The following is a 110,820-nucleotide window of genomic DNA, read 5'->3' on the forward strand; positions in this document are numbered from 1 at the left end:
AGAGCGACCGCCATGTTGATGTCATCACAACCCAATTCGGGCAGCGAAGCCAAGCTGCATTACGATCCCAACGGCTTTCGCGTGCTGCGCGCCGGGCAGCACGTGTTTTGTGGGGTCAGCGGGCAGCCGATCCCGCTGGAGGAATTGCGCTATTGGAGCGTCGACCACCAGGAAGCCTACGCCAGCGCCGAACTGGCGACCGAGCGGCTGAAGCCTTGAACCTGCGGCGCGCAGGCATGTCGCTGCTCGCCGTTCTGGGGTGCGCCGCCTGCGCAGCCGTGCCCGAGCCGACGTCGCGTCCCGAACCGCAACCCGCGCAGCCGAGCGTGGTGCAACCGGTCCGAATCGGCGTGCAGCCCACATCCCCGGCTCCGCCGCCGACACCGCAGCCGACACCGGCTCGTCCGGAGATATTCACTTTTGCCGGTGAATTGACGCAAGGCGGCTGGATCCGCGGGCGGGTGCCGCCCGGCACCGTCTCCGCCACGCTCGACGATACTGCGCTCACACTCGACGACGAGGGTTTCTTCTTCGCCGCCTTCGACCGTGATGCCGACCGTCAGACGGTGCTCGCCGCCACCCTTGCCAACGGGCGAATCATTAGAAGTCCGGTCGCCATTGCGCCGCGCGACTGGAAGATCGAGCGCGTCGATGTCGCGCGCCGACCCGGCGGCGCTTCCGAGGCCTTCATGCAGCGTCGCAGGCCCGAACTCGAGCGGATCTACCTGTCGCGGCAGCGCGAGACCGGCGCGCAAGGGTGGCGGCAGGATTTCATCTGGCCGGTGCAGGGCCGCATTTCCGGGCGATTCGGTTCGCAGCGCATCTATCGCGGCGAGCCGGGCAGTTACCATTCGGGGCTCGACATCACGACCGGCGAGAGCGGCACCCCCTTCGTCGCCCCCGCCGATGGCGTGGTCGTGCTGGCGGCCGAGGATTTCAGCCTCGAGGGGCAGCTGCTGATCATCGATCACGGTCAGGGGCTCAACAGCGCCTTCCTCCATGCCTCGCGTCTGCTGGTGGAAGAGGGCGAGCAGGTCCGGCAGGGCCAGCATATCGGCGATATCGGATCCTCCGGGCGCGCGACCGGGCCGCATCTCCACTGGGGCCTGACCTGGCGCGGCTCGCGGCTCGATCCGCTGCTGTTCGTCGACGGCGAAGACTGATCTTCGCGCGAAGGTCGCCGTTGCGTCGTACGATTGCGCTGAGCCTGTTTGCGGCCGCGCTGCTGGTGCTGACCTGGGGCCGCGCGGAGCTGCAGCCGGTCGATCCTACGGCGCCCGTGACCGCAGAGCTGGTGGCGCAGGGCGCCGCCGGTGGCGAGCCTTCCGAGTCGCCGCTCAGCCTCGCGGCCGTCTGGCAGCTCGACAGCAGGACCCGCGATTTCGGCGGCTATTCGGCGCTGATCGCGCTGCCGGATGGATCTCTGCTGGCGGGCAGCGACAGCGGCACGCTGCTGCATATCGAGCAACCCGGCACTGCGGCGATGAACGGGAGCTATCCCCAGCTCGCGGCCACCGAAGGTCGCGACAAGCGCGATGCCGATCTGGAGGCGCTGACGCTGGATCGCGCAACCGGGGCGATCTGGGCGGGTTATGAGCGCAGCAATGCGATCGAGCGCTATTCGCCCCGGCTCGAGCGGCTCGGCCGCGTCGAGCCCGCGCGGATGCAGGACTGGCGAGCGAATGGCGGGCCCGAGGCCATGGTGCGTCTGGCCGACGGACGGTTCGTGGTCCTGGCGGAGGTGCGTCGCCGTCCGGCAGCCCAGGGCCATCGGGCGGTGCTCTTCCCCGGCGATCCGACCGCGGGCGATGCTGCCGGCGAGGGTGTGGCGTTCGCCTTCGCCGCACCCGCAGGGATGCGCCCCGTGGATATGACCCAATTGGCCGATGGTACGGTGCTGGTGCTGCTGCGCCGCCTGGAATGGTATCTCCCGCCGGATTTCGCCAGCGCGGTCGCGGTGCTCGATCCCGAAGCGATCGAAGCGGGTGCCCTGTGGCACCCCGAGCGGGTCCTTCGCCTGCCCGAGGGCGTGCCGAGCGAGAATTACGAGGGTCTGGCGTCGGAGCCGGGGGCGGACGGGACCACCCGGCTGTGGCTGATCTCGGACGACAATTTCACCGGGTTACAACGCACTCTGCTGGTCGCGCTCGACTGGCATGCGCCCGAAAGGCCACGCCAAAAGGCGCGCGGAAATGCCGCACGCCCTTCGGCAAACCGGAATTGAAACGAAGTGGCTTAAGCGGCTTCGGCGGGAGCGGAAGCCGATTTCTTCAGCTCGCGCTTCACCTTGAGCGCGCGCGGGCTCAGCTTGATGTCGCTGGTCTTCATCAGCCAATTGTCGAGCCCGCCATTGTGCTCGACCGAGCGCAGGCCCTGCGTCGAGACCCGGAACTTGAAGCTGCGCTCCAGCTTCTCGCTCATCAGCGTGACGTTCTGGAGGTTGGGCAGGAAGACCTTCTTGGTCTTGTTGTTGGCGTGGCTCACATTGTGGCCGACCTGTCGGCCCTTGCCCGTCAGTTCGCAGATGCGCGACATGGTAAATCTCTCATTCGAATGGTGCCGCAGAGCCCAAGCTCGCGGTGACTGCACAGAACCGGCCTGTCCCGGAAAGCGGCGCGCATAGCGCCGGGTCGGCGAATCGTCAAGGCGGGCTTTGGGATTGCCAAGCCAGCCCGGTGCTTCTAGCCGATGATCGACACCAAGGGAGAGTGTAAATGAACAAGTTCTTTTCCGTAGCAATCCTCGCCGGTTCGGCACTGAGCCTGGCAGCCTGCGACGTCGACCAGACCGAAGAAGGCGAAATGCCCGAAGTGAGCGTCGAAGAAGGCAATATGCCCGAATACGACGTCGAACCCGTCGATGTCGATGTCGAGACTGGCACCGAGACCGTCGAAGTGCCGACGCTGGACGTCGAAACCACGACGCCCGACGCCGAGGGCACCCCGGTTACCGGCGACGAGTAAGCCTGTCGTCGGCCGGATACCCGGAAGCCCCGCGGTGTTCGGCCGGCAGCACATGGATTGCGCGCTCGCAATGGCGCGTGCCGCCGGCGAGGCCGGCGAAGTCCCGATCGGTGCGGTCGTCGTCAAAGACGGCCGCATCATCGGTCGGGGCGGCAACAGTCCGCGCCGCGACCACGATCCGACCGCGCATGCGGAGATCGCCGCGATCCGCGAGGCTGCCGCTCACCTTGGCCAGGAACGGCTGACCGATTGCGAATTGTGGGTCACGCTCGAACCCTGCGCGATGTGCGCCGGGGCCATCGCGCATGCCCGGATCGCAAAGCTCTATTACGCGGCCCCCGATTCCAAGGGCGGCGGGGTCGAACACGGCGCGCGGGTGTTCGACCATCCGCAATGCCTCCATCGGCCCGAGGTCTATGCGGGCATAGCGGAACAGGAAGCGGCGGAACTGCTGCGGGGTTTCTTCAGGGAGCGGCGCTAGTCAGAGCCCGCGCCAGATGTTCAATGCAGCATCGTCCGACGGCCCGAAGCGCTGCGCATCGCAAGCGGTGGGCCGGAACCTTCGGTCGTAGCAGAGCCGCACTTCCTCCAGCCAGCCGCGTTCGTTCGACACGATCCCCACCGCCTCCTTGCGCCAGCCGCGATTCGCGGCGACGAAGACCTCGCGCAGATCGCCAGCGGTCAGCGCCTCCTTGCGCGAGAGGCGATCGAGATCGGGCCAACGCAGCGAATCGAACAGTATGTTGCTGACCCGGAAGTAGGTTCGCGGGGTGCGCGCCATGCAGGCGCCGTGCTTGGCCCACTGCCGCGCCACCAGCCGCGCCGAGGGACTGCGGCACAATTGCCCGGCAAGCTGCGCCCCGGTCGGTCGAGCAGAGGTCGGGCACCATTGCGGCCAGCCACGCGCGCTCTGCGGCCACAGGCCATGGAGGACGAAGCCGAACCGCCCCGCGCGCCGCGAGCATTGCCTTGCATGGCTGCGCTGCTCCAGGCGAGGCTTGCAGAATTCGGGCGACCAGCTCAGCGCCATCACATAGCCGGTGACGGGTGCGGTCCGGATCGGCCCATCGGGGCGGATTTCCTGGAGCGGAGCGGTGGCCGGAACCCGGCACTGATAGGCCTGCGCGGCGAGCGGGCCGGCGCAGCTGAGCAACATCAGACCCAAGGCCGCCGCGCGGATCACAGCGCTCGCGTCACAGCGCCCGACTCATAGCGGGGTGAAATCCAGCCCGATATCGGCCGCGGGTGCGCTCTGGGTCAGCCGCCCCACCGAAACGTAGTCCACACCGGTCGCGGCCTTGGCGCGGATGGTGGTCAGATCGATCCCGCCGCTGGCCTCGGTCGGCACCCGGCCGGCAACCAGCGCCACCGCCTCGCGCAGCGTCGCGGGGTCCATATTGTCGAGCAGCAACCGCGTCGCGCCCGCCTGCAGCGCGGGTTCGATCTGGTCGATCCGATCGATCTCGCAGATGATCTCGGCGATCCCGGCGGCGACCGCGCGGCGCACCGCCTCGCCCACCGAGCCCGCCACCGCGACGTGGTTGTCCTTGATCATCGCCGCATCCCACAGCCCCATGCGATGGTTGGCCGCACCGCCCATCCGGGTTGCGTATTTCTCGAGGTGGCGCAGCCCCGGCAACGTCTTGCGCGTGTCGAGCAGCGTGCAGGCGGGATTGTCCATCGCCCGCACAAAGTCGCGGGTCATCGTGGCGATTCCCGAGAGATGCTGGACCGTGTTGAGCGCGGCGCGCTCGGCGGTCAGCATGGCGCGTGCATTGCCCGACACCCGCATCAGCTCGGTCCCCGCAGACACCTGCGCCCCCTCCTCGACCAGCGCATCGATCTCCATCTCGGGATCGAGCGCACGAAAGAACGCCGCGGCCACCGGCAGGCCCGCGACCACGATGGCATCGCGGCTGTCCATCACCCCCGAAAACCGCGCGTCTTCGGGGATCACGCTCTGGCTGGTGACATCGCACCCGCCGCCGGGCAGCCCCTCGCCCAGATCCTCGGCCAGGGTGGAGCGGACGAATGCGGCCAGATCGAAGGCGGCCAGATCGACGCCGGAAAGGGTGAATGCGGTCATGGGGCCGGAGTGGCGCAGATTGACGGCGGGCTCAAGCGCGGCGAGCGCCGGAGCGGCCCCATCGCCGCAAATCGGTCAGGAACGAAGAATGGCCGGCCCCGCGAGGGACCGGCCACCGGCCGCCGCTTGGAGATGGGGGTACAGAGCGGCCGTTCGGTTGCTTCGTTGTTCCTCAGCCGGGCAGCGACACCGCATCGGTGGCGTGGATCACTCCGTTCGAGGCTGCGATATCGGTCGCGACCACCGTCGCGGTGCCCCCGGTGGCATCGGTCAGCACGACCTTGCCGCCTTCGACTCGCGCGACCAGCTCGCCGCCGGCGACGGTCGTCAGGCGCGCCTCGCCGCCGTTCGCCTGAATCAGCGACACGAGATCCGCGGCTTTCACCTTGCCGGGCACCACGTGATACGTCAGCACCGACTGGAGCTGCGTCCTGTTCTCCGGCTTGAGCAGCGTGTCGACGGTGCCCGCGGGCAGCGCGGCGAACGCGGCATCGGTCGGAGCGAACACGGTGAACGGTCCGCTGCCGCTCAGCGTGTCGGCGAGACCCGCAGCGGTCACCGCGGCGACCAGCGTCTCGTGCTGCGGCGAGGCCATCGCGGTTTCGACCACGGTCTTGGTCATCCCGCCATGGTGATCGGCCAGCGCGGGCGAGCCAGCGAGCAGCAGGGCTCCGGCGGCTATCGTCAGAAATTTCATCGTAGCGAACCTTTCGTTGCAAGGCCCGTCCAGACCCACGATCCACATCATGCGTCGCCAGCGCTCGAGGCGCTACATGACCTTTGGGACAGGTTCGGGTGCGCGGCTTCAGAAGCCGGCTTCGACCGCGGTGCGGATGGCATCCGCTGTGGTCTGCACCCCCAGCGCGCGAAACAGCGCGGCGCGATGCATCTTGACCGTCCGTTCGGCGAGATCGAGATCCCAGGCGATCTGCTTGTTGAGCTTGCCGCGCGCCATTTCGATCAGGACCTGGCGCTGCCGCGGCGAGAGCCGGGCCACCGCGTCATGCGCGGCCTGCCGCCGGGGATCGACGGCACGCGGCGCATCGGCGGCGATCTCGACCTGCGAGCCGATGAAATACTCGGCCTCGCCGCTCGCATCGAGCACCGGTGCCACCATCACCGCATTGCGGAAAGGCTCGCCGTTCTTCCGATAGTTCAGGATCTCGACCATGGTCGGCTGCCGGAGACGGATCCCCGTGCGCAGGGCCTCGGTCAGCCAGGGCTCGGTCGCCGGTCCGACGAGAAAGCGGCAATTGCGCCCGGTGATCTCATCGCGCGCGAAGCCGGTCAGCGCGGTGAAGGCGTCGTTGCAGGCGACGATCGGATTGTCGGCCTGCCGCGGGTCGCTGACGACGGCGGCCACCGAACTCGAGGCGATCAGATCGGACGGCTCCATGTCGCCAGACTACGCGACCCAACGGCGCTCGCCAACCGCGCACCGCAGCGCGAGGCCACCCGGCGCGACTCAGTGCACGAAGCGCGCCACCACATCGCGATAGCTGCGGCTCACCTTCACCTCGGCGCCGCTTTCGAGCACCAGGAAGCATTCGCCATTGGTGTGCGGCTTGACCTGACGGACCTGGTCGAGATTGACGATGGTCGAACGGTGGACGCGCTGGAACTTGCGCGGGTCGAGCCGGCGTTCGAGATCCTTCATCGTCTCGCGCAGGATCAGCGAATTGTCGCCCGTATAGATGCACATGTAATCGCCCGCGGCCTCGATATGCTCGATCGTGTGGACCTCGACGCGGAAGATCTGGCCGCGATCCTTGATGTTGATGAGCTTCTCGTAGCGCGAGGCGGCATCGTCGTCGCCCTGCGCGAATTCCTCCGCCGCCCCCGGAGCGACTTCGGAGAGCACGTTCATCAGCTTCTCGGCTTCCTCGGTCGATTTCTTCTCGGCGATGCGGTTGCGCACCCGTTCGATCGTGTCGGCCAGCTTGTTCTCGTCGACCGGCTTCATCAGATAGTTCACCGCATTGGCCTCGAAGGCGCGGATCGCGTGTTCCTGATAGGCGGTGACGAAGACGAACAGCGGGGGATCGATCTCCATCACCCCCTGGACCACCGAGAACCCGTCGAAGCCGGGCATCTGGATATCGAGAAAGACCAGATCGGGGCGCTGCGTCTTGATCGCACGGATCGCCTCGCGGCCGTTCTGGCAGGTGTCGATGATCTCGACGTCCTCGAACTTTTCGAGCCGCAATTGCAGCCCCTGGATGGCGAGTTTCTCGTCGTCGACGAGGATGGTGCGGATAGTCATGTCGTCCTATGCCCTTTCCGGCAATGGCAGTCCGGCAACGGATGGGCCGTCGCCCATTTGTCGCGGTTGCGGTGGGAACGCACCGGTTTCGTCCGCCGCGGACTCGGCCGGTTCGTAGGGGATCTCGATCAGCACGGTGAACCCGCCGCTGTCGGGAGACCGAATCTCGAAACGGTGATCGTCGCCATAGGCCTGCGCCAGCCGGTTGCGGATATTGGCCAGACCGACGCCGGTGGAGGTGCTGCGCCGCAGCGAGCCGATCAGCGCAGGCGGCAGCTCTTCCGCGCCGCCTTGGTTGATGCCGGGCCCCGTATCCGACACCGTCACCCGCAGCCGCGGCCCGACGATCTGCGCGACCAGGCTGATCGTGGCGCCTTCTTCCTGCGGGCTGACTCCGTATTTGATCGCATTCTCGACCAGCGGCTGGAGCAGCATCGAGGGGATGCAGGCCCGCGCGGCGACGGGATCGACCTGGAAGTCGGTCTGCAGCCGCTCCTCGAAACGCATTCGCTCGATATCGAGATAGAGCATCAGCGTCTCGACCTCCTGCGCCATGGTCACCTTGCTGCCCGGCTGGTTGACCAGCGTGTGGCGCAGGAAACTGGAAAGCCGGGTAAGCATCGCATTGGCGGGCTCGGTCTGCTTCAGAAGCACCAGCGTGCTGATCGAATTCAAGGTGTTGAACAGGAAATGCGGGTTGAGCTGGTAGCGCAGCATCTCGAGTTGCGCGCTGGTGGCCTGCATCTCGAGCCGCTCGAGCCGGTCGGCCTGTTCCTCGACCTGGAGGAAATAATTGATCGCGTAATAGAGCGCCGACCACGCGCCCAGCACGGTCAGATCGTAGAAGTAGATTCCCACGAACAACCGCACGAAATCGGTCTCGCCGCCGCTCGGGCGCGCCAGATCGAGCACCCAGCTGTCGATGAAGGCGTGGATACCCACCGCCAGCGCCAGCGCGAGCGCCGTCGAGCTCCAGGTCACCAGCGGACGGCGGCTGATCAGCTGGCGGTAGATCACCGACAGCACCAGGCTAAGCGAGAAGCCGGTCACCGCCTGGATCAGGATGATGACGAGGAAGTCGAGCGGCTGCTCGTTGGCGAAGGCGGAAATCGCGCGCAGCAGGAAGGCGCCGCCCCACCCGCCGATCTGCAGATACCAGAAAGCCCGGTTCTTGTTGGCGAAGAAGGGCGTGGGTTGGATGGGCAGAACCGCCATAGCGCTCGGGCCTTAGCGCATTTGCGGCTGGCTAGGCCAGTCGCTAGACTATAGGCTTCTCGCCAAGTGGGCCGAAGTGGGCCCGAGTGGGAGACAGATGCGATGGATGTGAGCGAACAGACGATGCACGGAATGGCCGAGCGCGCGAAATTCCGCGAGATGAAGCAGGGCACCAGGGAAGACTGGACGATCATCGGCGGCGAATACCGCGCCTTCGCCAAGGGCCTGCCCGATCGTGTACTCGATCATCTCAAGCTGCTCGACGGCGATTTCGGCGGGTTTCCGGTCTGCCGGCTCGAGCATTCGCTGCAGACCGCGACGCGGGCGCATCGCGACGGGCAGGGCGAGCCCTATGTGGTGATGGCGCTGCTCCACGATATCGGCGACACGCTGGGCAGCTACAACCACCCCGAGGTCGCGGCTTCGATCATCAAACCCTTCGTCAGCGAAGAGCTGCACTGGATCTGCCAGAACCACGGCGCTTTCCAAGGCTATTACTATTTCCACCACCTCGGGATGGACCGCAATGCCCGCGATGCCTTCGAGGGGCACGAGCATTACGAAGCCTGCCGCGAATTCTGCGAGAAATACGACCAGGCCGCGTTCGATCCCGATTACCAGAGCGAGCCGCTGGAATTTTTCGAGCCCATGGTGCGCCGGGTGATGGCAAAGCCGCTGGCCAGCCTCTACGCCAAGGCGGTCGAGGAGGAAGCCGCCTAATCCGCTTCGGCTTTGGTTTCCTCCGCAGGCGCGTGGCGGGTGAAATGGCGCGACCAGTCGGCCGTGCCCTCCTGCGCCATCAGGCGCTCGACCGCGGCGATCTCGGTCTCGATGAATTCGGCCCGCTCGTCCCAGCCGTCATGCGTGCGCTTGCGCAACAATCCGCCGCCGTGGCGCGGCCCCCAGCGGTTCATGAAGCGCGCGGCGGCGTGCGGATCGTAGCCGGCATTGGCGAGCAGCCAGGGCATCAGCCGGTCGGCGTCGCGCTCGGTCAGGCGGACGAGCTTGCGCGGGCGGCCCAGCGGCTCGAGCAAGGCGCGATGGCGCAGCAGATTGTGCGCCAGCTCATGCGCGACCCCGGCGGCGAATTCATCCTCGGGATAGGCGAAACCGGGGAAGTCGCGGCCCAATAACACGCGCGCGCCGTCGGCCACGGCGCCGGAGCGTCCGGCGAGCACCTCGAACCGGCTCGCGCAGGCGGGAATGCCGGCGATCGTCGCTACGGTGGGCGGGGCTCCCGACCGGCTCCATTCGAGCGCGACGGTTCCCCCCGCCAGCGCCGAATCGAGCGCATCCTTGACGTCCACCAGCCGCTGCCACTCGGGATCGGAGCGCGGGAAGCCCCGCTCCAGATCCCGGCCCGCGAGCGAATGCAGCGTGTCATTGGCGGCGATACCCGCCGCCGCCGCGGGCGATCCGGGCGCGACCGCCTGCACCCCGATATCGCGCGTCAGACCCAGCTCGCTGCGGACCTCTTCCGGATCGCTATAGGCGGCGGCGTCGTGGAGCAGCATGCCGATCGCTGGTGCGGTGCCATCGCAGAAGGCGGCGTTGCCGGTGACCAGCCGCCAGCCAACGGCGAACAGCCGCGCATCGCGCGCCTGCAGATCGGCGAGGTCGCTCAGCGGGGCGGGCGATTGGCTTTCCGAGGCCTGCGCGGCCAGCGGAGCGGAGCCGGCCAATGCCGCTGCCGCTACCGATGCGGCAAGAGCGATTCGCGCGATCACGCCGGATCGTCGGCGGCGACGGCTTCCGCCAGCGCCTCATAGCCGACCGCCCCCTGGAGCACCTGCGACCCGGTCACCCAGCTCGGCGTCCCGGTGAAGCCCAGCTGCTGCGCCAGCGCCATGTTCTGCGCCAGTTCGCGGGTGACACCCTCGGTCCCGGCGAATTGCCGCGCCTGGGCCAGATCGAGACCCGCTTCCAGCGCTGCCGCCTCGACCGTGGCGGGCGAGGGCGGCCCCAACGCGAACATCGCGGTGTAGAACTGCGAATATTTGCCCTGCTCCGCGGCGGCCAGCGCCATCCGCGCCGCTTCCTCGCTGCCATCGAAGATCGGCCATTCGCGGACCACCACCCGCAATTCGGGATCCTCGGCGATCAGCCGCTGGACGTCGGCTTCGGCGGCGCGGCAATAGGTGCAGGCGTAATCGGTGAACTTGACCAGCGTCCGGCTGCCTTCGGGATTGCCCAGCACCGCGCCGGGGAAGGGAGCCGCGACCTCGTCGGCGACCTCGGCCAGTCGGCCTTCGCTCTCGCGCTGCTGCAGCGCCTGCGCCATTTCGGGGAGCACCTCGGGGTTGGCGACCAGAAAGTCGCGCAGCTGCGGATTGCCCAGGCCGCTGAGCGACCACAGCGCCGCGCCGGCAAAGCCGAACACCAGCGCCAGCAGCGCGGTGAGAAGATGCGTTTTCATTGGTCCTGCCCCAAGCCTTGCGTCGTCCGTCTCTGGCGTGCGTTTCTGGCACCCGTGTCTAGCGTCGTCCGCCGCCACGACCGGTCTGTTGTTCGATCAGCGCGCGCGCCTGCATGCCGATATCCTGCGCCCGCAGCCAGTCGGGCGTCCCCTCGGGCAGCCCCGCCTCGGCGGCCTGAGCGCTGCGCAGCGCCATGGCGTATTCGCGGTTCATCACCTGCTGTTCGGCGCTCGCGAGCCGCGCGCGGGGCATGTCGCCTCGCGCGGCATAGACCACCCCGAGCTGGTACCAGGCGAAGGGGTTGTACCGGTCCTTGGCCACCGCGGCGCGCAGCACCTCTTCGGCCTCGGCGTAATTGTCGCGGTCCTCGGTCGCGATCAGCGCATGGCCGAACAGGGTGGCGATCAGCGGTTCCGCCCGGGTCAGTTCGGTGGCGCGGCGCAGCGATACGAGCGCTTCCTCGGCGCGGCCCGATTCGAGCAGCACCTGGCCGCGCAATTCGAGGAAATAGGGGTCGTCGGGATCCTGCGTGATCAGCGCGTCGGTCTCGGCCAGCGCCTGATCCACCCGTGCGGCCTTGTGATAGGCATAGGCGCGGGCATAGCGCGCGGGCACGCCGGTGTCGCTGGCGGGGAAGCTGTTGAGCGTGCGCTGCGGTTCTTCCAGATAGCCCGAGAGCTTGGCCTTGATCCGCCGGAACCGCCGTTCAAGCCGTGCATCGTCGGGCGCTTCCCAGGCGGGATCGCGCTGATAGGTATCGCGCAGCCTCGCTATCCGGTCGCCCGAGAGCGGATGGGTGCGGGTGAAGGCGGCCTCGTCGCTCTGGCTGTAGCCATAACGGAATTCCTGGTTCTGCAGCTTCTTGAAGAAGGCGATCGAGCCGCGGCCCGAAATCCCGGCATCGGAAAGATATTGCGCGCCCGCGGCATCGGCGGATGATTCCTCGCCGCGGTTGTAGGCGAGGAACTTGCCCATTGCCGCGCGCTGGCCGGCCATCATCACCCCCATCGCGGCATCGCCCGCGCCGGCGAGCGCGGCGCCCAGCCCGGCGATCAGCGAGAGGATCGAGATCCGGTTCGCCGCCGCCATCCCGTCGCCCTGGCGGATGATGTGGCCCCCGGTGATATGACCCAGCTCGTGCGCGACAACGCCCTGGACTTCGTTCGCGGTCTCGGCGGCGTCGATCAGTCCGCTGTGGAGATAGACTGCCTGCCCCCCCGCGACGAAGGCGTTGATGGAAGGGTCGTTGATCAGCACGATATCGACATTGCCGGGTTCGAGACCGGCGGCCTCGACCAGCGGGGCGGAGAGTTCCTGGAGGAAATCCTCGGTTTCGGCATCGCGCAGGATCGATTGCGCAGCGACCGGCTGGACCCCGAGGACCAGCAGCGCGCAAAAGGCAAACAGATGGGCGAGCGGACGCATTCGAGCTCTGCTAGCGGGTTTCGCCCTGAACCGGAACTGAAGCCAGCCGGGTCCGGGCGAGGAACGCGGCGACATCGTCGCGCAGACCTCGCTCGCGGCGCCACGGGCTGGCGAGCCTCACGAGCACATCGGAATGGTCGAAGCCGTCGTAGATCCGGGTTTCGACGCGGGCGCCGACATCTTCCAGGGCGGCGGCGAGCGCGCGGGTGTTGCGCGGTTTGACCGTCGTGTCCGCGCTACCGGTCAGCAGCAGCATCGGCGGGGCATCGGCGCGCACGTGGTTGATCGGCTGGGTGGCCGCGGCATCGGGCGCCTCGCCGAAGGCGGCGCGGGTCGAATCCTTGTCGAAGGGGAGGAAATCGTATGGCCCGGCCATGCCCACCACCCCGCGAATCGCCTCCGGCGGGACACTTTCGGCGGCGAGCCAGCGCGGTTCGAGCGCGACCTGAACGACATTGTAGGCACCCGCCGAATGGCCGGCGAGATAGATCCGCCCGGGGTCGCCGCCATAGCGCGCCGCATTGGCGTGCAGCCAGCCGATCGCCTGTGCGGTGTCCTCGAGCATGGCCGGATAGCGCCCCGCTTCGCCCAACCGGTAACCCGCCAGCGCCACCACGAAGCCCTCGGGCGCAAGCGCGCGCGCGACGAAGCCGTAGTCTTTCGGGTCGCCCCATTCCCAGCTGCCGCCGTGGACGAACAGCAGTACGGGCGCGGCCCCGGCCGTCGGCGGCGCCCGGTAGAGCGAGAGCGTCTGCGTCGGCGCTTCGCCCAGCCGCACGCGCGCCACACGTTCCACACCGCTCCGGCTGCCGGTCACCCGGTCGATCGTGTCGAGCAGCGCCACGCTGTTGACCTGCAGCGCGATCCAGAAGGCGATGCCGACCAGCACCAGCAGAGCCGCAATGCCGCCCAGCATCCATGCGAGCATCCGGCTCATGCCTCCGGCTGCGGCGGGGTGGCAGTGCCGGTTTCGGTGCCCTTGCCTGCGGGTTTCTCGACTGCCTCGACGATCCGCTCCGCCTCGCCGTCATGCGCCAGCCCGATGGCGCGCAGGAACTGCTGCCCGCTGGTGTAGCTGGCACCCAGCCACAGCGGGACGTTCGCCGACTCGATCAGCGATCGCGCGGCGATTTCCTCGGGGCTGAGCGGATCGCCGGCGCGGCGGATGAAGACCGCGCGCACCCGCCCCGGATGGGTCGCGACCACTTCGGCAAAGGCCAGCAGATCGCCTTGCGAATCATCGCCGATCAGCGCGAATTGCAGCGAGTCGTAGGTCTCGACGATACCCGCGATCGCCGCGATCTTGTGCGCGCCGTGGCTGCCGCTGCCGAAGGTCTCGCTGTTCAGTCCCCAGTCGCGCAGCATCAGCGGGCCGAGCGGCAGGCCGCGGCTCTTCTGGAAGGCGACCAGATAGGAGAACAGGTTCCAAGGGCTCGACGAGACGTAGAAGAAGGGGTGATGCGTCGCGGGCAAGCGGTCGCCGGTATGCGCCTCGCCGGTCTGCAGCACCGCGCCGCCGCCCAGCGCGTTGTAGAAGACGTCGGCATCGGGAACCAGCAAGCGCTCGTCGGGCAGTTGCATCACCACCCGGCGCCAATTGCGCGCGAGCTTGCGGAGCCCGCCGGTGATGCCGGTCTCGATGATCGTGTCGTCGATATCCGAGATAACGCCCAACGTCGCTTCCCGGCCCGGCGCCAGCACATGGCCCTCGACGCATTGCTCGCCATCACGATCATGCCAACGGAAGGCGACCACTTCCCACTGGCTGTGACTGGCGAGTTCCCACTCGGGCTCGAGCGGTACGTCGAAATGGACGAACCCCTCGCGATCGGTCGTGCCGAGATGGTGGAAGGTGCGCCCGTCGGGATGCTGGATTTCCAGATCGACCGCCAGATCGGGCACCTCGTGCGAGGCGAATTGCGACAGCATGGTGCGGATCGCGCGCAGGCGGCCGCTCTTGTCGAAGCCGGGCCGCGGGGCGCGCAGGGCGCGGGCCGAGATCATCAGCCGCTCGCGGCTGCGATAGCCGAAATAGGGCTGGATGCGGACGCGTCGGGTCGGAAACAGGGCCATCCGGTCTAGCTAGCCCGGCGATTCGCGACGGGATAGCCCCTGGTTCCGGTATCTGCGGCGAAGCGCCATCCCAGCGAAAGCTGGGATCTTTGTCGGCCTGGTCCCAAATCCAGCGCGTCCCCGAGGCCGATCCCAGCTTTCGCTGGGATGACGAAGTGGTTGTTGCTCTCGATCGCTTTGGCTCGCGGGTCAGGCGAGCAATTTGCGCGCGGCGCGCTCGACCAGCGGGACGTCTTCGGGAATCTCGCCCACCACCAGCACTTCGCCATCTTCGGTCCGCCGGACCATCACCAGTGCGAATTCGGACCCCGAGGGTTCCAGATCGTCGAGGGAGAGCGGTTCGATCGCCCGCAGCTTCTTCGCCAGCGATGCGCGCATCGTGGTGCCGTCATCGACCTTCTCGCCCGCTTCCTCGCGGCGCGCGCGGCGTTCGGCCTGAACCACGCCCTTGAGCCCGCCCTCGGCCTCACCGAGAAAGCGCGCCAGCGATCCGCGGGTCACCTGCAGGCGATGGGCATGGCTCAGCACCGCGGCGTATTCGGTCACCCGCGTCTTGTCGTAATCGGCGCCGAACACCAGCTTGACCACCGGGGTCATCGGCGCGCGTTCCTGAATTTTGAGCCCGCTATCGGCGATCAGTTCCTGGAAGCCCTCCGGATCGGCGACCGCCTCGAGACTGAAATCATAGGCGCGTCCGACCGCACGATAGAGCGCGTCGCGGCTGCGGTCCTCGCTAGAACTGGCGACCAGCGCGAGCTCGCGGGCCTCGGCGAGGCAATCGTAGAGACCCAGCGTCTCTCCGGCGCTCGCGGGCGCCGGAGCGGAATGCTCGGCGGCTTGTGCGTCGGACTCATTCTCGGCATCCTGCGAGGTCTCGATGTCGGTTGCGAGCGGTGCTGCGGGGACGAAACTCACCGCGGCGCGCGGCTCCTCGGGCTCGTAGGCTTGCGGCACCAGCGGCGATTGGCCGTCGCCCGCTGTGCCTTCTTCGTCGTCATCGTCATAGGCCGATGACAGGTCGAGCGTCGGGCGCGGCTTGGTTCCTCGCCCGATCAGCGAGGAAAGGCCCGCGCCGACGCTGTCGTCGGCCAGCGGATCGATCACATCGTCGACGTCTTCGGGTTCGGGTTCCTCCCAATCATCGTCGAGCCCGTAATCGCGCGCGGTTTCGCCGATGGCTCGGCCGCGCCATTCGGCCGCGTGGGAACCGCCATCGTCGTATTCCTCGTCGTCGTCTGCTTCGTCTTCTTCATCCCAATTGTGAGCCGACCAGCCGGCCAGCCCCGCAGCCGCGCGGCTGCCGAAGGCGGGCACGGGCAGTTCCTGGGTTTCGTGATGCGGCGGGATCGCTTGGTGTTCTGCGACATCGTCCAGCGGAACGCTCAGTTCCAGCGGCGCCTCGTCGCGTCCGACCGGCTGTTTCAGCGCCAGGACCCTGTCTGCAATCGATTCGGTCTCGTCCGCCTCCCCCTCCGCTGCCGCATCCGCCTGAAGCGCCTGGCCGATCTCGAGCAGCAATTCGTCCGCGGTCTGCTGGTCGGCGACTTCCTTCCAATTGATCACCCCGAAGATGAAGTCGATCGTCTCGTCATCGCTCGAATAGGGCAGCAGGATCCCGCGATAGAGTGCGGTGGCGCCGCGCTGATTGACGAATTCGGCCTCGAAACCGATCGGCGCCTGATTGGCGAGGATCTGCATATAGTGGTCGGTGATGCGACTCAGCAGCGAGCGCGCGGGAATCTCGGACACCGCATCGATCGCGTGGGCCGCGTCCTGCTCGCCGCATTCCTCCGCCAGCCGCTCGCCGAGATATTCGATACCGGGATTGTCCACTCCCTGGGTGAAATCGAGCAGCACCGAATAGGGGCCGAAATCCTTCAGCGAGGCGGGATCGAGATCCTCGATCGAGGGGAAATTGCGGTCGGCGAGCAAGCTCGCCCAGTGATTGTAGGCGCGCACCTGCATCCGGCGCTCGTCCTGCCCGACCGGCGAGGGCGGGCCTTCGTGGATCGGGTTCTCGTCTTCGCTCTCGAAATCGGGGCCGGACTCGTGGTCGCCGGAATCGTCGGGGCCGGAATAATCGGGGCCGGAGTAATCGGGCTCGTCGCCATACCCTCCGCGAGAGCCGAAAATGCCGCCTAGCCTGTCCATCGTCGATGCTGCCCCTGAAAAGCGCGCTCTGAAAGCGTGGTGGTCTGCATCCTTGCTTGTGACGGGCCGTGGTAAACATATCGCTAACCGAGGGGCGCCAATGCCCCGCAACCGGCAATAGGGACACGCCGCGACCGGCGAACAGGACGCGCCGTGGGCCGCGATCGGATCAGAACATGTAGCGCATCTTGATCGCCAGAGACTTGGGGCTGTCGGAGACCTCGAACATCGCGTCCTCGAAGCGCGGAGGGCCCATCACGACCTTGGCGTCGCGCGAGAAGCCGAAGCCCTCGCGCGGCATCATCCCCAGCGCGCGATCGGCCTTGCCATTGCCGTTCTCGTCGTGAAGCAGCGCGATCGCATAGCGCCCCGGCGCGACGCCGGGAAAGGTGAGGGTGACCTTGCCGGCGTGCGCATCGACGATGGTGCGATAGGAAGGGGTGCCGGACCGGCATTTGGGGAAGCGCGCCGGATCGCCGGTCATGCAGGCGATAACCAGCCCTTCGGCATTGCGCATTTGGGTGACGGTGACGGTGACGTCGGTTCCCGCGAGCGGATGGCCGGCGGCAGTGGCCAAAGGTGCCAGCGGCAGCAGCAGCGCCAGCAAGGTGAGGCGGGTGAATTTCATACGGCGCTGCTCAACCCTTTGTCGGTACCGCAGACCCAATCCCAGAAGCGGAAGTAGAGCCCGTAGTTGCAGCGGTATTCCTCGTGATGCCGCTGATGGTGACTGGCGGTTATCAGCCAACCCCCTAACCGCGAATGAACCAGCCGGCGCGGAAACATCTCCCAGCCCATGTGATTGGTCACCCCCATCACCGTCATCACCGCGAGCACCAGGCCCAGCATCGCGGCATGGATCGGGATGAGGAACACCAGCAGCGGGATCACGAAGGCCCCGGTCAGCGCCTCGTAGGGATGGAAGCTCATCGCCGCCCAGGCGGTCGGCGGGCGGCTGGCATGATGGACCGCGTGCATCGAGCGGAACAGTTTCGGGCGGTGCATCCAGCGGTGCGACCAGTAGAACCAGGTGTCGTGCGCGAACAGATAGAGAAGCACCGAAAGCGGCAGGTACCACAACGGAAAGTCCTGCCAGCCTGAGTAAATCCGCGTCCAGCCGCGCTCCTGCCAGCCCCAGCCGACGATGCCCGCCGGAATCCCGTAGATCGCCGCCGAGGCCAGCGACCAGCCGATCTCACGGCGCATCTGCGGACCGAGCCTGGCATGGTAGCCGGGTCTGCGCCGCGCGGTCAGCCAGGCGAAGAACCCGCTGGTCGCGAGATAGCGCAGCGCCACGATCAGAGTCATCGCGAGAGTGGAGAGAAGGATGGCGGCGAGCATGGCGGCCCCGCCTATGCCGCAATCCGCGCAGGCGGGACAGAGCTTAGTACTCCACGACTATCCGCCTCCTATCCGCCCAGTCGCTGCCTACTCGCTTTGGCCCCAGGGCGCGCAATCGGGGTCGCCCGCCACGGTCAGCCGCCGCAGCGCGGCGCGCGCCAGCCGTTCGACCTCGACCTTGCGCCGCGCCGCGGCGAGCGGGTGGAGCGGGGCGGGGCGCAGGATCTCGGCATCGTAGCCATCGGCGACGATGATCCCGCAGCAATCGGGGCGGTATTCCTCGCTCTCCAGCGGTCCGCGATCGAGCCCGGGCGGGACGCCCCAGAAGAAGCGGTCGCAATGATCGAGATAATCGGGCCATTTGCCATCGCCCAGCAGATCGCCGCGCTGGACCTTGATCTCGACGATGATCACCCGCCCCTTGGGGTCGACCCCCATCAGATCGGCGCGGCGCCCGTTGCGCAGCGGCATTTCGGGCAGACACCAGATGTCGTTGCGCGCGAACAGCCGTGCGATCCCGCGGCACACGGCTCGGGCGGTCGCGACTTCGCCATCGGGAGCGGGTGCGAGGGTGGATGCAAGCGAGTCGGCCATGCCGCAGCGCTGGAACAAAAAGGAAACTTCGTCAAGGCCGCGGGATGTCCGGCCTGCGCAGAGCGAAGCTCAGGCGGTGTGCAGTTCCGGCTCCACGAAGGCGCAGATCGCCTGGCGCGCGACGTGGAATTCGCGCCACAGGGTCAGCGCTGCGGCGGTGGTGTCGCGGCCCTGGTCGGCGGCGGCGATCAGCGCGCGCAAGCCCGTCTGCATCACCAGCGCGAGATCGTCGATCCCGTTGACGACCGCCTCGCGGCGCCAGCTCTCCGCGTGCGCCGCGCGCTCGGGAAGCGAGGCGATCGCGCCTCCGGCGGCCTCGTGCCCGAGCTGCGCGAGCTGCGCCACCGCTTCGGCGGCATCGTGCAAGGCTTCCCAACGCGCCCCGAGATCCTCGACAAGCGGCCCGGGCGCGCGGGTCGGCTCTTGACCGAGCGGCGGCAGCATGGTGGCTTCGGCGAGATCGAATTCATGGCGGAGCGCGTTCATAAGGCTTCCACGACTAGCCGGGCGAACTTGCCAAATCGCTAATGCGGGGCCGTCGTTCTCCAGCCGCTTTTCGGAACCCGTTGACCGATGGTCTCAACAGCGGCTAGGCGTCGAGCCGAAGCACCCGTAGCTCAGCTGGATAGAGTGTCGCCCTCCGAAGGCGAAGGTCACAGGTTCGAATCCTGTCGGGTGCACCATCCCCGTTCATCTGTGGGCACACTGTGCGGAACCGCGCCGGAGGCTGCGCCCGCCAAGCGGGTCTTGCTGCCCGTCGTGTCGATGGGATCGTCACCGACTTCGCCGCGACCAATACCGCCACTCGCCGGGCTTCCTCGCCGGATTCGCCGCCTACATTTACGCGCCGCCTCGCTTTATTTCCACAGTCCTCGAAATAAACTTGACCCGCACGGCGGCGGGCTATATTTCGAATCCTATGGAAATGAAGTCCACCGCAGCAGTCGAGGCCCTCGGGGCGCTTGCGCAGGAACATCGCCTGGCGGTGTTTCGCTTGCTCGTTCAGGCCGGGGAAGAAGGCATGCCGGCGGGCGCCATCGCCAGCGCGCTGGACATCCCGAACTCTTCTCTGTCGTTCCACCTGGCGCATCTCACGCGGGCTGGATTGCTCCAGCAGCGGCGGGACGGTCGCTCGCTCATCTACACTGCCGATTATGGCGCGATGAACGCGCTCGTCGGGTTCCTGATGGAAAACTGCTGCGGTGGCGGGGATTGCGCCGCTCCCGAGGCCAGCGAAATCCCAACAGCGCAACCGGAAGGAAAATCCGCATGAAACGTTTGCATGTCCATGTCGGCGTTGCCGACCTCGACCGGTCGATCGGCTTTTACTCCACCTTGTTCGGCGCGGAACCGACCGTCGCCAAGAGCGACTACGCCAAGTGGATGCTCGATGATCCGCGCGTCAACTTTGCAATCTCCGCGAGCAATGCGCACAAGGGCGTCGAGCATCTCGGCATTCAGGTCGAGGATCGAGACGAACTGGCCGAGGTCTACGACCGGCTCAGATCCGCGGACAGGCCGGTAGCCGAGGAAGGCTGCACCACCTGCTGCTATGCCAAATCGGAGAAGAGCTGGGTCACCGATCCCGACGGCGTCTTGTGGGAGGCATTCCACACGACCGGCGGCGCGACCGTCTACGGAGACGGTGTGGATCTATCGGCGGTCACCGGAACCGGCCCGAGCACCGGCCCGAACACCGGCCCGAGCACCGGCCCGAACATCGCCGCGGGAGCAGCAGGATGACCGGCGACTTCGTCATCTACCACAATCCCGAGTGTGGTACCTCGCGCAATGCACTCGCCATGATCCGCAACGCCGGGATCGAGCCGCATGTGGTCGAGTATCTCGAGACACCGCCTTCGCGCGCCATGCTGGAGAGCCTGATGGCGCGCGCGGGCATATCGCCGCGCGACCTGTTGCGCGAGAAGGGCACGCCGTTCGCCGAGCTGGGCTTGGGCGATCCTGCCCTGTCCGACGAGCAGCTGATCGACGCGATGATGGCTCACCCGATCCTGATCAATCGTCCTCTGGTCGTGTCGCCGCTCGGCGTGAGGCTGTGCCGTCCGTCGGAAGCGGTTCTCGATCTGATCCCGGCCCGACAGCAAGGGGGCTTCGCCAGGAAAGATGGCGAGCAGATCGTGGATGCCGCAGGCCAGCGCGTGCGATGACGCGAGGATAGGACAAGCGAGATGACCCCAACCATCGCGAATCCCGCCCCGGCGGCCTCGCCGCTCGGCACCTTCGAACGCTTCCTGTCCCTTTGGGTGCTGCTCGCCATCCTGGCAGGCCTCGCGCTCGGCCTCGCCGCACCCGACGCCGTCCGCCTCCTGGCCCGTTTCGAATATGCATCGGTCAATTTCGTGGTCGCGGTGCTGATCTGGGCGATGATCTATCCGATGATGGTCGGCGTCGATTTCGCCAGCGTGAAGGACATCCGGCGCAAGCCCAAGGGGCTGGTCATCACGCTCGTGGTCAACTGGCTGGTCAAGCCGTTTACGATGGCCGCCCTGGCGGTGCTGTTCTTCGATTATCTCTATGCCGGGCTGATGTCCCAAAGCGATGCCGACCAGTATATCGCCGGCCTCATCATCCTCGGCGCTGCACCCTGCACCGCCATGGTGTTCGTCTGGTCGCAACTGACCAGAGGCGATCCAGCCTATACGCTGGTGCAGGTGTCGGTGAACGACCTGGTTATGATCGTCGCCTTCGCGCCGATCGTCGCCCTGCTGCTCGGCGTGACCGACATCGTCGTCCCTTGGGAGACGCTGCTTCTCTCGGTCGTGCTCTATGTCGTCGTTCCGCTGGCGGCGGGCGCGCTTACCCGCCGAAGCGTGATCGCCCGCCACGGAGGCGACACGGCCTCTCTCGACGCCTTCACGGCCCGCCTCAAGCCCGGGTCGATCATCGGTCTGCTGGCCACGGTAGTGCTGCTGTTCGCCTTCCAGGCCGGGACCATCGTCGCCGATCCGCTGCTGATCGCGCTGATCGCGGTTCCGATCGTCATCCAGTCCTACGGCATCTTCGCCATCGCCTATGCTGCAGCCAAGGCGTGGAAGGTGCCGCATGACATCGCCGCACCCTGCGCGCTGATCGGCACCTCCAACTTCTTCGAACTGGCGGTTGCGGTCGCCATTGGCCTGTTCGGCCTCACCAGCGGGGCTGCTCTTGCGACCGTGGTCGGCGTGCTGGTCGAAGTCCCGGTGATGCTGTCGCTGGTCGCGATCGCCAACCGCACCCGCGATCGCTTTCCCGCAGTCTGAGACCCGGCTGCGGGCTGTTCCAGCGCCGGATCGGAGATGTCGGCCGCGACGGCTTTTGGCCGTGCTGGGGGATCAGCCGTGCGCGGCCTTCCACGCTCCCATCGAACCCAGATACACGTCGAGCTCGGCGAACCCGCGGCTGGCCAGCCATCCTGCGGCAACGGTCGCCCGCATCCCGCTGGCGCACATCAGGGTGTAGCGCCCGGCCGGGTCGAGGTTGCGATACCGTTCGTTGAGCTCGCCCACGTAGTTGTGCTGCGGCGCACGCGCCGCGCACCGGATTTTCCCGAAGACCGCAAGCCGCCTGTCAGATACAAGGAACCCAGTCCGGGTGGGAGATAGCGAATGTACTCCAGCGTTCTGGTGCCGGTTGACCTCGATGAGCCCAGTTCCTGGGCCGGAGCGGTTCCCGCAGGGCTGGCACTTGCGCGCTGCTTCGGCGCCAGGATCACGCTTGGCACCATCGTGCCCGACAGCCTGGCGACGCGCGAAGCGCAGTGGTCGGGGATCGGCTATCGCCGCCTGTTGGATACCGCCGCAGCGCGGCTGGCTTCGCTGGCCGAGGAATTGCGCGGCGATGCCGAACTGGCGACCCGCGTCGGTTCGGGCCCGATCGCCCGCGGTATCCTCGACCTCGCCCAGAGCGTCGAGGCCGATCTCATCGTGCTGTCTTCGCACCGCCCGGAAATGAAAGACTGGCTCATCGGCGCTCAGGCAGCGCGGGTTGTCCGCCACGCGCGATGTTCCGTCATGGTCGTGCGGGATTAGCACAAGGTGATCTCCCGGACGAACCGCGACCTTGCGAAAGAGCACCGACCGGGCCGCATTCGCGATCGCCTCGAGAGGCCGCGGGGCGAAAGCCCGCTGGGCGATTTCATGCGCGGCGGCGTGGATGGCGTGATTACGACCTTCGCCGTCGTGGCGGGCAGCGCCGGTGGCGGCCTCGCAGCGACGACCGTGATCATCCTGGGGCTGGCCAATCTTGTCGCCGATGGCTTCAGCATGGGAGTCAGCAACTATCTCGGGACCAGAAGCAGGCAGCAGGAGGTGGCGCAGGCTCGGGCCGACGAGAATTGGCAACTCGAAGCGAATCCCGAAGGCGAACGGCAGGAAATCAGGGAGATATTCGCCCGCAAAGGGCTGGAAGGCGAGGCGCTCGACCAGATCGTCGAGGTCATCACCAGCGACAAGCGAGTGTGGGTCGACACGATGATGGCCGAGGAGCTCAAGCTCAGCGAAATCTCCGCAAGACCGCTGCGTGCGGCTCTCTACACCCTGGTGGCGTTCGTGCTTTGCGGCTTCGTGCCGCTGTTGCCGTTCGTTGCCGGCACCGGAGCCTTCGACCGGATGTTCGCCATCAGCACCGGGCTCGCTGCAGCGACCTTCTTCGCTCTGGGCATCGGCAAGGGTGTGGTTCTGGGCGCTTCGCCGCTACGCTCCGGGCTGCAGACGCTGCTGATCGGCAGCGTCGCGGCGGTGCTGGCCTATGCGGTGGGCGTTGGCCTGCGAACCCTGTTCGGAATATCGTCCGCATAGCGGGCGCAATGGCTTTGGCGGAGGCAGCGACCGCACGGCCGGGCGGCGTGGAGGCGCAAAGGCAGACAAGCCCCACCTGCTGTGCTAGCGGCGGCGCATCGCAAGCCCATGTTCTGGCTGCTTGCGGCTGAGAGACGCGCCGTGCTCCCGCCGATGTGGAGGGTATCATGTGCCCCACGCGCTCATTATCGAGGACGAAGCCCTGCTCGCATTCGCGGTCGAGGAGGCGCTGAGCGAGATCGGCTACGCCATTTTCGAGATCGCCGCCAGCATGGCCGAAGCGATCGCGGCGGCCGAAAGGCAGTGCCCCGATCTGATCGTCGCCGACCACCGCATCCTCGACGGGACCGGGACCGAGGCGGTGATGACGATCTGTTCCGACAGAGTGATCCCGGTGGTCTTCGTGACCGGCAGCGGACCCGAGGTCCGCGCGCATCTGCCGGATGCCCTGGTGGTCGCCAAGCCGATGACGCAGCCGCTGCTCGAGGCGGCGGTGCAATCGGCGGTCGAGCGCCCGCTGACGCTCGCGGTCGACGGGCTGCGGAGGACGGCCGAGGGCGACTAGACGCCCGTGTTCAGGCTCGCGCCCGGGCCGCGCCGGTCGCGCGGCGACGCGACAATTCGCGCGCATATTCCTGCAGATCGGGGATCTCGTCCATCTCGTCGACGATCTCGAAACCGAAGATCGTCTCGAGCACGTCCTCCAGCGTCACCAGCCCGCGGAAGGTGCCGTATTCGTCGATCACCATCAGGATGTGGTCGTGCTGCGAGATCATCCGGTGGAACAATTTGTCGACCGGGAGCTCGTCTAGGACGTGGGGCAGCGGGCGCACCAGCGGCTGGAGGCTGCCATCGCCGTCGGGCTGTTCGAGCAGGCCGGTCAGCGCCTCGTGCTTGATCACGAAGCCGGTGATCTTGTCCGAATTCTCGTCGAATACGGGGATGCGGGTGTGCGGCACCTCGCTGATCTTCGCCGCGAAATCGCGCAATGCGGTGCGCTGCGGCAGGCTGAACACCACGGTGCGCGGGGTCATCACATCGGCGGTCCGGACCCCGTGCAGCTGGAGCAGATTGCGCAGGAAGCGGACCTCGCTGCTGTCGATCTGGCCCGAGGCCTGGCCCAGATTGGCGATCGCCAGCAGATCGTCGCGGTGGCGGGGGATCGCGGCGGGCTTGCCCAGCGTGATCAGCCGGGTCAGCTGGCGCGAGGCCCACACCAGCGGCGCCAGCCCCTTGATCAGCAGCGGCAGCAGCCAGGCGGTGAAGGGAGCGATCCTTTCGGCATAGCGCGCGCCGATGGTCTTGGGGATGATCTCGGTGAAGATCAGCACCAGCAGCGTCAGCACCGCGGCGAACACCGCCTCGCTGCCCGCGCCGTAGACCTTGGCGTATTGCGCACCGGCGCCGGCCGCACCCATCGTGTGGGCGATGGTGTTGAGCGTCAGGATCGCGGCCAGCGGGCGCTCGATATCGTCCTTGAGCTTCTTGAGCTTGCCCGCCCAGCCCGCCTCGCGATCCTGCGCCGAACGGATCGTGGATGGCGTGATCGTCAGCAGCGAGGCCTCGAGGATCGAACACAGGAACGACACCACCAGAGCCAGCGCGACGTAGAATATCAGCAGGGTCATGGTGGTGCGGGGGCCTTGCTTGTTGCGTTTGCGTCGGGACGGGTGGGAGCCATCCTTACACCACAAAGCGCCGCTTGCACGGGCGCAATTTTGTGCGGCGCTCTACGCCATTGGCTGCACGAGGAAGCGCCGCGGCTCAAGGGCGCGGCATCACCGGCGCCACCGGGGACCGGGCGATCGCTGGCGAGTCCGCCTAGCCAGGCGGAAAGCGGTCATTGACAGGCAGCGCCGATTGCAAGCAATTCACGGCGGGGAGACGGACGATGGCTTGGCGCAGATGGCTCGGGCTCGAGAAACAGACGCTGGCCGAGAAGCGGGCGGCGCTGAACGGCGTTTCCCTGTTCTTCGGCGCGCTCATCGGCGCCAATCTGGGCACCACCAGCCAATTGCCGCTGGCCGATTACGCGCTGATCGTCGCCGTGATCTGCCTTATCGTCCTCTATCTTCATCTCGCACCGGTCGCGCGACGCCGCTGGACCAACGTCGCCAACCTGCTCGGGCTGGTGGGCGGGTTGTATCTGCTGCTGATCCACGAGATCGGGGCAGCCGCTTTCGAAGGGGGGCGCCCGAGCGCGCAGATATTCGTCACCATCTGCTTCTGGATCGCATCCGTCCTGTTCATCGAACTGCGCCCGCTCGATGGCGAATCGCCCCCGGATCGGACCACGCCGCAGGCCGAAGAGCCCGACCATCGGATAGGCCGCTAGCGCCCGATGGTCCGAGCTCCGGATGCCGCGCGCGGCTCAGCCGGGCGCCGCTGCCTTCGTGTCCCCGACGGCGCGCACGACGGGCGCCGCATCGCTGACCGGTCGAGAAACCGTGACATTGCAGTCGTCCGACCCCTCTGTGCAGTCGAAGCGCAGGAGGTTGGGGTAATCCTCGATGGCGAAGGTTCCGCCGCCAAGATGATGCATTCTGCTACGCTCCCGCCCCAGAAACTGGGTGAAGAACTCCGATCCGATCCACAGCGCGTCATCCTGCTCCTCGATCCGGTATTCGAGCCCGAGATCGTAGAGCAGACCGGTGTAGGTTCCGAGCACGGTCCGCTTCAGGTCCTCGGGGAGCGGCGCGGTGGCGAATTTGTGGCGCTCGTTCCACTTCATGCCGTCGATGATCTCGCGCCGCAGCGTGGCGAAGACCGGCCCGGTGTTTGCATCGTCGCCATTGGCCAGAACGGCGATGCCGTAGCCGCCCTCCATCGATGCCATCAGGTCGCCGTTGACGCCGGTGTTCGAACCGTCGTGGCGGAACCAGTCGGTGTTGCCGAAACCGAAGCCGCGGAAGAATGGCATCCCCATCCCGCCGACATGCTCGAGAGAGAAGACATCGGTCAGCGCCCGCGCCGTGGCCGGGGCGATCGGCCCGTTGCCATCGCCTGCCAGGGCGCGCTGGATGGCGATGGCGAAGCGCGCCAGATCGGCGGGCGTCGACCACATTCCCGAAGCGGATACCTGCGGCGTTATCGGCAATCCGGTGCGGATGACCGTCCCGTCCTCGGCGTGGACGAGCGCCGCATCGGCGGGAAACCCTGCCGCTCCCGGCTGGATCATGGTGGTGTGGTGCATGCCGAGCGGCTGGAACACTCTTCGTGCGGCCAGCTCGGCCAGGGGAATGCCCGTGTGGTCCTCCAGCGCAAGCTGCACGATCACATATCCGCCGCCGCTGTATCGCCAACCGGTGCCGGGCGGGAAGAGAAACTCGATCGGCTTGTCGTAGCGCGGCAGGCGCCCTTCGAGGCTGTCGATCAGCGTCGGCAGCCGGTCGCCCTCGTAATAATCCGCGAAACCGTGCTGCGACGTGCCCGCCGTGTGCGTCAGCAACTGGCGCCAGGTGACCTCGGCCGCACCGGGATGTGCACTCTCGGGCAGCCGCCAGCTTTTGAGATAGTTCGCAATCGGCGCGTCGAGATCGATGACCCCTTCCGCGGCCAGCATCGCGCAGACCAGCGCCGTCACCGGCTTGGATATCGAGGCGGTCGAGAACGCCGTTTGCGCGGAAATCGGGGCGTTCGCCTCAGCCGATCTGACCCCGAAGGTCCGGTGTTCGACGATCCGGTAATCGTCGAACACCGCGACGCTCAGCCCCTTGAGCCTGTGGCGCTCCATTTCCGTCGGCAGGGCCTCCCAGAGCGAGGCCAGCGCTGGCTCGGCGCGGCCCGGCGGCGACGCGGCGGCAACAGGCACTCGATCCGGCGCGGACCCGGCGACCGGGGAAACGCAGGCTGCCGTCGCGAGGGCAAACACGATAACCAGATGGGAAAGTTTGATGTTCCGCTTCCTCGACTGCATAAAGGAAGTGGTGTATTAGTAATATAGATCACCACGGGTCAACCGTATAATCCCCACGGACCGGTAGGCGGATCGTCGGTCGGTTCCAGCCCGCTTCCGGGCGCTCAGGGCCGGGCTGTTCCGGCAGCGAAGTCCGGCCGGGCCTGCGGCTCCGATGCCTCGCGGCCATGTCGCGCCGCGGCTTCGTCGGCCAGCATCACGACGCGGTTCCGCCCCGCATGCTTGGCCGCGTAGAGCGCGCGGTCGGCATCGGTGACGAACATGTCGCGGCTGGTCGTTTTCGGGCTGCCGATGCGAACCCCGATGCTGATTGTGATCGCTTCCGCGGCGCTCGTGTCGTCGGCGACCACCAGCCCGGCGATCTGCGCCCTTACCCGGTTGGCGATGGCCTCGGCCTCGCGGCCCGCCTTGCCCACCAGAGCGGCGATGAATTCCTCGCCGCCATAGCGCCCGATGATGCCGTCGTGCCGCGCGAACTCGCCGCCCAGCAACCGCCCGACCTCGACCAGACACCGGTCCCCGGTCTGGTGGCCATGGGTGTCGTTGAACCGCTTGAAATGGTCGATGTCCAGCAGCAGCACGGCCATCGGGTCGTCGCTCTGACGGGCCGCTTCGAATGCCGCCGCGAACGCCTGCTCGAAGCCGCGCCGGTTGAGGAGTGCGGTGAGCGGATCCAGATTGCTCAACGTCTCGAGCCGGCGATTGAGCGCCAGCAGTTCCTCCTGCGCCTCGCGACTCTTGAGCGTGAGGATAAAATTGCTGTCCTTGAGCCTGTCGTTGCGCAGCTTGATCGCGACCGTGCCAGTGCAGGCCAGCAGACCGAAGAAATAGAGACCGATGGTGGCGGGTCCTATGCCAGCCACGGGGAAGACGGGGATCGCGATTGCCGCGAAGCCGGCGATGCCGAGGAACAACGTGGCGCCTGCGCGGAGCGGCAGGAACACGATGCCCGACGCGATCAACAGGGCGCTCGCCAAAATGTAGCGCTCGGTTTGCGCCCCTTGCGCCACGACGCCGAGATAGCTCGCCACCCCGGCGAAGATCGCAACCGGGAGGGTGGCCGCCAATGTGCGCGTCAGCCCCCTCGCGCGCCCGAGCAGCGCGATCCCCACCAGATAGGCGGGTACGACCAGCCCCAGCCGCAGCGCCAGTCCCAGTTCCAGAACACCCGCCTGCGCATCGAAGAACAGGCAGGCGATGCAGATCGCCAGTCCCACCATGTGCATGAAGCGCAACTCGCGGTTGATTCTGTCCGAGGAGAACTCTTCCCATCGCGCCTTGAGTTCGGGCGACCACGCGCCAAAGCGCAGGGTCTCGTCGAACCCTTCTTCTATGCGCATCTCGCTCTGGCCCCGCCCGTGCATTTCATCATTGTAGAACGAACGGGATAAATTGTCCCTGATGCTGCCGCAGGAGGCGGGGGCGGGAACAGGCCGAAGCGCCAAAAGACCTGGGCGAAACGCCCCCTCCCTGCCGAGGACTGGGCGTGCCACACCGATTTGGTTCGGAACTCGGGTGCCATCGCCCGCACCGGTCGGGCCCCGCCTCGCCGCGGGCGGGCGCTCAGTGGCAGGCGAAGATCGGCAGCGGCGGATCGGCGAAGATCTCGCGGCTGACCCCGCCCCAGATCGTTTCCGCCAGTCGCGACCGGCCATAGGCGCCCATCACCAGATAGGCCGCCTCGCGGTCGGCGGCGGCGTTCAGCACCGCCTGCGCGACCGATTTCGCCCGCAGCGGCAGATCGATCAGTTCGCAGGAAATGCCGTGGCGCGAGAGATATTCGGCGCCCTGCACCGGAGGCAGGTCGTAGCGGCCGGTTTCCTCCTCGCCCGCGACGCTGACCAGGGTGACCGAAGCGGCGCGCGCCAGCAGCGGCACCGCGCCGCGCAGCGCGCGCGAGGCCTCGGGCGAACCGTCCCAGGCGACCACCGCGGGACCCTCGCAATCCAGCCGTGCGACCCCCTTGGGGACGACCAGAACCGGAGCCTGCGCACCCAGCACCACTTCGCCGACCAGCTTGGAAGGACCCGTAGCGCCGAGCGGATCGCAGCTGCCCAGCACCACGCAATCGGCCAGTCCGCTGCGGCGCAACATGTCGCGCATGGCGAAACCGTCGCTCTGCACCCAGTCCCAGGCGACGTCCTCGGTGGCCAGCCGCGCCGTGATCCGCGTCCGGAGCGCTTCGGCCTGGCTGCGGGTCGCGTCCATGATCTGCGCCGCCATGAGGCCGTAGAAATCCACCGCCCCGGCCATTTCCCACTGGATCGACTTGCTGCAGGTGAGATGGCCGTCGAAGGCGCGCACCAGATCGAGCGCGACCTGGAGACGGGATTCCAGGCAGTCGTCGTCCTCGATGTGAAGCAGTACCGAACGCATGGCCGTTTCCCTCCGTGGCAGTGCGAGTCCCCGGTCCAACGCCGGAGCGCGAGTCGCAATATGCGCCGCGGTATCCGGCCTGTCCAGCGCCGCCCGGTGGCCGCCGGATGGGCGAAAGCCGCTTTCCTGCACCCGACAAACCCCCGGACGACGATCCCTGCTGCACCCACCCATTCGCAAGCCCCGTCCCGCGCGCGCAGCGTGCGCCGTTGCCGGCTTTCGAACCCCGATTCCCTACGGAGATGGCAAGCGACGAACCCGCGTGTGTTTCATGAACCAACTCTCCGCCCCAACTCTCCGCTCCAACTCTCCGCCCCAAGCCTCCGCCCCAAGCCTCCTCTCTGGCGCAAACTCTCGCAGCTTGTGCCGCACTGGTTGCAGTTGTAACGGGGCCGCTTCCCAAGGAGACCTCCCCATGCGCGTCGGCTGCCCCACCGAAATCAAGAACCACGAATACCGCGTCGGCCTGACGCCCGAGAGCGCCCGCGAGCTGGTGCTGCAGGACAATGAGGTCTGGATCCAGAGCGGCGCCGGGCTGGGGATCGGCGCGACCGATCTCGAATACGAGGCCGCCGGCGCGCGGATCACCGACGGACCCGATCCGATCTTCGCCGAATGCGAGATGGTGGTGAAGGTCAAGGAACCGCAGGCCGAGGAGCGCGCCAAGCTGCGCGAAGGGCAATTGCTCTACACCTATCTCCACCTCGCGCCCGATGCGCCGCAGACCGCCGATCTGGTCAAGTCGGGGGTCACCGCGATCGCCTACGAAACCGTCACCGGACGCAATGGCTCGCTTCCGCTGCTCAAGCCGATGAGTCAGGTGGCGGGGCGGATGAGCGTCCAGGCGGGCGCTTCGGCGCTCGAGAAGGCGCATGGCGGGCGCGGCGTGCTGCTCGGCGGCGTCCCGGGCGTGATGCCGGGCAAGGTGATCGTGATCGGCGGCGGCGTCGTCGGCTTCAACGCCGCGCAGATGGCGGTCGGTCTGGGCGCCGATGTCACCATCTTCGACCGCGATCCCGAGGTGCTCGAGAAGGTCGGCACCCATTTCGAAGCGCGCGCCTCGACCCGCTTTTCGAACAAGGCCAATCTCGACGAGGCGGTCTGCGAAGCCGATCTGGTCATCGGCGCGGTGCTGATCCCCGGCGCCTCGGCGCCCAAGCTGGTCAGCCGCGACATGCTCAAGTGCATGAAGCCCGGCTCGGTGCTGGTCGATGTCGCGATCGATCAGGGCGGGTGTTTCGAGACCAGCCGCGCGACCACCCATGCGGATCCGACCTATGTGGTCGACGACGTGGTTCATTACTGCGTCGCCAACATGCCCGGCGCGGTGGCGCGGACCAGCACCTATGCACTCAACAACGTGACGCTGCCGCACGCGCTGCGGATCGCGCGGCTCGGCTGGAAGGAAGCGATGCGCCGCGATCCCTATCTCGCGGAAGGGCTCAACGTCCACGCCGGTTCGGTGACCTACGAAGCCGTCGCCACGGAACTGGGCTACGACTACCGCGCGGTCGCGGACGTGCTGGCGGAGTAGTCGTCAGGCGCTGCGGAACGGCGCGAGCAGTTCCGGCCTGACCCGCAACGGGCGGCCGCTGGCGCGGTCGAGCATCGCCCAGGTGGTCGCCGCCGAGACCACCAGCCGCCCCGCCGCGTCGTGGAAATCGACCCGGCGCAGCGATTTGGCGCCGCGCGGCTCGCCCTCGATCCAGGTGGTGGCGGTGGCGCTTTCGCCTTGCGCGATGTTGCCGCGATAATCGATCTCGTGCCGCACCACGAGCCAGACCACCGCCGCACGGTCTTCGGGCCGGGCGACCGCATCCCAATGCGCAGTCGCCATGTCCTGGATCCACTGCACCCACACCGCATTGTTGACGTGCCCCATCACGTCGATGTGCTGGGGCTCTGCGGTGAAGGTCTTCTCGAAGCGGTCCGCCAACGAAACTACTGCGCCTCGCCCATCTGCCACAGGATGAAGGCGACTTCCTCTGCGGTTTCGTAGATCGACTGGAACCGGCCCGACTTGCCGCCATGCCCGGCGCCCATATTGGTCTTGAGCAGCAGCGCGTTGTCGTCGGTCTTGGTCGCGCGCAGCTTGGCGACCCATTTGGCCGGCTCCCAATAGGTCACCCGCGGATCGTTGAGTCCTGCGGTCACCAGCAGCGGCGGATAGTCCTGCGCCACCACCTGATCATAGGGGCTGTAGGAGAGGATATAGGCGAAGGCCTGCTTGCTCTCGATCGGATTGCCCCATTCGGGCCATTCGCCCGGGGTCAGCGGCAGATCGGCGTCGAGCATGGTGTTGAGCACATCGACGAAGGGCACATGCGCCACCACCGCACCCCAGAGATCGGGATCGGTGTTGATCACCGCGCCCATCAGCTCGCCCCCGGCGGAACCGCCCGAGATGCTGATCTTGCCCTTTTCGGTGTAGCCCGCTTCGACCAGCCCCTTCGCAACATCGACGAAATCGTTGAAGGTGTTGGTCCGCTCGTTGAGCTTGCCCGCGAGATACCATTTGCGGCCCAGATCGTCGCCGCCGCGGATATGCGCGATGGCATAGGCATAGCCGCGATCGACCAAGCTCAGCCGCGTGGTCGAGAAGCCCGGCGGCACCGCATAGCCATAGGCGCCATAGGCATAGAGATGGAGCGGCCCGCTCTTGGGACGATCCTTGCGCATCACCACGCTGACCGGCACGCGGGTGCCGTCGCGCGCGGTGATCTCGAGCCGCCGCGTGGTGTAGAGCGAGGGATCGTAGCCGCTGGGGATTTCCTGCTGCTTGAGCAGTTCCAGCTCGCCGCTGGCGACGTGATAGTCGTAGACCGAGTTGGGCGTGACCATGCTCTCGTAGGACAGGCGCAATCTATCCTGGTCGTATTCGGGATTGTCGGACAGGCCGGTGTTGAAGCTGGCTTCGGCGAAGGCGACCGGCTTGACCAGCGCGGGATCGGCGTAATCGCGGATCTGGATCTGGTCGAGGCCGCTGAGCCGCCCTTCGGTGACGTAAAAGTCCTTGAACAGCGAAAAATCGGTGAGGTAGAATTCGTCCGAGCCCCCAATCAGCGTGCTCCATTCGCCGGGCGCCGCGAGATCGGCGGTGGCGAGGCGGAAATTGACGTGCTCGTCATTGGTGAGGACGAAGACTTTCCCGTCGCGAATATCGACATCGTATTCGACGCCCTTGCGGCGCGGGGCGACCAGGATCTGCTCGCCGGTCGGGTCGTCGGCGCGCACCAGCCGCACTTCGCTGGTCTCGTTGTCGCCGGTGGCGATGATCAGCCAGTCTTCCTGCGCGGAAATGCCCGCCCCGACCCGGAAACCGTCGTCCTGCGTCTCGCGATAGAGCTCGACATCCTCGCTTACCGGCGTTCCCAGAACATGCAGCGTCGCATCGTGCACGCGCCAATTGTCGTTGGCGACGCCATAGACCAGCCCGCGATCCTCCATGACCCAGACGAGGCCGGACAGCGTGCCGGGGATTGTGTCGGGCAGCAGCTCGCCGGTCTCCAGATCCTTGATCCGGACGTCGAACCGCTCGGAGCCGTTGTCGTCGGCCGAATAGGCGAGATAGCGCCCGTTGTTGCTCACCGAGAAGGCGCCGAGGCGGAAATATTCCTTGCCCTCGGCGAGCGCGTTCTCGTCGAGGATCAGCTGCGGATCGCCGCCCGCCACCGACTTGCGGTAATATTTGCGATATTCCGCGCCTTCCTCGAATTCGGACCAGTAGAGATAGTCGCCCTGCCGCTGCGGAACGGTGGAATCGTCCTCCTTGATCCGCGCCTTCATCTCTTCGAACAGCGTATCGACCAGCTTCTGCTGCGGCTTCATCTGCGCTTCGAACCAGGCGTTCTCGGCGTTGAGATAGGCGAGCACATCCGCGTCATCGACCGTGGGATAGGACTTGTCGTGCAGCCAGTTGTAGGGATCGGCAATGGTGATTCCGTGGCGCGAGTAGGAATGATCGCGCTGCTCGGCGATCGGAGGAGATGTCGGCGGGGGAGAAGTCGGCGGAGAAACGGATTCGGGCACGGAGTTCCCTTTGAGAATTTGGGCGGGGGTCTGGGCGGTGAGAGGGGCGGCGAGCGCCAGTCCGGCGGCACACAACAGGCTGCCAATACGCACGAAAACCATCGCTGATCCCTCCCCTGCGGCGCAAGCGGTGGAAAGCCGGGCTGCGCATCGCTATGTCGGGCGGGATGATTATGCGGCTGCGCCGCGCGCCGCAAGCGCCGAGTCGAGCAATCGCCGACCGGCCCCGATGAAAGGTCCAAGCCGATGCTGATGAACACCCATGAAGCCCGCCTCGACGCCCTGCGCAAGGAATTGCAGCGGCGCGACCTCCAGGGCTTCGTCGTCCCGATCTCCGACGAGCACATGAGCGAATATGTCGGCTCCTATGCCCAGCGGCTGCACTGGCTGACCGGCTTTGCCGGCAGCGCCGGCAGCGCGGCGGTGCTGGCGGGGCAATATTCGGGCAAGGGCGCGGCGATGTTCACCGACGGGCGCTACACCGTCCAGGTGCGCGAACAGGTGGATGCGAACCTCTACGATTACGAGGATGTGCCCGCCACCGGCCCGGCGAAATGGATCGCGAAACACGCTCCGAAAGGCGCGCGGATCGGTTACGACGCCTGGCTTCACGGCGTAGAATGGGCCGAAGCGGCAGCGAAGGAACTGGGCCGCAAGGGAATCGAGCTGGTCCCGCTCGACGGCAATCCGATCGACGCGGTGTGGGAGGATCGCCCGGCCCCCTCTCTGGCGCAGGCCGTGCCGCACGACGATCGCCTCGCCGGTCGCTCGAGCGCGGACAAGCGCAACGCCATCGCCGACTGGCTGAAGGAGGAAGGCTATGATGCGACTGTCGTCACCGCGCTCGATTCGGTCGCCTGGCTGATGAACATGCGTGGCGCTGATATCGCCAACACCCCGGTCGCGCTGTCCTATGCGCTGGTCCGCGCCGATGGGACGGCGGATCTGTTCATCGCGCGCGACAAGGTCTCGCCCGAACTCGCGCAGCATCTCGGCAATGCGGTGACCGTGCGCGATCGCGCCGATTTCGTGCCGGCGCTGGAAGGGCTGGCGGGCAAGAGCGTGGCGGTCGATCCCGACCGCGCGGTGGCCGGCATTTTTCACGCGCTGGAGAAGGCTGGGGCCACGGTCAACAGGGCCGAAGATCCCGCAGTCCTGCCCAAGGCGATCAAGACCCCCGCCGAACAGCAGGGCCATCGCAACGCGCAGGCGCGCGACGGCGCGGCGGTGGTGCGCTTCCTGCGCTGGATCTCGGAGAATGCGCCCTCGGGCGAAGTGGACGAGCTCACCGCCGCGGCTAAATTGCGCGAGTTCCGCGGGCTCAGCCCGGACCTGAAAGACACCAGCTTCGATACCATCAGCGCCGCGGGCGGTCATGCCGCGCTGCCGCATTACAAGGTGGACGAGCAATCCAACATCCCGATCCCGCCCTCGAGCATCTTCCTGTGCGATTCGGGTGGGCAATATCTCGACGGCACCACCGACATCACCCGCACCGTCTGGGTCGGCCCCGGCGAGCCGACCGCCGAGATGATCGATCGCAACACCCGAGTGCTCAAGGGCCATATCCAGCTGGCGCAGGCGCGGTTCCCGCTCGGCACCAATGGCGGCCAGCTCGATACGTTGGCGCGGATGCATCTGTGGCAGGCGGGGGTCGATTACGGCCACGGCACCGGCCACGGCGTCGGCAGCTACCTCTCGGTCCACGAAGGTCCGCAACGGATCTCCAAATCGGGCGGCGCCTTTGCCGGGACCGATACCCCGCTGGCCGCGGGCATGCTGCTCTCGAACGAGCCGGGCTATTACAAGCCGGGCGAATTCGGGATCCGGATCGAGAATTTGGTGCTCACGGTAGAAGTCGATATCGACAATGCCGAAGGCGCGTGGCTCGGCTTCGAGACGCTGACTTTCGTGCCGCTGGATCGCCGGCTGGTCGACAAGGGCCTGCTCACCCAGAGCGAGGTCGAGTGGTGGAACGCCTATCATGCGCAGGTGCGCGCCATTCTGGCACCGCAGCTGGAGGGCGGCGATCTCGAGTGGCTGGAAGCGGAATGCGCCGCCTTGTAACCGGACTCATGTTCGCGTAATGTTCCCCGGGTCGCGAGTCGTCTGGGAGTAAAGCGCATGCTGGGATATGTTACGGTCGGAACCAACGACCTCGAACGCGCCGCGAAGTTCTACGATGCCCTGGCCAAGGAGATGGGGGTCGGACGGATGATGGAGTTCGACAGCTTCATCGCCTGGGGCGAGATGGACGGCGCAGCCGGGATCGCCGCGACCAAGCCCTTCGATGGCAAGGCTGCAAGCGTGGGCAATGGCATGATGGTGGCGCTGCAGGCGAAAGACACGGCGCAGGTCCACCGCCTACACGAGATCGCGCTTGCCCATGGCGGGACCGACGAGGGTGAACCTGGCCCGCGCGGCGAAGCGGATCCACAGGGCAATGTCTTCTATGCCGCCTATTTCCGCGATCCGGACGGCAACAAGCTGAATGCCTTCGTGATGGAACGGGCGAGCTAGGATGGCGGGCCCTCGCCGGCTCGAGGAGAGCTTCGTCCATCTCGGATTGGGGGCCACCGCTGTTCCCCAGCCCGCCTTTGCCGGCGGGATGGAATGGTACGAAGGCTACGGCGCGCGCCACGGCGAGGACGGGCGCGAAGGGCGGCTGGTCTCGCAATACAGTTTCACCGAGGATTGGCCGAGCTGGGAGATGCATCCGCACGGCAGCGAGCTGGTGATCTGCACTGCGGGCGCGATGGTGTTGACACAGGAATGGCCCGATGGTCGGCGCGAGACTGTGGCGCTGGAGGCTGGCGATTACGCCATCAATCCTCCGGGCGTCTGGCACATCGCGGATGTGTTCGAGCCCGCGACCGCGATCTTCATCACTGCCGGCGAAGGCACCGAGCACCGGCCACGTTAAATTTTGCGCTGGGACTTTCGCGCGGATGAACGGCGCGCTGAGCGCGATACAAATTGCGACACTTTCGCCCGGGGCGGGCATAATCCTGCGACACGGGTGCCGTAGAAGCGGGAGCATGAGTTGCGGCGGTCCGGTGCCCCCCTCCCGGCGCTGCCGCAGCTCTCCCGATCGAACCGAACCGGAGTACGCCCCCATGAAGACCCCCAGGAAAACCATCGCCCTCACCCTTTCCGCCGCCGCGCTCGCGCTGGCGGGTGGCAGTGCCGCGCTTGCCGACAATCACGGTCGGACCAAAGCCGACGCCAATGGCGATGGACGAGTGACGCTTGCCGAAATGCAAAGCCACGCCACCGCCATGTTCGCGCGGATGGACGCCAATTCGGACGGCGTGATCGACGCGGCCGACCGCACCGCGCGTCAGGCGGCGCGCTTTGCCGCGATGGATGCCGACAACGACGGCGAGGTCACCCAGGCCGAGATGCAGGCCGCTGGCGAGGCGCGCCGCGCACAGCGCCAGGCGCGCCAGCAGGAACGCATGGCCGAACGCCGCACAAAGATGGCCGAGCGCGGCGCAGCACGTTTCGCCCGCCTCGATACCGACGGTTCCGGCGGCTTGTCGCAAGCCGAAATGGCTCCGGCCCGAGAGGCGCGCGGCGATCGCGGAGAGCGCGGCGACCGTGCCGAACGCCGGGGCAAACGCGGCGATCGCATGGGTCGTGGCGGACGCGGTGGCCAGGCGATGGGTGGCATGATGCTGCGCATGGCCGACACCGACCAGGACGGTGCGATCACCCGCGCGGAGTTCGACAGTGCGATCGCAACGCGCTTCGCCCGCGTCGATGCCGACGGCAATGGCGCGATCACCGCGGAAGAACGCCAGGCCGCCCACGCCCAGATGCGAACCCAGATGCGCGAGCGGATGCAGCAGCGGCGTGCGGGTCAGGCGCAGCAGTAAGGCTTGTCCAACCGGATGCGCCGACGCTAGGCGCAGGACCGACCCGATGACCGATCCTGCGCCCACCTCAATACTCCTCGTCGACGACGAGGCGACCTTGCGCGAACCCCTGGCCGAGTATCTCACCGGCCAGGGGTTCGTCGTGAGCGAGGTCGCCAGTGCCGCCGCGGCGCGCAGCCGACTGGCGAGCGAAACCCCCGACATCGTCCTGCTCGACATCATGATGCCCGGCGAGGACGGTTTGTCGCTGTGCCGCCATCTCGTCGAGAACCGTCGGCTGCCGGTCATCCTGCTGACCGCGCGCGGCGAAGCGACCGATCGGATCGTCGGGCTCGAGATCGGCGCCGACGATTACGTCACCAAGCCCTTCGAACCGCGCGAGCTGGTGGCGCGGATCCGTTCGGTCCTGCGCCGCGCGGGACGAAGCGAAGCGCCCGGATCTTCCGAGCAAGGATACAGCTTCGACGGCTGGACTCTCGATCCGCTCAAGCAGAGGCTCGCCGATCCCGAGGGCGTGACCGTGCCGCTCTCGACCGCCGAATTCCGCATGCTGCGCGCCTTTTGCGACCATCCGCGCCAAGTGCTCGACCGCGACATGCTGCTCGACCTCGTTCAGGGGCGCGAGGCGCATCTGTTCGACCGCGCGGTGGACAATCAGGTCAGCCGCTTGCGGCGCAAGATCGAGACCGACAGCCGCAATCCGGATTACATCCAGACCGTCCGCGGCGGCGGCTACCGCTTCGCCGCCGATGTAACCCGCGGCGCGATCGAGGTTGGCTAAGCCGATGCGACTGATCCCGCGCAGCCTTGTCGGCCAGACACTGCTTGCGGTCGCGGTGGCGCTGATCGTGGCGCAGGCGATTTCGGCAGCGCTGCTCTATCGAGCCGCCGAACAGCGCCGCGATACCGCGCTACTCAATACGGCCGCCTTCCATCTCGTCGCCGGGCCGGCGAGCCCGCGCAGCGCGGAAGACCGACGGGCACGGCGTCAGATCCGCCAGATGGTACAGGCGGCGCGCAGTCCGCATCGCGACGATGGCCTGCGACGCCTGCCGCGCCGCTTGCGTTACATCATTCAGGACGCTTCCCCGCTGCTCCCCACCGAGCGGCGCGACGCCGAAAGCGAAACGGGGATCGATGCGATCCTCTCGGCACAGGGTGTCGATATCGCCGAACTCGTGGTCACCACGCGGAGCGCCGAAGCCGACCCCCTGCTTGCCACGGCTGCGCAGCGCCAGCCGCGCCTGCGCAACGCGCTGGCCGGGCGTCAGCCGGAGCTGCTCGTCGTCGGCCTGCGCCGCGAGGGCGACGCGCAATGGGAAGTCGCACGGGTGCTGGACCCGCCGCGCGAGGGCCGTTTCCTCGGCACGCTGCTGTTGCAGACCGCCATCCTCGTCGCGGTGCTGATGGTGCTGCTGTGGTTCGTTCTGCGCCGGATCGCGCGTCCGCTCGACGCGCTGGCGGACAGCACCCGGCGCTTCTCGGGAACGGGCGCGCCCGAACCGCCGCTGGCGCTCAGTGGGCCGGAGGACATCCGCCGCCTGATCGCCGCGCACAACGCCATGCAGGCGCGGATCGGCTCGATGCTCGACGAGAAGGATGTGATGCTCGGCGCCATCGGCCACGATCTCAAGACCCCGCTCGCCGCGCTGCGCGTCCGCATCGAGGGCGTCGAGGACCCCGGTGCGCGCGCCACCATGGCCGCGACCATCGAGGACATCACCCGCACGCTGGACGAGATCCTCCAGCTGGCGCGCATCGGCCGCAGCGATGTCGCCGCCGAACGCACCGAGCTCGGCGCGCTGGCTGCGTCGGTGGTGGAAGAGTTCGAGGACATGGGCGAACCGGTGACGATCGAGCAGCACGGTCGCATCCCCGCACCGGTGCGGATCACCTGGATCAAGCGCGGCTTGCGCAATCTGATAACCAATGCCCTGCGCTACGGCGGTTCGGCCGCGATCACCGTGTTGCGCGAGGGCGACCATGCGGTGCTGCGCGTCGAGGACGAGGGCCCCGGCATTCCCGAGGACCGCCTCGCCGAAATGCTCGAGCCCTTCACCCGCGGCGAAGCCAGCCGCAACCGCGACACCGGCGGCGCGGGACTGGGCCTGGCGCTGGCGCGCGCGGTGGCCGAACAGCATGGCGGCACGCTGGTGCTCGCCAACCGACCCGAGGGCGGATTGCGCGCCGAGTTCCGCCTGCCGACCGGCTGACCCCTGGCGCGGCGGGCAGCGGACGAGCTTGCGCCCGGACGGCGCCGGTCAAGCATCTCGACAGGACAGCAGCAGTGTCTAAAGGAGGCGGACGATGAGTGAGCGCACGCCTATGGTCCTGCTCGACGATGCGCGCAGCGAGGGCGCAGCGGCAGCGCTGGCCTATGCCGCTCCGCTCGCGACCTTCGTCGCCCGCCGCCCTCAGGATGTTGCCGATGTGCTCGCCGCCGCCGATGCCGCGCGGCGCGAAAAGGGCAAGCCGCTGGCGGGTTATATCGCCTATGAGGCCGGGCTGGCGCTGGAGCCGCGGCTGGCGCCGCTGGCCGAGGCGCGCAGCGGGGCAATGGGCCCGCTGGTCTGGCTGGGGCTGTTCGACGAGCCGGAGCGCATTGCCGCCGCCGACATGCCCGCCTGGCTGGCAGAGCGATCCGACCCGCAATCCGCTGGCCGCCCCAGCCTCGGTCCGCTCGATCCGCAAATCTCGCAAGGCGCCTATGATGCGGCTTTCGCGCGATTGCAGGGAGCGATCCATGCGGGCGATATCTATCAGGCGAACCTCACCCTGCCACTCGTCGGCGGTTTCACGGGCGATCCGCTGGCGCTTTACGCCGCGCTGCGCCCGGCGGCGCAAGCCGGTTACGGCGGGCTGGTGTTCGACGGGCATCACTGGCTGCTCAGCCTTTCGCCCGAGCTGTTCGTTTCGCTCAAGGACGGCGAAGCCAGGGCCAAGCCGATGAAGGGCACGCGCCCGCGCGGGGCGACCGAGGCCGAAGACCGCGCGCTGGCTGGCGAACTGACGGCGTCGGACAAGGACCGGGCCGAAAACCTGATGATCGTCGATCTGCTGCGCAACGATCTCAGCCGGGTGGCGCAAGCCGGCAGCGTATCCGTCGACGAGCCCTTCGCGGTCGAGAGCTATCCCACGGTGCACCAGATGGTCACCACTGTCCGCGCGCGCCTCGCCGACGGGATCGGACCGCAGGATCTGCTGCGTGCGCTGTTCCCCTGCGGCTCGATCACCGGCGCGCCCAAAATTCGCGCGATGGAACTGATCGACGCGATCGAGCGCGATGCGCGCGGCCCCTATTGCGGCGCCATCGGGCGGATCGATGCGGATGGCGATGCCGCGTTCAACGTCGCCATCCGCACGCTGCGGCTGACCGAGATCGAGAACCAGCGCGGCAAGGCGGTGCTCGGCGTCGGCGGCGCGATCGTGGCCGATAGCGATGCGAGCGTCGAATGGCGCGAGGCGCAATTGAAGGGCGGGTTCGCTCGGGCCAGCGGGCCCGAACGCGCGGCGCCGGGTTTCGACCTGATCGAGACGATGCGGTTCGAGCCCGAGAGCGGCATCGCGCTGCTCGAACTGCACCTCAAGCGCGCCAAGGACAGCGCGCGGCAATTGGGCTTCGCCTTCGACCGGCACGAAGCGCGCAATCACATCCAGGCGTTGTGCTTCGATCTCGCTACGCCGCATGCCATCCGCCTGCGGATCGCGCGCGGCGGGGCGATCGCGCTCGAGGCGCGCCAGCCACCCGCGCCCGAGGAAGCGCCGATCGACTGCATCCTGCTGCCGCTGCCGGTCGATCCGGGCGACTGGCGGCTGCGCCACAAGACCAGCGACCGCGGCTTCTACGAGGCCGCGCGCAAAGCGGCGGCGATGGCGGGTGCGGGCGAAGCGCTGTTCCTGCGCGACGAAGGGCTGGTGACCGAGGGGGCGATCGGCAATATCTTCGTCGAGCGGGACGGCAAGCTGCTCACTCCGCCCGCCGCGCTCGGCCTGCTGCCCGGCGTGCTGCGCCAGTCTCTGCTCGACGCAGGGCGCGCACGCGAAGCCGAACTCACCCTCGACGATCTCGAACACGGCTTTCTGCTCGGCAATGCGCTGCGCGGGCTGCAACCGGCAAGGCTCCTGACATGACTCCCACCATCCTGTTCGAAGACGGCGAAGCGCTGGTCATCGACAAATCCGGCGGCTTGCCGGTCGAGCGGCCGCGCAAGGGCGGGCTGGCGCTGGAGGACCATCTCGAGGCGCTCAAGCTCGGCTTTCAGCGCGCGCCCGTCCCGGTCCACCGGCTCGATACCGACACCAGCGGGTGTCTGCTGCTGGCGCGCAACCCGAAGTCGCTCAAGGTCTTCTCGCGGGCGTTCGAGGAGCGGCTGGTCGAGAAGCGCTATCTCGGCGTGCTCGCGGGCGTGCCGGAACAGCGCGAGGGAACGATCGAGCTCGCGCTTAGCAAGATCAGCAGCGAGGAAAAAGGCTGGCGGATGATCCCCGCCAAAAAGGGCAAGCAGGCGATCACCCATTGGCGGCTGCTCGACAGCCGCGATGGTTATGCGCTGGTCGAGTTTCGCCCCGAGACCGGGCGGACCCACCAGATTCGCGTTCACGCCGCCTCGGGGCTTGGAATCCCGCTGCTCGGCGATCCGGTCTATGGCAGCAAGGCGGGCCGGGCGCGAACAATGCTCCATGCCGCCGCACTGACAGTCCCGCGACCTGGTAAGGACGCCGTTGCCGCTACCGCGCCGCTGCCGGCGGACTTCGCCGCACTCGGCTTTACCGATGGGTAGGGTGGCCGATCGCGCGTTGGAAATTGCGGAGGAGAAGTTCATCGCTTCCTCCGGCCCCGGCGGGCAGAACGTCAACAAGGTCGCGACCGCGGTGCAATTGCGCGTCGACGTGTTTCAGATCGGCATGCCGCCCGAGGCCTTCGAGCGGCTGAAGATGCTGGCGGGAAGCCGGCTGACGCAGGATGGCGCAATCGTGCTGACCGCCAACGAGCACCGCACCCAGGAGCGCAATCGCGAGGCGGCGCGGGTGCGGCTGGTCGCATTGCTCGACGAAGCGCTCACTCCGCCCAAGAAACGCCGCAAGTCGCGGCTCAACCGGATCGGCAAGACCCAGCGGCTCAAGACCAAGAAGGAACGCGGCGCGGTCAAGGCCAAGCGCGGTGCGGTGCGCCCGGGATCGGACTGGTGACGGCTTGACTTTGGCGGGCGATTCGCGCAATGGCCCCAGCTTGACGGGCGGCGCGATGCGTCGCCTCCTGTTTTTCAAACCCATGTTATTCGGGGCCCGGCCCCTCTCGACACAGATTAGGACCGCGTCATGGCGAAGCCCGCAACCGTCAAGATCAAGCTCGTCTCGACCGCCGATACGGGCTTCTTCTACGTCACCCGCAAGAACCCGCGGAACACGACCGAAAAGATGACCTTCCGCAAATACGATCCGGTCGTGCGCAAGCATGTCGAGTTCAAGGAAGCCAAGATCAAGTAAGCCGACGACGTGCTGAACGCTGGGAACGCTCCGGGTTCAGTGACGGTTCAATGCTCCGGTCCCAGTAACCGGAGCATGAAAACCATGTCCTCGCTTTTCGCCTTCCCGATTCGCGCCGTTTCGGCGCTTGCGCTGGCCGCGGCTCTGCCGCTGGCGGCGGTCGTCGCTCCCGTGCCTGCCGAGGCCGCCGCGGGCGATCTCGACAAGGCGGTCGCCGCCTTGCGCGGCATCTCCACGCTCAAGGCCGATTTCACCCAGACCGATCGCCAGGGCCGCACGATCGGCGGCGAGCTGACGCTCAAGCGCCCGGGCAAGATTCGCTTCGAATACGACAAGAGCGCTCAGATGCTGGTCGTCTCCAACGGCAGTTCGCTCTATCTGGTCGATTACGAGGTCGATCAGGTCCAGCGCTGGCCGATCAGCAATTCGCCGCTCGGCGCGCTGCTCGATCCCAACCGCGACGTGAAGAAGTTCGGAAAGCTGGTTCCCACCAGCCATCCCGATGTGGTGAGCGTCGAGGTCCGCGATCCCAAGCGTCCCGAATTCGGAGTGATCACGCTGATCTTCAACCGCGATGCGGCTTCGCCCGGCGGGTTGAAGCTGACCCATTGGGTCGCGCTCGATTCGCAGAACCATCGCACCACCGTGCGCCTGCGCAATCACCGCTACGGCGTGTCTGTCGCCGACAGCGCGTTTCGCTTTTCCGACCCGCGCAAGTCGTCCCGTCGCCCGGGCTGAACGGCTGGTCGGCGAACTGCGCGCTGGCTGCGACCAACCGCGTCTCACCGTTCATTTTCGGTCAATCCGCCAGCGGCTAATTCTAGTTGCAGAGAGCGGTTGAAGACGGGTTTCCCCCCTGTTGCCCGAACTTCGCCAGACCGCTCTCGACTAGCGTGACGAACGCACAAAGGAACCCTCGCGCCAATGCCCCCGGCGCGAGGGTTTTCCTTTGTGTGCAGCTTGGCCCTCAGTCCGCCCAACCATAAGCGGCGCGGATGATGTCGTAGATCAGGTTCTGCTCGATGACCCCCCGCACGCGCTGTGCGCCGGGGCCCTGCCCGAAGAGCGCAACATCCTCGCCGCCATGGGTTTCCGAACCCAGTGGCACCAGCGACTGCTGGCGGGCCTTCACGCCGGTTTCCGGCATTGCCCGTTGCCCAGAGACCGCGCCCGGCCCATTGGCATAGCTCAACGTGGTATAGGGTTTGCCGTCGCTCGCCAGCGTTGGGCCATCGCCGGTATCGCCATCTTCGCCCCCGCCTTCGGGGGGGACCACCAGACCCAGGATGTCGTTGCCGCGCCGGGGATAGCCGCTGATGGTGAACACGTGGCTGTGATCGGCGGTGACCAGGATCAGCGTTTCGGCCGGATCGGTGTTGTCGATCGCGTATTGGATGGCGCGCGCGAATTCGACCGCTTCTTCCAGCGCATATCCGGCCTGGCCCGCGTGGTGGCCGTGATCGATCCGTCCGCCTTCGACCATCAGATAATAGCCCTGCGGGTCGGGCTTCAGCCGCGCGATGGCCGCTGCGGTCATGTCGGTCAGCGTGGGTTCCGTGCTGTCGGCGGTTTCCGCCCGGTCGACCATGTAGGTCATGTGGCTGGGCGAAAACAGCCCCAGAACCGGCTTGTCAGCGGGTGCGGCGGCGAGTTCGGCGGCGGTTCGCACGTAGCTGCCGCCGGTGCGCGCAACCCACTGGCGCGGCAGATCGCCGGCTGCATCGAGGCGCTGGCCCTTGCCGTCCTTGCCGTAGAATGCCGCGCGCCCGCCGCCCAGTGCAACGTCGAAATCGGCCTCGGCCAATTGCAGCGCGATATCGCGGCACATCTGTCCGCGCTGGCCTTCGGGAATGCCGATGTCGGCTTCCCAGTTGCGATCGACGCTGCGCGCATAGACCGAGGCCGGGGTGGCATGGGTGATCCGCGCGGTGCTGACGATGCCCAGCGCCAGGCCGCGCCGGGTGACTTCCTCACCGAGCAGCGGCAGTTCATGCCCAACGCCGCTGGCGCAATCGCCGCTGATCGATTCCGGCCCCATGCCCAGCATGCCGATCTTGGTCTTGACCCCGGAATGCATCGCGGTCGCAGTGCCGGCGCTGTCCGGCGTCTGGGCGTTGGTGTTGTAGGTTTTGACCAGCGCGACGTTCTGGAAATTCTCGAACGGCAGCACATGCTCTTCGCCCTGCTTGCCCAGCTTCTGCCCGGCGTAGATCCGCGCGGCAGTGATGGTGGAGATTCCCATTCCGTCGCCGATGAACAGGATCACGTTCTTGGCCTGTTGCGGTTCGGCGGGGACGGCGGCGGTCGCGAGCTCGGGCGCGGTGCCGGAGACACCGTAGCCCCCCTCGCTCGCCATCGTGCTGCAGCCACCGAGCGCCAGCGCGATCGCGGCGGTGATGCCGAGATTCCGGCCGAGATTCCAGGTGAGGGGCATCGCGATTCTCCTGTGGTGTTCGCCGCGCCCTTACGTGAAGCAGCGGTGCGACGAAACCGTGAAACTTGCCGCGCCCGGTGGCTCCGCCTAAGCGACAGCCATGGTCTCGATCGTCACATGGAACATCAATTCGGTCCGCCTGCGGATGCCGATCGTCGAACGCTTCCTCAAGGAGCATGCGCCCGATGTCCTGTGCCTGCAGGAGATCAAGTGCCAGGAGCACCAGTTCCCCTACGACGCGTTCCGCGCGCTGGGTTACGAGCATTTCGCGGTTCACGGGCAGAAGGGCTATCACGGGGTCGCGACCGTGGGCAAAATTCCGTTCCGCGATTTCTCGCGGCACGACTGGCAGGACAATGGCGAGGCGCGCCATATCGGGGTGGAACTGACCGATCCGGACCATCGTGGCATGGTGGTCGAGAACGTCTATGTCCCCGCCGGCGGCGATATCCCAGACCGCGAGCAGAACACCAAATTCGGCCAGAAGCTCGATTTCCTCGAACGCATGACCCGCTGGGCCGATGCGATCGACCGGCCCACGCTGATCGTCGGCGATTTCAACATCGCCCCGCTCGAAAGCGATGTCTGGAACCACAAGCAATTGCTCAAGGTCGTCAGCCATACCCCGCTCGAGGTCGACACGCTGCAGCGCTTCATGGATGCGCATGGCTGGGCCGATATCGGCCGCCAGCATATCGCCGCGCCCCAGCGCTATTACAGCTGGTGGAGCTATCGCGCGAAGGACTGGCGCGCGAACGATCGCGGACGCCGGCTCGACCATATGTGGGCGAGTCCAGAGCTCGCGAAACAGGCGATCGCGCATCGGGTGCACGAGGACGCGCGTGGGTGGGACAAGCCCAGCGACCACGTCCCGCTGGTGACGGAGTTCGCTCTCTGAACAGCCCCGCCTACGCGACCCCTTCGCCCGCGCGCCGCGCCGCGCAGGCGGTCGATGGTCTGCGCCATGGCTGGCCGTTGCGGATCGGGCAGGCGCCGCTGCTGCTGCCGGTGGAAACCGGTTATGGCGAGGACCTGCGCGGCGCGCGGATGCTGATCTCCGCGAGCCGCGCCGCCACGCTCAAGCTTGCCAATCAGCGCGATGCCGCGGTTCCGGGCGAGCCGGTTCTGCTGCGTGGCGCCGAGCCGTTCGATCTCTCGACCGCGCTGGCGGTGGGCGATCCCGCGCTCGATCTCGCCACGCCGATGAAGGGCCCGTTCAAAGCGCTGGCGCTCGACTGGGAAGACGCGGCGCGCGCCGCGCTCGAGCTGGCGCGGATCGCCGGCATCCTGCCCGCCTTCCTGGTCGATCCCGAAGGAGCGGGCGAACCCGTCGGCCTCGCGATCGAGGATCTGGCGGCGTTCAGCGACCCCTCGCGGCTGCGGATCGTCACCCGCGCGCGCCTGCCGGTGGCGGCAAGCGAGGATGCGCAGATCATCGCCTTTCGCAACTCCGCCGATTTGCGCGAACATGTGGCGCTGGTGATCGGCAGCCGCGACGCCGACCGTGCCCCGCTGGTGCGACTGCATTCCGAATGCCTGACCGGCGATGTCCTCGCCAGCCGCAAATGCGATTGCGGGCCGCAGCTCGACGGCGCGTTGGCGGCGATGGCCGAGGAAGCGACCAAGGGCGGCTGGGGGGTGCTGCTCTACATGCGTCAGGAAGGGCGCGGGATCGGGCTGATCAACAAGCTGCGCGCCTACCGCCTGCAGGATCAGGGGTTCGACACCGTCGATGCCAACACGCGGCTGGGCCTGCCCGACGAGGCGCGCGACTTCCCGACAGCGGTCAGAATGCTGGAACTCATGGGGATCGCCAGCGTGCGGTTGATGACCAACAATCCGGCCAAGGTGGCCGCGCTCGAGGCGCATCGCATCACGGTGACCGAACGCGTGCCGCATGCGCTGCCCGACAATCCGCACAACGCCCACTATCTCGCGACCAAGCGCGACCGCGCCGGACATTTGCTGCCCTGAGGGAAAGCGTCGCGGCGCAGGTTGCGCCGCATGGGCTAACGGCGTTCGAATTCCCGCAGACCGCTTCCCAGCGTGTTGTCCTGAAGCCGCAGCCGGTCGCCGGTCCAGTCGGCGACGAAAGCGGTGTTGCGGCGCAGGCCAGGTACCAGCCGCGCGTCGTTGCCGGCGATCGTCAGACCGTCGGACGAGAACTGCCCGCCTTCGGCGCCCACCGCGATGAAGGCGGAATAGTTCTCCTTGTCGCGCCCCTGGACGAACCAGTTGCCCGCGATATTCCCGCCCCCGCCATTGGGCAGGTCGATCATGTAATTGGTTCCGCGGCCGCCGGCATCGTCGAAGCTGGAATCCTCGACCACGGTGCGCGCGGCGCGCGATTTGACGTAATGGCCGCCGGTGCCCTGCTCGAAGCGGCTGCGGGTCACAGCGGTTTCGGCGATCTCGCCGGTGTAGATCGAATGTGCGCAGCCGCCATCGCCCTCGCAGGTGCCCAGCCGGCTGAAGGTGGATTTGTCGATCCGCAGCCGAATGTCGTCGCCGGCGTGGGTGAGGATGCCCTGCTCGCTGTCGCGGAACCAGCTCTGCGTTACCGCCAGTTCGCCGCTCTGCAGCCGGATGCCCGCACCGTTGCGGTCGGGAACGGAGATATCGGCGAAGACCAGCCCGATCACGGTCGCCGCTTCGCCGTCGAGCACCAGCGCCGCCTTGCCCTCGCAGGCCTCGCCCGCCAGCGTGGCGGTGCCGAATTCGCGCGCGCGATAGGTGATATTGCCCGCGTCCTGAACCGCACACTGATTGTAGGTGCCCGGCGCGAAGAGGATCGTGCCGCTGCCGCCGCCGATCGCATCCACCGCATCCTGCAGCCGGTCGAAACCGCGTCCGTTCTCGGCCAGCGTGAAGGGCGCCGCGCGGGGCTGCGCCAGCAGGGCCGCAGCCGGGATGGCCACCACCGCGAGCGCCCCCAGCACACCCACCGCCCAGAGCGAGGGACGCGAGCAGGAAGAGGCGCTGCGATGGGTCATGGCCGAAGCTTATCCGTCAATGGTTAACACCCGAACAACGCTTCTTCCCGGGTTTAGTTCTCGCCCAATACGCGCAGGAACCGGTCTCCATAGGCCTCCAGCTTCTTGGCGCCGACCCCGGGAATGCGCGACAGTTCCGCCAGACTGGCGGGGCGCGCCTGCGCCATCGCGCGCAAGGTGGCATCGTGGAACACCACATAGGGCGGGACCTGCGCCTCGTCGGCGAGCTCCTTGCGCAAGGCCCGCAGCGCCTCGAACAGCGGATCGCCGACCGGGTTGGGGGTGCTGTCCCCACGTCGCCCTCGGGAGCGCTTGGGGGGGACTACGATCGCCACCGGCTGCTCGCCCTTGAGGATCGCCGTGGCATCGCCGCCCAGCGCCAGCCCGCCGTGTTCGGTCGATACCAGCGCGCCGCGCGCCTGAAGCGCCCGCGACAGCGGTTGCAGCAGCGGCGCCTCGTCCGACCCGACGATCCCGAACACCGAGAGCGAATCGTGACCGCGCTGGCGCACCCGCTCGTCCGCCGCGCCGGTCAGCACCTTTTGCAAATGGCCGAAACCGAAGCTCTGCCCGGTGCGGTAGGCGGCGCTGAGTAGTTTGCGCGCCAGCTCGGTGACATCGGTGACGCCAGGGGGCGAGAGGCAATTGTCGCAATTGCCGCATTGCGCGGGCGGGTCCTCGCCGAAATGGCGCAGCAGCAGCGCGCGGCGGCATCCCGGGGTCTCGACCAGCGCCGCGAGCGAATCGAGCCGCGCGCGCTCGGCGCCGCGGCGGTCCTGCGGCACTTCCTCGAGCCGGGCGCGGGCGGTGGCGAAATCGCTCGCGCCCCACAGCATCGTCGCCAGCGCGGGATCGCCGTCGCGCCCGGCGCGGCCCGTTTCCTGGTAATAGCCCTCGATCGATTTAGGGATGCCGACATGCGCGACGAAGCGGACGTCGGGCTTGTCGATCCCCATCCCGAAGGCGACCGTGGCGACGATCACCATATCCTCGCTGGCGACGAAGGCGGCCTGGTTGGCGGCGCGGCGCTCGGGCTCGAGCCCGGCGTGATAGGGCCGCACCGGTCGCCCGGTCGCCGCCGCCAGCTTGTCCGCGAGTTCCTCGGTCTTGCGCCGCGTGGGGACGTAGACGATCCCCGGTCCCGAGTGCTCGGCCATGACCTGCGTCAATTGCCGCACGGGGTTGTCGCGGTGGCCGATCGTGTAGCGGATATTGGGCCGATCGAAGCCCGCCAGCACCAGCCCGTCTGCCGGAATGCCGAGCTGGGCGAGGACATCGTCGCGCGTCTGGCGGTCGGCGGTGGCGGTGAGCGCGAGCCGCGGCACCTGCGGGAAGGCATCCATCAGCGGGCGCAACTGGCGATAGTCGGGGCGGAAGTCGTGCCCCCATTCGCTGACGCAATGCGCCTCATCGATCGCGAACAGCGCCAGTGGCGCAGCGTGCAGCATGTCGCGGAACTGCGGTTGGCTGGCGCGCTCGGGCGCGACATAGAGCAGGTCGAGCGCTCCGGCGCGGAAGGCGTCGATGGTCTCGCGCCAGTCGGCATCGGCGCTGGTCAGCGTGGCGGCGCGGATCCCGTTGGCGCGCGCCGAGCGTAACTGGTCGTGCATCAGCGCGATCAGCGGGCTGATGACCAGACAGGTGCCCTCCAGCATCACCGCGGGCAGCTGATAGGTCAGCGATTTGCCCGCCCCCGTCGGCATCACCGCCAGCGTGCTCTGCCCCGCCAGCACCCGCTCGACCACATCGCCCTGCCGTCCGCGAAACTGGTCGAAGCCGAAGGTCTCGCGCAATTGGCCGCATACGGCGTCCAGGGAAGAAGCGGTGGTTTGCATCGGCAGGCCTGTGCCAGAGGCAGGGGCAGGAGGGGAAGGCCCAGCAGGAAAGGGGGTGGGGAAGATTTTCCCCTTGGCCCTGCCCCCCGGGACCGCTTAACATCGCTGTTCAGCTCACGCGGCATTCCGCCGCGTCCGATCGACTGGAGACCTGCCATGAAGACCCGCTTTGCCCTCGTGGGCGCCGCTACGCTCGCCACGCTGACGCTCGCCGCCTGCGGCGATACCGAGGATGCGTCGATGGAATCGCAGGCCGATACGGTCGAAATCCCGGCCAATGAAGCGCTCGAGGGCGTGTACGACGAGCCGGTCATGGATCCCCAGGCCGATTACGTCGAGAGCGAGCCAGTAACGACCACCGCGCCCGCGGTCGCCGCCGAAGAGCAGGAGATCGAGGAAGCCAGCGAGAACGCCGCTGCCAATGCCGCCGCTGCCGCCGATGCGATGATCGAAGAATAGGTCCGATGCGCGCGTCTTTCCTGCTCCCCGCGCTGGTCCTGGTGCCCGCGCTGACCGCCTGCGGCCCTTCGGACAATGATCCCGGGCCGGGCGGGGTCACGGTAGGCGAGGCGCGCGCGCTCGACGAAGCCGCCGCGATGATCGACGAGCGCCAGACCCCGGCGGAGGCGCTCGCCGAGCAGCCTTCCGCCGGATCCGGACCAGCATCCGCACCCGAACCCACACCCCAGGGGAAAGACGAATGACCATGAATCCCGGAATGGATCCGGAAACCTTCGAACAGTTCCACGACCAGCTCGAGCGCTACGTCCGCGAGCGTCTCATCCCCGCCGAGCGCGAGATGATCGAGAACGATCGTATTCCCGACGACATCCTGACCGAGATGAAGGACATGGGGCTGTTCGGGCTTTCGATCCCCGAGGATCATGGCGGTGCGGGGCTCAACACCACGCAATATGCGCGCACCGTCAAGGCGATGAGCTATGCCGCTCCCGCCTATCGCTCGATCTTCTCGATCAACATCGGAATGTTCAACTCGGCGCTCAAGAACGGCGGGACCAAGGCCCAGCAGGAAGAATGGTGGCCGCGGATCGCCGGTGGGCAGATCGCCTGTTTCGGGCTCACAGAGCCGGGCTCGGGAAGCGATAGCGCGGCGATGCAGACCACCGCCCGGCCCGACCCGGATGGCAATGGCTGGATCCTCAACGGCTCCAAGCGCTACATCACCAACGCTCCGCACGCCGATGTCGCGCTGATCATGGCGCGCACCGAGAAGGAGGCGCTGCCCAAGAACGCGCATGTCAGCGCCTTCATCGTGCCGATGGACACGCCCGGAATGTCGGTCGGCAGCCCCGACAAGAAGATGGGCCAGGCGGGCAGCCACATCGCCGACGTGATGTTGGACGACGTTCATGTCCCCGGCGACGCGCTGCTCGGCGGCGAAACCGGACAGGGCTTCCGTTTCGCCATGATGAGCCTCGACAACGGCCGCATTTCGGTCGGCGCGGCCTCGACCGGCTATGCCCGCCGCGCGCTGGACTCGGCGCTCAAATACGCCACCGAGCGCAAGGCCTTCGGCGAACCGATCGCCAATTTCCAGCTCATCCAGCAGATGCTCGCCGAGAGCGAAACCGAGATCTACGCCGCCGAATGCATGATGGCCGATGTCACCGCGCGCGCCGACCGCGGCGAGAACGTCATCCGCAAGGCAGCCGCCTTCAAGGTCTTCGCCAGCGAGATGTGCGGCCGCGTGGTCGACCGGGTGGTGCAGATCTACGGCGGCGCGGGCTATCTTGCCGAATACGACGCCGAACGCTTCTTCCGCGATGCCCGGATCTATCGCATCTACGAAGGCACCACGCAGATCCTCCAGCTGCAGATCGCCAAGCGCATGCTGCGCGATTTCGCCGCCGGGATCGAGCGCTAGGCGTGTACAAGCTCCTCGAGGGACTTTCCATCGTCGAAGCCTCGAGCTTCGTCGCCTCGCCCACCGCCGGGCTCTATTGCGCGCAGATGGGGGCCGAGGTGATCCGCGTCGATCACAAGGCGGGCGGGCTCGATTACGACCGTTACATGCTGACGAAGGAAGGCCGTTCGCTCAGCTGGGAGAACCTCAACCGGGCGAAGAAATCGGTCGCGCTCGACCTGCGCAGCGAGGAAGGCCGCGAGCTGCTGGTGGCGCTGGCGGGCACCACCGGCAATGTCATCACCAACCTGCCCGAAAAGAGCTTCCTCAGCCATGCGGCGATCAGCGAAGGACGCCCCGCAGGCGCGCCCGAACTGGTCAGCGTGCGGATCATGGGCTGGCACGACGGCCGCCAGGCGATGGATTTCACCGTGAATGCGGCGAGCGGCTATCCGCTGATGTGCGGGCCCGATGACTGGGACCAGGCCAGCGCGCCGCCGGTCAACCAGGTGCTGCCCGCCTGGGATTTCATCACCGGAGCCTATTGCGCCTTCGCGCTGCTCGCCGCGCTGCGCCACCGCGACGCGACCGGGCAGGGCAGCGAATTGCGGGTGCCGCTGGGCGATGTCGCGATCGGCACACTGGCCAATTCGGGCGCGATGGCGGAGATGCTCTACCGCGGCGGCGACCGCGAACGCCTCGGCAATGCGATCTGGGGCGCCTTCGGACGCGATTTCCGCAGCCGCGACGGGGTGCGCTTCATGGTCGCGGCGCTGACCGCGAAGCAATGGGCGGGGCTGGTCCGCGCGTTCGATATCGAGGCCGCTAGCGCCGAACTCGAACAGCGGCTCGGGGTCCGCTTCGCCGATGGCGACCGCCCGCGGTTCGAGCACCGTCAGGCGCTGTTCGAGCTGTTCCAGTCGGTCGCCGACGGGCTCGACTACGCCGATCTGGAACGCAGGATGGCCGCCGAGGGGACCACTTTCGAACGCTATCGCACCGCCCATGAAGCGGCCAACGACCCGGTGCTGGTGGCGGACAATCCGCTGTTCGCGCAGACCGCCGACAACCCCAGCGGCTTCGCCTATCCCGCGCCGCGCAGCTTCGCCAACCTCCCCGGTCAGAGCGCGGGCGAACCCGCTCCGGCGCCCTATCTGGGCGAACACACCGAACAGGTGCTGGCAGAGCGGCTGGGCCTTTCTTCGGGCGCAATCGGCGATCTGGTCGATCGCGACATCGCCCGCCTGTCCGACAAATAGAAGGTAATCCCATGAGAAAAGTCGCCATCTGCAAGCCGCTGCGCACCCCGGTGGGCAAGTTCCTGGGCACGCTGGCGCCGCTCGAAGCGGGCGCGCTGGGCGCGATCATCATCAAGGCGCTGGTCGAGCGCAGCGGTGTCGATCCCGCGCGCGTCGACGATGTGGTGTTCAGCCAGGGCTATGGCAGCGGCGAGGCGCCCGCGATCGGGCGCTGGAGCTGGCTCGCGGCGGGGATGCCGATCGAGGTGCCCGGCTTCCAGCTCGACCGCCGCTGCGGCTCGGGGCTGCAGGCGGTCGCGACCGCGGCGATGATGGTCCAGACCGGCGTGGCCGATTGCGTGCTCGCGGGCGGGGTCGAGAGCATGTCGAATGTCGAACACTACACCACAAGGGCGCGACATGGTGCTCGAATGGGCGATATGGAGCTGTGGGACCGGCTGACCCGCGGGCGGCTGATGAGCCAGCCGATAGAGCGCTTCGGGGTGATCACGGGAATGATCGAAACCGCCGAAAATCTCGCGAAAGACTACGATATCTCGCGCGAGTCGGCGGATGAATTCGCGGTCCGCTCGCATCGCAACGCCGCCGCCGCCTGGGAAGCGGGCCGCTTCGACGAACAGCTGGTGCCGGTCGAGATCCCGCAGCGCCGCGGCGATCCGCTGGTGTTCGACAAGGATGAAGGCTTTCGCGCCGATGCGGATATGGCGACGCTTGGCGCGCTGCGTGCCATCGACGGCAAGCGCGATCCCGCGGCCATCGTCACTGCGGGGAACGCCAGCCAGCAGAACGACGCCGCCGCCGCCTGCCTCGTCGTCGCCGAGGACAAGGTGGAGGAATTGGGGCTCGAACCGATCCTGTGGTTCCACAGCTGGAGCGCGGCGGGCTGCGACCCGAGCCGGATGGGGATCGGCCCGGTCCCCGCGGTCGAGCGGCTGTTCGCACGCACCGGGATGGGCTGGGACGACATCGGGCTGGTGGAATTGAACGAAGCTTTCGCGCCGCAGGTGCTCGCGGTGCTCAAGGGCTGGGGCTGGAGCGCGGACGATTCGCGCCGCGACATCCTCAACGTCAACGGCTCGGGCATCTCGCTCGGCCACCCGATCGGCGCGACCGGGCTGCGCATCCTCGCCGACATGGCGCATGAAATGCAGCGCCGCGAAGTGCGCTACGGGCTGGAAACAATGTGCATCGGCGGCGGCCAGGGCATGGCGGCGGTGTTCGAACGCGCCACTTGATTTGGCGGCGTGATTTGTAAGCGGGCCCCGCAGTCGCTAGATAGGTCGTATGGCCACTACCGCGACCCAAGAACAGGATTTCAGCCGCCTCCCGGAGATGCCGGCGGAGGTCTTCACCGCGCCGCTGCAGCGCCCTGGGCATCTGGGCGAAGACTGGCTCGAGCCCAAGCAGACCGAATACGATTCCGATGACGACGCGATCTGGGACGATCTCTTCGCCCGCCAGATGGAGGTCCTCCCCGGCCGCGCCGCGAGCGCCTTCCTCGCCGGGCTCGACAAGCTCGACCTGGGGAGGGGCGGGGTGCCCGATTTCGCCGCGATGAGCGAGGATCTGGGCAAGCTCACCGGCTGGAGCGTGGTGCCCGTGCCGATGCTGATCCCCGATCACGTCTTCTTCTGGCACCTCGCCAACCGCCGCTTTCCGGCCGGCAATTTCATCCGCACGCGCGAGACCTTCGACTATATCCAGGAGCCCGACGTCTTCCACGACGTCTTCGGCCATGTGCCGATGCTCACCGATCCCACCTTCGCCGACTACATGCAGGAATACGGCAAGGCCGGGTGGAAGGCGATGCGCTACAACCGGCTGAAGGCGCTCGGCGCGCTCTACTGGTACACGGTCGAGTTCGGACTGATCGAGGAAGCCGACGGCATCAAGGCCTATGGCGCCGGGATCCTCTCCGGACCGACCGAGGTGGTCTATGCGACGCAGGCCGAGAGCCCCAACCGCATCATCCTCAATGTCGACCGGGTGATGCGCACCGATTACGTGATCAGCGATCTGCAGCCGACCTATTTCGTGATCGAGAGCTTCGAGGATCTTTACCGCCAGACGGTGGAACGCGACTTCGACCGTCTCTATCGCAATCTTCCGCCTGCCTTCACCTACGCCAATTCGGCGGTGATCGACGTCGACAATGTGGTGAACCGGGGCACTCAGGAATATCTCCTGCGCGGCGGGCGCGGGAGCGGCGCCAAGCCGGTCTGACGCTCCGTCCGCAAACGTCCCGAGGCGTCACTCGACCACGCAAGAACCACGCAAAACGGCCCCGGATCGCTCCGGGGCCGTTCTGAATTTCACCAGAGACCGGCGAAGCTTACATGGCAGGATCTTCGATCTGCTCGGCAGCTTCTTCGCCGGCTTCTTCGAGAGCCTCGGCATTGGCTTCCATCTGCTCTTCGGCAGCTTCGGGCAGCAGCTCGGCTTCGTGCTCCATCGCGTCGGCTTCGGCCGCGGTGGCGTCGCGAACCGCGTCGGCACGATCTTCGGCGGCATCTTCGGTCGGGCTGTCGCAGGCCACGAGGCCAAGGCTGAGCGCAGCAACCGAAGCGACCATCGACGTCTTGAAAATGCTCTTCATAATGATTCCCCTTAATTTCGAGCGGTTCGTAAGTCCGATCCGGCTCATCCCCCTACCTGCGGCAGATGGCATCGCGTTGCAAGCCTGATCGCCATGTTTTTGCCATAATTGCGACGAGGCGTTCGGGGCTGGTCGGGTTGCGACCGCCCTTGCTCACGCCATCAGCCAGTAGATGAACGCGCTGCCGATCACGATCCGATACCAGGCAAACGGCGAAAAGCCGTGCCTGCTGACGAAGGCGACAAAGGCGCGGATGATCACCAGCGCCGTCAGAAAAGCGGCGGTGAAGCCCAGCGCGATCTCGCCCCAGCCGATTGCCGCTTCGCCCGCGCGCAAGACGGGATCGTCGAGGATCTTGACCGTCGCCGCGCCGAGCATGGTCGGCACTGCGAGGAAGAAGGAGAATTCGGCGGCGGTCTTGCGCCCCACACCCATCGCCAGCGCGCCCAGGATCGAGGACGCCGAACGGCTGGTCCCAGGTATCATCGCCAGACATTGGGCAAGACCGATCGTCAGCGCGGTCTTGGCCGAGAGCGCTGCCACGCCCTTGTCCTCGCGCTCGGGGATGACCCGCTCCAGCACCAGGATCAGGAAACCACCGACCACCAGCGCGACCGCGACCACCAGCGGCGCGCCCAGCATCACGTCGATCGCATCCTTGGCGAGCAGTCCGATGACGGCGGCGGGGAGGAATCCCAGCAGGATGTTGCGGGTGAAGCGCCAGGACTCCGCATCGCGGCGCAGCAGTCCGGTACCCATCTTCCAGAACAGCTTGCGATAGCTGACCACCACCGCGAGGATCGCGCCGAGCTGGATCACGATGTTGAACTGCTGCCACTGGTCGGGATCGTAGCCGAACCAGGCCTGGGCGAGGATCAGGTGCCCGGTCGAGCTGACCGGGAGGAATTCGGTCAACCCTTCGAGGATGCCGAGCAGGATGGCGGTGATTGTGTTGTCCATGGCTGTGGCGCCATGAAGAAAGGGGGTGCCAAGTCAAGCGACCGGCACCCCCTTTTTTGCCGTGCGGATCGCTTGGGGCGCGATCCGGCCGTCGCTCGCGGCCCTTACCAGATCGTGATGCGCTCTTCTGGCGGCAGGTAGAGCTCGTCTTCAGGCGTCACGCCGAAGGCCTCGTACCAGGCGTCCATATTGCGCACCACGCCGTTGACGCGGTACTCTTCCGGACTGTGGCTGTCGGTGCGCAGCCGCTGGCGCGCGGTCTCCTCGCGTTGCGCCGAACGCCAGACCTGCGACCAAGCCAGGAAGAAGCGCTGGTCGCCGGTCAGCCCGTCGATCACCGGCACATCCTTGCCTTGGGTCGCGATCTTATAGGCGCGATAGGCGAGGCTGAGGCCGCCCAGATCGCCGATGTTCTCGCCCAGCGTCAGCCGTCCGTTGACGCAGGTCTCGCCCTGATCGAGCGGGCAGAAGGCGTCGTACTGCTCGACCAACGCATTGCCGCGCTCGTCGAAAGCGGCCCGATCGGCATCGGTCCACCAATTGCGCAGCATGCCCGTGCTGTCGTATTTCGACCCCTGATCGTCGAAACCGTGGCCGATCTCGTGGCCGATCACCCCGCCGATGGCGCCATAATTGACCGCCGGATCGGCGCTAAGCGCGAAGAACGGAAGCTGCAGGATCGCTGCGGGGAAGACGATTTCGTTCTTGGTCGCATTGTAATAGGCGTTGACCGTCTGCGGCAGCATGAACCACTCGGTCCGGTCGATCGGACCGCCCAGCTTGGCGAGATTGTCCTGCCACTGCCATTTGGCTGCGGCCATCCGGTTCGCGAGCGGATCGCCGGGTACGATTTCGAGCCCTTCATAGGTCTCGAGATTGTCGCGATAGCCGATCTTGGGATCGAAGCTGTCGAGCTTGGCCAAAGCCTGCACCTTGGTATCTTCGCCCATCCACTCGATCTCGTCGATCGACTGCGCGACCGCGACCCGCAGGTTGGCGACCAGTTCGTCCATCGCCGCCTTGTTCTCGGGCGGGAAATAGCGCGCGACATAGCTCTTGCCGAGCAGTTCGCCCATCAGCCCCTCGGTCTCGCCGATGGCGCGTTTCCAGCGGGCGCGCTGCTCGGGGGTGCCCTGCAGGGTCTGGCCGTAGAAGGCGAAGTCCGCCTCGTCGAAGCGGCTCGGCAGGATCGCGGCGTTGTTCTCGAGGAACTCCTTGACCGTCCACGCCTGCAGCACTTCCACCGGCGTATCGACCAGCAGCCGCATCATCGCCGGCGTGCCGCCGCCGATCTTGGCGAGGACGTCCTCGGTCAGGCCGAGCTCTTCGGCCTCTTCGGGAGTCGGAGGAAGATCGCCGACGACGAAGCGGTCGGTCGCGTCGAAGCCGCTGGTCTCGAGCATTGCAGCCACGGGAAAGCCGCCAGCCATTGCGGCCAGTTCGGCAGGCGTGACGGCGTTGTAGGTCAGGTCCCGATTGCGACGCACCGCCCGGTCCCACGCCACGGTCCGCGCGATGCGGTCTTCCAGATCATAGACAGCCTGCGCCATCGAGGTGGGATCCGCATACCCGGCTTCGCCCAGCAGGAAGGCGACATACTCGCGGTATTTCTGCTGGATCTCGACGCCCTTCTCGGTTTCGTCGAGATAGTAGTCGCGATCGGGCAGGCCCAGCCCACCGGCGCCGAGATGGACCGAATAGCGATCGGGCTGTTTGGCATCGACGCTGACATAGCCGCCCAGCGGGGTGGCGTAGCCCGGCGAGCTCCACAGGGTCACCAGGCTGGCAAGCGTTTCCGCGCCTTTGATGGTGTCGAGATAGCTCTGCGCCTGCGCGAGCCCGGCGGCCTCGATCGCGGCGGTGTCCATGTAGGACCGATAGGCGTCGACGATGCGGCGCTCGTCCGCGGACAGCGTGGCGGGATCCTTGGCAACCAGTTCGTCGACCAGCGCCTTTACATCCGAGGTCGATTTCTCGCGCAGCAGGTTGAACGCGCCGAAGCGACCGAATTCGGGCGGCAGCGGGTTGGCATCGAGCCAGGTCTGGTTGGCATAGGCGAAGAAGTCGTCGCCCGGATCGATATCGCTTGAAAGATATTCCGGATCGAAGCCCCAGGTGCCGAAGCTCATGGTCGGGGTCGCCGGCTCGGTCGCTGCTGCGTCGTTCCCGGCATCGCTGCCGGCACCGTCCTGCGTCTGGGCTACGGCGGGGGCGGCGATGGCGAGCGCGAAGGCGCTGGCGCCGCCGGCGAGGAGGGTGCGGATCATCTGTGATAGTCTCCCGAGATTGGAACCGTCCACGGAGCGAGCGCCGCGGAGTTCGGGGCGATCATAGCCTATCTCGGGAGGGAGCGACAATTCGCTGGTCGGATGCCCTCGGTCGTCTGTCGATTGTCCTTTAAGATCAGGCGCTTTCAAGCCCGAACTGGAGTGTCGCGAGCCGGGCGTAGAGCCCGCCGCCGGCCGAGAGCTGGGCATGGGTCCCCTGTTCGACGATCCGGCCGGCATCCATCACCACGATCCGGTCGGCGGCGCGGATGGTGGCGAGGCGGTGAGCGATGACCAGCGTGGTGCGATCGCGCATCAGGTGATCGAGCGCATCCTGTACCAGTCGCTCGCTCTCGGCGTCGAGCGCGCTGGTGGCCTCGTCGAGCAACAGGATCGGCGCATTGCGCAGCACCGCGCGCGCGATCGCGAGCCGCTGCTGCTGCCCGCCCGAAAGCCTGGTGCCGTTCTCGCCGAGATAGGTGTCGAGGCCCTCGGGCAGATCCTCGAGGAATTGCGCCGCATTGGCGGCGCGCGCGGCTTCCCAGAGCTGCTCCTCACTGGCGTCCCAGGCGCCGTAGCGGATGTTGTCGCGGGCGCTGGCGCTGAACAGCACGCCGTCCTGCGGCACCATCGCGATCCGTTCGCGTACCGCATGCGGATCGGCGCTGGTGAGCGGCACGCCATCGATCCGGATGGTGCCCGCCTGTGGATCGTAGAACCGCTCTGCCAGCTGGAAGATCGTCGATTTGCCCGCTCCCGAGGGGCCGACGATGGCGACTGTCTCGCCCGGCTCCACCTCGAGCGTGAAATCGGCGAGCGCTGCGACCTCGGGCCGGGTCGGGTAGCGGAAGGAGACGTTGCGGAACGACAGGCTGCCGCGCGGCGGGACCGGGAGTGCCTGTGGGCGCGCGGGTGCGGCTACGGTGGGGCGCTCGTCCGCCAGCTCGGCGATCCGGCTGGCCGCCCCGGCCCCACGCAGCAGATCGCCATAGACCTCGGTGAGAGAGCCGAATGCGCCCGCGACCAAGCCTGCGGTCAGCACGAAGGCGGCGATGGTGCCCCCGGTGATCGTGCCCTCGGCGACCGCGGCCGCGCCGCGCCAGATCAGGATCGTGATCCCGCCGAAAACGAACATGATGATGATCGAGGTCATAGCCGCGCGGATCAGGATCCGCCGCCGCGCGACGGTGAAGGTCTGCTCGACCGCGCCGCCGAAACGCGCGCTCTCGCGGTCCTGCTGGTTGAACCCCTGGACGATCTTCATCGCCGAGAGCACTTCGGTGACCATCGCGCCGATATCCGCCACCCGGTCCTGGCTGGTGCGGCTGACGGTGCGCAGCCGGCGTCCGAAATAGGTGAGCGGCAGAATGATGGCGGGGATGATGAGGATCAGTCCCAGGGTAAGCTGCGGCACCAGATAGAACATGTAGATCGTCCCGCCGATCGCCATCAGCAGGTTGCGCAAGGCCACCGAAACCGTGGTACCCACGACCTGTTCGATCAGCGTGGTGTCGCTGGTCAGCCGGCTGGAGATTTCCTTGGGGGAATTCTCCTCGTAGAAATCGGGCGCCAGCCGCATCAGATTGCGATGCGTGTTCAGGCGGATATCGGCGACCACCCGTTCGCCCAGCCAGCTGACGAAATAGAACCGCGTCGCCGTGCCCGCCGCCAGCACCAGCACGATCAGCAGCAGGTAGCGAAACCAGCGACCGATCGCGTCGGGGTCGGCGCCAGCGGCGAAACCCTGATCGATGATCAGCTTGAAGCCTGCGGGTATCGCCAGCGTCGCGGCGGCGGTGACCAGCAGCGCCAGCGACGCCAGCGCCAGATAGCCGGGATAGGCCAGCGCGGTGCGCCAGACCATGAACAGCGGCTTGATCGAGCGCGCCCTGGGCGGCTCGCCTTCGCGCTCCGGGCGCGGAAAATCTTCGCGCGAAACCTCGTCGTTGATCTGTCCACCGTCCATGCGCTTCACCTAGGGTGCCGGGCGGGCGAAATCCATACGCTGCCCTTGTTTGTTCGACCGATTGCGACGCGTCGACCGGGTGCCTCGTTGACCGGGAGCGGGATCGGCTATCGGCGATTGTGCATTGCACAATAGATGGCGAAGCGCCACTCTAACCCTCTATCCGGACGCCCGAGCGAGGCGCTTGCAGGGAAAACCAATGCTTTATCACGCTTATGAATTGCAGCGCAGCTGGCTATCGAGCGCCAGCGCCTGGGCCGCTATCGGCGCCGAGATGATGACCAACCCTGCCAATCCGGCGAATTACTCTGGGCCTTTCGGCTATCTCGGGTTGGGGCCGATGGCGGCCTCCGCGCTCGAAGTGTTCTCCCACGCCTCCGCGCCGCGCGGCAAGCCCGCCTGGGGGATCGAAACCGTCGCGGTCGATGGCCGCGACGATCCCGTGGTCGAGGCGACGGTGCTCAACAAGCCGTTCGGCGATCTCAAGCGCTTCCGCCGCGAGAGCCTGCCCGAAGATGCGCCGCGGCTGCTGATCGTGGCGCCGATGAGCGGGCATTACGCCACCTTGCTGCGCGGCACGGTCGAGCGGATGATCGAAAGCTATGAGGTCTATGTCACCGACTGGGCGGACGCGAAGACGGTCCCCTTGAGCGACGGACATTTCGATCTCGACGACTATATCGACTATGTGATCGAGTTTCTCCAGCATATCGGCGAAAACGCGCATGTGATGGCGGTCTGCCAGCCCTCGGTCCCGGTGTTCGCCGCGACCGCGATCATGAATCGCGACGAGCATCCGTGCACCCCCGCCACTCTGACCATGATGGGCGGACCGATCGACACCCGCTGTTCGCCGACCTCGGTCAACGACATGGCGATGGATCGCCCGATCGAATGGTTCCGCCAGACGGTGATCGCCACCGTGCCGATGCAGCATCGCGGCGCCGGGCGACGGGTCTATCCCGGCTTCCTCCAGCTCGCGAGCTTCATGAGCATGAATCTCGGCAGCCACCTGATGAGCCATTACGAGATGTTCAAGCACCTCAACGCCGGCGACGATGCCAGCGCGCAGGCGACCAAGGATTTCTACGAGGAATACCGCTCGGTCTGCGACATGACCGCGGAATTCTACCTCCAGACGGTGGAGGAGGTGTTCCAGACCCACGCCATCCCCAACAACACCTTCACCCATCGCGACCGGCTGGTCGACCTGGGCAAGATCACGAAGACGGCGCTCTTAGCGATCGAGGGCGAGCGAGACGATATCTCGGGGCTGGGCCAGACCCGCGCCGCGCTCGAACTGACTCCCAATCTCGATGCCTCGAAGAAGCGCTATTTCATGGCCGAGGGCGCGGGCCATTACGGCATCTTCAACGGCAGCCGCTGGAGGGACACAATCGCTCCCGTGGTCGAGGAATTCATCGCCGCGCACGGGTGATGAGCCTGGAGGAGCCTAGGGTCAGCTTGCGACCGAATTGAGGGCAAAACACCAGAGAGCTTGCTATGGGGTCAAGCTTCTGCAGAGCGTTCAATTTCCTTCACAATTTCGGATGAGATTTCCATTATGCGTTGTCTGCCCGCTGCCTTGTTTTCGGGCCCAAAGACACCGCGGGCCATCAAGCGGGCCAAATACCAATCTGCGCCGGGGTGCCCTGCATCGGATGCAGCTTGTAGCATTGGCCGGACCATCCGATTGGTCTTGGCATCCTCACATTGCTCAAGACGATACCAAGATTGCCAGAAAAGTGCCGGAGCCCATGCGCTATCAACCCCGCGTTGGAGTATCTCTACGCAGCTCTCGTAATCTCCTCGACCAGCCATTTGATGTGCGCATCTAATCATCGCAATTTCGGAGCCCCGCGCGGAAGCTTCGGCGTACCACCGCTCAGCCTCCGCTAAGTCCAGCGCAATCCCGCGACCTATCTCGTAGCAATGTGCAGCTTGGTTCATGGAGTAAATCGAACCATCACGCGCAAGGCTCAGCCAGATCTGGAATTGTCCATCCTCATGGACGTCCGTGGCCTCTAATACGTCATACACCTGGCTAGAGTGAGGATCGCTTGCCAAAATTTCGGCTGAGTTAGAGTGCGCGCGCTCCCATGCGTAGGTTTGTTGCCAATTGAACTTGATAGGCATCCTACCGCGCAGCACGACCTTCGCGATTAGTCGACCAAGGGTCACGTCAAAGATTCTCCCGCCTCGTGTCGATCTCATCGTCGAAGCTTACAATCGTATCCTCATTTTGTCGTCACACGAAAAAGGCGGCACGGGTCTCCCCGGCCGCCCCTTTCACACTCGCCCTGACCAAGATCAGAAAATCTCGAACAGGCCCGCTGCGCCCATGCCGCCGCCGACGCACATGGTGACGACACCGTATTTCGCGCCGCGGCGCTTGCCCTCGATCAGCGTGTGGCCGACGCAGCGCGCGCCGGTCATGCCGTAGGGATGGCCGATCGAGATTGAGCCGCCGCTGACGTTGAGCTTGTCGTTGTCGATCCCGAGCTTGTCGCGGCAGTAGATCACCTGCACCGCGAAGGCTTCGTTCAATTCCCAGATGCCGATATCGTCGACCTTGAGGTCGAAGCGCTTGAGCAGCTTGGGGATGGCGAAGATCGGACCGATCCCCATCTCGTCGGGCTCGGTGCCCGCGACCGCCATGCCGATATAGCGCCCGAGCGGCTGGAGGCCCCTCTGCTCGGCAAGCTTGGCTTCCATGATGACGCTGGCCGAGGAGCCGTCCGACAGCTGCGAGGCGTTGCCCGCGGTGATGCTGGTGCCCGGCCCCATGACCGGCTGGAGCGAGGACAGGCCTTCGAGCGTGGTCTGCGGACGGTTGCCCTCGTCCTTGGCGATGGTGATGTCCTGGTCGGAAACCTCGCCGGTCTCCTTGTCCTTGACCTTGTGGGTCGTGGAAACGGAGACGATCTCGGCGTCGAAGCGGCCGGCGTCCTGCGCGGCGGCGGTGCGCTGCTGCGACTGGAGCGCATATTCGTCCTGCGCCTCGCGGCTGATGCCGTAACGCTGGGCGACGGTCTCGGCGGTCTGCAGCATGGGCATGTAGATCGCGCCGTGCATGGCGATCAGTTCGGGATCGGGCATGACCCGCATTTCCTTGGTCTGCACCAGGCTGATCGATTCCTGCCCGCCGGCGGCGACCACATCCATGCGGTCGTGCGTGACCTGCTTCGACGCGGTGGCGATGGCCATCAGCCCCGAGGAGCACTGGCGGTCGATGGTCATGCCGCTGGTGCCGATCGGGCAGCCGGCGCGCAGCGCGACCTGGCGCGCGAGATTGCCCGCCTGGGTGCCCTGCTGGAGCGCGGCGCCCCAGACCACGTCGTCGATCTGGTCGGGCTCGACGCCCGATCGCTCGATGGCGGCTTTGAGCGAGTAGGAGCCCAGCGTCGGCCCGGTGGTGTCGTTGAAGCCGCCCTTGTAGGCGCGGCCGATGGCGGTGCGGGCGGTGGATACGATGACTGCGTCGCGCATTTTTGAAACCTTTCGTCATCCCAGCCTACGCTGGGATCTTTCTCAATGAAGTCCGACCAAGCGGACGGAGATCCCAGCTTGCGCTGGGATGACATTAAACCTCAGACGAAGAACTGCATGATCCACTCGGTGATCAGCGCGGGCTTGTCCTCGCCTTCGATCTCGATGGTGATCTCGCTGGTCTGCTGCCACTGTCCGGGGCGCTTTTCGGTGAGATCGACCAGCTTCCAGTGACCGCGGATGCGCTTGCCCGACTTGACCGGGCTGATGAAGCGCGTCTTGTTGCCACCGTAATTGACGCCCATTTTCACGCCGTCGACCTTGGGCAGGTCGGAATTGGCGGACAGATAGGGGATCATCGACAGGGTCAGGAAGCCGTGCGCGATGGTGCCGCCGAACGGCGTCATCTTGGCCTTTTCCTCGTCGATATGGATGAACTGGTGATCGCCGGTCGCCTCGGCGAACTGGTTGATGCGCTCCTGGCTCATCTCCACCCATTCGCTGGTGCCCAGATGTTCGCCGGCCTTGGTCGCCATGTCCTGCGGGGTCATTTGCCTCTCCTGTGAAATTGCATGCCTTGCGCGCGGACGATGGCCGCGCTCTGGCAAGCGTCATGGCGGATGGCAAAGCCGCGCGCAACCGCGCGAATGCTGCCCTTACGGCAAGGCGGGGTCGCGTTGCGGCGGGTCACGCCGACGGCGGCTGCGCTTGGCTGCACGCTCCCCGGCAGCGTCAGTGCCCGAACTCGATTCGCGCTGTGCGCAATAGGTCCACAGCGCGATCTGCAGGCCCAGGAACAGGAAGATCACCGGCTGATAGGCGATCCCCTGGAAGGCCGCGCCGACCAGATAGACGATCTGCGCCGCCTGCAGCGCGCTGGCGAGATCGGCGACCCAGGCGGCGCGCGGTCCGTCGCGCTTGCGATAGCGGCGGCGCAGCTTCTCCATCTGGAGCAGCCCGGTGATCTGCAGCGCCATCCAGATCAGGAACCCGGGATAGCCCTGCTCGCCCAGCAGTTCGAAATAGGCCGAGTGGAAGGCGCGGCCCTTGTCGGTGACCTCGACCAGTTCGACCGAGACCGAGCTGCCCTCGTCGGTGCGGACCGGCATGCTGTAGGTGAAGCTGTTGGCGCGATAGGCATCGAAGCCGCCGCCCAGCGGATGCTCGGCGACATAGTCCAGCGTCCAGCTCCACACCGCCACCCGGGTCGAGGCCGAGGCATCGCCCTCGTGGCTGCCGATGGTGGCCATGCGCTCGTAATAGCTTTGCGGCAGGAACGGCAGCGCGCCTATCGCCAGCACCCCGGCGGCGAGCAGATAGAGGATACGGTTCTTGACGTCGCGCAGCATCAGCACGCCCAGCACCGCGATGCACACCAGTCCGGTGCGCGCCTCGGTCCCCACCGGGATCAGCAGGCAGGAAAAGATCACCCCGTAGCCGAACAGCTTCACCCGCCAGTCGGGAGGAAAGACGGTGCCGTGCTTCATCAACCACAGCACCAGCGGGATCGAGCCGATCGCGACGGTGGCGAGAGTAGAGCTTTCGTAGATCCCCGAATTGTCGTTGACGAAGAAATAGAGGCTTTCGTAGCCGCCCCCGCCGAGCACGGTCTTCATGCCGGTGGCGATGACGATCGCCCCCAGCGTCAGCACGACCGTTACCAGCAGCGCCTCCATCCGCGTCCGTGTGGTGAGCGTGAAGGGCAGGAAGATCGCGAACACCAGCGCCTTCCACACCCAGCTCCATTTGTGCGCGGCCTCGACGGGGAAGGCGGACTGGGTGGTGGTGAAACCGCAATAGACCAGCAGCAGGAGCATCAGCAGCTGGCGATAGTGGATCCGCGTCTCCTTCTTGGAATCGGTCAGCAGCCAGCCGGCGAAGGCGGCGCAGAAGGCGATCAGCGAGATCGGCAGCGCGGGCGTCAGCGTCCAGCCGATCTTCTGTGGTGCCAGAATGTCTATATAGATATAGGCGAGCACCCACAGGAAGGGGCGTGCGATGCCCAGCGCCAGAAACGCCAGCACGAAGGCGAAGAGCGCGAGATCAAGCATTGCGGCGCCGCTTTCGGGCCGCGCGTCGCGCGGCGGCGCCGTCTTCGGGCGGGTTTTCGGCACCCGTTTCGGCAGCCGGAAGAGCCGTCTCATCCTCCGCTGCCGGTTCGACATCGACATCCTCGCGCCGGATCAGCCGCAACAGCGCAAGCAGCAGCAGGCCGTGGGTCAGGGCAAGGGCGAAATAGTCGATCAAAAGCGGCGTCTCTTCGAATGTGCGGCGCGCGGGTGGTCCAGGTCTAGGCGATCGCGGTTGACGGGGCGTTAAGCCTGTTGTGCAACGGTATAGCCCGATGACCCGAGTCCTGCATATCCTCGACCATTCGCTGCCGCTGCACTCCGGCTACACCTTCCGCACGCGCGCGATCATGAAAAGCCAGATCGCAGCCGGGATGGAGGTGCGCGGGCTTACCGGCCCCCGTCAGGGCGGCGATGCGGGCGATGGCGGCGCGTTGCAGGAGGGACTCGACGAGGAAGAGAGCGAAGGGCTGACCTTCTTCCGCGCGCCGGCGGAACCCTCGGGCCCGCCGGGCTTGCGCGAATGGCGCGAAATCGAGAGGTTGCGCCACGCGGTCGAACGCGCGGCGCGGCGCTGGCGGCCCGATGTTCTTCACGCCCATTCGCCTGCGCTCACCGGCATGGCCGGTTTGCGCGCCGCGCGCCGGCTCGGCCTGCCCTTCGTCTACGAAATACGCGCCTTCTGGGAAGATGCCGCGGTCGGCAACGGCACCGGGCGCGCCGGATCGCTCAAATACCGGCTGACCCGCGCGCTGGAAAACCGGGTGGTCGCGGGCGCGGATGCCGTGTTCACCATTTGCGATGGCTTGCGCGAGGATCTGATCGGACGCGGCCACGAGGCGGGCAAGATCGGTCTGTCGCCCAATGGCGTCGATCTGGCGCTGTTCGGCGATCCGCCCCCGCGCGACGAGACGCTGGCGCGCGAGCTGGAGCTCTCCGACGGCCCTGTGGTGGGCTTCGTCGGCAGCTTTTACGACTACGAGGGGCTCGACGATCTCATCGATGCGCTGCCGCTGCTGCGGAAGCGCCATCCCCGGGCGCAACTGCTGCTGGTAGGGGGCGGCCCAATGGACGGCGCGCTGCGGGCGCGCACCCGCGCCAGCCCCGCCGCCGATGGCTTAACCTTCACCGGCAGGGTCCCGCATTCCGAGGTCGAGCGCTACTATTCGCTGATCGACGTGCTCGCCTATCCGCGAAAGCGCAGCCGGCTGACCGATCTGGTCACTCCGCTGAAGCCGCTCGAGGCGATGGCGCAGCGGCGGATCGTCGCCGCCTCCGATGTCGGGGGCCATCGCGAGCTCATCGAGGACGGGCGCACCGGGGTGCTCTTTCCCCCCGACGATCCGCAGGGCTGCGCCGATGCCTTGGCCGATCTGATCGACCGCCGCAGCGAGTGGGAGGCGCTACGCGAGCGCGGACGGGCGCATGTTGCCGCGCATCACGACTGGGCGCATAATATCGATCGTTATCAAGCCGTTTACCAGAGCCTGCTATGCCGCCAGGCGGACAGGAACAGCGCGCGCGCCGCCTGAGTGCGGTCCGGAGCAGAAAGAGAACGACGCCACCCCATGAGCGCCAGCCGCAACACCAAGCCGCTCACGGCGCATCCGGCCTTCCCGGCGATCGTGGCGCTGTGGTTCGCCGCTTTGTTGGGGCTGGGCACTTTCGTGGTGCCGCCCGCGAATTTCGAAGGCCTCGTGGTGGGAATCGGGCTGGCCGAATTGTTTCCCGCCGCCGCTCCGCCGCTGGGCGGCACCGCGCGGCTGGCGATCAGCGCCGTCGCCGCGCTTCTGGGCGCACTGCTGGGGCTGGCTATCGCCGCGCACCTCCGCCGGGTGCAGGCACGTTCACAGAGCCGTAGCGAGGAGACCGGACCGGCCGGCGATTCGCCCTGGCTCCCCGATGACGATGACGATGACGATGACCAGGATCTGGCGGCGCAAGATATCGTCGCAACCGGCCCCGGTGATTCGGTGCGCCGCGACGATCTGGCGAAACCCCCGCCGCCCGCCACCGGCCCGACCCGGCTTGCCGGCCGCCGCAGCACCGCCGAAGCCGACGATCGGCGGTTCGAGAGACCGACCGACCGAGCAGAAGGGCATGGCAGCGAGACCGGGCGCATCTTCCAGGTGAGCGAAGTCCGCCTGGGCGATTCTGCTGGCACGCAATCCGCCACCAACGCCGCTTCCCATGAACCCGAGGCCGCTTCCGGCGAGAATGAGGACGACGATCTGCAGCGTTTCGCCGCCGATCGGCTCGTCGCCGGCCTGCCTCGTGTCCAGCGCCGCAATTTCGACGACGACCCGCTCGAGGACTGGTCCAGCCCCGAAGCCGGCGGCGATGAGCCCGACGCCGAACCCGGCTTTGCGGTCGTGCCCCCTACGGCAGCAGGCGAGCCGCAGGATAGCGATTGCGAAGAGCCCGATTTCGAAGAGACCGAAGCGGTGGAATACGTCGAGTACGAGGAGGTGCCCGCCGAGACCATGCCGAGTCTCGATGAGAACGCTCCGTCTGCAGAGCCCGTCGAAGCTCAGGGATCGACCCCCGCTACCGATGAGGAATTCCCCGAGGCCGAGGTCGAAGCGGAAGTCGAACCCGAGCCCGAGCCCGAGCCCGAGCCCGAGCCCGAGGTCGAACCCGAACCCGAACCCGAGCCCGAGCCCGAGCCCGAGCCCGAGCCCGAGGTCGAACCCGAACCCGAGCCCGAGCCTGAGCCGCTCGAATTCTCTGCAGCGCCGCTCGCCGAACTGGTGGCGCGGTTCGATGCGGCACTCGCCGCGCAGCGTTCGCGGCTGGCAGGTTCGGCGCAAATGCAGCCGGACTCGGCGCGCTCCGACGATCCGGTGATCGCCTTCCTGCGCCGCGAAGTGGATCGCGATCGCGGTGCGCCCGGCGAGCCCCGTGAGGACGAGTCGGGCGAACGGGCCGACGATCCGCGTGCCGGGCTGCGCAACGCGCTGGACAAGCTCGACCGGGTCAGTCGTAAGCCCTGACCGGCCCACGCTCGACAGCGAGGTTCGGCAAGGCTGTTACGCAAAACTTGCCGCAGACGAAATTTTCCTTCGTCCCTCGCGGTTGCAAAACGGCTTTCGCATGGTCATTACGGGCACTCACGACAATCCGGCAGCGCTGCGACCGGCGCGCCAACAGTCAGGTCCCATCGGAAGCCCTCGCCTCCGTCGGGCCCGACGGTGTGAAGGAAGCGAATGACCGTACCCGCCCACCCGCCTCTCGGCGGGCTCTACGATCCGCGCAACGAACACGACGCCTGCGGTGTCGGCATGGTCGCGCATATCCGCGGCGACAAAAGCCATTCGATCGTGAGCCGGGCGCTGGAGATTCTCGGCAATCTCGATCATCGCGGTGCGGTCGGCGCCGACCCGTTGCTCGGCGACGGCGCGGGCATCCTGCTCCAGGTCCCCGATCCGCTGTTCCGCAATTGGGCGCGCAGCGAAGGCATCGACCTCCCCCCGCCCGGCGAATACGGCGTGGCGCAATGCTTCCTGCCGCGCGAAGGCGAGGCGGCCACCTTCGTGGTCGATCAGCTTGAGAAATTCGTCGTCAAGGAAGGCCAGCGCGTGCTCGGCTGGCGCGATGTTCCCGTCACGCTCGACGGCTTGGGCCGTGCGGTGGTCGATGCCATGCCCGTCATGCGGCAATGCATCGTCGGGCGCGGTCCGGATTGCGCCGATCAGGACGCGTTCGAGCGCAAGCTGGTGGTGATCCGCAAGCAGACGCTCAATCCGCTCGCCAGACTGGCTGAAAAGCACGGAATTCCCGGGCTTACGCAGGCCTATATCCCCAGCTTTTCCAGCCGCACCATCGTCTATAAGGGTCTGCTGCTCGCGCATCAGGTCGGCGGGTTCTACGACGATCTGCGCGATCCCGACTGCGTTTCGGCGCTCGGGCTGGTGCATCAGCGCTTCAGCACCAACACCTTTCCCAGCTGGCGACTCGCGCACCCTTACCGCTTCACCGCGCACAATGGCGAGATCAACACGGTGCGCGGCAACGTCAACTGGATGAACGCGCGCCGCCGGACGATGGAAAGCGAGCTGCTGGGCGTCGATCTCGACAAGATGTGGCCACTGATCCCGCATGGCCAGTCGGACACCGCCTGTCTCGACAACGCGCTCGAGCTGCTGCTGGTGGGCGGCTACAGCCTCGCCCATGCGATGATGATGCTGATGCCCGAGGCCTGGGCCGGCAATGCGCTGATGGATCCGGCCAGGCGCGCCTTCTACGAATATCACGCCGCGCTGATGGAGCCGTGGGACGGGCCCGCCGCGGTGTGCTTCACCGACGGGCGCCAGATCGGCGCCACGCTCGATCGCAACGGGCTGCGCCCGGCGCGCTATTGCGTCACCAAGGACGATCACGTCGTGCTCGCCAGCGAGAGCGGGGTGCTGCCGATCGACGAGGCGGACATCGTGCGCAAATGGCGGTTGCAGCCGGGCAAGATGCTGCTGATCGATCTCGAGGAAGGCCGGATCATCGAGGATGCCGAGCTCAAGGCGCAGCTCGCCGCGGAGCATCCTTACGAGAAATGGCTCGAACAGGCGCAGTTCAAGCTCGAGGATATCGAGCATATCGCGCCCGAGCTGTCGGAGATCCCGGTCGCGACCACCACCCTGCTCGATCGCCAGCAGGCCTTCGGCTACACGCAGGAAGATCTGACGCGCTTTCTCGAGCCGATGGCGCTCGACGGCCAGGACCCGATCGGCTCGATGGGCACCGATACGCCGATCGCGGTGCTGAGCGACCGCCCGCGGCTGCTCTACGACTATTTCAAGCAGAACTTCGCGCAGGTCACCAATCCGCCGATCGATCCGATCCGCGAGGAACTGGTGATGAGCCTGCTGTCGATGATCGGTCCGCGCCCCAATCTGCTCGGGCGCGACGCCGGGCTGCACAAGCGGCTCGAGGTCAGCCAGCCGATTCTCACCAATGAGGATCTGGCCAAGATCCGCTCGGTCGAGGCGGCGCTCGACGGCGCGTTTCGCACCGCGACGATCGACTGCAGCTGGGATGCCGCCACCGGCGCCGAGGGGCTGGCGATGGCGATCAAGGAGATGTGCTGGGCCGCGACCGAGGCGGTGCTGCAGGATCACAACATCCTGATCCTGTCCGACCGGCTGCAGGGTCCCGACCGCATCCCCATGCCCGCTCTGCTCGCCACCGCTGCGGTGCATCACCAGCTCACCCGGCAGGGGCTGCGAATGCAGACCGGGCTGGTGGTCGAAACCGGCGAAGCGCGCGAGGTCCATCATTTCTGCGTGCTGGCGGGTTACGGCGCCGAGGCGATCAACCCCTATCTCGCCTTCGAGACGCTCGAGCATCTGCGCGCCGAGCGGCACCCCGAGCTCGCCCCCGAAAAGGTGCGCGACAATTACGTCAAGGCGGTGGGCAAGGGCATCCTCAAGGTCATGTCCAAGATGGGTATCTCGACCTACCAGTCCTATTGCGGCGCGCAGATCTTCGATGCGGTCGGGCTGTCGAGCGCATTCGTCGATGCCTTTTTCACCGGCACCTCGACCACGATCGAGGGCGTCGGGCTCGAACAGGTCGCCGAGGAAGCGGTGCGCCGCCACGCGATGGCCTATGGCGATGCGCCGATCTATCGCAGCATGCTCGATCCGGGCGGCATCTACCAGTTCCGCCTGCGCGGCGAGGACCATGCCTGGACGCCCGAGACGATCGCCAATCTCCAGCACGCGGTGCGCGGCGACCGGCCCGACAATTACGCCGCCTTCGCCAAGGCGATCAACGAGCAGTCCGAGCGGCTGTTGACGATCCGCGGGCTGATGGAGCTGCGCAAGGCCGGCAAGCCGATCCCGCTCGACGAGGTCGAACCCGCCGCCGAGATCGTCAAGCGCTTCAGCACGGGGGCAATGAGCTACGGCTCGATCAGCCGCGAGGCGCACACCACGCTGGCGATCGCGATGAACCGCATCGGCGCGCGCTCGAACACCGGCGAAGGCGGCGAGGAGCCCGACCGCTTCGCCCCCATGGCCAATGGCGATTCGATGCGCAGTCGGATCAAGCAGGTCGCCAGCGGGCGCTTCGGGGTGACCACCGAATATCTGGTCAATTCGGACGATATCCAGATCAAGATGGCGCAGGGTGCTAAGCCCGGCGAGGGCGGACAATTGCCCGGCCACAAGGTCGACAAGACCATCGGCAAGGTGCGCCATTCGACCCCCGGCGTGGGGCTGATCTCGCCGCCGCCGCATCACGACATCTATTCGATCGAGGATCTGGCGCAGCTGATCCACGACCTCAAGAACGTCCAGCCCGAGGCGCGGATCTCGGTCAAGCTGGTGAGCGAGGTCGGGGTCGGCACGGTCGCGGCGGGGGTCTCCAAGTGCAAGGCCGACCACGTCACCATATCGGGCTACGAGGGCGGCACCGGCGCGAGCCCGCTGACCAGCCTGACCCACGCCGGCAGCCCCTGGGAAATCGGCCTCGCCGAAACCCAGCAGACGCTGCTGCTCAACGATTTGCGCAGCCGCATTGCGGTCCAGGTCGACGGGGGCCTGCGCACCGGGCGCGATGTCGCGATCGGAGCACTGCTCGGCGCGGACGAATTCGGCTTCGCCACCGCCCCGCTGATCGCGGCGGGCTGCATCATGATGCGCAAATGCCACCTCAACACCTGCCCGGTGGGCGTCGCGACGCAGGACCCGGTGCTGCGCAAGCGCTTCACCGGTACGCCCGAGCATGTCATCAACTACTTCTTCTTCGTCGCCGAGGAACTGCGCGGCATCATGGCCGAGATGGGCTTCCGCCGCGTCGAGGACATGGTGGGCCGGGTCGACCTGATCGACACCCACCGCGTCGCCCGCCACTGGAAAGCCAAGGGTGTCGACCTGTCGCGGCTGCTCGCCTCGGTCGAACGCGTCCCCGATGCGCCGCTGCGCCAGACCGGAACGCAGGACCACGGTCTGGGCGCGGCGATGGACCGCGAGCTGATCGCGGCCTGCCAGCCGGCGATCGCGGGCGGCAGACCGGTGGTGCTCGAACGCGAGGTGCGCAACGTCAACCGCAGCGTCGGCGCGATGCTTTCGGGCCGGATCGCGGAGGCGCACGGCCATCGCGGACTCGCGCCCGACGCCATCCGCATCGCGCTCACCGGGGTCGCGGGCCAGAGCTTCGGCGCCTGGCTGGCGCATGGCGTCACGCTCGAACTGACCGGCGATGCCAACGACTATGTCGGCAAGGGGCTTTCGGGCGGACGCATCGTGGTCAAGCCCCCGAGCCAGGTTACCCGCGACGCGAGCGACAACATCATCGTCGGCAACACCGTGCTCTATGGCGCGATCGCGGGCGAGGCCTTCTTTGCCGGGGTCGCGGGCGAGCGCTTCGCGGTGCGCAATTCGGGCGCGGTCGCGGTGGTCGAGGGCACCGGCGATCACGCCTGCGAATATATGACCGGTGGCATGGTCTGCGTGCTCGGCCCCACCGGGCGCAATTTCGCCGCCGGGATGAGCGGCGGCGTGGCCTATGTCTACGACCCCGATGATGTGTTCGCGTCGCTGTGCAACCTCGCGCAAGTCGATATTCGTTCTATCGAACCGGGCGAGGGCGAGGGCGCGGAGAACGGCTGGGGCGAACCCCAGCAGCGCGCCCGCTCGGTCGAGGACTCAGGCATGGGCGACCCGCTCTATCACGATGCCGCGCGGCTGCGCGTGCTGGTCGAGCGGCACCAGCTCCACACCGGCTCGACGCGCGCCGAGGCGCTGCTGGCGGATTGGGATACCGCGCTGCGGCAGTTCAAGAAGGTGATGCCGCGCGACTACGAAACCGCACTGAAGGCGCTCGAGGCGGAGCGCGAGGAAGCGGCGATGGAGGCGGCGGAGTGATGGTCTTCCGCGCCCCTCATTTCCTTCCATCCGTCATCCCAGCGGCCCCCATCGTCATCCCAGCGAAAGCTGGGATCTCTCACGGGCTTGCGCTCCACCTGCCACAGCTCCCAGCTTGCGCTGGGATGACGCATCACCACACGACAGGACCCCGCTGATGGGCAAGCAAACCGGCTTCCTCGAATACGCGCGGCGCGACCGCGACTATCTCGACCCCGCCGAGCGGGTGAAGAATTACGACGAGTTCGCCGTGCCCATGGGCGATGCGGAACTGCGCCACCAGGCGGCCCGCTGCATGGATTGCGGGATCCCGTTTTGCCACACCGGCTGCCCGGTCAACAACATCATCCCCGAATGGAACCATTTGGTCTACGAGGACGACTGGCGCGAAGCGTTGGCCAATCTCCATTCGACCAACAATTTTCCCGAATTCACCGGCCGCGTCTGTCCCGCGCCCTGCGAGGCGGCCTGCACGCTCAACATCATCGACCAACCGGTGACGATCAAGTCGATCGAATGCGCCATCGTCGATCGCGGCTGGGCCGAAGGCTGGATTCAGCCGCAAGTGCCCGAGCGCCAGACCGGCAAATCGGTGGCGGTGATCGGCAGCGGGCCGGCCGGGCTCGCCTGCGCCCAGCAACTCGCGCGCGCGGGCCATGCGGTGACCGTGTTCGAGAAGAGCGACCGGATCGGCGGACTGCTGCGTTACGGCATCCCCGATTTCAAGCTGGGCAAGCAGCACATCAACCGCCGCGCGGTGCAGATGGAAGCCGAGGGCGTCCATTTCCGCACCGGAGCCGAGGTCGGGGTCGAGATCAGCTTCAAGGCGCTGCAGGACAATTTCGACGCCGTCGTGCTGGCGGGGGGCGCGGAAGAACCGCGGCATTTGCAGATTCCCGGTGCCGAACTGCCCGGCGTGCGGCTGGCGATGGAATTCCTCACCCAGCAGAACAAGCGCAATGCCGGAGACGACGAATTGCGCGCCGCGCCCCGCGGGACCCTGTCGGCCAAGGACAAGCATGTCGTGGTGATCGGCGGCGGCGATACCGGGTCGGATTGCGTGGGCACCTCCAACCGCCAGGGAGCCAAGAGCGTCACCCAGCTCGAGATCATGCCGCAGCCGCCCGAACGCGAGGACAAGGCGCTTACCTGGCCCGACTGGCCGCTCAAGCTGCGCACCTCCTCGAGCCATCAGGAAGGCGCGAACCGCGACTGGGGCGTGCTGACCAAGCGCGTGATCGCCGAGAACGGCAGCGTCGCGGGACTGGAATGCGTCCGGATCGCATGGGACGGCGGCAAGTTTACCGAAGTGCCCGATAGCAGCTTCACCCTGCCCGCCGACCTGATCCTGCTGGCGATGGGCTTTACCGGGCCCAAGAAGCGCGGGTTGCTCGACAGGGCGGGGGTGGCGCTGGACGATCGCGGCGCGGTCGCCGCCGATACCAGCGATTATGCCACCAACGAGCCGGGGGTCTATTCCTGCGGCGACATGCGTCGCGGCCAGAGCCTGGTGGTCTGGGCAATCCGCGAGGGCCGCCAATGCGCCCGCGCGGTCGACGAGGCGCTGATGGGAGCGAGCGAACTGCCGCGCTGAGGGCTGTACCTCCGAATCGGTGCCACCCGCTTGCCAATTGGCGGCGCTCGTTTAGATTCGATCGTTCGGGACGAGGGCGATAATGGCCCGGCCCGACACGGGGAGGGACGCAATGCGACGCTGGGGGTTCGCGCTGGCCGTTCTGGGCCTGGCGCTAGGGGGAGGAATCGAAGCAAGCGCTGCCGCGCAAGGCCGGGCGCCTGCCGACCCGCAAGCGAATCCCGAACCGGCCCCTTCGCCGCAGCTCGAGCAACCCGCCAGCAGCGCGCAGAGCGTACCCGACCCCGCCTCCATCAAGCTCGTCGCGGCGCAGTTCGTCGATCTGCCGCTATCGGGCGGTTCGACCAGCGATGCGCAATACGGGCTCAAGCTCGATGCCTATGTCGATTTGAAAGGGAGCCTGTTCGGGCTCGACGACAGCTTCGCGCTGCACATCCATCCCGAACTCCGAGCGGGCGAATCGAGCAATGGCGAGATCGGGCTGCTGCCGACCAACAGCGCGCTGTTCTATCCCGCCAGCGAGGACGAGCAGTTCGACCTCTCGGCCAATCTCACCAAGACCTGGCGCAGCGGCGCTTCGCTCACCGTCGGCAAGGTCAATGTCTTCGACCTCTCGGCGCAATTGCCGATCACCGGGGGCGGCGGGATCGAGGGATTCCAGAACCTCGCCTTCGCGCTCCCGCCCAGCGCCATCGTTCCCGGCTCGCTGGTCGGCGCGCTACTTACCGTGCCGACGAAAAAGGCCCTGTTCCGGCTGTGGGTGTTCGACCCCAATCTCGCCTCGCGCCGCAGCGGGATTCCGACGCTGTTCGAGGACGGGGTCGGCGCGCTGGCCTCGGTCACCGTGCCCGCTACCATCGCAGGCAGGCAGGGCTATTACGCGCTCAAGCTCGCCGCCAGCACCCGCCGCGGGATCAGCAGCCGCGCCCTGCCCCCGGTGCTGATCCCGGCACCCGGCTCGGGCTTCGGCGAGAGCCGCGGCGAATTCGCCGCCATCCTCGCCGCCAGCCAATATCTCGTCGGCGGTCCGCGCGATCCGGCGGGGGGCATAGGCGTGTTCGGGCAGGTCTATCTCTCGGCGGGCGATCCGACCTTTCTCGATGTCAGCGCCCAAGCGGGGATCGCGGGCAATCCGCCGGGCCGCCCGCAGGACCGCTTCGGGCTGGGCTGGTTCCGCTATTCGCTCACCGACGGGCTGGTCGACGCGCTGGCCGCGCGCGTCCCGTTGGAGGACGAGGAGGGCGTCGAAGCCTTCTATACGATCGGTCTGAACGAGACCTTCCGCCTCACCGCCAATCTCCAGCTGATCGACAGCGCCATCGCCCCCCGCGATGAGGCCTTGCTGGGCGGGCTGCGGCTGGTGACGGCGTTCTAGGCCGGACCTCCCGTGATCGGCAGGCGCCAGTCGATCGCCCCGCGCCCCGCCTGATCGAGAAAGGCATTGGCCTTGCTGAAAGGCCGCGAGCCGAAGAAGCCGCGGTGCGCCGAAAGCGGGCTGGGGTGCGGGCTGCGCAGCACCAGATGGCGGCCATCGCTCCCCTCGGCCAGTTCGGGGAGCCGCGTCGCCTTCTTCTGCGCATGCGCGCCCCACAGCACGAACACGCTCGGGCGCTCAGCCTGCGCTACCGCGGCGACCACTGCATCCGTGACCGCGTCCCAGCCGCGCCCGGCATGGCTGCCCGCCTGCCCTGCCTCGACCGTCAGCGTGGTGTTGAGCAGCAGCACGCCGCGCTGCGCCCAGGGCGTCAGATCGCCATGCGGCGGGATTTCCAGTCCGAGGTCGGCGCGCAGTTCCTTGTAGATGTTCGCGAGGCTGGGCGGCACGCGCACGCCGTCGGGCACCGAGAAGCTCAGCCCCATCGCCTGACCCGGTCCGTGATAGGGATCCTGCCCGAGAATCACGACCCTGACCGCCTCGCGCTCGGTCAGCTCGAGCGCGCGCAAGCGGCTACCGCGCGGGGGGTAGATCGGTTTGCCAGCCGCCTCCTCGGCGCGCAGCCAGCCGCCCAGCCTCCGCGACTCGTCGCCCGCCAGCACCGGTTCGAGCACATCGCGCCAGCTTTGGGGCACCCCGCTTCCGGACAGATCGCTATCGTTCATCGCCGCCATGCTAGGCCGGCCCGGTCAGGCTCGCCAGCAGCCCTTTCCACCAATCCCCAATGCGCCTAAGGCCCGACCCCATATGACTGTATATTTCCACGAAGAAGACCTCCCGGCCGATGTGCTCGGCGCGGGTGCGATCGCCATCGACACCGAAACCATGGGGCTCGTCACGCCGCGCGACCGGCTGTGCCTCGTCCAGATCAGCGATGGCGGCAAGGACGAGCATCTGGTCCGCTTCGGCCCCGACAGCAGCTACGACGCGCCCAATCTCAAGGCCATTCTCGCCGATCCCGACCGGGTGAAGCTCTATCATTTCGCGCGCTTCGATCTCGCGGCGATCGAATATTATCTCGGCGTGATGGCCGCGCCGGTGTTCTGCACCAAGATCGCCAGCAAGCTGGTGCGCACCTACACCGACCGCCACGGATTGAAGAATCTGGTCGACGAATTGCTCAACGAGAACCTCTCCAAGCACCAGCAGAGCTCCGACTGGGGCGGCCCGGTGCTGAGCGAGGCGCAACGCGACTATGCGGCGTCCGACGTGCGCTATCTCCACCGCCTGCGCGAGGAGCTGGAAAAGCGGCTCGAGCGCGAAGGGCGCAGCGAAATGGCGCAGGCCTGTTTCGACTTCCTGCCCACCCGTGCGCGGCTCGATATCGCCGGCTGGCCCGAGCACGACATCTTCAGCCACGCCTGAGGTCGCAGCGCATGGTCTCCACTCCCCGACCCGAGAAGCGCAGAGAGACCAGGCGAGCAGCGGCCCTGCGCAGCAGGCGCCAGCATTTCGCCGCGCCCGGCGGCTCGCACGACCGGCTGGTCGGCTTTCTCGCACGCGCGCTGCCGCTCGGCGTCGGAGTGGTCGCGGCGCTGATGGTGATCACTCCGCTCAGCCCGCGCGGCGAAGTCAGCTTTCTGCTCGACCGCAACAAGGTGGCGGTCATCGACGAGCGGCTGCGCGTCGACAACGCCATGTATCGCGGCCAGGACGACCGCAGCCGCCCCTTTTCGGTGACAGCCGGCGAGGCGGTGCAGAAATCCAGCCTCGAGGGCATCGTCCGGATGGCGGATATGGAAGCGCGACTGCTGCTCCCCGAAGGCCCGGCGGTGATCGATGCCAGCGGGGGCGCCTATGACATCGACGCCGAGACCATGATCGTGCCCGGAACGATGCGGATGATCGCGGCGGATGGCTATCGCATGCTGCTGCGCGACGTCCTGATCGATCTCGACACCAGGCGCGTGGTCGGCCGGGACGGCGTCTCGGGAGCCATTCCTGCGGGGACCTTCTCCGCCAATCGTCTCGAAGTCGATCTCGCGGCGCGGACCGTCGCGCTGGTCGGCGATGCCCGGCTGCGGATGGTGCCGGGCCAGTTGAGGATGCCATGATGACCGATCTCGTTCCGACCGCCCGCCGCTGGCTGATCGGCGGCTTCGCCGCGACGCTCGCGCTGATGGCAGGCATCCAGCTCAACGCCCAGGCCATCGCCGGGCACAATTCCAACGCGCCGGTGAATTACGCCGCCGACCGGATCGAACTGCAGGATCGCCAGAACCGCGTGGTGCTGTCGGGCGACGTGGTGATCGAGCAGGCCGGACTGCGGCTCACTGCGGCGCGTACGCTGGTCAATTACAGCGACAGCGGAACGCTGCGCATCCAGCGGATCATGGCGACCGGCGGGGTCAATGTGCGGCGCGGCAACGAGATCGCCTCGGGCAACACCGCGGTCTATGATTTCAACCGCCGGATCATCACGCTGGCGGGCGACGTCCGGCTCCGGCGCGGTAACGACACGCTCAACGGCGGGCGGCTGGTGATCGATCTGGTCAGCGGCGTGGCGAGCGTCGATGGGAGCGCCAGCGGGTCGTCCGGAGTGGCGGGCGAAACCACCACCGGCGACGGCGGACGGGTCAGCGGGACCTTCGCGGTCCCTGAAAACTGATTGCGCGAACTGATCCGGTTTAACGCCGCGCGGGCCGGCGCGCCATTCCGGTCAGCGCCTGCGCAAGCAGGAGATGCGCCGCCTGGCTGTTGGCGAGCAATTCGCGGTGCAGCTCGACCAGCCGCGAAGTCAGCCGGTCGAGCCGCGGCCCGCGCCAATAGGCGTATTGGTTGCGGATCTCGCGCTCCTCGCGAAAGAAGATGCCCAGCTGCGCCTTCTCGCCCTTGCCCAGGTCGTCGAACGAGCCGCGCGGTCCCAGCCGCGCCGCGATCCGCGCCAGCTGCGCCGCGCGTCGTTCGAAAGCGAGCAGAAGCCCCACCGGGTTGAGCGCCATCTCGCGCATCCGCACCATCTCGCCCGCGAGCTTGGGCTGGTCGCCCGAGAGCACCGCATTGACCAGCGACATGAAGCCGTCCTCGTCGCTCACCGCGCCGATCGCGTCGAGCGCGGCGGAATCGACCTGTTTCGGAGATTGCGGACTGGCATCGAGATAGAGCGCCAGCTTGTCGATCTCGGATTGCGCCAGCCGCACGTCGAGATTGGCGGCGCGCGCGATTCGTTCGGCCAGCCCGCCGCTGAACTGCACGCCCGCGCCATCCCCCATCGCGCGCACCGCATGGGTGACCGAGGCCAGATCGGGCGGGTAGAACATCGTCACCAGCGCATCTTTCCGCTTTTCCAGCAGCTTGGCGGTGCGCGACTTGTCGGTGGCCGCTGTCGCCACCACCAGCACCGGGCAAGCCTGGCCCGCGCCCATGTCGCTGGTCTCGAGCAGCGTGCGCAGCGCGTCATGCGCCTCGTCGCCATTGGCGCGCACGAGGATATGGCGGCTGTCGCCGAACAGCGAGGAGGAGCGCGCCTCGTCGCCCAGTTTCGCCGGGTCCGAACGCAGCTCGCCGCCCGATAGTTCGACCCGCTCGCCCGGATCCGGGAGCATGCTCACCAGATCGCGCGCCGCCGCCGAAGCGCCCGCCTCGTCGGGGCCGCAGAAGAAGAAGATCGAGACGCTGCCGAGCGCACCGCGCGCCTTGGTTGCAAAATCGCGCTGCGTCGCTTTCATTGTGCCGCCTTCACGGGGCTGCCCGGTACTCGTCGCGCAGAGTGGCCGCGATCCGCGTCACCATCCGGCTGGCGACCTCGCGCGCGAGATTCTCGAGCGCCGTCTGCTCGGCAGCGATGGTGGCGTATTCGCTGGAGACCACGTCGATGCCGGCGTCGGAGCCGGCGGTGGCGTCGAGCAGGATCGAACCGGTGGCGGTATCGATCAGCTGGTAGCGCGCGCGCAGCGTCCGTCGTTCGCGGCCGATGGTGTCGTCGCCCAGCACGCCCAATCCTTCGAGCTGGTCGTCCAGCCGCACATCGAGCCGGTAGCGCGGCGCGGCCTCGCCCGCGGCGCCCAGCCGGTCCACCAGCGCATTGCGGACCAGCCAGCCCGCGCGCCCGCCGATCGCGGGGACTTCGATCGCGGCGAGACCCTGCGCCACCGCCCCGTCGCCGCCGCCGGCATACATCGGCTGCAACCCGCAGCCGGGCAGCGCCAGCACGAGAGCCAGGGCGGGGAGAAGAGTGGCGATCGGCCGCATCAGGTAACGATATTGACCAAACGGTCGGGCACGACAATCACTTTGCGGATCGCCGCCCCGTCGATCGAGCGCTGGACCTTCTCGCTCGCCAGCGCCATCGCTTCGAGATCCTCCTTCGCGGCTCCCTTGGGCGCGCTCAGCGTATCGCGCAATTTGCCCATGTGCTGGACCGCGATGGTGACCTCGTCCTCGACCAGCAGCGCCGGATCGACCTCGGGCCAGGCCACATCGGCGACCAGCCCGTCCTGCCCGAGCCTGTGCCAGGCTTCCTCCGCCAGATGCGGCATCATCGGCGCGACCAGCCGCACCAGCGCGAGGATCGCGCGCGAGCGGCTGGGCGAAGGCGCCGCCTTCTCGACCGCGCCGGTCAGTTCGTAGATCCGCGCCACCGCCTTGTTGAATCCGAGCGCCTCGATATCGGTCGCGACCGCGGCGATGGTCTGGTGGGTCTTGCGCTCGAGCGGCTTGTCCCGATCGCCGGATGCTCCGGCATCGTACTGCCCGAACAGACGCCACAGCCGGTGGACGAAGCGCGCGCAGCCCTCCATCCCGGCGTCCGACCAAGGCAGATCGCGCTCGGGCGGGCTGTCGGACAGCATGAACCAGCGCACCGCATCCGCGCCGTGTCGCTCGACGATGGTGTCGGGGTCGACGACGTTCTTCTTCGACTTCGACATCTTGACGACGCGGCCGATCTCGACCGGCGCGCCATCGGCCTTGAGCACCGCGCGATCCGCGCTGCGCTCGACTTCCTCGGGGCTGAAGAAGCTCTGCCGACCCTCCGCGCCGTCGCGGCGGGCGTAGGTCTCGTGCGTCACCATGCCTTGCGTGAACAACGAGGCGAAGGGCTCGGCGACATCGAGCCTACCCATCCGCCTCAGCGCGCGAGTCCAGAAGCGGGCGTAGAGCAGGTGCAGGATCGCGTGCTCGACCCCGCCGATATATTGCTCGACCGGCAGCCATTTCGCGACTTCGGCAGGATCGAAGGGGCGGTCGGCGGGCTGGCTGGCGAAGCGCAGGAAATACCACGAGCTGTCGACGAAGGTGTCGAGCGTGTCGGTCTCGCGCGCCGCCTCGCCGCCGCATTGGGGGCAATCGACCCGCTTCCACGCCTCGTGGCGCTGGAGCGGGTTGCCCGGGGTCTGGAAATCGACATCCTCGGGCAGCGTGATCGGCAGGCTTTCCTTGGGGGCCGGCACCACGCCGCAGGCGTGGCAATGGATGAAGGGGATCGGCGTCCCCCAATAGCGCTGGCGGCTGACCCCCCAGTCGCGCAACCGCCAGACGGTCTTGCCCTCGCCCCAGCCTTCGCTCTGCGCGCGGGCGATCACTGCCTGCTTGCCCGCGGCGATGTCCATTCCGTCGAGGAAGCGCGAGTTCACCAGCACGCCCTCGGCGGTGAAGGCCTCGGCCATCGGCGCCTCGGCATCCGCAGTGCTCGGGGCCACCACGCGCGGGATCGGCAGACCGTATTTGGTCGCGAATTCGAAATCGCGCTGGTCGTGGCCGGGCACCGCCATGATGGCACCGGTGCCATAATCCATCAGCACGAAATTGGCGATATAGACCGGCAGCGCCTCGCCGGTGAAGGGATGGCGCGCGGTGATGCCGGTGTCGAAGCCCAGCTTTTCGGCGGTCTCCAGCTCGGCCGCCGTGGTCCCGCCGCGCTTGCAAAGCGCGATGAATTCCTGCGCCGCCGAATTGTCCTGCGCCGCGCCCTGCGCCACCGGATGATCCGCCGCCACCGCGACGAAGCTCGCGCCGAAGATGGTGTCGGGCCGGGTGGTGTAGACCTCCAGCTTCTCGCCGCTCGACAGGTCGAAGGCGAATTGCAGCCCCTGCGATTTGCCGATCCAGTTCTCCTGCATCAGCCGGACCTTGTCGGGCCAGCGATCGAGCTCGCCCAGACCCTCGAGCAACTCCTCGGCGAAATCGGTGATCTTGAGAAACCATTGCGAGAGCTTGCGCTTCTCGATCTCGGCGCCCGAGCGCCAGCCCTTGCCGTCGATCACCTGCTCGTTGGCGAGTACGGTCTGGTCGACCGGATCCCAATTGACCTCGCTCTCCTTGCGATAGACGAGGCCCGCTTCGTAGAGATCGAGAAACAGCGCCTGCTCGTGGCCGTAATAGTCCGGCTCGCAGGTCGCCAGCTCCCGGCTCCAGTCGAGCGCGAAGCCGAGCCGCTTCAACTGCGCCTTCATGTGTTCGATATTGGCGCGGGTCCACTGGCCGGGATGGACGCCCTTTTCCATCGCCGCGTTCTCGGCCGGCATGCCGAAAGCGTCCCAGCCCATCGGATGCAGCACCTCGTGCCCGCGCATCCGCTTGTAGCGCGCCAGCACGTCGCCCATCGTGTAATTGCGGACATGGCCGATATGGATGCGCCCCGAGGGATAGGGGAACATCTCGAGGACGTAGCTCTTGGGCTTGTCAGAAGCGCTGTCGGCGCGGAAGGTCTGGGCGTCGTCCCATGCGCGCTGCCAGCGTCCGTCGGCCTGCGACGGATCGAATGTGCTCTCGGCCATGGGCGTCCCTGTCGTTCTGTCTAGCGTCGTGCTGCGGCTGTCTGCGCCGGCTTGCTTATCGGTGTCGTCGTCTCGCGTCCGCCAAAGCAGACCGGCGATCAGCCGCGGATCGCCTCGCGGCGCAGTTCGCGCGCCTTGGTGAGGATGATGTCTTCCAGCTTCTGCACCGTGGCGGCCTGCACGGGTGCCTCGACCCAGGTACCGCCCTGCGCCACCTGGCGACTGGCGGCGACCCTGAGCGCATCGGCGCGCAGATCGGTGTCGAGCACGGAGACGGTGAGCTTGACGCGCTCGCCGGGATTGGCCGGATTGGCGTACCAGTCGGTGACGATGACCCCGCCGGCGCTGTCCGCCTGGAGCAGCGGTGCGAAGCTGACCGCGTCGAGCGCGGCGCGCCAGAGATAGGAATTGACGCCGATGGTGTTGACCTGCGCCGCGGCGAGATCGGCGGTCGGACGCTCGTTCCCGGCGCAGGCCGCCAGCGTGGTCACCCCGGCAATGGCGCTGACGAAAGCGGCGGCGATGCGGAATGCGGAGCGGCGGGGTGCGGGATGAAGGGTCATGCTGGTCCTTGGTCTGTCCTAGGGCGTTCTATAGCCGCCCCGGCGCGACGGGCAAGGGATGGCGGACCGTGGCGCTGCGAACGGATAAGGGCCCAGCCGCTGAATAGCCGCTGAACTTTTGCTTTCCCTGCAGTCCCCTGCAATTCTGGTTGGGCGCCGTCCGGTGTGGGGCACGAGCAACAGTCGCCGGATTTGTTCCGCGCGACCTGTGGAAAAGCTGGTCGTGCCTTTGTCATCTTCCTATCAAGAAAGACGAAGACAGAGACTCGGGGCCAGGGTTCGCGGCCTCAATGAATCGCAGATGGGCTGGCTTCAGGAACCGTTAACGGCCTGACTGGTCTATATCAAAGGTCCGAACGCGAGCGCGGTGTGTGCCGCGGCCGGATCACAGGGGCGCTTAGAGATGAAACGCAGCACGGGTAATGGCGGAAAGGCGCGGCTCACGGCCGCTCTGCTCGCCGCTGCCGGTCTGGCGCTCACGCTTCCCGCCACCGGCGCTGCGGTCGTGGGCGCTCCCGTCGCTTCCAGCGAATCGGTTGCCGATCTGGAGTTCATGCCCTTCACGCCCGCCGGGATGGATGCCGCGGCGATCAGCGAACTGGCCTCCTCGGTCGGTCTCGATGCGCTGCGTTTCACCCCCGCCGCGCGCCCCGGGCGCAAGGATCGTACGCTGACCGTCGCGGTGCGCGTCGATCAGGCGACCGCGCGGGCGATTTCGGTGCGCAAGACCATCGACGCAGCGACCGAAGCGGGCCGCGGCGCACCGCTGCTGGCGCTGGCGCCGACGCGCTACGATCTGGGGATCGCGCGCGGCTATCAAGGTTTCACCCAGCCCGCTCCCAAGCCGCTCGCCGGTGCGACAGCCGGCCTTTCGGGCGTGCGCGATATCGCCATGCCCGATCTGGCGGAATTCCGCCCCTCGCAGCCTGCGGACAAGCCCAGCCGCTTCCAGCCGAGAATCGCCACCCGGATCGACGATTCGCCTGGCCGGACCGCGCGCCCGCTCGAGGCGCTCGGCGAACAGAGCGTCGATGTCGGCGGCTCCTACCGTGTGACGCGCAATCTCGATGTCACCGCCGGCGTGCGCCTGTCGCAGGATCGCGACCGCCTCGCCCCACTGACCGATGGGCTCGAGGACAATCAGGCGGTCTATGTCGGAACCCAGTTCCGCTTCTGATCCGCTTTGTGCTTCGTTGTTCTGCCCGGCCCCGCTTTGGCGGGGTTTTTCTTGTCCCCGTCCTGCATTGGCCTAGAGCTTTGCGCTAGGGAATGGAGAGAGGGACGACGATCATGGCAAGAGTGGCAGTGGTGACCGGGGGTACCCGGGGGATCGGACGCGCGGTGTGCGAGCAGCTCCGGTCGGACGGGTTCACGGTGGTGGCCAATTACGCGGGCAATGCCGATGCCGCGCGCGCATTCAGCGACGACACCGGGATACCGGCCTATCGCTTCGATGTCGGCGACCACCAGGCAGCGACCGAGGCCTGCGCGCGGATCGGCGAAGAGGTCGGCCCGATCGACGTGGTGGTGAACAATGCCGGGATCACCCGAGACGGGACGCTGCTCAAGATGAGCTACGAGGACTGGAACGACGTGATGCGCGTCAATCTGGGCGGCTGCTTCACCATGGCCAAGGCCTGCTTCCCGGGGATGAAGGAGCGCGGCTGGGGGCGGATCGTCAACATCGGCTCGATCAACGGTCAGGCGGGGCAATACGGCCAGGTCAACTACGCTGCCGCCAAGAGCGGGATCCATGGCTTCACCAAGGCGCTGGCGCAGGAAGGGGCGCGCTTCAACGTCACCGTCAACGCGATCGCGCCGGGCTATATCGACACCGACATGGTCGCCGCGGTGCCCGAGCCGGTGCTGGAAAAGATCGTCGCCAAGATCCCGGTCGGCCGGCTCGGCCATGCGAACGAGATCGCCCGCGGGGTGAGCTTTCTGTGCAGCGAGGACGCGGGCTTCGTCACCGGCTCGACGATGAGCATCAACGGTGGGCAGCATATGTATTGAGGCAGGTGCGGATGGCGCGCTGGTCGGAAGGGTCGAAATGATAAGAGCGCTGGTCACCCTGCTCGTGCTGCTCGCCGCTCCCGCGAAGGCCGATATCGTGCGCGACCGGATTTACCATCCGGTCTCCCTCGCGGATACCGAAGTCGAATTCGCTGGCGATCCACCGCTGCCGCTGCAGGCCGTCACTGCCGACGGGCTCGCGCTCGCAGGCTATTACTGGGCACCCGAGGCAGGCAACGACCGGCTGGTGGTGGTCTTCCACGGGCGCGACTACAACCAGCTGGTCATGGCGCGCCGCGCCGAAGCGCTGCGCGAGGGCGGGCACGGGGTGCTGATCGCCTCCTACCGCGGATATGGCGACAATCCGGGCGAGCCGTCCGAAGTGGGGCTCTTCGGCGATGGCGAGGCCTGGCTCGCCAAGGCCCGCGCGCTCAATCCCGAAGGACGCATCTATCTCTTCGGCTTCTCGCTGGGCGCCGCGGTCGCGCTCGAACTCGCCGCGCGCCACGAGGTTACCGGCGTCGCGACGCTGGGCGCCTTCACCCGGCTCGCCGATCAGGTCCCCGCGCTGCTGCGCCCGCTGCTGCCCGATCGCTACGACAATCTCGCCGCCATCGCCCGGGTCGCCGAACCGGTGGTTCTGCTGCACGGCGCGAAGGACGAGGTCGTCGATCCCGAAGCAGCGGTCAGGCTGGAGCAGGCGGGCGGTGCGAATGTTACCCGGGTGAACCTCAAGGGCGGCGAGCATTTCGTCCCGCTGGAGTCCATCGCCGCGCGGCTATGGAGCCTATGGGCGAGGCTGGAGGCCGCAGCGGTCGAACCGTGACGAACCGTGAATGGCGTCCGGCTGCAGACGCATAGCCTCGTCCCGTCATTGCGGGTCGCGGCAGGCTTAGCGAAAGCGGGACGCCCTGGGAGAGCCCCACAGGAGTTTACGCCGGGCTCGACAGCTTCATCAGCACCAGCCCGCCGACGATCATCAGCGCCGCCACGATCCGCAGCGGGTTGGCCGATTCGCCCAGCACCAGGATGCCCAGAGTAAACGCGCCGACCGCGCCGATCCCGGTCCAGATCGTGTAGGCGGTGCCGAGCGGCAGGGTGCGCATCGACCACGCGAGCAGCGCGAAGCTGGCGATCATCGCGGCGATCGTCAGCACCGAGGGCCATAACCGGGTGAACCCCGCCGACTGTTTCATCGCGAACGCCCAGACGATCTCGAACAGACCGGCGACGAACAAGGCAATCCAGGCCATTCGACCTCCTTCAGAAAGCAGCCGCGCCGTCCCGGACCTGTGCCCGTCATGGGGGAGGACGTGGCCTCGCAGGGGCCAGCTAGGTCCGACACGCGGCATTGGCAACGCTGCAGCGATTGCCGAGCCCGCACCCGCGCGGCTATGGCCCGTCCATGACCAGCACCCGTATCGAGACCGACGCCTTCGGCGAAATCGCCGTCCCCGCCGACAGGCTGTGGGGCGCGCAGACGCAGCGCAGTCTGGAGAATTTCCGCATCGGGGCTGAGCGCATTCCGCTGCCGATGGTCCATGCGCTGGGAACGATCAAGGCCGCCGCGGCGCGGGTCAATGCATCGCAGGGTCTGCTCGAGGGCCGGCTGGCCGATGCCATCGTCGCCGCCGCCGAGGAGGTCGCGCGCGGTGCGCTCGACGAGCATTTCCCGCTGGTGGTGTGGCAGACCGGCTCGGGCACGCAGAGCAATATGAACGCCAACGAGGTGATCGCGAACCGCGCCAATCTGGCGCTGGGCGGCGAGCTCGGCACCAAGAGCCCGGTCCATCCCAACGATCACGTCAACATGAGCCAGTCGTCGAACGATACCATACCCAGCGCGATCCAGATCGCCGCAGCCTGCGAGGTGACCGGCGCGCTGCTGCCGGCGCTGGTGGATTTGCGCGACACGCTGGAAGAGAAGGCCGGCGCCTGGTCGGGCATCGTCAAGATCGGCCGCACGCATACGCAGGACGCCACCCCGCTGACTTTGGGCGACGAATTCTCGGGCTATGCGCGGCAGGTCGCGCTGGGGATCGAGCGGATCGAGGCGGCGCTTCCCGGGCTCCATGAACTGGCGCAGGGCGGCACGGCGGTCGGCACCGGGCTCAACGCGCCCAGCGGCTTCGGCGAGGCGATTGCCGCCGAGATCGCGCAGGCGACCGGCCTACCCTTCGTCACCGCGCCCAACAAGTTCGAGGCGCTCGCCGCGCAGGATGCGCTGCTGTTCGCGCATGGCGCGCTCAACACGCTCGCGGCGGGGCTCTACAAGATCGCCAGCGACATCCGCCTGCTGGGCTCGGGGCCGCGTTCGGGGCTGGGCGAGCTGGCGCTGCCCGAGAACGAGCCGGGCTCCTCGATCATGCCGGGCAAGGTCAACCCGACCCAGTGCGAGGCGCTGACGCAATTGTGCGCGCAGGTGTTCGGCAATCACACCACGCTGACCTTCGCGGGCAGCCAGGGCCAGTTCGAGCTCAACACCTACCGGCCGGTGATGGGCTATGCCTTCCTGCAATCGGTGCGGTTGCTGGGCGATGGCGCGCGCAGTTTCACCGCCAACCTGCTCGAGGGGCTCGAGCCGCGCGAGGACAATATCGCCCGCGGGGTCGCCAACTCGCTGATGCTGGTCACCGCGCTGGCGCCCACTATCGGCTACGACAATGCCTCCGCCATCGCCAAGACCGCGCACAAGGAAGGCACGACTTTGCGCGAGGCGGCGGTCGCCAGCGGGCATGTCTCGGGCGAGAATTACGACCGGATCGTCCGACCCGAAGCTATGCTCGGCCCGGATCGGGATTGATGGCCCTGTGCTGATGGCCGCGCCCTACCACCCGCCGGTCAAGCATTCGCTCAGCATTCAGGGACATCGCACTTCGATCAGCCTCGAGCCGCTGTTCTGGGACCTGCTCCATGCCGCCGCCGCGGAAGAAGGCCTGCCGCTGAGCACGCTGGTGGCGCGGATCGACGCCGAGCGGATCGCCAGCGCGACCCCGCCGGGTCTGGCGAGCGCGATCCGGATCTGGCTGGTCGCGCGCCTGCAGGCGACGCACGAAAAAGGCGCCGGGATCGCTCCCGACGCCCTCTCGTCGTCACCATAAAGGATCAGTAATTCGCGGGCGGATCGCTCGCGGGGAAGGATTCGTCGATTTCCTCGTCGGTCTTCGACCAGTTCTTCTCGCCGGTGGGGGTGGCGCGCGGGCCGGAATCGCGGACCCGGCCGTCGGGCTGACCCTTGGCGAAAGCGACGCCGTTCTCGTCGACGCGGTTCTTCTCGTAATATTTGTAGCCGGCGTAACCGACGGCTCCGAGTGCTGCGAGCTTGAGTAACATGGGTTTCGTCCTTTGCTGTTCTTGCCCCGATCAACGCGGGAACAGTGCAAAAGGTCCGGCCCTAGAGCGCTATTCGTCGCCGACGCGTTCGATTTGCGCGCCGACCAGCGACAGCTTCTCCTCCAGCCGCTCGTAACCGCGGTCGAGATGGTAGATCCGCCGCACCTGCGTCTCGCCCTCGGCGGCGAGGCCTGCGATGACCAGGCTCATCGAGGCGCGCAGATCGGTCGCCATCACCTCGGCACCGGTCAGCCGCTCGACCCCGCGAACGATCGCGGTCCGTCCCGACACCTCGATATCCGCGCCCATCCGCCTGAGTTCGGGCACATGCATGTAGCGGTTCTCGAAGATCGTTTCGGTCAGCACGCTGGTGCCTTCGGCGCGGCACAACAGGCTCATGAATTGCGCCTGCATGTCGGTGGCGAGCCCGGGGAACGGTGCGGTCGAGAGATTGGTGGGCTTGAGCGGCCCGTCGGCGCAGATCCGCAAGCCGCCCTTCTCCTCGGTCACCGCGACGCCGATATTGCGCAGCGCGTGATTGGTGGCGAGCATGTCGTCCGCCTTGGCGCCCTCGAGCAGCACATTGCCCCCGGTGATCGCCGCCGCGCAGGCATAGGAACCCGCCTCGATCCGGTCGGGCATCACCTTGTAGGTCGCGCCGTTCAATCGCTTGACGCCGTGCACGGTCAGGTCGGAGGAGCCGATCCCCTCGATCTCCGCGCCCATCGCCACCAGCAGATTGCACAGATCGACGATCTCGGGCTCGCGCGCGGCATTGCCGATCCGGCTGGTGCCGTTGCACAGCACCGCGGTCATCAGCGCGTTCTCGGTCGCCCCGACCGAGACCAGCGGAAAGTCGAAATCGCCGCCGGGCAGCCCGCCGTCGGGGGCGTTGGCCTTCACATAGCCCTGCGCCACCTCGATCTGCGCCCCCAGCGCCTCGAGCGCGTCGAGGTGGAGGTTGATCGGACGGTTGCCGATCGCGCAGCCGCCGGGCAGCGACACCGTCGCCTCGCCCGCGCGCGCCAGCAGCGGCCCCAGCACCAGCACCGAGGCGCGCATCTTGCGCACCAGATCGTAGGGCGCGACGGTGGAGGTGATCCGCGTCGCCTCCAGCGTGACCACGCGGCCGAAATCCTCGGGCCGCTTGCCGGCGATCGAATGCGACACGCCGAACTGCGTCATCAGGTGCTGGAAGCCGTCGATATCGGCGAGCCGCGGCAGGTTGCGCAAGGTCACCGGCTCGTCGGTCAGCAGCGCGCAGGGAAGCAGGGTCAGGGCGGAATTCTTGGCGCCGGAGATCGGCAGCGTGCCTTCGAGGCGGTTGCCGCCGGTGATGATGAGTTTGTCCATCGCGCCGCATTAGCGGCTTTGCGCGGTCACGCAAACAGCGCGCAGATACGGCGCCGATCCCGTGCGGCGCAGCTTGATCCATGTTGCTTGACGCCCGCGCGCGGCGCACCGTAACGCTCCCCGCCATGAGCCAGCATCAACCGATCCGAAAAGCCGTCTTCCCCGTCGCCGGTCTGGGCACCCGCTTCCTCCCCGCCACCAAGGCGGTCCCCAAGGAACTGCTCCCGATCGTCGATCGCCCGCTGATCCAATATGCGGTGGACGAGGCGCGCGAGGCGGGGATCGAGCAGATGATCTTCGTCACCGGGCGCGGCAAGACCGCGATCGTCGATCATTTCGATATCGCCTTCGAGCTCGAGGCGACCATGCGCGAGCGCGACAAGGACATGTCCGTCCTCGATGCCTCCAGCGCCACGCCGGGCGACATCATCGCGGTGCGCCAGCAGGTCCCGCTTGGGCTGGGCCATGCGATCTGGTGCGCGCGCGCTGTGGTCGGCGACGAACCCTTCGCGGTCTTCCTCCCCGACGAGCTGATGGTGGCGCAGGCGGGCGGCGGCACCGGTTGCATGAAGCAGATGGTCGAGGCCTATGGCGAAGTGGGCGGCAATCTGATCTCGGTGCTCGAGGTGCCGCGCGAGCAGGTCTCGAGCTACGGCGTGATCGATCCGGGCGAAGCGCGCGACAATCTCACCGAGGTGCGCGGGCTGGTCGAGAAACCGCCGGTGGCCGAGGCGCCATCGAACAAGATCGTCTCGGGCCGCTACATCCTCCAGCCCGAGGTGATGCGGGTGCTCGAAACCCAAGGCAAGGGCGCGGGCGGCGAGATCCAGCTGACCGACGCGATGGCGCGGATGATCGGCCAGCAGCCCTTCCACGCGGTCACCTTCGCGGGCCGCCGCTTCGACTGCGGCAACAAGCTGGGTTTCGTCGAAGCGACGCTGGCGCTGGCGCTGGAACGCGAGGACATGGGCGCGGATGTGCGCGCGATCGCGGAGCGGTTGCTGGGATAGCGGCAAGGCAAGCACCGCCCCCGATTCAGTCCGGGGCGACGGGAAGGTGAGTTCGGTCGATATTTCGTTGCCCCGGACGTGATAAAATCGTCGGACCGGACTTGATCCGGGCCCGGTGCGTCGCTCCGGCGAACTGCGCATTTTCCTACACGTTTGCGATTTGCTAGCTTCGCATCGGCTCTTTCACATCGCGAAAACGGCATGCCAGCGGCGGTAGTCGCCCTCGACCGGCGAAGGGGGATGTGTTTCATCAACCAAACCCTCTTTTGTTCACCCGGCGGACGGCGGGCCTGAACGAATCGGGATGCGAATCAGTGCGCGACGAAGCGCAGCGGGAGCGTCTTGAGACCGCCGACGAAGGTCGATTTGGCGCGCGCCGGTTCGCCCGCCAGTTCGACGCTCTCGATCCGGTCGAGCAGCGCCTCGAACAGGATCCGCATCTCGAGCCGCGCCAGATGCAGGCCCAGGCACTGGTGCGCGCCCGCGCCGAAAGCGAGGTGGCGGTTGGGGTGGCGCGAGGCATCGAAGCGGCGCGGGTTTTCGAATTGCGCCGGGTCGTGATTGGCGGCGACGTAGTTGATCATCAGCCAGTCCCCCTTTGCGATTTTCTGCCCGCCGACCTCGGTATCCTCTGCCGCGCTGCGCATGAAATGCTGGACCGGGCTGGTCCAGCGGATCGCTTCCTCGACGATGCCGGGCAGCAGCGAGCGGTCGGCCCTGACCCGCGCGAACTGCTCCGGATCGCGCGCCAGCGCCAGCATCGCGCCGGCGGTGCTCGCGCTGGTGGTATCGTGCCCTGCGGCGGCGAGGATGATGTAATAGCCCATCATGTCGCGGTCGTTGAGCGGTTCGCCGTCGACCGTGGCGTTGGCGATGGTGCTCGCGACATCGCCGGTCGGATGGGCGCGCTTCTCGGCGGTGAGGCGGGCGAAATAGGCCTCGAAATCCTTGACCGCACCCGCGACCAGCTGGGTGATCTGGTCGGGCGTCATCGCCGCCATGCCCGAGCCGCTGAGTTCTTCGTCCTGCCCGCCGAACATCTGCTGGGTGAGCATCAGCATCCGCGCCTCGTCTTCCTCGGGCACGCCCAGGATCTGCATCACCACATGCAGCGGGTAGGGTGCCGAGACGAGCTTGACGAAGTCCACGACCTTGGTTTCCCCGGCCCCTTCATCCCCACCCGCATCGACCAGCCGCTGAACCGTCGCCTGCGCCAGGGTGCGGATCTCGTCCTCCACCCCGCGCAGGTTCTTGGGCATGAACCATTCCTGCGTGAGCTTGCGGTATTTCATGTGGATCGGCGCATCGAAGGTGACGAGGCTGGCGACCAGATGCGGGCTGCCGCCGGTCAGCGATTTGGCGAATTCGATCCCCTCTGTCAGCGAGAACACCACCGTCTGCGGATTGTTGAGGAAGGTCGCATTGTCTTTCGAGATCCGCATCACGTCGTAGTAACGCGTGACCAGCCAGAACGGCGGGTGGATGCCATCGGGCGATTCGACGCGGGCGACCGGCGCCTCTTCGCGCAAGCGATCGAACAGGTCGAGCAGCCCGTCCCATTGCGCATAGCTTGCCGGATCGATCACCGCGCGGCCCTGTTCGGGCGGCAGCACCGGAGCGGCTGTGCCCGGCGCGGTCACGCCGCGACCTCGGCTTTGGCGGCGTATTCGTCGCGCAGCTCGCGCTTGTACAACTTGCCATTCGCCTCGCGCGGCAGCGCGGGGCGGAAGTCGAACAGCTTGGGCAGCTTGATGCGCGCCAGCCTGGGCGCGAGATAGGCGCGCAGTTCCTCTTCCAGCGCCGCCCCCGCTTCCGCCATGTCGACCGGCTGGACCACCGCCACGACCTGCTCACCGAAATCGGGATCGGGCGCGCCGATCACCGCGGCATCCATCACCTTGTCATGGCTGATCAGCAGGTTCTCGATCTCCTGCGGGTAGATGTTGACCCCGCCCGAGATGATCATGTGGCTCTGCCGATCGGTGAGATAGAGGAAACCCTCCTCGTCGACATGGCCGATATCGCCCAGCGTCATCCACCCCTTGGGATGCATCGCCTCGGCGGTCTTGTCGGGATCGTTGTGATAGGTCGGCAGGATCGCGTTCTCGAAATAGATCAGCCCGTCCTGCCCGGCAGGCAATTCCTCGCCATCGGGCCCGCAGACATGCAGCGTGCCGTGGATCGCTCTGCCAACGGTGCCGGGATGGGCGAGCCAGTCCTCCGCCTTGACCAGCGTCATGCCGATCCCCTCGGACCCGGCGTAATACTCGTTCACGATCGGGCCCCACCATTCGATCATCGCCTGCTTGACGGGCACCGGGCAGGGCGCCGCCGCGTGGAGCGCGCGCCGGTGGCTGGAAAGGTCGTATTTCTCGCGCTGCGCCGGATCGAGCTTGAGCATCCGGACGAAATGGGTGGGCACCCACTGGCTGTCGGTGACGCGGTATTTCTCGATCGTTGCCAGCGCGAGCTCGGGATCGAACCGCTCCATCACCACGATGGTCCCGCCCAGTCGATGCGCGGTGCTGCACCAGCCCAGCGGCGCGGCGTGATAGAGCGGCGCGGGCGAGAGATAGACCATCGACCCGTCGGCGGGCATCCCTGCGCCCATCACCGCCAGCCCCACCAGCGGCGAGACTTCCTGGATATCGTCGGTTTCCGGCGGGCGCGGGCGCACACCCTTGGGCCGGCCGGTGGTGCCGCTGGAATAGAGCATGTATTGGCCGGGCAGGGGATCGGCCAGCGGCTCGCCAGACTGCGCCGCGATCGCCGTTTCGAGATCCTCATCGCCGTCGCCGCCCAGGATCAGGAATTCGCACTGGGGGCAATGTTCGCGCAATTCCTCGATCACATCGGCGAATTTGGTCGAGGTGACCATCAGCCGGGCATCGCTGTCCTGCAGGATATAGGCAATCTCGGGCGCGGTCAGGCGGGTCGAGACCGGGACCATCATCGCGCCCGAACGCTGCGATCCCCAGACCAGCTGGAGGAACAGCGCGTTGTTCTCCATCAGCATGCCGAAATGGTCGCCCCGACCCAGGCCGCGCTTCCGCAACAGATTCGCGAAGCGGTTGGCGGTCGCGTCCATCTCGCCATAGGTGACGGTCTCGCCGCTGCCAGCCATGATGATGGCAGGATGGTCGGGGCGCGTCTGCGCGTGAACGATCGGATGCATGTATCTCTCCCACGGGGCCTCTTGGCGGGCCAGTTGGTTGCGCTTCGAAACCTAACGCATGCATTCTTGCGCACAAGCAAAAAGGCGGCAGGTTGCCCCGCCGCCTTCTCAGCTCCCGTCCAGGGAGTAACTCTGCGGCCTGGCCGCTTGCTCGGTCGCCTACTCGCCGCCGGCCAGCGCGAAGGTGCGCGCGGCTGCGGTCTCGAGCATGTAGGGCGAGGGATCGACCGCGACCCCGTTGACGCGCACTTCGTAATGGAGGTGCGGGCCGGTCGAACGGCCGGTCGAGCCGACGTAACCGATCAGATCGCCCTTCTTGACCGAGGCGCCTGCCGAAACGACGATTTCGGAAAGATGGGCGAAGCGGGTCTGCAGATCGGCGCCATGCTCGATCGCGATGTAATTGCCGTAGCTGGAGAACCAGTTGGCGCGGCTCACCTTGCCATCGGCGGTGGCATAGACCGGTGTGCCGGTCGGCGCGGCCAGATCGACACCCTTATGTCCGGCGCGGCGGCCGAGCACCGGGTGGATGCGAGTGCCGAAATCGCTCGACAGGCGGGCGTTCTCGAGCGGCATGCGCGACGGAACCGCGACCGTCGTGGTCAGGACGCCGGCCTGCGCCCGGTCGATCTTGTCCCAGCTGGCGAAGAGCTGCCGGAACTGTTCGTCATGCGCTTCGCCCGTACCCAGTGCGGCGCCCATTGAGCCCTTGGTGGGAAGGTCGGTCTTGGCGACCATCTCGACAGTGTCGGAAGTTTCGGCCTGCGCCGGTGCGGCGGCCAGGATTGCGGCGGCGCCAAAAGTACCCAGCAGAGCGCGACCCGCGGAGATGATGAAATCGTTCATAAATCAGACCCGTCCAATTCTTGTGGCACCTTTATCGATGCCTGCAATCCCGACCGTCGACCCATTCCCCTGAGCCTGACGATCTTTTCACTCTGCGACCGGAACCCCCCGTCGCTTTGTGCATTCGTGGGGTACGGGCGGAAAGGTTTACGAAGCAAGAGCGGCGTAGAAGTCTAGCGACAGACCGGCTGCATGACGCGCCGAGTCGTTGAATGGAGGCTTCAACCGACCCGAAAAGTGCGTTCTGACGAAGCTTTGCCACGTTTCTTGCGGCGGTTTGTTCCGCTCTCCGCAAATTTTCAGAAAGTGCTTGGTCCCCACCGCAACGTGGCGGATTTCGTCGTCAAGGATTCGCTCGAGAATTCGCGCGCCGTGCGAATCGCCATGCGCCTTCACCCGCTCGAGCGTAGCGGGGGTTACATCGAGACCGCGCGCTTCCAGCACCATCGGCACGATTGCCAGCCGGGCGGCAGGATCGTGCGCCGTGTCCTGCGCCGCCTGCCACAGCCCCTCATGCGCGGGGAGGGCACCGTAATGCGAGCCGAGCCGGGCCAGCTTGCGGTCGAGCAGGGCGAAATGCATCGCCTCGTCCGCCGCGATGCCAAGGAAATCGGAGACGAATTCCTCGCCGCGTGCTCCGCCGAAACGACCCGCCATGTCGAGCGCCAGATCGATCGCGACGAATTCGATGTGCGCCAGCGCGTGCCACAGCGCGAGCCGCCCCCGCTCGGAGCCGCCCTTGCCGCGCCGGGGCATTTGCGCCGGCGGCAGCAATTGCAGATTATCCGGCCATTCGGGTCGCTCGGGCATCACCGCTGCGTCGGGCCGGTCGAGATCGAAGTCCAGCCTCCCCAGCCGCCAGTCGCGCGCAACCTTGCGCGCCGCGAACGCCTTGCCCGCCGGGCCGCCCGTTAGCAGCGCGCCGCGGATCGCAGCTCCGATAGTAGGGCGGGCCCCGCTCACGTCGCGGCTGCGGCCGCGAGCACTTCGTCGGCGTGCTCCTTCACCGTGACCTTGTTCCACACCCGCTCGATCTTCCCGTCCTCGCCCAGCAGGTATGTCGTTCGGACCATGCCCATGAAGGTCTTTCCGTACATCGATTTCTCGGTCCAGATTCCCAGCGCATCGGACAGTCCGTCTTCGGCGGAATCGGTCGCGAGATCGATGGTGAGCTCGTGCTTGGCGACGAAATTGCGATGTTTCTGCGGCGAGTCCTTGCTGATGCCGAGCACCGCCACGCCGAGCTTGTCGAATCCCGGCCGGAGCGCCGAGAAATCCTTGGCTTCGGTGGTGCAGCCCGGCGTGTTGTCCTTGGGATAGAAGAAGAACACCGCCTTGCGGCCCTGGAAATCGGAGGCGCGCACCGACCCTCCCTCGGGGGTTTCCATGGCGATGTCGGGCATTGCGTCGCCTTGCGCGGGAAAGTCGCTCATCGATCCGTCTCCAGTTTCTCGCCGAAGGTCTCGGCCCATTGTGCCCGCACCCCATGGCGGGCTTCGTCCAGCGCCCGCAAGAGCGCAGCATAGTCATTCTGTCGCGCCAACCGGGCGATCACCGCGCGCGCCGCCGCGCCGGGCGCGCCGAGGTCGGGCGCCAGCAGCCGCGAGCCGACCAGCACGCGGGTGAGCAGGCGATGATGGTCGCGCAGCTCGCTCGAGACGAGGCCCCGCTCGGCCAATTGGGCGATGGCCGCCGAAAGATCCGGGGTCAGCGCAGTACGGTCGCGCAATTGCAGGAAGTGGACGAGGAATTCGAGATCCACCAACCCGCCGCGCAGAAGCTTCACGTCGAGTTCGCCGCGCGCCGGCTTGTGCACCGCCATGTCGCGGCGCATCTTTACGACATCTGCCCGCAATGCGGCGGTATCGCGCTGTCTGTCGAGGATCTCGGCTGCGATAGCCTCCACCCGCTGCCGCGCCTCGAGCGATCCGACCAGCACCCGCGCGCGGTTGAGAGCCATGTGCTCCCAGGTCCAGGCATTTTCGCGCTGATAGTGCGCGAAGGAAGCCAGTCCGACCGCGAGCGGACCCTGAACGCCTTGGGGCCGCAGCCTCGTATCGACTTCGTAGAGCGCACCCTGCGCGGTGGGAACGCTCAAGGCCACGCTCACCCGCTGGGCCAGCCGATTGAAATAGAGCGTCCGGCCAAGCGGCCGGGCCCCGTCCGATTCGGATTCCTCGCCGTCGGTAAAGAGATAGATCATGTCGAGGTCGGAGGCGTGAGTGAGCGCGCCGCCGCCCAGCCTTCCCAGGCCCAGCACCAGCAATTCGCCATCCTCGAACCGCCCATGGCGTTCGGCGAACTCTTCCTGTGCCGCTGCGCAGGCCACCCGAACGGCGGCTTCCGCGACCCGCGACAGCGCCTCGGCGACATCGAGCGGGTCCTGCGCCGCCTCGATCAATTGCACGCCCAGCGTAAAGCGCTGCTCGCTGGTAATGATGCGGATGCGGTCGAGCGCCTGTTCGTAATCGTCGCCGCGTTCGGTACGCTGCATCATTTGCGCCAATTCTTCGGTCGAGCCGGGCAGGTCGAAGGCGCTGCGATCGATCAGCGTATCGAGCAGTTCGGGTCGCCGCGCCAGTTCGTCCGACAATGGCGCGGCCAACGTCAGGCAGTCGACGAGCAGTTGCAGCAGCCCGGGACGCGCTTCGAGCAGGCGGAACAGATTGATCGCGCTGGGCAGCTTTTCGAGCAGGGTTTCAAATCGCGCCAGCGAGTGGTCCGGATCGGGCCCCTTGCCCAGCGCCTCGAACAATTGCGGGCGGATTGCATCGAAGGCCGCCTTGGCCGGCTCGCTGCGCAGCGCGCGGAAGCGACCGTCGCCCCAGCCGGCGATCCGCTGCGCCGCCGTCTTGGGGTCTGCAAATCCAAAGCTGTCGAGTTGGTCCGGCGTCGCCAGCGGGACCGGTCCATCGGGCGTGTCCTCCGCGATCAATTCGCCGAAATGTCGGGCCACCGGGCCGCAGGTTGCGTGCAGCAGTGTCAGCAGCCTCTCGGCGTCTTCCATGCCATGCAGGCGGGCGACGCCATCCAGCGCCTCGCCTTCGGGCAGCGTGTGCGTCTGGCGATCGTTGACCATCTGCAGCCGGTGCTCGATCGTGCGGAGGGTGTCGTAAGCCTCGCCGAGCGTGTGCGCGGTCTCCTGCGCAATATGCCCCGCCGCCGCCAGCGCATCCAGCGCCCCGCGCGTCCCGCGCACCCGCAGGGAACGGTCGCGCCCGCCATGGATCAGCTGGTGGGTCTGGGCGAAGAACTCGATCTCGCGGATGCCGCCGCGGCCCTGCTTGAGATCGAAGCCCGGTCCGGGTTCGCGCGGGCCCGAGTAGCGGGTCCGGATTCGTGCGCTGAGGCCCCTGATCTCGTCGATCGCGCCGAAGTCCAGACTGCGCCGCCAGACGAAGGAACGGATCGAATCGAGGAAAGCCTCGCCGCGCGCGATATCGCCTGAGGCGGCACGTGCTCGGATGAAGGCGGCGCGCTCCCAGGTGAGCGCGGAGCTTTCGTAATGGCCGGTCGCCGCCTCAAGCGAGATCGCCAGCGGGCTGACCTCTGAAGCGGGGCGCAATCTCAGATCGACGCGGAAGACGTATCCTTCGGCGGTGACGTCGGAGAGCAGCCGGACCACATCGCGGGCATAGCGCTGCGCGGCTTCGGGCGCCTCGTCGCGCTCCCTCCGGGGCAGCGCCTCGGCATCGTAGAGCAGGATCGGGTCGATGTCGGAGCTGTAATTGAGCTCGCCCGAGCCGTGTTTGCCCAGCGCCAGCCCGATGAAGCCGGCGGGTTCCGCATCGGGGACCCGGCGCAGAATGGCTGCCTCGATCGCGCGGTGGAGCGCCCGATCGGCGAAGGCGGACAATTCGCGCATGACCTTGTCGAGCCCGAAACCGCCGGCGAGATCGCCGATCGCCAGCACCAGCGCCAGCGCCAGCCGCTCGCGGCGCAGCGCCAGCCCGGAATCCTCGATCCCGCTTCCCGCCTGCTTCGCCTTGAGCAGGGCCGCTTCGCCCTCTCCCTGGCTCAGCAGTGCCTCGAACTCGGGCAGTCGCTCGAGCGCGTGGCCAAGAAAGGGCGAGTGCGCTCTGGCGCGCCGCAGAGCTGGTTTCCAGTCGCCGTCCATTGCCCGCTCCTGCCCCGCTACGGCTTGCCCTGCAAGGGACGAGGTGCAAGAGACGCGGCCATGCAAATTTCATTTCGGGACAAGACGATGACCCTCACCCCGCGTTTCCACCACACCGCTCTCGCGCTGGTCGCGAGCCTCGCGCTCTCCGGCTGCGCCATGACCGGCGGCGACACCGCGCTTGTCGATGGCACCGCCGCGCTCGACATTCCCGATGTTGCCCGGGGCGACATTTCGCGGGAGACGATGGTCGATGTGACCCGCACGCTGTCGTCCGACGAATTCGAAGGGCGGATGCCGGGAACCGTGGGCGAGGAAAAGACCGTGGCGCTGCTCAGCGAGCGCTTCGCCCAGGCCGGGCTGCAGCCGGGCAACAACGGCTCCTGGGTGCAAAAGGTGCCGCTGGTCGAGATCACCGGCAAGGATTTCGCCCCCCTGACGGTGACCGGCAAGGGCGAAACCATGGCGTTCGAGTTCGGCGACGAATGGGTCGGCGTGACCTATCGCGAGGATGCGCGAACCGCACTGACCGACAGCGAGCTGGTGTTCGTCGGCTACGGCGTGAACGCGCCCGAGCGCGACTGGAACGATTACGAGGGCATCGACATGCGCGGCAAGACCGCGGTGATCCTCGTCAACGACCCCGATTATGCCAGCGAGGACCTGACCGGCCCCTTCAACGGCAAGGCGATGACCTTCTACGGACGCTGGACCTATAAATACGAGGAAGCCGCACGACAGGGTGCCGCGGGTGCGATCATCATTCACGACACCGCACCCGCCTCCTACGGCTGGAACGTGGTCGAGAGCAGCTGGTCGGGTCCGCAGGCCTATGCCCAGCGTGGGCCGAACGCGCCGCCGCTGACGAAGGTCAACGGCTGGGTGCAGAAGGACGTCGCAGCGCAGATCCTCGACGCCGCGGGATATGACCTGTCCGAACTCTCGGCCAGAGCCCGGAGTCGGGGCTTCGAGGCGGTGCCGCTGGGGCTCAAGGCCTCGACCAGCTTCGCCAACGATATCCGCAGCTTCCAGTCCCAGAACGTGATCGGCGTGCTGCCGGGTAGCGAGCGGCCCGACGAATACGTCATCCACACCGCGCATTGGGATCACCTCGGCCGCTGCAAGCCGGCGCCCGATGGCGACGACATCTGCAACGGCGCGATCGACAACGCCACCGGCACCGCGGCGCTGGTCGCACTGGCCGAAGCGCATGCCAAGGCAGGCGCGCCGCCGCGCAGCCTGGTGTTCCTCGCGGTGACCGCCGAGGAATCGGGTCTGCTGGGCGCGCATTATTATGCCGAGAACCCGGTGTTCCCGCTGGCGCAGACGGTGGGCGGGATCAATATGGACGCCTTCCAGGTGGCCGGTCCGGCGCGCGACGTAACCGTGGTCGGCCCCGGCAAGTCGCAGCTCGACGCCTATCTCGAGGCGGCGCTGGTTTCCGATGGACGGATCGCGACCCCCAACCCCAAGCCCGAAGCGGGCTATTACTACCGCTCGGACCATTTCGCCTTCGCCAAGCGCGGGGTGCCGATGCTCTATATCGATGGCGGCGAAGATCTGATCGACGGCGGTCGCGCCGCCGGTGCGGCGGTCGCTGCGGACTACACCGAGAACCGCTATCACGGCCCCAAGGACGAGTTCGACGAGAGCTGGGACTGGTCGGGCGTGATGGGCGATCTGCAGCTCTACTACCGCATCGGACGCGCGCTCGCAGCCAGCGAGAGCTGGCCCAACTGGAACCCCGGCGACGAGTTCCGCGGCATTCGCGACGCCGATTGCGCGGCAAGCGCCGTCGGCTGCTGAGCCGGGGCGAGCGGGTTCGGACTATGGCCGTGACGATGCCGCCCGAATGGGCGCCGCAGGACTGGCTGTGGATCGGCTTCCCGCATGCGGCGGACGAATGGCCGGACGTGCTGGCGCGCGCACAGGAACAGATCGCCGCTTTCGCCAATGCGGTGGCGGAAAGCGGGCAGGAAGTCCGGCTGCTGGTCCGCGACGCCGCCAACGAGGCGCGGGCGCGGAGCCTGGTGAGCGGATCGGTGGTGCTCGAGCGGCGCGAATATGGCGATGTCTGGCTGCGCGACACCGGACCGCTGGTGGTTGTCGGCGAGGAAGGTCGCGCCGCTCGCCGCTTCGGCTTCAACGGCTGGGGCGGCAAATACCTCATGCCCGGCGACCAGACGATCGGCGCGGAGCTGGCCCGCGATGCCGGACTGGCGCTTGAAAGTGCGGACTGGGTGCTCGAGGGCGGCGCGATCGACGGCGATGGCACCGGGCTGGCCATCACTACCGAGCAGTGCCTGCTCAATTCGAACCGCAACCCGCAGCTGTCGCGTGACGAGATCGCCGCGCGGCTCGACCGCGATCTGGGCTTCTCCCGCGTGGTGTGGTTGGGCGACGGGCTGATCAACGACCACACCGACGGCCATGTCGACAATCTGGCGCGCTTCGTCGCTCCCGGGCTAGTGGCGCTGCCGCAAGCCACCGGACCGGGCGATCCAAATGCCGAAGTATACGCCGACGCCGCGCGGCGCATCGAAGAGGCAGGGCTGGAGCTCGTCCGCATCCCGTCGCCAGGCCTGATCACCTCGGGAGACCGGGTCGAACCCGCGAGCTACGCGAATTTCGCTGTGACCAGCCATCTGGTGGTGGTCCCGACCTTCGGCTCGATCCACGACGCAGCGGGTGTGGCGGCGATCGGCGACCTGTTCCCCGACCGCGCCACGATCGGCCTTCCCGGCGATGCCGTGCTGGCGGGTGGCGGCGGTTTCCACTGCGCCAGCCAGCAGATGCCCTCGGCCACCAGCCCGCAATCCAGCGCCGTTTAACGCTTCGTTAGCGAAACGGGCGGACAAGGATGCCATGGCTCGAACCATCGCTATCTCTCGCCCGCAGTGGGTCCCGTCGGGGCTGGCGGACGTCCTGCGCGCGGCAATCGTGACCGGTTGCGCCCTCGCGCTGATCGCGGCCGGCCCGTTCGTGCCATTCTGAACCTCTAGATCAGGCGCAGCACGGCAGCCAGCGCGGCGCCGCCCAGAACAATTCCGACGATCGCGCGCCAGACCGTATCGGCGATCCGGCCGGAGAAGCGATTGCCCAGCGCATTGCCGACCAGCACGGCAGGGAACAGGAGCGCCGCCAGCAGCGGTAGCCGCAGCTCGAGCGCGCCGATCGCCGCACCCGACATCAGGCCGGAAGCGGCCGCGATGGTGAATATCAGCATCATCGATGCCTTGGCGGTTTCCCGGTCGAGGGCGCGACCGACGTAATAGGGGACCACCGGCGGGCCGGGCATGCCGGCATAGCCCGTCATCAGTCCGCTCAATACCCCCACACCGCCGGTAGTAAGCCGCCCGGGGGAGGCGGTACCGCCGCGCGGCAGGATGATGGCGACGAAGGCCGAGCAGGCGATTCCCGCGATCACGACCCGCGCGATTCCCGGACTGGTTGCAGCCAAAGCGATTAGCCCCAGCGGCGTCGTCACCACGACCAGGCCGGAAATCCACCAAGCCGATCGCTCGCTGCCCCGCACCAGCCTGCGGATCTCGAGCAGACCGATAGCGAGCGACAGGCAGTTGGCGAGAATGACCGCGTCCAGCGGCGACAACGCGAGCGCCAGGATCGGGACCAGCAGGATGGCCATTCCGAACCCGGTCAGTCCGCGCACGAAGGCGGAGCCAAACGCAGCAAGCAGCGCCGTCGCTATCTCCAGCGCATCATAGGCCTCGAGCGGCGACATGTCCCGGCTTGGCGATCAGGGGCGCAGATCGGGCGGGGTCGCGGCGTCCTTGAGCATCGCGATCGCCTCGTCGAGCGTCGTCACCGTCTGATCCTTTTCGCCCAGCGTGCGGATCGCCACGGTGCCTTCCTCGGCCTCGCGCTTGCCCACCACCAGCAGATGCGGGACCTTGGCGAGGCTGTGTTCGCGCACCTTGTAGTTGATCTTCTCGTTGCGCAGATCGCAGGTCACCCGGATCCCCGCCGCTTCCAGCTTCGCCGTGGCTTCGGTCGCATAATCGTCGGCGTCCGAGACGATCGTCGCGACCACCGCCTGCGTCGGCGCCAGCCAGACCGGCAAGCGCCCGGCGAAATGCTCGATCAGCACGCCGATGAAACGCTCGAAGGTCCCGAAAATGGCGCGGTGTAGCATCACCGGGCGGTGCTTCTCGCCATCCACGCCGATATAGGTCGCATCGAGCCGTTCGGGCAGCACGCGGTCGGACTGGATCGTGCCGACCTGCCAGGTCCGGCCGATCGCATCGGTGAGATGCCATTCCAGCTTTGGCGCGTAGAACGCGCCCTCGCCGGGCAGTTCCTCCCAGCCGTATTCCTCGGTCGCCATGCCCGCTTCGCGCACGGCGTTGCGCAGCTCGTCCTCGGCCTTGTCCCACATCTCCTCGCTGCCGAAGCGCTTCTCGGGGCGCAGCGCGAGCTTGATCTGGTAGCTGAAGCCGAAATGACCGTAGACGCTGTCGACCAGCCGGCAGAAGGCGCGGACCTCGTCGACCACCTGCTCCTCGGTACAGAAGATATGGCCGTCGTCCTGCGTGAACTGGCGCACGCGCAGGATACCGTGGAGCGCGCCGTGCGGTTCGTTGCGGTGGCAGCAGCCCATCTCGCCCAGCCGGATCGGCAGGTCGCGATAGCTGGTGATGCCCTGCTTGAAGACCAGCACATGCGCCGGGCAGTTCATCGGCTTGAGCGCCATCATGTCGCTGTCGCCGGCGATCAGCGGGGCGCCGGATTGCTCCGCCGCTTCGGGATCGGGCACCATATCGGGCACAGCGAACATGTTCTCGGCATATTTGCCCCAATGACCCGACCGCTCCCACTGGCGGACGTCCATCAACTGCGGGGTCTTGATCTCCTGATAGCCCGCGCCGTCCATCCGCCGGCGCATGTAGCTCTCGAGCTCGCGCCAGATGCGATAGCCCTGCGGGTGCCAGAACACCGAGCCATGCGCTTCTTCCTGGAGGTGGAACAGATCCATCTCGCGGCCCAGCTTGCGGTGGTCGCGCTTGGCCGCTTCCTCGAGCCGGGTGAGGTGCGCGGCGAGCTGTTTCTTGTTGAGCCAGCCGGTGCCGTAGATGCGCGTCAGCTGCGCGTTGCGCTGATCGCCGCGCCAATAGGCCCCGGCGACGCGCATCAGCTTGAAAGCCTGCGGGTCGAGCTTGCCGGTCGAGGCGAGATGGGGGCCGCGGCACATATCGAGCCAGGAATCCTCGGCATCGGGATCGCCCGACCAATAGACGGTCAGTTCCTCGTCCTCGGGCAGTTCCCTGGCCCATTCGGCCTTGAAGCTCTCGCCTTCGGATTCCCATTTCTCGATCAATTGCTCGCGGGTCCAGACCTCGCGCACGAGCGGCTTGTCGGCGGCGATGATCGCGCGCATCTTTTCCTCGATGGCGGGCAGATCGTCCATCGAAAAGGGATCGCGCGTGTCGGGCGCCTTCACATCGTAGTAGAAGCCGTCGTCGGTCGCCGGGCCGAAGGTGATCTGCGTGCCGGGCCACAGCGCCTGCACCGCTTCGGCGAGAATATGCGCGTAGTCGTGGCGCACCAGTTCGAGCGCGTCTTCTTCGTCCTTCACCGTAACCAGCGCCAGCTCGGAATCGCATTCGAAGGGGCGGCCGATATCGCGCAATTCGCCGTTGACCCGCGCGGCGAGCGCCGCCTTGGCGAGCCCCGGACCGATCGCCGCGGCGACATCGAGCGGCGTGCTGCCGCGCTCCATCGCGCGCACCGAACCATCGGGCAGGCTGATCTGAACTAGTTCCGTCATTGTCTGATCCGTATCCTTTGCGCCGCTCATGGCACAACCGTGCCTGCGCTTGAAGTGCGGCGTTGCTGGGGAAGGATGATCGGGAGGAACGCCGCACCGCCCGATACCGGGCGGCGGGGCTGCGCGTCAGACCGCCAGCACCCGCCCCCGGAGATCCGGGGTGGTGGTAGTGGTCGAAAGGCGCAACTGCGACATGGCCGCCGAGCTAGGCGCGCGCGGCCCGCTGTTCAAGCGGCTTGCCGTGTGGCCATGCGGCGCCCTCAGGCCAGCTCCAGCCTGCGGTCGCCCAGCGCGGTCGAAACCCGCTGCGTCGCGACTACGCCCGCACCACGCTCGCGGATGCTCGAAAGGAAGCGGTATTCGCTGGTTGCGCGGGTGGGGGTGAGCTCCACCGCCATATAGCCGCGGCGCGAGGCGTCCATCCACACCAGCTCGGGGTTGAACTCGATACTCGCGCGTTCGAGATCGGCGGGCGCAAGCTGGGGCAGATAGGATTCGAACCCGGGCGAGGTGACCGACTGCACCCCGAATTCGACCCCGACCCGCTGTCCGGCATGGTCGAGATCGAAAGACCAGGCGTTGTGCGTGTCGCCGGCCAGCGAAATCAGATTGGCATCCGCCGCCAGCGCCGCCTCGAACAGTCGCGCGCGCGCCGCCGGGTAGCCGTCCCAGGCATCCATGTTGAGCGGCAGTTCGGCGCGGCTTGCCAGCGCGCCCGCGACGATGCGGCTGCGGACGTATTCGGGGACGTCGGCGGGAAGCGAATCGACGAGGCGCGGCGAGGTGGCGAGCTTGCCCATCAGCACCTGCTGGACCAGCACCTGCCAGCGCTTCCCGCTGCCGGTGGAGCGCTTGAGGCCTTCCGCAAGCCAGGCCTGCTGCTGCGCCCCCAGCATTTCGCGCGACGGGTCGACGTAATCGCCCTGGCGAAACGCGGTCAGCGCGCGCAGCACCGCTTCGGGGCCTTCCTGCCCGGTCAGCAGGCCGGCGAAATTGAATTGCTCGGCGCGCGCCGTCAGCCGCGTCTCGAGCCGGAACAGCGTGGCCAGATCGCCGATGTCGTAACTCGCCCAGGGCTCGTCCGAAACCGGCATCCACTCGCGATAGGCGCGCATGGCGGCGGCCTTGCGCACGCTCCATTCGCCCTCGGTCTCGGACTGGTGGTTCTGCGCGCCGCCCTGCCAGCTGTCGTTGGCGCTCTCGTGATCGTCCCACCCGGCGATCATCGGATAGACCTGATGCAGACGGCGCAGATCGCGATCGCTGCGATAGCTGGCGAAGCGCAGCCGGTAATCGGCCAGCGCCACGGTTTCGCTCAGCGGCGCCACCGCGCGTCCGGCAACCGCTTGTTCGACCGAAGGGTAGTTGTCGGGCCCGTATTCGTAGAAGTAGTCCCCGAGATGCAGCGCGCAGTCGAATTCGTTGGCCGCGGCGGCATGGGCATAGGCGTTGAACCAGCCGAAACCCATGTTCGAACAGCTGAACACCGCCATGCGGAAGCGCTCGGTGGGGCCCTCGGGCAGCGTCTTGGTGCGCCCGACATCGGAGGTAGCGCCATTGGGCGCGACGAAGCGATAATAATACCAGCGGCCGGGCTCGAGACCCTCGGCGAAGGTCTTGCAGCAGCTATCGTTGGCGGGACTGGCCACCGCCTCGCCCGAGGCGACGACGCGCGAGAAATCGTTGGTCGGGCTGACCTCCCATTCCAGCTTCGTCTCCGCCGGGGCAACGAAGCGGGTCCACAGCAGCACCCGGTCGCGCGCCGGTTCGCCGCTGGCGACGCCGTGCGTGAACCCCGACCCGCCGAATTGCGCCGACAGCGGCGCGGCGATCAGCCCGGCGCCGAGGACTCCGGTCTTGAGCAGGCTACGGCGATCGAGCGGAGCAAGTGCGGCAGCGGCGGGGGGTTCGGTCTTGAACACGGCAATTCTCCTCCAGAGTCACGGCGCAGTGACCCCGCGCTGTGACTGCATCGTGACAGATGCGCGCTGGCCGGAACAGCGCGCAATCCGTCTGGAAAGGGTGCTGGACATTATATACTTGACAAAGCAGCACAGAAACGTAGGGTGAGGGCATGACAAACATCTACGCCCCTCGCTTTCAGAACGAAGACGCAGCCCGCGAGCACCTTGAGGCGCTCCACTGGCCCCATGGCCCTGTCTGCCCCCATTGCGAGAGCGGCGACACCAAGCGGCTTCCCCCCCAGCGTGGCCGTAAGACCAAGGCGCATCCCGAAGGCGCGCTCCGCAAGGGCGTCGTCCAGTGCAATCTCTGCCGCAAGCAGTTCACCGTGACGGTCGGGACCGTCTTCGAGTCCTCTAAGGTTCCGTTGCACAAATGGCTGCGCGCCAATCATCTGATCGTGTCCAGCAAGAAGGGCATTAGCGCCCACCAGCTGCACCGCACCCTAGGGGTCACGTATAAGACTGCGTGGTTCATGGCCCACCGCATTCGCGAAGCCATGACCCCGACCGACAACGGCCCCATGGGCGGCGACGGTGGCGACGTAGAGGTTGATGAAACCTACTACGGCAAGAACAAGTCCGCTCCCAAGAGCCGCATGGCGATTCGCAACATGAACCGCATCGTCTCACTGGTGGAGCGCAACACAGGTCGCGCCACCAGCATCGTGTTCAACGGCGCATTCGGCCAGAACGATGTGAAGGCGTTCCTCTTCGAGCGCCTTGATCGCAATGCCCGCCTGCTCACCGACGAGGCCCATGTCTACAAGCCGGTTGGCCAGCACTATCGCGCCCATGGCAGCGTCAATCACTTCAAGGGCGAATACGTCAGCCGCGCCGATCCGACGAACCACACCAACACCATCGAAGGCTTCTTCGGCATCTTCAAGCGCGGTATGCGCGGGATCTACCAGCATTGCGGCCAGCAGCACCTTGCGCGCTATCTTGCCGAATTCGACTTCCGCTACACCAACCGTTCGGGCCTCGGCATCAACGACACGGAGCGCGCCGACATTGCCCTGAAAGGCATCGCGGGCAAGCGCCTTACCTATCGGCGGATTGGTGGACTCGCCGCCGCCTGATAGGCCGAAGCTGCCTCGCCACATCGGGGAACGTCGCAAACGCTGGACTCGCTAACCACCAGTTATCCCCGCCGAATCGCCCGGCGTGGACTCTGCTGTTCCGCTCCTGTTCCCTAGAATAGAACTGGGCCGAGTCGTCCGGACCCGGCCCAGTTTGAAATCGCTGTATGGGAGCGACCTCGAATGCAACTACGGTCTGCGCTTTCGCGCCGCCACGGTCAATCCTTCTGCGATGAACTGCGAAGGAAAACGACATGTCCCTTACCATCGAATGGCCCGGTCAATTTGGGCGAACCCATGCCTTTGAGCTTTATCCCATCGGGACCACGTTCAACGAAGTCGGCGGGGTCTATATCTTCTGCAAACCCTATCCCGGTCGCCAGTGGCAGGCCCTCTATGTAGGCGAAACCGGTAATCTGAACGAGCGCCTGAATACCGCTCTCCAGCGCCACCAAGCATGGCCTTCCTGCCAATCTGGCGGGGCCACTCACATCTGCGCCAAAGTCATTGGCAGCGGCGTCTCTGGCAGGATGGAGCGCTTGGCTCTCGAAACCGAGTTGAGGCATTCGCTCAATCCCCCCTGCAACCGTCAGGCGGCTTAATCTGCAACGGGGTCGGCCTTCAGGTCGGCCCCGTTCTTCCTTTCCCGCCGCCGCTTCCCCAACGGGGTAGTCGGCTCGTTCTTCTTCGGGGGGGTCTTCAGCATTCGCTTTAGAACCTCGTCCTCTTTGCATTGATCGGTGTTTTCCATGTCTGAGCCTTTATTCGCCCGGCGCCCTGAAATCGGCCTTCTAATGGCCCGATATATCTCGGGCTTTGCCCTAACAGAATTACTCATCAGCGCGGCGTTCTCTAGCCTCATAGGCGACAAGGGACCGGTTACGCACATCATCCTTCATCGACTGCGCAATATCTCTGAGCGAATTAACATGCTTGGCGATCTGGCCCAATTCAACGGGCATCGTGCCATCGTCACCCAAATTGAACCGATCAGAATCGCCAACAAACGAAGAATCCAGCTAGCTCATGGGCTTTGGTTCGAGGGCGATGACGGCTCACTGGTGATCTCAACAAACGTAACTGATAGCTCACGGAAACGCACCGAAACCGACATAGACGAAAGCATTCTTACTCAATGGCTGCATGATCTAGGTAGCTTGAACACGTCCCTAAGAATGATCGGCTTTCCAGTTCCTGGCGAGGAACATGGCCTCATATATTCGTGACAGCCAT

The 110,820-nt window shown here is 66.9% G+C and carries 107 protein-coding genes and 1 tRNA gene; 55 read left to right on the plus strand and 53 right to left on the minus strand.

The window, feature by feature from the left end:
- Positions 1 to 12: 12 nt before the first annotated feature.
- From Q9K01_RS00580 to Q9K01_RS00590, 3 genes are read left to right on the plus strand one after another with little or no spacing between them, the layout of a single operon-like run.
- Positions 13 to 219: a DUF2093 domain-containing protein gene (locus tag Q9K01_RS00580; RefSeq protein WP_305928273.1), complete on the plus strand. Its 207-nt coding sequence runs from the start codon at positions 13 to 15 to the stop codon at positions 217 to 219.
- A 17-nt stretch (positions 220 to 236) separates the two neighbouring features.
- Positions 237 to 1,163, plus strand: coding sequence for a M23 family metallopeptidase (locus tag Q9K01_RS00585; RefSeq protein WP_305928274.1), 927 nt, complete (start codon positions 237 to 239; stop codon positions 1,161 to 1,163).
- 20 nt (positions 1,164 to 1,183) lie between these two features.
- Complete coding sequence (locus Q9K01_RS00590) at positions 1,184 to 2,224, plus strand: esterase-like activity of phytase family protein (protein ID WP_305928275.1); 1,041 nt, start codon at positions 1,184 to 1,186, stop codon at positions 2,222 to 2,224.
- An 11-nt stretch (positions 2,225 to 2,235) separates the two neighbouring features.
- Here Q9K01_RS00590 and rpmB read toward each other — a convergent pair whose 3' ends face one another.
- Positions 2,236 to 2,535, minus strand: coding sequence for a 50S ribosomal protein L28 (gene rpmB, locus Q9K01_RS00595; protein WP_305928276.1), 300 nt, complete (start codon positions 2,533 to 2,535; stop codon positions 2,236 to 2,238).
- A 179-nt stretch (positions 2,536 to 2,714) separates the two neighbouring features.
- On the opposite strand from rpmB, the gene Q9K01_RS00600 reads away from it, so the two are divergent.
- Both Q9K01_RS00600 and Q9K01_RS00605 read left to right on the plus strand, forming a co-directional pair.
- Positions 2,715 to 2,963, plus strand: a complete 249-nt coding sequence (locus tag Q9K01_RS00600) for a hypothetical protein (protein WP_305928277.1) — start codon at positions 2,715 to 2,717, stop codon at positions 2,961 to 2,963.
- Positions 2,964 to 3,015: 52 nt separating this feature from the next.
- A complete protein-coding gene (locus tag Q9K01_RS00605) occupies positions 3,016 to 3,444 on the plus strand; it encodes a nucleoside deaminase (protein ID WP_305929143.1) in 429 nt (142 codons plus the stop codon).
- Here Q9K01_RS00605 and Q9K01_RS00610 read toward each other — a convergent pair whose 3' ends face one another.
- The 6 genes from Q9K01_RS00610 to Q9K01_RS00635 form a co-directional block, all read right to left on the minus strand.
- Complete coding sequence (locus tag Q9K01_RS00610) at positions 3,445 to 4,146, minus strand: ribonuclease T2 family protein (protein ID WP_340324242.1); 702 nt, start codon at positions 4,144 to 4,146, stop codon at positions 3,445 to 3,447.
- A gap of 24 nt (positions 4,147 to 4,170) precedes the next feature.
- Entirely contained in the window at positions 4,171 to 5,049 is an 879-nt protein-coding gene (nadC, locus tag Q9K01_RS00615) for a carboxylating nicotinate-nucleotide diphosphorylase (RefSeq protein WP_305928278.1), read from the minus strand.
- Positions 5,050 to 5,221: 172 nt separating this feature from the next.
- Positions 5,222 to 5,746, minus strand: coding sequence for a fasciclin domain-containing protein (locus Q9K01_RS00620; protein WP_305928279.1), 525 nt, complete (start codon positions 5,744 to 5,746; stop codon positions 5,222 to 5,224).
- A 108-nt stretch (positions 5,747 to 5,854) separates the two neighbouring features.
- Complete coding sequence (locus Q9K01_RS00625) at positions 5,855 to 6,445, minus strand: PAS domain-containing protein (protein ID WP_305928280.1); 591 nt, start codon at positions 6,443 to 6,445, stop codon at positions 5,855 to 5,857.
- A 69-nt stretch (positions 6,446 to 6,514) separates the two neighbouring features.
- On the minus strand, positions 6,515 to 7,312 hold the full coding sequence (locus Q9K01_RS00630) for a LytR/AlgR family response regulator transcription factor (protein WP_305928281.1): 798 nt from the start codon (positions 7,310 to 7,312) through the stop codon (positions 6,515 to 6,517).
- Positions 7,313 to 7,318: 6 nt separating this feature from the next.
- Positions 7,319 to 8,527: a sensor histidine kinase gene (locus tag Q9K01_RS00635; RefSeq protein ID WP_305928282.1), complete on the minus strand. Its 1,209-nt coding sequence runs from the start codon at positions 8,525 to 8,527 to the stop codon at positions 7,319 to 7,321.
- Between the two features lie 132 nt (positions 8,528 to 8,659).
- Here Q9K01_RS00635 and Q9K01_RS00640 point away from each other — a divergent pair, with 132 nt between their 5' ends.
- Positions 8,660 to 9,247, plus strand: coding sequence for an HD domain-containing protein (locus Q9K01_RS00640; RefSeq protein ID WP_422785288.1), 588 nt, complete (start codon positions 8,660 to 8,662; stop codon positions 9,245 to 9,247).
- On the opposite strand, the gene Q9K01_RS00645 is transcribed toward Q9K01_RS00640, so the two are convergent.
- The 10 genes from Q9K01_RS00645 to Q9K01_RS00690 all read right to left on the minus strand — a co-directional run bounded on the left by Q9K01_RS00645 (position 9,244) and on the right by Q9K01_RS00690 (position 19,014).
- Positions 9,244 to 10,254, minus strand: a complete 1,011-nt coding sequence (locus Q9K01_RS00645) for a M48 family metalloprotease (RefSeq protein WP_305928284.1) — start codon at positions 10,252 to 10,254, stop codon at positions 9,244 to 9,246. The two genes, Q9K01_RS00640 and Q9K01_RS00645, sit on opposite strands and share 4 nt — an antisense overlap.
- Positions 10,251 to 10,943: a DsbA family protein gene (locus Q9K01_RS00650; protein WP_305928285.1), complete on the minus strand. Its 693-nt coding sequence runs from the start codon at positions 10,941 to 10,943 to the stop codon at positions 10,251 to 10,253. Before Q9K01_RS00650 ends, Q9K01_RS00645 begins: the two co-directional genes overlap by 4 nt.
- 58 nt (positions 10,944 to 11,001) lie before the next feature.
- Entirely contained in the window at positions 11,002 to 12,369 is a 1,368-nt protein-coding gene (locus tag Q9K01_RS00655; protein WP_305928286.1) for a M48 family metalloprotease, read from the minus strand.
- A gap of 10 nt (positions 12,370 to 12,379) precedes the next feature.
- Positions 12,380 to 13,306, minus strand: coding sequence for an alpha/beta hydrolase (locus tag Q9K01_RS00660; RefSeq protein ID WP_305928287.1), 927 nt, complete (start codon positions 13,304 to 13,306; stop codon positions 12,380 to 12,382).
- The gene (locus Q9K01_RS00665; protein WP_305928288.1) at positions 13,303 to 14,442 is read right to left on the minus strand and encodes a phosphatase domain-containing protein; all 1,140 of its coding nucleotides are present in this window, start codon (positions 14,440 to 14,442) and stop codon (positions 13,303 to 13,305) included. Before Q9K01_RS00665 ends, Q9K01_RS00660 begins: the two co-directional genes overlap by 4 nt.
- A gap of 189 nt (positions 14,443 to 14,631) precedes the next feature.
- Entirely contained in the window at positions 14,632 to 16,593 is a 1,962-nt protein-coding gene (locus Q9K01_RS15435) for a hypothetical protein (RefSeq protein WP_422785266.1), read from the minus strand.
- Positions 16,594 to 16,762: 169 nt separating this feature from the next.
- Positions 16,763 to 17,221, minus strand: coding sequence for a DUF2141 domain-containing protein (locus Q9K01_RS00675; RefSeq protein ID WP_305928289.1), 459 nt, complete (start codon positions 17,219 to 17,221; stop codon positions 16,763 to 16,765).
- Positions 17,218 to 17,934, minus strand: a complete 717-nt coding sequence (locus Q9K01_RS00680) for a sterol desaturase family protein (RefSeq protein ID WP_305928290.1) — start codon at positions 17,932 to 17,934, stop codon at positions 17,218 to 17,220. The genes Q9K01_RS00675 and Q9K01_RS00680 overlap by 4 nt, the downstream gene beginning before the upstream one ends.
- Positions 17,935 to 18,021: 87 nt before the next feature.
- Positions 18,022 to 18,528: an MmcB family DNA repair protein gene (locus Q9K01_RS00685; RefSeq protein ID WP_305928291.1), complete on the minus strand. Its 507-nt coding sequence runs from the start codon at positions 18,526 to 18,528 to the stop codon at positions 18,022 to 18,024.
- A 69-nt stretch (positions 18,529 to 18,597) separates the two neighbouring features.
- The gene (locus Q9K01_RS00690; RefSeq protein ID WP_305928292.1) at positions 18,598 to 19,014 is read right to left on the minus strand and encodes a hypothetical protein; all 417 of its coding nucleotides are present in this window, start codon (positions 19,012 to 19,014) and stop codon (positions 18,598 to 18,600) included.
- Positions 19,015 to 19,134: 120 nt separating this feature from the next.
- On the opposite strand from Q9K01_RS00690, the gene Q9K01_RS00695 reads away from it, so the two are divergent.
- From Q9K01_RS00695 to arsB, 5 genes are all read left to right on the plus strand, one after another.
- Positions 19,135 to 19,211, plus strand: a tRNA-Arg gene (locus tag Q9K01_RS00695).
- Between the two features lie 200 nt (positions 19,212 to 19,411).
- The gene (locus Q9K01_RS00700) at positions 19,412 to 19,801 is read left to right on the plus strand and encodes an ArsR/SmtB family transcription factor (protein WP_305928293.1); all 390 of its coding nucleotides are present in this window, start codon (positions 19,412 to 19,414) and stop codon (positions 19,799 to 19,801) included.
- Positions 19,798 to 20,271 carry an ArsI/CadI family heavy metal resistance metalloenzyme gene (locus tag Q9K01_RS00705; protein ID WP_305928294.1) on the plus strand — a complete coding sequence of 158 codons (474 nt, stop codon included), beginning with the start codon at positions 19,798 to 19,800 and terminating at the stop codon, positions 20,269 to 20,271. The genes Q9K01_RS00700 and Q9K01_RS00705 overlap by 4 nt, the downstream gene beginning before the upstream one ends.
- Entirely contained in the window at positions 20,268 to 20,696 is a 429-nt protein-coding gene (gene arsC, locus Q9K01_RS00710) for an arsenate reductase (glutaredoxin) (RefSeq protein ID WP_305928295.1), read from the plus strand. Before Q9K01_RS00705 ends, arsC begins: the two co-directional genes overlap by 4 nt.
- 21 nt (positions 20,697 to 20,717) lie before the next feature.
- Positions 20,718 to 21,788 carry an ACR3 family arsenite efflux transporter gene (arsB, locus tag Q9K01_RS00715; protein WP_305928296.1) on the plus strand — a complete coding sequence of 357 codons (1,071 nt, stop codon included), beginning with the start codon at positions 20,718 to 20,720 and terminating at the stop codon, positions 21,786 to 21,788.
- 72 nt (positions 21,789 to 21,860) lie between these two features.
- On the opposite strand, the gene Q9K01_RS00720 is transcribed toward arsB, so the two are convergent.
- Positions 21,861 to 22,034, minus strand: coding sequence for a rhodanese-like domain-containing protein (locus Q9K01_RS00720; RefSeq protein WP_305928297.1), 174 nt, complete (start codon positions 22,032 to 22,034; stop codon positions 21,861 to 21,863).
- Positions 22,035 to 22,133: 99 nt separating this feature from the next.
- Between Q9K01_RS00720 and Q9K01_RS00725 the strand changes: the two genes are divergently transcribed.
- The 3 genes from Q9K01_RS00725 to Q9K01_RS00735 all read left to right on the plus strand — a co-directional run bounded on the left by Q9K01_RS00725 (position 22,134) and on the right by Q9K01_RS00735 (position 23,889).
- On the plus strand, positions 22,134 to 22,556 hold the full coding sequence (locus tag Q9K01_RS00725) for a universal stress protein (protein WP_305928298.1): 423 nt from the start codon (positions 22,134 to 22,136) through the stop codon (positions 22,554 to 22,556).
- A gap of 6 nt (positions 22,557 to 22,562) precedes the next feature.
- The gene (locus tag Q9K01_RS00730) at positions 22,563 to 23,324 is read left to right on the plus strand and encodes a VIT1/CCC1 transporter family protein (protein WP_305928299.1); all 762 of its coding nucleotides are present in this window, start codon (positions 22,563 to 22,565) and stop codon (positions 23,322 to 23,324) included.
- 169 nt (positions 23,325 to 23,493) lie between these two features.
- Entirely contained in the window at positions 23,494 to 23,889 is a 396-nt protein-coding gene (locus Q9K01_RS00735) for a response regulator (protein WP_305928300.1), read from the plus strand.
- Positions 23,890 to 23,899: 10 nt separating this feature from the next.
- On the opposite strand, the gene Q9K01_RS00740 is transcribed toward Q9K01_RS00735, so the two are convergent.
- Positions 23,900 to 24,952: a CNNM domain-containing protein gene (locus Q9K01_RS00740; protein WP_305928301.1), complete on the minus strand. Its 1,053-nt coding sequence runs from the start codon at positions 24,950 to 24,952 to the stop codon at positions 23,900 to 23,902.
- Between the two features lie 263 nt (positions 24,953 to 25,215).
- Here Q9K01_RS00740 and Q9K01_RS00745 point away from each other — a divergent pair, with 263 nt between their 5' ends.
- A complete protein-coding gene (locus tag Q9K01_RS00745; protein WP_305928302.1) occupies positions 25,216 to 25,659 on the plus strand; it encodes a hypothetical protein in 444 nt (147 codons plus the stop codon).
- A 36-nt stretch (positions 25,660 to 25,695) separates the two neighbouring features.
- Here Q9K01_RS00745 and Q9K01_RS00750 read toward each other — a convergent pair whose 3' ends face one another.
- The 3 genes from Q9K01_RS00750 to Q9K01_RS00760 form a co-directional block, all read right to left on the minus strand.
- Positions 25,696 to 27,057: a serine hydrolase domain-containing protein gene (locus tag Q9K01_RS00750; RefSeq protein ID WP_305928303.1), complete on the minus strand. Its 1,362-nt coding sequence runs from the start codon at positions 27,055 to 27,057 to the stop codon at positions 25,696 to 25,698.
- 287 nt (positions 27,058 to 27,344) lie between these two features.
- Entirely contained in the window at positions 27,345 to 28,580 is a 1,236-nt protein-coding gene (locus tag Q9K01_RS00755; protein WP_305928304.1) for a GGDEF domain-containing protein, read from the minus strand.
- A 223-nt stretch (positions 28,581 to 28,803) separates the two neighbouring features.
- Entirely contained in the window at positions 28,804 to 29,616 is an 813-nt protein-coding gene (locus Q9K01_RS00760; RefSeq protein ID WP_305928305.1) for a universal stress protein, read from the minus strand.
- A 415-nt stretch (positions 29,617 to 30,031) separates the two neighbouring features.
- Here Q9K01_RS00760 and ald point away from each other — a divergent pair, with 415 nt between their 5' ends.
- Positions 30,032 to 31,150: an alanine dehydrogenase gene (ald, locus tag Q9K01_RS00765; protein ID WP_305928306.1), complete on the plus strand. Its 1,119-nt coding sequence runs from the start codon at positions 30,032 to 30,034 to the stop codon at positions 31,148 to 31,150.
- Between the two features lie 3 nt (positions 31,151 to 31,153).
- On the opposite strand, the gene Q9K01_RS00770 is transcribed toward ald, so the two are convergent.
- Together Q9K01_RS00770 and Q9K01_RS00775 are read right to left on the minus strand one after the other, a co-directional pair.
- On the minus strand, positions 31,154 to 31,552 hold the full coding sequence (locus Q9K01_RS00770) for an acyl-CoA thioesterase (RefSeq protein WP_305928307.1): 399 nt from the start codon (positions 31,550 to 31,552) through the stop codon (positions 31,154 to 31,156).
- Between the two features lie 5 nt (positions 31,553 to 31,557).
- Complete coding sequence (locus tag Q9K01_RS00775) at positions 31,558 to 33,747, minus strand: S9 family peptidase (RefSeq protein WP_305928308.1); 2,190 nt, start codon at positions 33,745 to 33,747, stop codon at positions 31,558 to 31,560.
- A gap of 144 nt (positions 33,748 to 33,891) precedes the next feature.
- On the opposite strand from Q9K01_RS00775, the gene Q9K01_RS00780 reads away from it, so the two are divergent.
- The 11 genes from Q9K01_RS00780 to Q9K01_RS00830 all read left to right on the plus strand — a co-directional run bounded on the left by Q9K01_RS00780 (position 33,892) and on the right by Q9K01_RS00830 (position 43,748).
- Positions 33,892 to 35,712, plus strand: coding sequence for an aminopeptidase P family protein (locus Q9K01_RS00780; RefSeq protein WP_305928309.1), 1,821 nt, complete (start codon positions 33,892 to 33,894; stop codon positions 35,710 to 35,712).
- 57 nt (positions 35,713 to 35,769) lie between these two features.
- On the plus strand, positions 35,770 to 36,165 hold the full coding sequence (locus tag Q9K01_RS00785) for a VOC family protein (RefSeq protein ID WP_305928310.1): 396 nt from the start codon (positions 35,770 to 35,772) through the stop codon (positions 36,163 to 36,165).
- A 1-nt stretch (position 36,166) separates the two neighbouring features.
- Positions 36,167 to 36,568, plus strand: coding sequence for a cupin domain-containing protein (locus tag Q9K01_RS00790; RefSeq protein WP_305928311.1), 402 nt, complete (start codon positions 36,167 to 36,169; stop codon positions 36,566 to 36,568).
- Positions 36,569 to 36,761: 193 nt separating this feature from the next.
- Positions 36,762 to 37,523 (plus strand): EF-hand domain-containing protein, encoded by a 762-nt coding sequence (locus tag Q9K01_RS00795; protein WP_305928312.1) that lies wholly within the window; start codon positions 36,762 to 36,764, stop codon positions 37,521 to 37,523.
- Between the two features lie 46 nt (positions 37,524 to 37,569).
- Complete coding sequence (locus Q9K01_RS00800; RefSeq protein ID WP_305928313.1) at positions 37,570 to 38,304, plus strand: response regulator; 735 nt, start codon at positions 37,570 to 37,572, stop codon at positions 38,302 to 38,304.
- A gap of 4 nt (positions 38,305 to 38,308) precedes the next feature.
- Positions 38,309 to 39,736 carry an ATP-binding protein gene (locus tag Q9K01_RS00805; RefSeq protein ID WP_305928314.1) on the plus strand — a complete coding sequence of 476 codons (1,428 nt, stop codon included), beginning with the start codon at positions 38,309 to 38,311 and terminating at the stop codon, positions 39,734 to 39,736.
- A gap of 94 nt (positions 39,737 to 39,830) precedes the next feature.
- The gene (gene pabB, locus Q9K01_RS00810) at positions 39,831 to 41,654 is read left to right on the plus strand and encodes an aminodeoxychorismate synthase component I (RefSeq protein ID WP_305928315.1); all 1,824 of its coding nucleotides are present in this window, start codon (positions 39,831 to 39,833) and stop codon (positions 41,652 to 41,654) included.
- A complete protein-coding gene (locus tag Q9K01_RS00815) occupies positions 41,651 to 42,304 on the plus strand; it encodes an RluA family pseudouridine synthase (protein WP_305928316.1) in 654 nt (217 codons plus the stop codon). Before pabB ends, Q9K01_RS00815 begins: the two co-directional genes overlap by 4 nt.
- Positions 42,297 to 42,713, plus strand: coding sequence for an alternative ribosome rescue aminoacyl-tRNA hydrolase ArfB (gene arfB, locus Q9K01_RS00820; RefSeq protein ID WP_305928317.1), 417 nt, complete (start codon positions 42,297 to 42,299; stop codon positions 42,711 to 42,713). The genes Q9K01_RS00815 and arfB overlap by 8 nt, the downstream gene beginning before the upstream one ends.
- Before the next feature lie 129 nt (positions 42,714 to 42,842).
- The gene (gene rpmG, locus Q9K01_RS00825) at positions 42,843 to 43,010 is read left to right on the plus strand and encodes a 50S ribosomal protein L33 (protein ID WP_290136235.1); all 168 of its coding nucleotides are present in this window, start codon (positions 42,843 to 42,845) and stop codon (positions 43,008 to 43,010) included.
- Between the two features lie 75 nt (positions 43,011 to 43,085).
- Positions 43,086 to 43,748 (plus strand): LolA family protein, encoded by a 663-nt coding sequence (locus tag Q9K01_RS00830; RefSeq protein ID WP_305928318.1) that lies wholly within the window; start codon positions 43,086 to 43,088, stop codon positions 43,746 to 43,748.
- Between the two features lie 229 nt (positions 43,749 to 43,977).
- On the opposite strand, the gene Q9K01_RS00835 is transcribed toward Q9K01_RS00830, so the two are convergent.
- The gene (locus Q9K01_RS00835; protein WP_305928319.1) at positions 43,978 to 45,444 is read right to left on the minus strand and encodes an alkaline phosphatase; all 1,467 of its coding nucleotides are present in this window, start codon (positions 45,442 to 45,444) and stop codon (positions 43,978 to 43,980) included.
- 100 nt (positions 45,445 to 45,544) lie between these two features.
- On the opposite strand from Q9K01_RS00835, the gene xth reads away from it, so the two are divergent.
- A complete protein-coding gene (gene xth / locus Q9K01_RS00840; protein ID WP_305928320.1) occupies positions 45,545 to 46,342 on the plus strand; it encodes an exodeoxyribonuclease III in 798 nt (265 codons plus the stop codon).
- Complete coding sequence (ribA, locus tag Q9K01_RS00845) at positions 46,291 to 47,418, plus strand: GTP cyclohydrolase II (RefSeq protein WP_305928321.1); 1,128 nt, start codon at positions 46,291 to 46,293, stop codon at positions 47,416 to 47,418. The genes xth and ribA overlap by 52 nt, the downstream gene beginning before the upstream one ends.
- Before the next feature lie 35 nt (positions 47,419 to 47,453).
- Here ribA and Q9K01_RS00850 read toward each other — a convergent pair whose 3' ends face one another.
- Positions 47,454 to 48,437: a right-handed parallel beta-helix repeat-containing protein gene (locus tag Q9K01_RS00850; protein WP_305928322.1), complete on the minus strand. Its 984-nt coding sequence runs from the start codon at positions 48,435 to 48,437 to the stop codon at positions 47,454 to 47,456.
- A 53-nt stretch (positions 48,438 to 48,490) separates the two neighbouring features.
- Positions 48,491 to 50,272 (minus strand): DNA helicase RecQ, encoded by a 1,782-nt coding sequence (gene recQ, locus Q9K01_RS00855; RefSeq protein ID WP_305928323.1) that lies wholly within the window; start codon positions 50,270 to 50,272, stop codon positions 48,491 to 48,493.
- Between the two features lie 156 nt (positions 50,273 to 50,428).
- Between recQ and Q9K01_RS00860 the strand changes: the two genes are divergently transcribed.
- The 6 genes from Q9K01_RS00860 to phhA are packed head-to-tail and all read left to right on the plus strand — an operon-like array spanning position 50,429 to position 55,618.
- On the plus strand, positions 50,429 to 50,731 hold the full coding sequence (locus Q9K01_RS00860; protein ID WP_305928324.1) for a hypothetical protein: 303 nt from the start codon (positions 50,429 to 50,431) through the stop codon (positions 50,729 to 50,731).
- A gap of 5 nt (positions 50,732 to 50,736) precedes the next feature.
- On the plus strand, positions 50,737 to 50,976 hold the full coding sequence (locus Q9K01_RS00865) for a hypothetical protein (RefSeq protein WP_305928325.1): 240 nt from the start codon (positions 50,737 to 50,739) through the stop codon (positions 50,974 to 50,976).
- The gene (locus Q9K01_RS00870) at positions 50,973 to 52,157 is read left to right on the plus strand and encodes an acyl-CoA dehydrogenase family protein (protein ID WP_305928326.1); all 1,185 of its coding nucleotides are present in this window, start codon (positions 50,973 to 50,975) and stop codon (positions 52,155 to 52,157) included. The genes Q9K01_RS00865 and Q9K01_RS00870 overlap by 4 nt, the downstream gene beginning before the upstream one ends.
- Before the next feature lie 2 nt (positions 52,158 to 52,159).
- Complete coding sequence (locus tag Q9K01_RS00875) at positions 52,160 to 53,395, plus strand: CoA transferase (protein ID WP_305928327.1); 1,236 nt, start codon at positions 52,160 to 52,162, stop codon at positions 53,393 to 53,395.
- Positions 53,396 to 53,406: 11 nt separating this feature from the next.
- On the plus strand, positions 53,407 to 54,630 hold the full coding sequence (locus Q9K01_RS00880) for an acetyl-CoA C-acetyltransferase (RefSeq protein WP_305928328.1): 1,224 nt from the start codon (positions 53,407 to 53,409) through the stop codon (positions 54,628 to 54,630).
- Between the two features lie 49 nt (positions 54,631 to 54,679).
- Positions 54,680 to 55,618 (plus strand): phenylalanine 4-monooxygenase, encoded by a 939-nt coding sequence (phhA, locus tag Q9K01_RS00885; RefSeq protein ID WP_422785267.1) that lies wholly within the window; start codon positions 54,680 to 54,682, stop codon positions 55,616 to 55,618.
- A 109-nt stretch (positions 55,619 to 55,727) separates the two neighbouring features.
- Here phhA and Q9K01_RS00890 read toward each other — a convergent pair whose 3' ends face one another.
- The 4 genes from Q9K01_RS00890 to Q9K01_RS00905 form a co-directional block, all read right to left on the minus strand.
- The gene (locus tag Q9K01_RS00890) at positions 55,728 to 55,991 is read right to left on the minus strand and encodes a hypothetical protein (RefSeq protein ID WP_305928329.1); all 264 of its coding nucleotides are present in this window, start codon (positions 55,989 to 55,991) and stop codon (positions 55,728 to 55,730) included.
- A 153-nt stretch (positions 55,992 to 56,144) separates the two neighbouring features.
- Positions 56,145 to 56,951 (minus strand): undecaprenyl-diphosphate phosphatase, encoded by an 807-nt coding sequence (locus Q9K01_RS00895; RefSeq protein ID WP_305928330.1) that lies wholly within the window; start codon positions 56,949 to 56,951, stop codon positions 56,145 to 56,147.
- 104 nt (positions 56,952 to 57,055) lie between these two features.
- The gene (locus tag Q9K01_RS00900) at positions 57,056 to 59,218 is read right to left on the minus strand and encodes a M13 family metallopeptidase (protein WP_305928331.1); all 2,163 of its coding nucleotides are present in this window, start codon (positions 59,216 to 59,218) and stop codon (positions 57,056 to 57,058) included.
- 136 nt (positions 59,219 to 59,354) lie between these two features.
- Positions 59,355 to 61,184: an ABC transporter transmembrane domain-containing protein gene (locus tag Q9K01_RS00905; protein WP_422785268.1), complete on the minus strand. Its 1,830-nt coding sequence runs from the start codon at positions 61,182 to 61,184 to the stop codon at positions 59,355 to 59,357.
- A gap of 199 nt (positions 61,185 to 61,383) precedes the next feature.
- Between Q9K01_RS00905 and Q9K01_RS00910 the strand changes: the two genes are divergently transcribed.
- The gene (locus Q9K01_RS00910; protein ID WP_305928332.1) at positions 61,384 to 62,622 is read left to right on the plus strand and encodes a polyhydroxyalkanoate depolymerase; all 1,239 of its coding nucleotides are present in this window, start codon (positions 61,384 to 61,386) and stop codon (positions 62,620 to 62,622) included.
- A 71-nt stretch (positions 62,623 to 62,693) separates the two neighbouring features.
- Here the strand turns inward: Q9K01_RS00910 and Q9K01_RS00915 are convergent, their stop codons facing one another.
- The 5 genes from Q9K01_RS00915 to Q9K01_RS00935 all read right to left on the minus strand — a co-directional run bounded on the left by Q9K01_RS00915 (position 62,694) and on the right by Q9K01_RS00935 (position 66,920).
- The gene (locus Q9K01_RS00915) at positions 62,694 to 63,320 is read right to left on the minus strand and encodes an SEL1-like repeat protein (RefSeq protein ID WP_305928333.1); all 627 of its coding nucleotides are present in this window, start codon (positions 63,318 to 63,320) and stop codon (positions 62,694 to 62,696) included.
- A gap of 174 nt (positions 63,321 to 63,494) precedes the next feature.
- A complete protein-coding gene (locus tag Q9K01_RS00920; protein ID WP_305928334.1) occupies positions 63,495 to 64,673 on the minus strand; it encodes an acetyl-CoA C-acyltransferase in 1,179 nt (392 codons plus the stop codon).
- 101 nt (positions 64,674 to 64,774) lie between these two features.
- Positions 64,775 to 65,224 carry a MaoC family dehydratase gene (locus Q9K01_RS00925; protein ID WP_305928335.1) on the minus strand — a complete coding sequence of 150 codons (450 nt, stop codon included), beginning with the start codon at positions 65,222 to 65,224 and terminating at the stop codon, positions 64,775 to 64,777.
- Between the two features lie 105 nt (positions 65,225 to 65,329).
- Positions 65,330 to 66,724, minus strand: coding sequence for a putative O-glycosylation ligase, exosortase A system-associated (locus Q9K01_RS00930; protein ID WP_305928336.1), 1,395 nt, complete (start codon positions 66,722 to 66,724; stop codon positions 65,330 to 65,332).
- Positions 66,717 to 66,920 carry a hypothetical protein gene (locus Q9K01_RS00935; protein WP_305928337.1) on the minus strand — a complete coding sequence of 68 codons (204 nt, stop codon included), beginning with the start codon at positions 66,918 to 66,920 and terminating at the stop codon, positions 66,717 to 66,719. Before Q9K01_RS00935 ends, Q9K01_RS00930 begins: the two co-directional genes overlap by 8 nt.
- Before the next feature lie 97 nt (positions 66,921 to 67,017).
- On the opposite strand from Q9K01_RS00935, the gene Q9K01_RS00940 reads away from it, so the two are divergent.
- The 5 genes from Q9K01_RS00940 to Q9K01_RS00960 all read left to right on the plus strand — a co-directional run bounded on the left by Q9K01_RS00940 (position 67,018) and on the right by Q9K01_RS00960 (position 77,573).
- Positions 67,018 to 68,274 (plus strand): TIGR04063 family PEP-CTERM/XrtA system glycosyltransferase, encoded by a 1,257-nt coding sequence (locus Q9K01_RS00940; protein WP_305928338.1) that lies wholly within the window; start codon positions 67,018 to 67,020, stop codon positions 68,272 to 68,274.
- Positions 68,275 to 68,310: 36 nt separating this feature from the next.
- Positions 68,311 to 69,735 carry a hypothetical protein gene (locus Q9K01_RS00945; protein WP_305928339.1) on the plus strand — a complete coding sequence of 475 codons (1,425 nt, stop codon included), beginning with the start codon at positions 68,311 to 68,313 and terminating at the stop codon, positions 69,733 to 69,735.
- Positions 69,736 to 69,948: 213 nt separating this feature from the next.
- Entirely contained in the window at positions 69,949 to 74,604 is a 4,656-nt protein-coding gene (gltB, locus tag Q9K01_RS00950) for a glutamate synthase large subunit (protein ID WP_305928340.1), read from the plus strand.
- A 157-nt stretch (positions 74,605 to 74,761) separates the two neighbouring features.
- Entirely contained in the window at positions 74,762 to 76,198 is a 1,437-nt protein-coding gene (locus Q9K01_RS00955; protein WP_305928341.1) for a glutamate synthase subunit beta, read from the plus strand.
- 112 nt (positions 76,199 to 76,310) lie between these two features.
- Positions 76,311 to 77,573, plus strand: coding sequence for a carbohydrate porin (locus Q9K01_RS00960; RefSeq protein ID WP_305928342.1), 1,263 nt, complete (start codon positions 76,311 to 76,313; stop codon positions 77,571 to 77,573).
- Here Q9K01_RS00960 and Q9K01_RS00965 read toward each other — a convergent pair.
- Positions 77,570 to 78,298: a uracil-DNA glycosylase gene (locus Q9K01_RS00965; protein WP_305928343.1), complete on the minus strand. Its 729-nt coding sequence runs from the start codon at positions 78,296 to 78,298 to the stop codon at positions 77,570 to 77,572. The two genes, Q9K01_RS00960 and Q9K01_RS00965, sit on opposite strands and share 4 nt — an antisense overlap.
- An 82-nt stretch (positions 78,299 to 78,380) precedes the next feature.
- Between Q9K01_RS00965 and Q9K01_RS00970 the strand changes: the two genes are divergently transcribed.
- The 3 genes from Q9K01_RS00970 to Q9K01_RS00980 are packed head-to-tail and all read left to right on the plus strand — an operon-like array spanning position 78,381 to position 80,241.
- Positions 78,381 to 78,998, plus strand: a complete 618-nt coding sequence (locus tag Q9K01_RS00970) for a ribonuclease D (RefSeq protein ID WP_305928344.1) — start codon at positions 78,381 to 78,383, stop codon at positions 78,996 to 78,998.
- A gap of 11 nt (positions 78,999 to 79,009) precedes the next feature.
- Complete coding sequence (locus tag Q9K01_RS00975; protein WP_305928345.1) at positions 79,010 to 79,687, plus strand: LPS export ABC transporter periplasmic protein LptC; 678 nt, start codon at positions 79,010 to 79,012, stop codon at positions 79,685 to 79,687.
- Positions 79,684 to 80,241 carry an LptA/OstA family protein gene (locus Q9K01_RS00980; protein WP_422785269.1) on the plus strand — a complete coding sequence of 186 codons (558 nt, stop codon included), beginning with the start codon at positions 79,684 to 79,686 and terminating at the stop codon, positions 80,239 to 80,241. Before Q9K01_RS00975 ends, Q9K01_RS00980 begins: the two co-directional genes overlap by 4 nt.
- A 19-nt stretch (positions 80,242 to 80,260) precedes the next feature.
- On the opposite strand, the gene Q9K01_RS00985 is transcribed toward Q9K01_RS00980, so the two are convergent.
- The 4 genes from Q9K01_RS00985 to Q9K01_RS01000 form a co-directional block, all read right to left on the minus strand.
- The gene (locus Q9K01_RS00985) at positions 80,261 to 81,301 is read right to left on the minus strand and encodes a DNA polymerase III subunit delta (RefSeq protein WP_305928346.1); all 1,041 of its coding nucleotides are present in this window, start codon (positions 81,299 to 81,301) and stop codon (positions 80,261 to 80,263) included.
- A gap of 10 nt (positions 81,302 to 81,311) precedes the next feature.
- Positions 81,312 to 81,824 carry an LPS assembly lipoprotein LptE gene (gene lptE / locus Q9K01_RS00990; protein ID WP_305928347.1) on the minus strand — a complete coding sequence of 171 codons (513 nt, stop codon included), beginning with the start codon at positions 81,822 to 81,824 and terminating at the stop codon, positions 81,312 to 81,314.
- A complete protein-coding gene (leuS, locus tag Q9K01_RS00995) occupies positions 81,824 to 84,349 on the minus strand; it encodes a leucine--tRNA ligase (protein ID WP_305928348.1) in 2,526 nt (841 codons plus the stop codon). The genes lptE and leuS overlap by 1 nt, the downstream gene beginning before the upstream one ends.
- Positions 84,350 to 84,447: 98 nt before the next feature.
- The gene (locus tag Q9K01_RS01000) at positions 84,448 to 84,912 is read right to left on the minus strand and encodes a DUF3576 domain-containing protein (RefSeq protein ID WP_305928349.1); all 465 of its coding nucleotides are present in this window, start codon (positions 84,910 to 84,912) and stop codon (positions 84,448 to 84,450) included.
- Between the two features lie 403 nt (positions 84,913 to 85,315).
- On the opposite strand from Q9K01_RS01000, the gene Q9K01_RS01005 reads away from it, so the two are divergent.
- The 3 genes from Q9K01_RS01005 (at position 85,316) to Q9K01_RS01015 (ending at position 87,751) form a co-directional block, all read left to right on the plus strand.
- Positions 85,316 to 86,089: a hypothetical protein gene (locus Q9K01_RS01005; protein ID WP_305928350.1), complete on the plus strand. Its 774-nt coding sequence runs from the start codon at positions 85,316 to 85,318 to the stop codon at positions 86,087 to 86,089.
- 113 nt (positions 86,090 to 86,202) lie between these two features.
- Entirely contained in the window at positions 86,203 to 86,925 is a 723-nt protein-coding gene (gene phbB, locus Q9K01_RS01010) for an acetoacetyl-CoA reductase (RefSeq protein WP_305928351.1), read from the plus strand.
- A 37-nt stretch (positions 86,926 to 86,962) separates the two neighbouring features.
- A complete protein-coding gene (locus Q9K01_RS01015) occupies positions 86,963 to 87,751 on the plus strand; it encodes an alpha/beta hydrolase (protein ID WP_305928352.1) in 789 nt (262 codons plus the stop codon).
- A gap of 106 nt (positions 87,752 to 87,857) precedes the next feature.
- Here Q9K01_RS01015 and sugE read toward each other — a convergent pair whose 3' ends face one another.
- Positions 87,858 to 88,178 (minus strand): quaternary ammonium compound efflux SMR transporter SugE, encoded by a 321-nt coding sequence (gene sugE, locus Q9K01_RS01020; protein WP_305928353.1) that lies wholly within the window; start codon positions 88,176 to 88,178, stop codon positions 87,858 to 87,860.
- A 152-nt stretch (positions 88,179 to 88,330) separates the two neighbouring features.
- On the opposite strand from sugE, the gene fumC reads away from it, so the two are divergent.
- Positions 88,331 to 89,728 (plus strand): class II fumarate hydratase, encoded by a 1,398-nt coding sequence (gene fumC, locus Q9K01_RS01025; RefSeq protein WP_305928354.1) that lies wholly within the window; start codon positions 88,331 to 88,333, stop codon positions 89,726 to 89,728.
- 13 nt (positions 89,729 to 89,741) lie between these two features.
- The gene (locus Q9K01_RS01030; RefSeq protein ID WP_305928355.1) at positions 89,742 to 90,026 is read left to right on the plus strand and encodes a ribbon-helix-helix domain-containing protein; all 285 of its coding nucleotides are present in this window, start codon (positions 89,742 to 89,744) and stop codon (positions 90,024 to 90,026) included.
- Positions 90,027 to 90,030: 4 nt separating this feature from the next.
- On the opposite strand, the gene Q9K01_RS01035 is transcribed toward Q9K01_RS01030, so the two are convergent.
- Positions 90,031 to 90,258, minus strand: a complete 228-nt coding sequence (locus Q9K01_RS01035) for a hypothetical protein (RefSeq protein WP_305928356.1) — start codon at positions 90,256 to 90,258, stop codon at positions 90,031 to 90,033.
- Positions 90,259 to 90,327: 69 nt separating this feature from the next.
- The gene (gene murA / locus Q9K01_RS01040) at positions 90,328 to 91,611 is read right to left on the minus strand and encodes a UDP-N-acetylglucosamine 1-carboxyvinyltransferase (RefSeq protein WP_305928357.1); all 1,284 of its coding nucleotides are present in this window, start codon (positions 91,609 to 91,611) and stop codon (positions 90,328 to 90,330) included.
- Between the two features lie 125 nt (positions 91,612 to 91,736).
- Here murA and galU point away from each other — a divergent pair, with 125 nt between their 5' ends.
- Positions 91,737 to 92,621, plus strand: a complete 885-nt coding sequence (gene galU, locus Q9K01_RS01045; RefSeq protein ID WP_305928358.1) for a UTP--glucose-1-phosphate uridylyltransferase GalU — start codon at positions 91,737 to 91,739, stop codon at positions 92,619 to 92,621.
- Between the two features lie 311 nt (positions 92,622 to 92,932).
- On the opposite strand, the gene Q9K01_RS01050 is transcribed toward galU, so the two are convergent.
- The 6 genes from Q9K01_RS01050 to glnE all read right to left on the minus strand — a co-directional run bounded on the left by Q9K01_RS01050 (position 92,933) and on the right by glnE (position 100,759).
- A complete protein-coding gene (locus Q9K01_RS01050) occupies positions 92,933 to 94,261 on the minus strand; it encodes a cytochrome P450 (protein WP_305928359.1) in 1,329 nt (442 codons plus the stop codon).
- Positions 94,258 to 95,796, minus strand: a complete 1,539-nt coding sequence (locus Q9K01_RS01055) for an acyl-CoA synthetase (RefSeq protein WP_305928360.1) — start codon at positions 95,794 to 95,796, stop codon at positions 94,258 to 94,260. Before Q9K01_RS01055 ends, Q9K01_RS01050 begins: the two co-directional genes overlap by 4 nt.
- 159 nt (positions 95,797 to 95,955) lie before the next feature.
- A complete protein-coding gene (locus Q9K01_RS01060) occupies positions 95,956 to 96,642 on the minus strand; it encodes a M23 family metallopeptidase (RefSeq protein WP_305928361.1) in 687 nt (228 codons plus the stop codon).
- A gap of 147 nt (positions 96,643 to 96,789) precedes the next feature.
- Positions 96,790 to 97,605, minus strand: coding sequence for a ferritin-like domain-containing protein (locus Q9K01_RS01065; protein ID WP_305928362.1), 816 nt, complete (start codon positions 97,603 to 97,605; stop codon positions 96,790 to 96,792).
- The gene (locus tag Q9K01_RS01070) at positions 97,602 to 98,075 is read right to left on the minus strand and encodes a peroxiredoxin (protein WP_305928363.1); all 474 of its coding nucleotides are present in this window, start codon (positions 98,073 to 98,075) and stop codon (positions 97,602 to 97,604) included. Before Q9K01_RS01070 ends, Q9K01_RS01065 begins: the two co-directional genes overlap by 4 nt.
- Positions 98,072 to 100,759 (minus strand): bifunctional [glutamate--ammonia ligase]-adenylyl-L-tyrosine phosphorylase/[glutamate--ammonia-ligase] adenylyltransferase, encoded by a 2,688-nt coding sequence (gene glnE / locus Q9K01_RS01075; protein ID WP_305928364.1) that lies wholly within the window; start codon positions 100,757 to 100,759, stop codon positions 98,072 to 98,074. The genes Q9K01_RS01070 and glnE overlap by 4 nt, the downstream gene beginning before the upstream one ends.
- A gap of 87 nt (positions 100,760 to 100,846) precedes the next feature.
- Here glnE and Q9K01_RS01080 point away from each other — a divergent pair, with 87 nt between their 5' ends.
- The gene (locus Q9K01_RS01080) at positions 100,847 to 102,565 is read left to right on the plus strand and encodes a M28 family metallopeptidase (RefSeq protein ID WP_305929148.1); all 1,719 of its coding nucleotides are present in this window, start codon (positions 100,847 to 100,849) and stop codon (positions 102,563 to 102,565) included.
- Between the two features lie 23 nt (positions 102,566 to 102,588).
- Complete coding sequence (locus Q9K01_RS01085; protein ID WP_305928365.1) at positions 102,589 to 103,590, plus strand: agmatine deiminase family protein; 1,002 nt, start codon at positions 102,589 to 102,591, stop codon at positions 103,588 to 103,590.
- Positions 103,591 to 103,757: 167 nt separating this feature from the next.
- Here Q9K01_RS01085 and Q9K01_RS01090 read toward each other — a convergent pair whose 3' ends face one another.
- From Q9K01_RS01090 to Q9K01_RS01100, 3 genes are all read right to left on the minus strand, one after another.
- Complete coding sequence (locus Q9K01_RS01090; RefSeq protein ID WP_305928366.1) at positions 103,758 to 104,501, minus strand: sulfite exporter TauE/SafE family protein; 744 nt, start codon at positions 104,499 to 104,501, stop codon at positions 103,758 to 103,760.
- A gap of 15 nt (positions 104,502 to 104,516) precedes the next feature.
- Entirely contained in the window at positions 104,517 to 106,544 is a 2,028-nt protein-coding gene (gene thrS, locus Q9K01_RS01095) for a threonine--tRNA ligase (protein ID WP_305928367.1), read from the minus strand.
- 260 nt (positions 106,545 to 106,804) lie between these two features.
- The gene (locus Q9K01_RS01100; protein ID WP_305928368.1) at positions 106,805 to 108,466 is read right to left on the minus strand and encodes an alkaline phosphatase D family protein; all 1,662 of its coding nucleotides are present in this window, start codon (positions 108,464 to 108,466) and stop codon (positions 106,805 to 106,807) included.
- Between the two features lie 152 nt (positions 108,467 to 108,618).
- On the opposite strand from Q9K01_RS01100, the gene Q9K01_RS01105 reads away from it, so the two are divergent.
- The 3 genes from Q9K01_RS01105 (at position 108,619) to Q9K01_RS01115 (ending at position 110,813) form a co-directional block, all read left to right on the plus strand.
- Positions 108,619 to 109,587, plus strand: coding sequence for an IS1595 family transposase (locus tag Q9K01_RS01105; protein WP_305928369.1), 969 nt, complete (start codon positions 108,619 to 108,621; stop codon positions 109,585 to 109,587).
- Positions 109,588 to 109,841: 254 nt separating this feature from the next.
- Positions 109,842 to 110,189: a hypothetical protein gene (locus Q9K01_RS01110; protein ID WP_305928370.1), complete on the plus strand. Its 348-nt coding sequence runs from the start codon at positions 109,842 to 109,844 to the stop codon at positions 110,187 to 110,189.
- 192 nt (positions 110,190 to 110,381) lie between these two features.
- The gene (locus Q9K01_RS01115) at positions 110,382 to 110,813 is read left to right on the plus strand and encodes a hypothetical protein (protein ID WP_305928371.1); all 432 of its coding nucleotides are present in this window, start codon (positions 110,382 to 110,384) and stop codon (positions 110,811 to 110,813) included.
- The last annotated feature ends 7 nt before the right edge of the window (positions 110,814 to 110,820 follow it).

It is taken from the genome of Qipengyuania benthica, from assembly GCF_030717865.1.
Taxonomy (GTDB): Bacteria; Pseudomonadota; Alphaproteobacteria; order Sphingomonadales; family Sphingomonadaceae; genus Qipengyuania; species Qipengyuania benthica.

Excerpts from the sequence above, each read along its gene's own strand:
- Q9K01_RS00600 (WP_305928277.1), top strand. The coding sequence starts at position 2,715 with ATGAACAAGTTCTTTTCCGTAGCAATCCTCGCCGGTTCGGCACTGAGC.
- Q9K01_RS00850 (WP_305928322.1), bottom strand. The coding sequence starts at position 48,437 with ATGACCCATCGCAGCGCCTCTTCCTGCTCGCGTCCCTCGCTCTGGGCG.
- Q9K01_RS01070 (WP_305928363.1), bottom strand. The coding sequence starts at position 98,075 with ATGAGCGACTTTCCCGCGCAAGGCGACGCAATGCCCGACATCGCCATG.
- Q9K01_RS00760 (WP_305928305.1), bottom strand. The coding sequence starts at position 29,616 with ATGCGTTCGGTACTGCTTCACATCGAGGACGACGACTGCCTGGAATCC.
- gltB (WP_305928340.1), top strand. The coding sequence starts at position 69,949 with ATGACCGTACCCGCCCACCCGCCTCTCGGCGGGCTCTACGATCCGCGC.
- Q9K01_RS00965 (WP_305928343.1), bottom strand. The coding sequence starts at position 78,298 with ATGAACGATAGCGATCTGTCCGGAAGCGGGGTGCCCCAAAGCTGGCGC.
- Q9K01_RS00920 (WP_305928334.1), bottom strand. The coding sequence starts at position 64,673 with ATGCGCGACGCAGTCATCGTATCCACCGCCCGCACCGCCATCGGCCGC.
- Q9K01_RS00980 (WP_422785269.1), top strand. The coding sequence starts at position 79,684 with ATGATGACCGATCTCGTTCCGACCGCCCGCCGCTGGCTGATCGGCGGC.
- Q9K01_RS00945 (WP_305928339.1), top strand. The coding sequence starts at position 68,311 with ATGAGCGCCAGCCGCAACACCAAGCCGCTCACGGCGCATCCGGCCTTC.
- arsC (WP_305928295.1), top strand. The coding sequence starts at position 20,268 with ATGACCGGCGACTTCGTCATCTACCACAATCCCGAGTGTGGTACCTCG.
- Q9K01_RS00870 (WP_305928326.1), top strand. The coding sequence starts at position 50,973 with ATGACCATGAATCCCGGAATGGATCCGGAAACCTTCGAACAGTTCCAC.
- Q9K01_RS00955 (WP_305928341.1), top strand. The coding sequence starts at position 74,762 with ATGGGCAAGCAAACCGGCTTCCTCGAATACGCGCGGCGCGACCGCGAC.
- Q9K01_RS00585 (WP_305928274.1), top strand. The coding sequence starts at position 237 with ATGTCGCTGCTCGCCGTTCTGGGGTGCGCCGCCTGCGCAGCCGTGCCC.
- Q9K01_RS00815 (WP_305928316.1), top strand. The coding sequence starts at position 41,651 with ATGACTCCCACCATCCTGTTCGAAGACGGCGAAGCGCTGGTCATCGAC.
- Q9K01_RS00780 (WP_305928309.1), top strand. The coding sequence starts at position 33,892 with ATGCTGATGAACACCCATGAAGCCCGCCTCGACGCCCTGCGCAAGGAA.
- lptE (WP_305928347.1), bottom strand. The coding sequence starts at position 81,824 with ATGCGGCCGATCGCCACTCTTCTCCCCGCCCTGGCTCTCGTGCTGGCG.
- thrS (WP_305928367.1), bottom strand. The coding sequence starts at position 106,544 with ATGACGGAACTAGTTCAGATCAGCCTGCCCGATGGTTCGGTGCGCGCG.
- Q9K01_RS00665 (WP_305928288.1), bottom strand. The coding sequence starts at position 14,442 with ATGGCCCTGTTTCCGACCCGACGCGTCCGCATCCAGCCCTATTTCGGC.
- Q9K01_RS00860 (WP_305928324.1), top strand. The coding sequence starts at position 50,429 with ATGAAGACCCGCTTTGCCCTCGTGGGCGCCGCTACGCTCGCCACGCTG.
- Q9K01_RS00865 (WP_305928325.1), top strand. The coding sequence starts at position 50,737 with ATGCGCGCGTCTTTCCTGCTCCCCGCGCTGGTCCTGGTGCCCGCGCTG.
- Q9K01_RS00750 (WP_305928303.1), bottom strand. The coding sequence starts at position 27,057 with ATGGAGCGCCACAGGCTCAAGGGGCTGAGCGTCGCGGTGTTCGACGAT.
- Q9K01_RS00925 (WP_305928335.1), bottom strand. The coding sequence starts at position 65,224 with ATGACCCCGCAGGACATGGCGACCAAGGCCGGCGAACATCTGGGCACC.
- Q9K01_RS00630 (WP_305928281.1), bottom strand. The coding sequence starts at position 7,312 with ATGACTATCCGCACCATCCTCGTCGACGACGAGAAACTCGCCATCCAG.
- Q9K01_RS00960 (WP_305928342.1), top strand. The coding sequence starts at position 76,311 with ATGCGACGCTGGGGGTTCGCGCTGGCCGTTCTGGGCCTGGCGCTAGGG.
- leuS (WP_305928348.1), bottom strand. The coding sequence starts at position 84,349 with ATGGCCGAGAGCACATTCGATCCGTCGCAGGCCGACGGACGCTGGCAG.
- Q9K01_RS15435 (WP_422785266.1), bottom strand. The coding sequence starts at position 16,593 with ATGGACAGGCTAGGCGGCATTTTCGGCTCTCGCGGAGGGTATGGCGAC.
- arsB (WP_305928296.1), top strand. The coding sequence starts at position 20,718 with ATGACCCCAACCATCGCGAATCCCGCCCCGGCGGCCTCGCCGCTCGGC.
- Q9K01_RS00880 (WP_305928328.1), top strand. The coding sequence starts at position 53,407 with ATGAGAAAAGTCGCCATCTGCAAGCCGCTGCGCACCCCGGTGGGCAAG.
- Q9K01_RS00755 (WP_305928304.1), bottom strand. The coding sequence starts at position 28,580 with ATGCGCATAGAAGAAGGGTTCGACGAGACCCTGCGCTTTGGCGCGTGG.
- Q9K01_RS01035 (WP_305928356.1), bottom strand. The coding sequence starts at position 90,258 with ATGTTACTCAAGCTCGCAGCACTCGGAGCCGTCGGTTACGCCGGCTAC.
- glnE (WP_305928364.1), bottom strand. The coding sequence starts at position 100,759 with ATGGACGGCGACTGGAAACCAGCTCTGCGGCGCGCCAGAGCGCACTCG.
- Q9K01_RS00795 (WP_305928312.1), top strand. The coding sequence starts at position 36,762 with ATGAAGACCCCCAGGAAAACCATCGCCCTCACCCTTTCCGCCGCCGCG.
- Q9K01_RS00660 (WP_305928287.1), bottom strand. The coding sequence starts at position 13,306 with ATGAGCCGGATGCTCGCATGGATGCTGGGCGGCATTGCGGCTCTGCTG.
- Q9K01_RS01060 (WP_305928361.1), bottom strand. The coding sequence starts at position 96,642 with ATGAACGATTTCATCATCTCCGCGGGTCGCGCTCTGCTGGGTACTTTT.
- Q9K01_RS00640 (WP_422785288.1), top strand. The coding sequence starts at position 8,660 with ATGGCCGAGCGCGCGAAATTCCGCGAGATGAAGCAGGGCACCAGGGAA.
- Q9K01_RS01115 (WP_305928371.1), top strand. The coding sequence starts at position 110,382 with ATGGCCCGATATATCTCGGGCTTTGCCCTAACAGAATTACTCATCAGC.
- Q9K01_RS00725 (WP_305928298.1), top strand. The coding sequence starts at position 22,134 with ATGTACTCCAGCGTTCTGGTGCCGGTTGACCTCGATGAGCCCAGTTCC.
- Q9K01_RS01080 (WP_305929148.1), top strand. The coding sequence starts at position 100,847 with ATGACCCTCACCCCGCGTTTCCACCACACCGCTCTCGCGCTGGTCGCG.
- Q9K01_RS00620 (WP_305928279.1), bottom strand. The coding sequence starts at position 5,746 with ATGAAATTTCTGACGATAGCCGCCGGAGCCCTGCTGCTCGCTGGCTCG.
- Q9K01_RS00900 (WP_305928331.1), bottom strand. The coding sequence starts at position 59,218 with ATGATCCGCACCCTCCTCGCCGGCGGCGCCAGCGCCTTCGCGCTCGCC.
- murA (WP_305928357.1), bottom strand. The coding sequence starts at position 91,611 with ATGGACAAACTCATCATCACCGGCGGCAACCGCCTCGAAGGCACGCTG.
- arfB (WP_305928317.1), top strand. The coding sequence starts at position 42,297 with ATGGGTAGGGTGGCCGATCGCGCGTTGGAAATTGCGGAGGAGAAGTTC.
- recQ (WP_305928323.1), bottom strand. The coding sequence starts at position 50,272 with ATGCAAACCACCGCTTCTTCCCTGGACGCCGTATGCGGCCAATTGCGC.
- Q9K01_RS00775 (WP_305928308.1), bottom strand. The coding sequence starts at position 33,747 with ATGGTTTTCGTGCGTATTGGCAGCCTGTTGTGTGCCGCCGGACTGGCG.
- Q9K01_RS00785 (WP_305928310.1), top strand. The coding sequence starts at position 35,770 with ATGCTGGGATATGTTACGGTCGGAACCAACGACCTCGAACGCGCCGCG.
- Q9K01_RS01055 (WP_305928360.1), bottom strand. The coding sequence starts at position 95,796 with ATGCATCCGATCGTTCACGCGCAGACGCGCCCCGACCATCCTGCCATC.
- Q9K01_RS00605 (WP_305929143.1), top strand. The coding sequence starts at position 3,016 with ATGGATTGCGCGCTCGCAATGGCGCGTGCCGCCGGCGAGGCCGGCGAA.
- Q9K01_RS00930 (WP_305928336.1), bottom strand. The coding sequence starts at position 66,724 with ATGCTTGATCTCGCGCTCTTCGCCTTCGTGCTGGCGTTTCTGGCGCTG.
- Q9K01_RS00635 (WP_305928282.1), bottom strand. The coding sequence starts at position 8,527 with ATGGCGGTTCTGCCCATCCAACCCACGCCCTTCTTCGCCAACAAGAAC.
- Q9K01_RS01105 (WP_305928369.1), top strand. The coding sequence starts at position 108,619 with ATGACAAACATCTACGCCCCTCGCTTTCAGAACGAAGACGCAGCCCGC.
- Q9K01_RS00705 (WP_305928294.1), top strand. The coding sequence starts at position 19,798 with ATGAAACGTTTGCATGTCCATGTCGGCGTTGCCGACCTCGACCGGTCG.
- ald (WP_305928306.1), top strand. The coding sequence starts at position 30,032 with ATGCGCGTCGGCTGCCCCACCGAAATCAAGAACCACGAATACCGCGTC.
- Q9K01_RS00835 (WP_305928319.1), bottom strand. The coding sequence starts at position 45,444 with ATGCCCCTCACCTGGAATCTCGGCCGGAATCTCGGCATCACCGCCGCG.
- Q9K01_RS00910 (WP_305928332.1), top strand. The coding sequence starts at position 61,384 with ATGCTTTATCACGCTTATGAATTGCAGCGCAGCTGGCTATCGAGCGCC.
- Q9K01_RS00805 (WP_305928314.1), top strand. The coding sequence starts at position 38,309 with ATGCGACTGATCCCGCGCAGCCTTGTCGGCCAGACACTGCTTGCGGTC.
- Q9K01_RS01005 (WP_305928350.1), top strand. The coding sequence starts at position 85,316 with ATGAAACGCAGCACGGGTAATGGCGGAAAGGCGCGGCTCACGGCCGCT.
- Q9K01_RS00975 (WP_305928345.1), top strand. The coding sequence starts at position 79,010 with ATGGTCTCCACTCCCCGACCCGAGAAGCGCAGAGAGACCAGGCGAGCA.
- Q9K01_RS01090 (WP_305928366.1), bottom strand. The coding sequence starts at position 104,501 with ATGTCGCCGCTCGAGGCCTATGATGCGCTGGAGATAGCGACGGCGCTG.
- sugE (WP_305928353.1), bottom strand. The coding sequence starts at position 88,178 with ATGGCCTGGATTGCCTTGTTCGTCGCCGGTCTGTTCGAGATCGTCTGG.
- Q9K01_RS00690 (WP_305928292.1), bottom strand. The coding sequence starts at position 19,014 with ATGAACGCGCTCCGCCATGAATTCGATCTCGCCGAAGCCACCATGCTG.
- phbB (WP_305928351.1), top strand. The coding sequence starts at position 86,203 with ATGGCAAGAGTGGCAGTGGTGACCGGGGGTACCCGGGGGATCGGACGC.
- Q9K01_RS00745 (WP_305928302.1), top strand. The coding sequence starts at position 25,216 with ATGGCTTGGCGCAGATGGCTCGGGCTCGAGAAACAGACGCTGGCCGAG.
- Q9K01_RS00685 (WP_305928291.1), bottom strand. The coding sequence starts at position 18,528 with ATGGCCGACTCGCTTGCATCCACCCTCGCACCCGCTCCCGATGGCGAA.
- Q9K01_RS00580 (WP_305928273.1), top strand. The coding sequence starts at position 13 with ATGTTGATGTCATCACAACCCAATTCGGGCAGCGAAGCCAAGCTGCAT.
- nadC (WP_305928278.1), bottom strand. The coding sequence starts at position 5,049 with ATGACCGCATTCACCCTTTCCGGCGTCGATCTGGCCGCCTTCGATCTG.
- Q9K01_RS01015 (WP_305928352.1), top strand. The coding sequence starts at position 86,963 with ATGATAAGAGCGCTGGTCACCCTGCTCGTGCTGCTCGCCGCTCCCGCG.
- Q9K01_RS00800 (WP_305928313.1), top strand. The coding sequence starts at position 37,570 with ATGACCGATCCTGCGCCCACCTCAATACTCCTCGTCGACGACGAGGCG.
- Q9K01_RS01110 (WP_305928370.1), top strand. The coding sequence starts at position 109,842 with ATGTCCCTTACCATCGAATGGCCCGGTCAATTTGGGCGAACCCATGCC.
- Q9K01_RS01000 (WP_305928349.1), bottom strand. The coding sequence starts at position 84,912 with ATGACCCTTCATCCCGCACCCCGCCGCTCCGCATTCCGCATCGCCGCC.
- Q9K01_RS01085 (WP_305928365.1), top strand. The coding sequence starts at position 102,589 with ATGGCCGTGACGATGCCGCCCGAATGGGCGCCGCAGGACTGGCTGTGG.
- galU (WP_305928358.1), top strand. The coding sequence starts at position 91,737 with ATGAGCCAGCATCAACCGATCCGAAAAGCCGTCTTCCCCGTCGCCGGT.
- Q9K01_RS00895 (WP_305928330.1), bottom strand. The coding sequence starts at position 56,951 with ATGGACAACACAATCACCGCCATCCTGCTCGGCATCCTCGAAGGGTTG.
- pabB (WP_305928315.1), top strand. The coding sequence starts at position 39,831 with ATGAGTGAGCGCACGCCTATGGTCCTGCTCGACGATGCGCGCAGCGAG.
- Q9K01_RS00625 (WP_305928280.1), bottom strand. The coding sequence starts at position 6,445 with ATGGAGCCGTCCGATCTGATCGCCTCGAGTTCGGTGGCCGCCGTCGTC.
- Q9K01_RS00915 (WP_305928333.1), bottom strand. The coding sequence starts at position 63,320 with ATGCCTATCAAGTTCAATTGGCAACAAACCTACGCATGGGAGCGCGCG.
- Q9K01_RS00650 (WP_305928285.1), bottom strand. The coding sequence starts at position 10,943 with ATGAAAACGCATCTTCTCACCGCGCTGCTGGCGCTGGTGTTCGGCTTT.
- Q9K01_RS01030 (WP_305928355.1), top strand. The coding sequence starts at position 89,742 with ATGGCCGCGCCCTACCACCCGCCGGTCAAGCATTCGCTCAGCATTCAG.
- Q9K01_RS00830 (WP_305928318.1), top strand. The coding sequence starts at position 43,086 with ATGAAAACCATGTCCTCGCTTTTCGCCTTCCCGATTCGCGCCGTTTCG.
- fumC (WP_305928354.1), top strand. The coding sequence starts at position 88,331 with ATGACCAGCACCCGTATCGAGACCGACGCCTTCGGCGAAATCGCCGTC.
- Q9K01_RS00890 (WP_305928329.1), bottom strand. The coding sequence starts at position 55,991 with ATGAAGAGCATTTTCAAGACGTCGATGGTCGCTTCGGTTGCTGCGCTC.
- Q9K01_RS00790 (WP_305928311.1), top strand. The coding sequence starts at position 36,167 with ATGGCGGGCCCTCGCCGGCTCGAGGAGAGCTTCGTCCATCTCGGATTG.
- Q9K01_RS00905 (WP_422785268.1), bottom strand. The coding sequence starts at position 61,184 with ATGGACGGTGGACAGATCAACGACGAGGTTTCGCGCGAAGATTTTCCG.
- Q9K01_RS00940 (WP_305928338.1), top strand. The coding sequence starts at position 67,018 with ATGACCCGAGTCCTGCATATCCTCGACCATTCGCTGCCGCTGCACTCC.
- xth (WP_305928320.1), top strand. The coding sequence starts at position 45,545 with ATGGTCTCGATCGTCACATGGAACATCAATTCGGTCCGCCTGCGGATG.
- rpmG (WP_290136235.1), top strand. The coding sequence starts at position 42,843 with ATGGCGAAGCCCGCAACCGTCAAGATCAAGCTCGTCTCGACCGCCGAT.
- rpmB (WP_305928276.1), bottom strand. The coding sequence starts at position 2,535 with ATGTCGCGCATCTGCGAACTGACGGGCAAGGGCCGACAGGTCGGCCAC.
- Q9K01_RS00655 (WP_305928286.1), bottom strand. The coding sequence starts at position 12,369 with ATGCGTCCGCTCGCCCATCTGTTTGCCTTTTGCGCGCTGCTGGTCCTC.
- Q9K01_RS00970 (WP_305928344.1), top strand. The coding sequence starts at position 78,381 with ATGACTGTATATTTCCACGAAGAAGACCTCCCGGCCGATGTGCTCGGC.
- Q9K01_RS00680 (WP_305928290.1), bottom strand. The coding sequence starts at position 17,934 with ATGCTCGCCGCCATCCTTCTCTCCACTCTCGCGATGACTCTGATCGTG.
- Q9K01_RS00985 (WP_305928346.1), bottom strand. The coding sequence starts at position 81,301 with ATGAAAGCGACGCAGCGCGATTTTGCAACCAAGGCGCGCGGTGCGCTC.
- phhA (WP_422785267.1), top strand. The coding sequence starts at position 54,680 with ATGGCCACTACCGCGACCCAAGAACAGGATTTCAGCCGCCTCCCGGAG.
- Q9K01_RS00740 (WP_305928301.1), bottom strand. The coding sequence starts at position 24,952 with ATGACCCTGCTGATATTCTACGTCGCGCTGGCTCTGGTGGTGTCGTTC.
- Q9K01_RS00675 (WP_305928289.1), bottom strand. The coding sequence starts at position 17,221 with ATGAAATTCACCCGCCTCACCTTGCTGGCGCTGCTGCTGCCGCTGGCA.